Origin of the sequence: Flavobacterium sp. (assembly GCF_017744675.1) — a bacterium.
Classification (GTDB): domain Bacteria; phylum Bacteroidota; class Bacteroidia; order Flavobacteriales; family Flavobacteriaceae; genus Flavobacterium.
Genome location: NZ_JAGIAV010000003.1, coordinates 230,686 through 346,028, shown reverse-complemented (window position 1 = coordinate 346,028; position 115,343 = coordinate 230,686). Strand labels below are relative to the sequence as shown.

74 protein-coding genes (2 of these 74 only partly in view) are annotated in these 115,343 nt (G+C 37.2%); 53 read left to right on the top strand and 21 right to left on the bottom strand.

The genetic code is table 11. The features are described from left to right. Positions 1-183: the 5' portion of a transposase gene (locus J7574_RS10145; RefSeq protein ID WP_290967629.1), read on the bottom strand. 321 nt of this gene lie to the left of the window's left edge; only the first 183 of its 504 coding nucleotides appear in the window; its start codon is at positions 181-183; its stop codon lies off the left edge, out of view. A gap of 1 nt (position 184) precedes the next feature. Beyond that, a complete protein-coding gene (locus J7574_RS10140) occupies positions 185-652 on the bottom strand; it encodes a MarR family transcriptional regulator (protein ID WP_290967626.1) in 468 nt (155 codons plus the stop codon). Between the two features lie 404 nt (positions 653-1,056). Between J7574_RS10140 and J7574_RS10135 the strand changes: the two genes are divergently transcribed. The 13 genes from J7574_RS10135 to J7574_RS10075 all read left to right on the top strand — a co-directional run bounded on the left by J7574_RS10135 (position 1,057) and on the right by J7574_RS10075 (position 27,511). Next, a complete protein-coding gene (locus J7574_RS10135) occupies positions 1,057-4,248 on the top strand; it encodes a TonB-dependent receptor (RefSeq protein WP_290967623.1) in 3,192 nt (1,063 codons plus the stop codon). Positions 4,249-4,250: 2 nt separating this feature from the next. Further along, positions 4,251-5,852, top strand: coding sequence for a RagB/SusD family nutrient uptake outer membrane protein (locus tag J7574_RS10130; RefSeq protein WP_290967622.1), 1,602 nt, complete (start codon positions 4,251-4,253; stop codon positions 5,850-5,852). An 8-nt stretch (positions 5,853-5,860) separates the two neighbouring features. Further along, complete coding sequence (locus J7574_RS10125; protein ID WP_290967619.1) at positions 5,861-7,111, top strand: glycan-binding surface protein; 1,251 nt, start codon at positions 5,861-5,863, stop codon at positions 7,109-7,111. An 82-nt stretch (positions 7,112-7,193) separates the two neighbouring features. After that, on the top strand, positions 7,194-8,648 hold the full coding sequence (locus J7574_RS10120) for a cellulase family glycosylhydrolase (protein ID WP_290967616.1): 1,455 nt from the start codon (positions 7,194-7,196) through the stop codon (positions 8,646-8,648). A 200-nt stretch (positions 8,649-8,848) separates the two neighbouring features. After that, entirely contained in the window at positions 8,849-11,689 is a 2,841-nt protein-coding gene (locus tag J7574_RS10115) for an RICIN domain-containing protein (protein ID WP_290967614.1), read from the top strand. A 181-nt stretch (positions 11,690-11,870) separates the two neighbouring features. After that, entirely contained in the window at positions 11,871-13,544 is a 1,674-nt protein-coding gene (locus J7574_RS10110; protein ID WP_290967612.1) for an alpha-L-fucosidase, read from the top strand. 64 nt (positions 13,545-13,608) lie between these two features. Then, a complete protein-coding gene (locus J7574_RS10105) occupies positions 13,609-16,746 on the top strand; it encodes a glycoside hydrolase family 2 TIM barrel-domain containing protein (protein WP_290967609.1) in 3,138 nt (1,045 codons plus the stop codon). Between the two features lie 47 nt (positions 16,747-16,793). Beyond that, positions 16,794-19,226 carry a sugar-binding domain-containing protein gene (locus J7574_RS10100; RefSeq protein WP_290967606.1) on the top strand — a complete coding sequence of 811 codons (2,433 nt, stop codon included), beginning with the start codon at positions 16,794-16,796 and terminating at the stop codon, positions 19,224-19,226. Between the two features lie 206 nt (positions 19,227-19,432). Then, entirely contained in the window at positions 19,433-20,365 is a 933-nt protein-coding gene (locus tag J7574_RS10095; RefSeq protein WP_290967604.1) for an alpha/beta hydrolase, read from the top strand. 307 nt (positions 20,366-20,672) lie between these two features. Beyond that, the gene (locus tag J7574_RS10090) at positions 20,673-22,688 is read left to right on the top strand and encodes a glycoside hydrolase family 97 protein (RefSeq protein ID WP_290967603.1); all 2,016 of its coding nucleotides are present in this window, start codon (positions 20,673-20,675) and stop codon (positions 22,686-22,688) included. A 79-nt stretch (positions 22,689-22,767) separates the two neighbouring features. Beyond that, on the top strand, positions 22,768-24,972 hold the full coding sequence (locus J7574_RS10085; protein WP_290967601.1) for a beta-glucosidase: 2,205 nt from the start codon (positions 22,768-22,770) through the stop codon (positions 24,970-24,972). 22 nt (positions 24,973-24,994) lie between these two features. Further along, entirely contained in the window at positions 24,995-26,569 is a 1,575-nt protein-coding gene (locus tag J7574_RS10080) for a glycoside hydrolase family 43 protein (RefSeq protein ID WP_290967599.1), read from the top strand. A 15-nt stretch (positions 26,570-26,584) separates the two neighbouring features. Next, entirely contained in the window at positions 26,585-27,511 is a 927-nt protein-coding gene (locus tag J7574_RS10075; RefSeq protein WP_290967597.1) for an alpha/beta hydrolase-fold protein, read from the top strand. 122 nt (positions 27,512-27,633) lie between these two features. Here J7574_RS10075 and J7574_RS10070 read toward each other — a convergent pair whose 3' ends face one another. From J7574_RS10070 to J7574_RS10055, 4 genes are all read right to left on the bottom strand, one after another. Then, entirely contained in the window at positions 27,634-31,641 is a 4,008-nt protein-coding gene (locus J7574_RS10070; protein WP_290967595.1) for a two-component regulator propeller domain-containing protein, read from the bottom strand. Between the two features lie 139 nt (positions 31,642-31,780). Continuing rightward, positions 31,781-33,730 carry a sialate O-acetylesterase gene (locus J7574_RS10065; RefSeq protein WP_290967594.1) on the bottom strand — a complete coding sequence of 650 codons (1,950 nt, stop codon included), beginning with the start codon at positions 33,728-33,730 and terminating at the stop codon, positions 31,781-31,783. A gap of 97 nt (positions 33,731-33,827) precedes the next feature. Continuing rightward, positions 33,828-35,915 carry a beta-galactosidase gene (locus tag J7574_RS10060; RefSeq protein WP_290967593.1) on the bottom strand — a complete coding sequence of 696 codons (2,088 nt, stop codon included), beginning with the start codon at positions 35,913-35,915 and terminating at the stop codon, positions 33,828-33,830. 82 nt (positions 35,916-35,997) lie between these two features. After that, complete coding sequence (locus tag J7574_RS10055) at positions 35,998-38,859, bottom strand: TIM-barrel domain-containing protein (protein ID WP_290967592.1); 2,862 nt, start codon at positions 38,857-38,859, stop codon at positions 35,998-36,000. A gap of 502 nt (positions 38,860-39,361) precedes the next feature. Here J7574_RS10055 and J7574_RS10050 point away from each other — a divergent pair. The 5 genes from J7574_RS10050 to J7574_RS10030 all read left to right on the top strand — a co-directional run bounded on the left by J7574_RS10050 (position 39,362) and on the right by J7574_RS10030 (position 44,301). Further along, a complete protein-coding gene (locus tag J7574_RS10050; protein ID WP_290967591.1) occupies positions 39,362-41,758 on the top strand; it encodes a glycoside hydrolase family 31 protein in 2,397 nt (798 codons plus the stop codon). A gap of 10 nt (positions 41,759-41,768) precedes the next feature. Continuing rightward, positions 41,769-42,113: an L-rhamnose mutarotase gene (locus J7574_RS10045; RefSeq protein WP_290967590.1), complete on the top strand. Its 345-nt coding sequence runs from the start codon at positions 41,769-41,771 to the stop codon at positions 42,111-42,113. A gap of 133 nt (positions 42,114-42,246) precedes the next feature. Beyond that, positions 42,247-42,768, top strand: a complete 522-nt coding sequence (locus J7574_RS10040; protein WP_290967589.1) for a plastocyanin/azurin family copper-binding protein — start codon at positions 42,247-42,249, stop codon at positions 42,766-42,768. A gap of 12 nt (positions 42,769-42,780) precedes the next feature. Continuing rightward, a complete protein-coding gene (locus tag J7574_RS10035; RefSeq protein ID WP_290967588.1) occupies positions 42,781-43,218 on the top strand; it encodes a hypothetical protein in 438 nt (145 codons plus the stop codon). A 204-nt stretch (positions 43,219-43,422) separates the two neighbouring features. Next, positions 43,423-44,301 (top strand): helix-turn-helix domain-containing protein, encoded by an 879-nt coding sequence (locus J7574_RS10030; RefSeq protein ID WP_290967587.1) that lies wholly within the window; start codon positions 43,423-43,425, stop codon positions 44,299-44,301. 9 nt (positions 44,302-44,310) lie between these two features. Here J7574_RS10030 and J7574_RS10025 read toward each other — a convergent pair whose 3' ends face one another. The 3 genes from J7574_RS10025 to J7574_RS10015 form a co-directional block, all read right to left on the bottom strand. After that, a complete protein-coding gene (locus tag J7574_RS10025) occupies positions 44,311-44,790 on the bottom strand; it encodes a hypothetical protein (protein ID WP_290967586.1) in 480 nt (159 codons plus the stop codon). A 115-nt stretch (positions 44,791-44,905) separates the two neighbouring features. Next, positions 44,906-45,439, bottom strand: a complete 534-nt coding sequence (locus tag J7574_RS10020; RefSeq protein WP_290967585.1) for a dihydrofolate reductase family protein — start codon at positions 45,437-45,439, stop codon at positions 44,906-44,908. A gap of 72 nt (positions 45,440-45,511) precedes the next feature. Next, a complete protein-coding gene (locus J7574_RS10015) occupies positions 45,512-46,246 on the bottom strand; it encodes a helix-turn-helix domain-containing protein (protein WP_290967584.1) in 735 nt (244 codons plus the stop codon). 299 nt (positions 46,247-46,545) lie between these two features. Here J7574_RS10015 and J7574_RS10010 point away from each other — a divergent pair, with 299 nt between their 5' ends. From J7574_RS10010 to J7574_RS09930, 17 genes are all read left to right on the top strand, one after another. Then, positions 46,546-48,714 (top strand): alpha-N-acetylglucosaminidase, encoded by a 2,169-nt coding sequence (locus tag J7574_RS10010; RefSeq protein ID WP_290967583.1) that lies wholly within the window; start codon positions 46,546-46,548, stop codon positions 48,712-48,714. A gap of 277 nt (positions 48,715-48,991) precedes the next feature. Further along, positions 48,992-52,003: a TonB-dependent receptor gene (locus tag J7574_RS10005; RefSeq protein WP_290967582.1), complete on the top strand. Its 3,012-nt coding sequence runs from the start codon at positions 48,992-48,994 to the stop codon at positions 52,001-52,003. Positions 52,004-52,022: 19 nt separating this feature from the next. Next, complete coding sequence (locus J7574_RS10000) at positions 52,023-53,636, top strand: RagB/SusD family nutrient uptake outer membrane protein (RefSeq protein ID WP_290967580.1); 1,614 nt, start codon at positions 52,023-52,025, stop codon at positions 53,634-53,636. A gap of 168 nt (positions 53,637-53,804) precedes the next feature. Next, on the top strand, positions 53,805-56,279 hold the full coding sequence (locus J7574_RS09995) for a GH92 family glycosyl hydrolase (RefSeq protein ID WP_290967578.1): 2,475 nt from the start codon (positions 53,805-53,807) through the stop codon (positions 56,277-56,279). Positions 56,280-56,296: 17 nt separating this feature from the next. Next, entirely contained in the window at positions 56,297-58,570 is a 2,274-nt protein-coding gene (locus J7574_RS09990; protein ID WP_290967577.1) for a GH92 family glycosyl hydrolase, read from the top strand. A 15-nt stretch (positions 58,571-58,585) separates the two neighbouring features. Further along, complete coding sequence (locus J7574_RS09985) at positions 58,586-59,146, top strand: hypothetical protein (RefSeq protein WP_290967575.1); 561 nt, start codon at positions 58,586-58,588, stop codon at positions 59,144-59,146. A 72-nt stretch (positions 59,147-59,218) separates the two neighbouring features. Then, the gene (locus J7574_RS09980) at positions 59,219-61,054 is read left to right on the top strand and encodes a metallophosphoesterase (RefSeq protein ID WP_290967573.1); all 1,836 of its coding nucleotides are present in this window, start codon (positions 59,219-59,221) and stop codon (positions 61,052-61,054) included. A 53-nt stretch (positions 61,055-61,107) separates the two neighbouring features. Next, positions 61,108-65,139 (top strand): two-component regulator propeller domain-containing protein, encoded by a 4,032-nt coding sequence (locus J7574_RS09975; RefSeq protein WP_290967572.1) that lies wholly within the window; start codon positions 61,108-61,110, stop codon positions 65,137-65,139. A gap of 738 nt (positions 65,140-65,877) precedes the next feature. Next, the gene (locus J7574_RS09970; protein ID WP_290967571.1) at positions 65,878-66,759 is read left to right on the top strand and encodes an inositol oxygenase family protein; all 882 of its coding nucleotides are present in this window, start codon (positions 65,878-65,880) and stop codon (positions 66,757-66,759) included. A gap of 189 nt (positions 66,760-66,948) precedes the next feature. After that, positions 66,949-70,089, top strand: a complete 3,141-nt coding sequence (locus J7574_RS09965; RefSeq protein ID WP_290967568.1) for a glycoside hydrolase family 2 TIM barrel-domain containing protein — start codon at positions 66,949-66,951, stop codon at positions 70,087-70,089. Positions 70,090-70,266: 177 nt separating this feature from the next. Continuing rightward, on the top strand, positions 70,267-71,409 hold the full coding sequence (locus J7574_RS09960; protein ID WP_290967566.1) for a DUF5009 domain-containing protein: 1,143 nt from the start codon (positions 70,267-70,269) through the stop codon (positions 71,407-71,409). A gap of 56 nt (positions 71,410-71,465) precedes the next feature. Next, positions 71,466-73,103, top strand: a complete 1,638-nt coding sequence (locus J7574_RS09955; RefSeq protein ID WP_290967564.1) for a sodium/sugar symporter — start codon at positions 71,466-71,468, stop codon at positions 73,101-73,103. Between the two features lie 209 nt (positions 73,104-73,312). Beyond that, positions 73,313-74,842, top strand: coding sequence for a glycosyl hydrolase family 28 protein (locus tag J7574_RS09950; RefSeq protein ID WP_290967562.1), 1,530 nt, complete (start codon positions 73,313-73,315; stop codon positions 74,840-74,842). A gap of 198 nt (positions 74,843-75,040) precedes the next feature. Beyond that, positions 75,041-76,480, top strand: a complete 1,440-nt coding sequence (locus J7574_RS09945; RefSeq protein ID WP_290967561.1) for a glycosyl hydrolase family 28 protein — start codon at positions 75,041-75,043, stop codon at positions 76,478-76,480. A 102-nt stretch (positions 76,481-76,582) separates the two neighbouring features. Continuing rightward, a complete protein-coding gene (locus J7574_RS09940) occupies positions 76,583-78,562 on the top strand; it encodes an alpha-L-arabinofuranosidase C-terminal domain-containing protein (protein WP_290967560.1) in 1,980 nt (659 codons plus the stop codon). Positions 78,563-78,605: 43 nt separating this feature from the next. Further along, positions 78,606-81,077 (top strand): glycoside hydrolase family 95 protein, encoded by a 2,472-nt coding sequence (locus J7574_RS09935; RefSeq protein WP_290967557.1) that lies wholly within the window; start codon positions 78,606-78,608, stop codon positions 81,075-81,077. Between the two features lie 398 nt (positions 81,078-81,475). Further along, positions 81,476-81,919, top strand: a complete 444-nt coding sequence (locus J7574_RS09930; protein ID WP_290967555.1) for a response regulator — start codon at positions 81,476-81,478, stop codon at positions 81,917-81,919. 39 nt (positions 81,920-81,958) lie between these two features. Here the strand turns inward: J7574_RS09930 and J7574_RS09925 are convergent, their stop codons facing one another. The 5 genes from J7574_RS09925 to J7574_RS09905 all read right to left on the bottom strand — a co-directional run bounded on the left by J7574_RS09925 (position 81,959) and on the right by J7574_RS09905 (position 87,150). Next, on the bottom strand, positions 81,959-82,258 hold the full coding sequence (locus J7574_RS09925; RefSeq protein WP_290967553.1) for a hypothetical protein: 300 nt from the start codon (positions 82,256-82,258) through the stop codon (positions 81,959-81,961). A gap of 272 nt (positions 82,259-82,530) precedes the next feature. Continuing rightward, the gene (locus tag J7574_RS09920) at positions 82,531-83,130 is read right to left on the bottom strand and encodes a ferritin-like domain-containing protein (RefSeq protein WP_290967551.1); all 600 of its coding nucleotides are present in this window, start codon (positions 83,128-83,130) and stop codon (positions 82,531-82,533) included. Between the two features lie 17 nt (positions 83,131-83,147). Further along, entirely contained in the window at positions 83,148-85,292 is a 2,145-nt protein-coding gene (locus J7574_RS09915) for a catalase (RefSeq protein WP_290967549.1), read from the bottom strand. Positions 85,293-85,566: 274 nt separating this feature from the next. Next, positions 85,567-86,379, bottom strand: a complete 813-nt coding sequence (locus J7574_RS09910) for a ferritin-like domain-containing protein (RefSeq protein WP_290967547.1) — start codon at positions 86,377-86,379, stop codon at positions 85,567-85,569. A gap of 24 nt (positions 86,380-86,403) precedes the next feature. Further along, positions 86,404-87,150, bottom strand: a complete 747-nt coding sequence (locus tag J7574_RS09905) for a ferritin-like domain-containing protein (protein ID WP_290967545.1) — start codon at positions 87,148-87,150, stop codon at positions 86,404-86,406. Between the two features lie 219 nt (positions 87,151-87,369). Here J7574_RS09905 and J7574_RS09900 point away from each other — a divergent pair, with 219 nt between their 5' ends. The 6 genes from J7574_RS09900 to J7574_RS09875 all read left to right on the top strand — a co-directional run bounded on the left by J7574_RS09900 (position 87,370) and on the right by J7574_RS09875 (position 91,583). After that, positions 87,370-88,188 carry a helix-turn-helix domain-containing protein gene (locus J7574_RS09900; protein WP_290967543.1) on the top strand — a complete coding sequence of 273 codons (819 nt, stop codon included), beginning with the start codon at positions 87,370-87,372 and terminating at the stop codon, positions 88,186-88,188. Between the two features lie 72 nt (positions 88,189-88,260). Further along, positions 88,261-88,851 (top strand): NAD(P)H-dependent oxidoreductase, encoded by a 591-nt coding sequence (locus tag J7574_RS09895; protein ID WP_290967541.1) that lies wholly within the window; start codon positions 88,261-88,263, stop codon positions 88,849-88,851. After that, positions 88,848-89,438, top strand: coding sequence for a DUF2652 domain-containing protein (locus J7574_RS09890; protein ID WP_290967539.1), 591 nt, complete (start codon positions 88,848-88,850; stop codon positions 89,436-89,438). Before J7574_RS09895 ends, J7574_RS09890 begins: the two co-directional genes overlap by 4 nt. 37 nt (positions 89,439-89,475) lie before the next feature. Then, positions 89,476-89,625, top strand: coding sequence for a hypothetical protein (locus J7574_RS09885; protein WP_290967537.1), 150 nt, complete (start codon positions 89,476-89,478; stop codon positions 89,623-89,625). A 254-nt stretch (positions 89,626-89,879) separates the two neighbouring features. Continuing rightward, complete coding sequence (locus tag J7574_RS09880) at positions 89,880-90,332, top strand: Hsp20/alpha crystallin family protein (protein ID WP_290967535.1); 453 nt, start codon at positions 89,880-89,882, stop codon at positions 90,330-90,332. Between the two features lie 78 nt (positions 90,333-90,410). Continuing rightward, positions 90,411-91,583, top strand: coding sequence for a cation:proton antiporter (locus tag J7574_RS09875; RefSeq protein WP_290967533.1), 1,173 nt, complete (start codon positions 90,411-90,413; stop codon positions 91,581-91,583). A 123-nt stretch (positions 91,584-91,706) separates the two neighbouring features. Here J7574_RS09875 and J7574_RS09870 read toward each other — a convergent pair whose 3' ends face one another. Then, positions 91,707-92,990, bottom strand: a complete 1,284-nt coding sequence (locus tag J7574_RS09870) for an alginate export family protein (RefSeq protein WP_290967532.1) — start codon at positions 92,988-92,990, stop codon at positions 91,707-91,709. 283 nt (positions 92,991-93,273) lie between these two features. On the opposite strand from J7574_RS09870, the gene J7574_RS09865 reads away from it, so the two are divergent. Next, positions 93,274-94,248 carry a fasciclin domain-containing protein gene (locus J7574_RS09865; RefSeq protein ID WP_290967530.1) on the top strand — a complete coding sequence of 325 codons (975 nt, stop codon included), beginning with the start codon at positions 93,274-93,276 and terminating at the stop codon, positions 94,246-94,248. Between the two features lie 126 nt (positions 94,249-94,374). After that, positions 94,375-94,854, top strand: coding sequence for a response regulator (locus J7574_RS09860; protein ID WP_290967528.1), 480 nt, complete (start codon positions 94,375-94,377; stop codon positions 94,852-94,854). Between the two features lie 40 nt (positions 94,855-94,894). Here the strand turns inward: J7574_RS09860 and J7574_RS09855 are convergent, their stop codons facing one another. Continuing rightward, positions 94,895-95,734: an AraC family transcriptional regulator gene (locus tag J7574_RS09855; protein ID WP_290967526.1), complete on the bottom strand. Its 840-nt coding sequence runs from the start codon at positions 95,732-95,734 to the stop codon at positions 94,895-94,897. 84 nt (positions 95,735-95,818) lie between these two features. Here J7574_RS09855 and J7574_RS09850 point away from each other — a divergent pair, with 84 nt between their 5' ends. From J7574_RS09850 to J7574_RS09840, 3 genes are read left to right on the top strand one after another with little or no spacing between them, the layout of a single operon-like run. Next, positions 95,819-96,211, top strand: a complete 393-nt coding sequence (locus J7574_RS09850) for a DoxX family membrane protein (RefSeq protein WP_290967525.1) — start codon at positions 95,819-95,821, stop codon at positions 96,209-96,211. 5 nt (positions 96,212-96,216) lie between these two features. Next, positions 96,217-97,167 carry a polysaccharide deacetylase family protein gene (locus tag J7574_RS09845; RefSeq protein WP_290967524.1) on the top strand — a complete coding sequence of 317 codons (951 nt, stop codon included), beginning with the start codon at positions 96,217-96,219 and terminating at the stop codon, positions 97,165-97,167. Then, a complete protein-coding gene (locus J7574_RS09840; protein WP_290967522.1) occupies positions 97,167-97,358 on the top strand; it encodes a hypothetical protein in 192 nt (63 codons plus the stop codon). Before J7574_RS09845 ends, J7574_RS09840 begins: the two co-directional genes overlap by 1 nt. A 149-nt stretch (positions 97,359-97,507) precedes the next feature. Here the strand turns inward: J7574_RS09840 and J7574_RS09835 are convergent, their stop codons facing one another. Continuing rightward, on the bottom strand, positions 97,508-98,287 hold the full coding sequence (locus J7574_RS09835) for a hypothetical protein (RefSeq protein WP_290967520.1): 780 nt from the start codon (positions 98,285-98,287) through the stop codon (positions 97,508-97,510). Positions 98,288-99,012: 725 nt separating this feature from the next. Here J7574_RS09835 and J7574_RS09830 point away from each other — a divergent pair. Further along, positions 99,013-99,663 carry an outer membrane beta-barrel protein gene (locus tag J7574_RS09830; protein ID WP_290967518.1) on the top strand — a complete coding sequence of 217 codons (651 nt, stop codon included), beginning with the start codon at positions 99,013-99,015 and terminating at the stop codon, positions 99,661-99,663. A 202-nt stretch (positions 99,664-99,865) separates the two neighbouring features. Here the strand turns inward: J7574_RS09830 and J7574_RS09825 are convergent, their stop codons facing one another. Then, complete coding sequence (locus J7574_RS09825; protein WP_290967516.1) at positions 99,866-101,152, bottom strand: hypothetical protein; 1,287 nt, start codon at positions 101,150-101,152, stop codon at positions 99,866-99,868. 533 nt (positions 101,153-101,685) lie between these two features. Here J7574_RS09825 and katG point away from each other — a divergent pair. Continuing rightward, positions 101,686-103,959: a catalase/peroxidase HPI gene (gene katG / locus J7574_RS09820; RefSeq protein ID WP_290967514.1), complete on the top strand. Its 2,274-nt coding sequence runs from the start codon at positions 101,686-101,688 to the stop codon at positions 103,957-103,959. A 62-nt stretch (positions 103,960-104,021) separates the two neighbouring features. Here katG and J7574_RS09815 read toward each other — a convergent pair whose 3' ends face one another. Both J7574_RS09815 and J7574_RS09810 read right to left on the bottom strand, forming a co-directional pair. Continuing rightward, positions 104,022-104,480, bottom strand: coding sequence for an RNA methyltransferase (locus tag J7574_RS09815; RefSeq protein ID WP_290967511.1), 459 nt, complete (start codon positions 104,478-104,480; stop codon positions 104,022-104,024). A gap of 120 nt (positions 104,481-104,600) precedes the next feature. Next, positions 104,601-105,578, bottom strand: a complete 978-nt coding sequence (locus J7574_RS09810; protein ID WP_290967509.1) for a GlxA family transcriptional regulator — start codon at positions 105,576-105,578, stop codon at positions 104,601-104,603. 136 nt (positions 105,579-105,714) lie between these two features. Between J7574_RS09810 and J7574_RS09805 the strand changes: the two genes are divergently transcribed. Together J7574_RS09805 and J7574_RS09800 are read left to right on the top strand one after the other, a co-directional pair. Beyond that, the gene (locus J7574_RS09805) at positions 105,715-106,026 is read left to right on the top strand and encodes an EthD family reductase (RefSeq protein WP_290967507.1); all 312 of its coding nucleotides are present in this window, start codon (positions 105,715-105,717) and stop codon (positions 106,024-106,026) included. Positions 106,027-106,268: 242 nt separating this feature from the next. Next, the gene (locus J7574_RS09800; RefSeq protein ID WP_290967505.1) at positions 106,269-106,511 is read left to right on the top strand and encodes a hypothetical protein; all 243 of its coding nucleotides are present in this window, start codon (positions 106,269-106,271) and stop codon (positions 106,509-106,511) included. A gap of 17 nt (positions 106,512-106,528) precedes the next feature. Here J7574_RS09800 and J7574_RS09795 read toward each other — a convergent pair whose 3' ends face one another. Continuing rightward, the gene (locus J7574_RS09795; protein WP_290967503.1) at positions 106,529-107,023 is read right to left on the bottom strand and encodes a DNA-deoxyinosine glycosylase; all 495 of its coding nucleotides are present in this window, start codon (positions 107,021-107,023) and stop codon (positions 106,529-106,531) included. Positions 107,024-107,435: 412 nt separating this feature from the next. Between J7574_RS09795 and J7574_RS09790 the strand changes: the two genes are divergently transcribed. The 3 genes in view from J7574_RS09790 to J7574_RS09780 are tightly spaced (at most 32 nt apart) and all read left to right on the top strand, a layout consistent with a single transcriptional unit that may run on beyond the window. Beyond that, the gene (locus J7574_RS09790) at positions 107,436-109,100 is read left to right on the top strand and encodes a T9SS type A sorting domain-containing protein (protein WP_290967501.1); all 1,665 of its coding nucleotides are present in this window, start codon (positions 107,436-107,438) and stop codon (positions 109,098-109,100) included. Position 109,101: 1 nt separating this feature from the next. Next, positions 109,102-113,955: a DUF5977 domain-containing protein gene (locus J7574_RS09785; RefSeq protein WP_290967499.1), complete on the top strand. Its 4,854-nt coding sequence runs from the start codon at positions 109,102-109,104 to the stop codon at positions 113,953-113,955. A 32-nt stretch (positions 113,956-113,987) separates the two neighbouring features. Further along, on the top strand, positions 113,988-115,343 hold the start of the coding sequence (locus tag J7574_RS09780) for a DUF6443 domain-containing protein (protein WP_290967497.1). It continues 2,148 nt past the right edge of the window; the window shows 1,356 of its 3,504 coding nt (coding positions 1-1,356); it begins with the start codon at positions 113,988-113,990; the stop codon falls past the right edge of the window.

Genomic DNA, 115,343 nt, shown 5'->3' with positions numbered 1-115,343 from the left:
TTTTAAACTTGTGCCTTTTCCATCCAATAAAAGTTTGAAATTTTCAGGTGGAGATTCCGTCCATTTGGGCACAAAAACTACGGTTTCGAAAATCTGAGCACCATTCATTAAAAAATAGAAAAGTGTGGTGATGCAGAGCCATATTTCAGCTCTTGTCAGGTAATTTGCAGTTAAACCTTCCATATTATTTTTTATTTAAATTATCTTTTGTTTCCTCCATAATAGTTGCAGCTTTAATAAAATAGCTTTCTATAGTTTCGATTTGTTCTTCTGAAAAAGTGGCAAGCAAGGCCATAGTTTTCTCCTGCAGTTCATCAAAAAATGGTTTAAGCAGTTTCATACTGTTTTCAACATTTGGAACAATAATGACTTTTCTCCGGTCTTCCTTGATGAATTGCCTTTCCAAGAGTTTCATTTTTTCCAATCGGTCTATTAATCCCGTTACGGCACCTGTGCTTAAACCCGTAAGTTTAGAGATTTCTCCCGCAGTTATAGATTTGTAAGGAAGAATAAGTCCTAAATATTTGTGGTCGGCTCCCGAAAGTCCTGCTTTTCTGGCAATCGCAGCATGCATAAATGTAGAGGCATCAGAATATTTTCTGCTGGCAGTCTGAAATCGAGACAATAAATCAGTAGTATTAATTTTGCTCATAAACTAAGTATCTTAGTAACAAAGATAAATAAATTATTGAAATGACAGTTTAGCTTCTTGTAATTTGTATTTTTTGAAAGTTCCGACGTTGTACCTGCTAAATTCCCTCTTTAGTTTTGTAACGAGAACACCACGAATGCTTCTTCATGAGTTGCTTTCTCAGGTAGTATTGATTTAGTAGTAGGTATTGATAATATCATAAAAAATTATGATATAAAATATTTTAATGAAATAAATAGTTGCTTTTTTTTATCATAAGTCCAGTAATAGTTACAATTCGACCCTTTTTCTGATACAAATAGAACCATAGTTTGGCTAGTCTTTATTGTTAATTTGTTCCCTGTCTATAAGATTTTTTCGAAGAGACAAACCAGCTTATTAACTAATACCTAACCAACCAAATTATGAATGAAAAAAAAGGAATGCGATGCATTAAAAAGCGCAGTTACAGTCTTTTTAATACAGGCATTATTATAGCGATGCTATTTTATGCCACACTGATGTCAGCCCAAAATTCTGATCCAAAAAGAATTAAGGGTACTGTTACATCAGAAACAGATGGCCAACCTCTTTTTGGGGTCAATGTTCAGCTTAAAGGAAAAGATCAGAAAGCAGTCACAGATGCCGATGGTGGTTTTACCATTACAGCAAAAATCGGTGAAACCATTGTGTTTAGCTATCTGGGTTTTGTCAAGCAGGAAGTAAAAGTTACCGACGCCCAGCTTACAATCCAAATGAAAGAGGATTTAAAAGCACTAAACGAAGTAGTAGTAATCGGGTACGGAAAAGCCAAAAGGAAAGACCTTACGGGAGCCATTTCTTCCATTAGCGGTGATGAGCTCCGCAAAACACAGCCTGTTACTTTTGACCAAGCATTACAAGGAAAAGTAGCCGGTGTGGTAGTGCAGCAGACTTCAGGACAGCCTGGAGGAGGTGTAAACATCCAGATACGAGGTATGTCTTCGTTTGGCAGCAGTTCACCTTTGTATGTAATTGACGGGGTTATCATTGGCCAAAGTTTTGACCCAGGTAATGGTACCAATCCGCTAGCAACCATAAACCCATCAGATATTGAATCGGTAGATGTCTTGAAAGATGCTTCGGCTACAGCAATTTATGGTTCACAAGCTACAAATGGGGTAATTGTGATTACAACAAAAAGAGGTAAAGAAGGTGCGGCTAAAATAACCTATGAGGTTTCAACTGGATTTCAAGAGCTTATCAAGCAGTATCCAACAATGAATTTAAGGGAATATGCCACATTTATTAACCAAAGGGCAGCAGTATGGGGGTTTGACGAAAGACCTGAATTTGCCAATCCGAATTATTTAGGAGAAGGGACCAACTGGCAAGAAGAATTGTTTCGTAAAGCGCCTACAGTAAATCATGTTCTTACTTTAAGTGGCGGTTCTGAAAAAACACAGTATTTACTTTCGGGATCGTATTTTAATCAGGAAGGTATAGCTTTAGGATCTGAATTTACTAGAGCATCAGTGCGATTGAACTTAGACAATAAGACAACAAGCTGGCTGAAGTTGGGAACTAGCCTGCAGCTGACTCACATTGATGAAAATGTAAATTCTACTGGATCAAACGTTATTCAGGAAGCACTAAGTCAGACACCAGATATCGCTGTCAGAAATGCAGACGGAAGTTTTGCAGGGGAAGAAAGCAGCGAGGGATGGATTGCAAAACGTGTAAATCCTTATGCATTGGCACTTATCAATAAAAATAATCCGAAGAGAAATCAGTTTTTTGGCAATCTTTATATAGATATTGCTTTTACAAAAGACTTTTCTTTCCGTAATGAGATCTCAGGCAATTTTCTGTATAGGACAGAAGACAAGTTTAGCCCGACTTATAAATTCGGACTAGCTGAAAAAGTGACCAATGAAGCTTCTTACGCTTACAATCAAGACTATTTTACCACATTTAGAAGTTTCTTTACCTATTCGAAAGTCTTTAATAAAAAATACAATTTTAATGCTCTTTTAGGGCATGAGGCTCAGCTGACACAGTTTGAAAGTGTTTCTGCTGGAAGAAGAAATTTCATTTCTAATAATGTAACCAATATCGGAAGCGGTGATATCACTACTGCTACCAATGGAGGCACAAAAGGAGACAGCTCACTAGAATCATACTTCGGACGTTTGAATTTTATCTATGATGACCGATATCTCTTTACAGCAAATATCCGTGCTGACGGTTCTTCGAAATTTGCACCTGATAATCGTTGGGTAACCACATATTCTGGAGCATTTGCATGGAAACTAAACAATGAGAAATTCTTAAAAGGTTCTAAAATCGTTAACGAATTAAAGTTAAGAGCAGGATATGGGCTTACCAACAATCAAAATGTTAGAAACAATGCCTATCTATCAACTTTAGAATCGGTATCTACAGGGCTTTCTGGTAATGCACAAATGACTACCAACATCGCAAACCCAGCAGTAGAATGGGAAAAAACCAAATACGGCAATATCGGACTTGATGCAGCGCTGTTTGGATGGAAGCTTAATTTATCTGTTGATGTTTACAATCGTATGACGGATGGATTGCTTATGCAGATTCCTCTTCCATTGTATTCAGGAACTATTGTGGGGTATTCTCCTGGAGCCATCAATGCTCCTTATGTTAATATTGGACAGGTTCGCAACAGAGGGATCGATCTTCATTTGAGTTCAAGAAATATGGAGCACGGAGATTTTACATGGACTACAGATTTTACTTTATCTCACAATAAAAATAAAGTAATGAAATTAAATACTGACGGAGCTTTCCTTCCAGGATACTATGGAGGAGATGTGGTGTCTAGAACTGTAGTAGGCGGTTCAATAGGATCATTCTATGGTTATAAAGTAGACGGTGTATTCGCTACAGCAGAAGATTTTAAAAACCACGCACTTCCAACCAATACTGACGGAACAGTGCTGCCAATTACTCCTAATTCTGGTGGAGTATGGTACGGAGATCTTAAATTTAAAGATCTTGACGGAGACGGTAAGATTACTGAAAAGGATCAGACATTTTTAGGATCGCCTGTTCCACAATTTCAGTTTGGACTTGGAAATACTTTTACTTACAAAGGTTTTGATTTGAATATTTTCTTTACTGCCAATCAAGGTAGCGAAGTTGTAAACGGAATGAGAATCAATGGAGACAATCCTCTTACCAATAACGGTTATTTGAAGTCTTTGAAAGATCACGCTGTATTGGCTTTAATTGATCCTAATGGTTCGGCTTCAGATGTGAATAACGTGTATGTGACTAATCCTGAAACTTCAATTGTGGGACTAAAAAACAATGACAGCAACAGAAACAACCGTTTTTCTGATCGATATGTAGAGAATGGTTCTTTTATAAGATGCAGAAACATGACTTTAGGCTATTCTTTTCCAAGTGAGATGATGAAAAAAATACATATAAGTTCGCTTAGGCTGTATGTAAATGTCAACAATCCATTTCTAATTACTAGCTACACAGGAATGGATCCTGAGGTAGGATCGTGGAATCCTTTGCAGGCGGGAATTGATAATGGTTTCTATCCGCAGTCCCGATCTTTTACATTTGGACTTAATCTAGGATTAACTAACTAAAAATGAAACAAAACAAAAATATGGGCACAATTTATAGAAATATCATTTTAAGCCTGCTGGTTTCAGCGGTGCTCACCGGATGCCAGGACGATTTTCTAGACCGTCCGTCACAGTCCGAAATAAGCACAGAAAATTTTTACCAGACCAAAGAAGAGCTTCGTTTAGCTACAGCGGCATTATACGGAGGCAAAATCTGGGCACAATGGAATAATATGGCATACCTGCCTTTAGGAGATATATTAAGCGGGAATCTTATTCTTCAATATCAGGGTTCAGATCTGGTGCAGCTTAATACTTTTACTCTTTCAGGATCCAACGGGCGTTTAACAACAGGCTGGGCAGCACTTTACATTATAGTGGCACATTGCAATACGACTATTAACGCTATTAATGAAAAAACACCTTCATCAGTATCATCCACAGATAAAAAAGCGGCAGTAGCCGAAGCAAGATTCATACGTGCGATGGCTTACTATCATTTGGCAATGCTTTGGGGTGAAGTACCTATTATAGAAGATAATACCAAATTGATAAAATCGCCTCTAGTCAATAAAAATAAAATAGAGGATGTGTACAGATTTGTAATCGAAGATTTAACTTTTGCAGCAGAAAACCTGCCTAAAACCGATCAGCCAGGCCGAGTTACATCATGGTCCGCTAAAGGAATGTTGAGCAAGGTCTACTTAACTAGAGCAGGTGTTGGCCAGACTGGAGGAAGCCGCAATCAAGAATATTTAAATCAGGCTAAAAAGTACGCCAAAGATGTTATCGCAAACAGCGGATTAACTCTGCTTCCTAGTTATGCAGATCTTTTTAAAACCAAGTTCAACGACAATCAGGAATCGCTTTTTGCGTTGCAATGGTCTGCCACTACAGAATGGATGCATGGTAACCATTTATTGACTTACTCTCCAAGCAATGACATTAATCCTCAAAAAGGAGGCGCATGGGGATCTCCAGGCGTGAGCTACGATTTGTATTTGGCTTATACGGAGCAAGATTCTATCAGAAGAAAAGCAAGTTTTATGTTGCCAGGAGATCATTATCCTGAGCTTAATGCTGCGGGTGGCGGTTATACAGCAACCTCTCCTGGAATGAAAAAGCATATCATTGGGAACGAAGCCGATAATAATTCGCCTGCAATGTCGTACTTGGGATCTATTGAGCATAATGCCCTTTTGAGACTTGCAGATGTCTATCTGGTATATGCAGAAGCGGTACTTGGAAATGATGTTTCGACAAGCGATGCCGATGCGCTGCTGTATTTTAATAAAGTTAGAAAACGCGCAGGAGTAGATCCAGTTACCTCAATTAATGAAGACATTATTCTTAACGAAAGAAGAGTAGAATTTGCCTGCGAGGGACAATACTGGTATGATTTGGTAAGACTCTCTTATTATAATCCTCAGAAAGCAGTGGCACTTTTGAGCAACCAGCAGAGAGTACTGTTTGATTACGACAAGGATTCGAAAACGGCAACGCCAAACGATCCTATTGGAACGATATCGCCTGCAACCTCTGCTACTTTTACCCTGCAGCTTCCAACTACAGAAGTGGTAGTGAACCCTAAGTTAAATGAACCGTCAGTTCCATACTATAAATAATGACAGTTATGAAAAAAATAATAGATAATAGTTTTAATCGCCTGCTTTTTGCAAGCATGATGTTTGTTACGGTACTGTTAGTATCCTGCAATAATGAGGACGATTCTAGTTCTGGACCAGTGATTACGGAGGTGCGCAATTATGCAGCAGCTCCAAATGACACATTGGTGAATAAACTGGTTCCGGGACAGTGGGTTGTTTTGAAAGGATCTCATTTAAAAGATGCCGTAAAAATTGCCTTCAATGGTATAGCAGTCGATTTTAATGGAGGTTTGTTTGCCGATAACTACGCAGTTGTACAAGTGCCAGCAGTGATTCCATTTCCTTCTGTTGCCGAAAATGATTTAAATACCATTGAGCTTGTTACCCCAGACGGAAAAGCGATTTTTGATATTGATATCGTGGCTGGACCTCCAGCGCTAGATCACATTTCAAATGAAAATCCGCAGCCAGGGGAAGAGGTGACCGTGTATGGGACAAATTTGTTTCAAATCAACGAACTTATTTTTGCAGGCGTGTCCGTACAGGAATTTACAGGTTCAGATGATGGAACTGCAGTAAGTTTTAAAATGCCGGATGGAGCTGTGAGCGGTCCTTTAAAAATTACTACCGCATCAGGTGAAATTGCGACCTTATTTAATGTGAACGACTTGACCACAGGCATGATTTGTAATTTCGATACTATAGGAAGCATGTCTTGGGGAACTTCAACAAGTGACAATGATCCAGATTTTCTAGGAAACAAAGGCGTGTATCCTATTTTAAATCCAGGTGCTTTGAGTGCAGGAAACGGTTCTTGGTGGGAGAACGGACGTTGCATTAATATTGAGCAGGCTCAGTATTGGATTCAGCCTAACGATTTAACATTAGACCTTAGCCAGTTTGCTTTAAAATTTGAAATTAATATTGCGGGAACTTGGAAAGGCAGTTCTATTTTTATTGTAAAGGATTATAACTGGACCTATTTGGCAAGATATGAACCTTGGAAAACTACTGGAGGTAAAGGTGTTACTACAGAAGGTAAATGGACTACGGTAACGATTCCTTTAACAGAGTTCCGAACTAAAAAGGACAATAAAGACGGAACGGGCGATTCGGCAGCAAGCTTAACCGAATTGGTTGGCGGTTCTGGCACAGGCGGCATCAACTTTTTTATTATTAACGACGCCTCTACTCCAGCACCTGGAGAATTCCGAGCAGCAGTTGATAATATCAGGGTAGTAAAAATCCTTGATAAACCTAAAGCTAGCACTAATTAGTAAAATAAAGATTCTGAACTGTGGAACTTCTGCCGATAGGTAATTTCCGCAGTTCAAATTATAAACCTAAAAAACAATTTAAATGAAGCATAAATTCTTATATCAGATGCTGTTGCTTTTTATGATCAGCGGATCCTCATTTAGCTGTTCTAAAAGTACAGAGGAAGAGCCGTATTTGACAGTTTCGACAGAATCGATTTCTTTTATGCCTGAAGGAGGCACATCTGAACCAATTACAATTGAAGCAAACAGTAAATGGACCATAACAAATTTAGCCTCAACTTGGCTGCAATTAAGTAAATTAAGTGGGGCTCAAGGTACAGAGAAGACTGCATTTACAGCCTCTGCTAACAACAGCGGGGTTAGCCGTTCGGCTGTACTGACTGTTACAGCAGATAACGGACAGGCAAGACGCATAACAGTTACACAAACAGGCAATTTGTATCCAGGTTATAATTTATCTCCAAAGCCAGCTGATGCTGCAGGGATGAGCACAGCGGTTGAATTGGCTGCCAAATTTAAACTGGGATGGAACATTGGGAATACATTCGAAGCACCAGGTGGAGAAACCGCTTGGGGTAGTCCAGTGATCACAGAGGAATATGTAAAAGCTGTAAAGCAATTAGGCTTCTCTGCCATTCGCATACCTTGCGCTTGGAATTTTCATCTTGACAACGAAGCTACTGCACATCTTGATCAGAATTGGATCAAAAGGGTAAAAGAGGTCGTAGGGTATTGTGTGAATAACGATATATATGTCATGCTTAATATTCACTGGGACGGTGGATGGCTAGAAAAAAACATCACTAAAGCAAAGCAGGAGACTGTCAATGCTAAACAAAAAGCATTATGGGAACAAATCGCTACCGCAATGCGTGATTTTGACGAGCACCTGATGTTTGCCAGCGCTAACGAACCAGATGCTAAGAATGCTGAGGAAATGGCAGTATTAGCATCATACCACCAAACGTTTGTTACAGCTGTTCGCTCTACAGGTGGAAGAAACAGTCACCGAGTTCTTATCGTTCAAGGTCCTCAAACAAATCCTGGATTGACATTTGACCTGATGAACACGCTTCCTACAGATCAGGTGCCAAATCGCCTCATGGTTGAGGTGCATAACTATACACCATCACAATTTTGTATCGGGAATAAAGATGAGAGCTGGGGTAAATTGATTTACTACTGGGGTAAAGACCATCATTCAACCATCGAACCTGACCGTAATGCTACATACGGAGAAGAGGACGAGATACTTGCTGATTACAACAAGATGAAAACCAAATTTATTGATAAAGGGATACCGGTTATAATGGGAGAGTATGGCGCTTACAGACGTAGTGGTCCTGCTTATCTTCCAAAAGATTTGGCCATGCATAACGCCTCGGTCGACTATTGGATAAACTTTACAACCAAAGAAGCATTAGCGCGTGGTATTAAACCTTTTTGGTGGGATATAGGAGTAGCCATAGACAGGAGTAATTTTACTGTAAAAGACCAACGTACGATAGATGCTATAAAAGCAGGGGCTAACTAAAATTTTAAGATACCCTCTTTCAAAGTTTTTTTCAGGATTAGGCATTTATTGGCTATTCCTTGAAAAAAGGAATTTATACTGCCGCATTTCAGTTGCGGCAGCTCTTATCAGTCCTAAATGCTAAGAATTAAAAGCACTGGTTCGGGTGAGAATAGATTGTAAGGATGATAATAATTTAAACTTTTAAAAAACAAATCAAGATGAAAAAAGCTTACTTATTATGTGTATTGATTTTATCAGTTTTCGTTTCCCAAGCCCAGAGTGTTTGGAAAAATGTTCAAATTGGAGGCGCAGGTTTTGTTACTGGTATTATTCCAAGTAAAACAGACGCCAATTTAAAGTATGCCCGCACAGATGTGGGAGGAGCTTATCGATGGGATGCAACTACCAACAGATGGATACCCTTATTGGATTGGACCAGTGTAGACCAGCTGGGTTATCAGGGAGTAGAATCGCTAGCAATTGACCCTCAGAATAATAATGTGGTATATATGCTGGTAGGAACCGATTATTTTAATGGTCAGAAAACAGCCATTTTAAAATCAACCGATAGAGGGGCCAATTTTACGGAAACTATAGTAACCTCACAATTTAAGGCGCATGGAAACGGTATGGGAAGATCTAACGGCGAGCGATTGGCGGTAGACCCTAACAATTCTAATGTGCTTTTTTGCGGAAGCAGACGTGACGGATTGTTTAAAAGTACCAATGGAGGTTCGACTTGGTCTAAGGTATCGTCATTTCCTGTTACGACAACAGCGAATGACAACGGAATTTGTTTTGTAATCTTTGATTCTGCATCAGTTTCTGGAGGCAACACTCAGACTATTTATGTTGGTGTTTCTAGAACTGGAGCTTCCAATCTTTATAAAAGTACAGATGGTGGAAATACTTGGAATGCCGTTTCGGGAGCCACAGTAAATTATATGCCTCAGCGAGCAGTGTTAGATTCCAACAGGGCTTTATTAATCACTTATGCTGATAAGGAAGGACCTTGGAATCCTTCTTCAGGACAGATTTGGAAGCTTTCTAGCGCAGGGGCTTTAACGAATATTACACCATCGTCCTTTTCGGGGCCTTTTGGCGGGATCGATGTTGACCCTTCCAATTCGCAGCGTTTGATTGCCTCATCGATGAATACTTATATGGCGCAGTATACCAATGCGCAGGGCAATATAATTTATGCAGATCGCTTCTTTTTAAGTACAGATGGCGGTGCATCATGGAGAGATCTGGTTGGAAATTCGGGAATCAATGTCTTAGACAATGGCTGTACTTGGATTTCAGGATCTTCAGCATCCATTCACTGGACTGGCGATATCAAATTTAATCCGTTTAATACCAATAAGGCCAGCGTAATATCTGGAAATGGTATTTTTACCTGTGATGATCTTAATGCATCAAAGACTTCATGGAAGTTTGATGCTATTGGCCTTGAAGAGAGCGTTCCACTAGGTTTAATAAGCATTCCTGGCGGACCTTTAATGAGTGTTATTGGAGATTATGACGGATTTAAACATACTGATGTTTCGGTATATGCGCCACAATATAAGCCTGCAATGGGAACTACATCTGGATTGGCTTATGCATCAGGAAATACCAATAAAATTGTAAGACTTGGAGAGTATATGTACTATTCCAACAATCAAGGAACTGATTGGATAAAGACAACTGCAAACTTAGCAGGACCACGCGGAACGGTGGCACTTTCGTATGACGGCGCAACTATTCTACATGTTCCAGAATCTTCCAGTGCTATGTACCGTTCTACCAATAATGGAGCTAGCTGGACGACTGTAACAGGAATTAATTTCAATACGGTTGCCGTATCTGATGCTGTTACGAACAATAAATTTTATGCCTACAACGGAAGTAATGGAGATTTAAAAGTAAGTACAGACGGAGGAGCTTCTTTCAATACGGTTTCTAATGTTGGAGCTTGGGGATCTAGCCTGATTAGAACAGTTCCTGGGTATGCTGGGCACTTGTGGATTGCTAAGAATTCTGGAGGACTAATAAGGTCAGTTGATGGCGGAACTAGTTTTACCACACCTTCAACAGCTGTAAGTAATGCTTCAGCAGTCGGAATTGGTAAAGCGAAAGCTGGCGCTTCTTATCCAACTATTTATATCTGGGGTACTGTAAGCGGAGTTACGGGAGTTTTCCGTTCAGTAGATCAAGGCAGCAATTGGACTCGCGTTAACGATGATGCGCATGAGTATGGAGGTACAGGAAACGGAAACTTCGTAATGGGAGACATGAATATCTACGGACGTGTTTATATGAGTACTGTTGGAAGAGGACTTGTTTATGGTGACGATCTTGCTGAAACTGCAGCTTATTACACCATTTCAAATAGAAGCACTGGACTGCTAATAGACGGAATGAGCAGAACTACAAATGGAAGTAACGCAGGGCAATGGAGCTACAGTGGAAGCAGTGCCCAGCAATGGTCTCTAGAGTATAACGGCAGCGAAGTTATGATTAAAAACAGAGCTACTGGATTATATATAGACGGAATGAGCAGAACAGCAAATCCATCAATCGCTGGACAATGGGCCTATAGTGGAAGTGAAGCGCAAAAATGGATACAAGAAGACGCTGGCTCAGGTTATTTCAAGTTTAAAAATAAAGCGACTGGAATATACTTGGATGGTTTAGGAAATACAACTAACGGAGCAGATTTAAGCCAGTGGAGTCTCAGCTCTAGCAATAACCAGCAATGGTCTCTAACTGCAGTATCGAGTGCAACTTTGAGGTTAGGTGCTAATACAGAAAGCTTGCAAGACCAGAAATTTACTGTAATCTGTTCTCCAAATCCGTTTACAAGCAGTTTTAAAATTGAAATAAATGATTATAAGGAACCGATAAGCGTGCGAATTTTTGATATTAATGGAAAAAATGTGGAGTCTGCGCAAGTCAAAGGCCAAAGCCAGTTATCAATGGGAAACACACTTCAGTCTGGATTCTATATCGTAAAAGTGGAAGGAACTGGAGGTAATCTTCTCCAATCATTTAAAATGATTAAAAAAACGAGATAAATTAAATTTACAGAAGTCCTAACAGTAGAATAACCTCTGTTAGGACTTTCATATAGAGATTATGTATCTGTATCAGCACATTCTGCTGTAACTTAGAAAGCCAATAATTTTTTGCAATAAAAGCCGAAAAGAAAAATTTAAAAACACGTTAGCTCAGGGCTAACAAAAAATAAAAATCAAAATGTATAAAAAGAATAAGAGAAACCAATTATTTACAGCTTTATGTATCCTTTGCTCCAGTTTTTTACAGGCACAGCAAAAATACCAGTCACCGGTTACAGAAAACACTGAAAAAGTCGCTTCGGGAAAATTTAAACCAACTTGGGAGTCCCTTCAGCAGTATAAAACTCCTGAATGGTTCCGCAATGCTAAGTTTGGAATTTGGGCGCATTGGGGACCGCAATGTCAGCCGGAGCAGGGAGATTGGTATGGCCGATTTATGTATGATGAAGGAGGAGCACAGTACAAATGGCATGTAGAACATTACGGACACCCATCTAAAGCAGGGTTTAAGGAAGTTATTAAGGATTGGAAAGCGGAAAACTGGGATCCTGAGAAAATTGTAGCACTATATAAACGAGTTGGAGCACAGTATTTTTTTGCTATGGCCAACCATCATGATAATTTAGATTTATGGAACAGCAAATACCAAGCGTGGAATTCTACAAAAGTTGGTCCTAAAAAAGATATTATTTCAGGCTGGGCTGCGGCGGCTAAAAAACAAGGATTGCCATTTGGATTAAGTGTTCATGCGGCTCATGCTTGGACTTGGTTTGAAACATCGCAGCGTTCAGACAAAAAAGGACCTTATGCTGGAATTCCTTACGATGGAAAACTTACTAAAAAAGATGGTGTTGGCACTTGGTGGGAAGGGCTAGATCCACAGGAGCTGTATGCGCAAAACCATCCGCTAAGCGCTGGAAGTGCAGAAAGCATTACTTCTTTGTGGGGGCAATGGAATTGGGATAACGGAGCCTCTATTCCTTCTGTAGAATATTGCGAGAATTTTTATAACCGCACTATGGATTTAATCAATATCTACAAACCAGACCTCCTTTATTTTGATGATTCAGGACTTCCGCTTTATCCGGTAAGTGATGCAGGATTGAAAATAGCGGCTCATTATTACAATACCAACATGGCAGCTCATGATAATAAACTCGAAGCAGTTCTATTTGGAAAAGTACTGACTCCAGAACAGAAAAAATGCATGGTTTGGGATGTAGAAAGAGGAGTGCCTGACCAGATTCAAAACGAAGCTTGGCAGACTTGTACCTGTATTGGCGATTGGCATTATAGCAGAGCAATTTATGATGGAAATGGATATAAATCGGCTAAAACGGTTATTCAGATGCTTATTGATATTGTCAGCAAAAACGGAAACCTATTGCTAAACATACCTGTACGCGGAGATGGTTCTATCGATGACAAAGAAATCGCAATCCTTGAAGATATAGCGAAATGGATGGATATAAACAAAGAAAGCATCTTTGATACGCGTCCATGGAGTGTATATGGTGAAGGACCCGCAGCAGAAATAGTCAATCCTATTAATGCTCAAGGATTTAATGAAGGGAAAGTAACGCTGACAGCTCAGGACATTCGTTATAATCAGAAAGGGAAAATCTTGTATGCTACTGCACTAGGAGCTCCTGTTGAGAATGTAAGCTTGAAACTTCTTGGTAAAAAGAAAAATAATACCACTATAAAAAATATCAGTGTACTTGGCAGTAAAGAAAAAATTTCCTGGAAGCAATATCCGGATTCACTTGTGATTCAAAAACCAAAATTTATTCCAAATAATATAGCAGTAGTATTTAAGGTACAGTATGCAGATGCTGCCAAAAGTAATTAGTATTAAATTGTCAAGCATTAAAGAACAGATAAGTGCTAAAAAGCAATCGTTCAAACTCATCGATATGATAAAAAAAATCTTTCTCATTGCCGTATTTTTTGCGGTTAACTTTGCAGATGCTCAGCAGGTAAATGACTGGGAGAATCCAGCTGTTAATGGCATCAATAAGGAAAAACCACATGCGTACGGTTTTCTTGCCGAAGAGAAAAAAAATAATCCAATGCTTTTGTCTCTGAATGGGATGTGGAAATTTAACTGGTCGGCCAATCCGCAGTCTCGACCAGCTGATTTTTACAGCAAAGATTTTTCTACTGATGCTTGGACTACTATTTTAGTGCCTGGCAGCTGGGAATTGCAAGGATTTGGAACCCCTATTTACACGAATGTGGCCTATCCTTTTAAAAGAGATATCCCAAGAGTAAGCGGCGAACCCGATGAGAGTTTTACGACTTTTAAAGAAAGAAATCCAGTTGGCAGTTATACAACTACTTTCAAGATTCCCGAGAACTGGAGTAATAAACAGATATTTATTAATTTCGGAGGAGTACAATCGGCAATGTATCTTTGGGTAAACGGGCATAAAGTTGGTTATAGCGAAAATTCTATGTCGCCTGCCGAGTTTGACATTACGCCTTACATTCAAAAAGGAGACAATAAACTGGCCGTAGAGTTATACAAATACTGCGATGGAAGTTATATGGAAGATCAGGATATCTGGCGTTTGGGCGGAATATTCAGAGATGTTGATCTGATTGCAAGACCTAAGACCTTTATCGGAGACTATTTTGTAAAGGCAATTCCAGATAAGTCATATTCAAAAGCAGAAGTTGCCATCGATGTCCGTTTGGATAACAGACACACAGAGAATACTTCGGGCTTGAAAGTTGAGGCTACTATAAGCGGATATTCAAAATCAGGAGATTATATAGAGAAACAGTTTCAGGCAAAAGTACCAGTTTCATCATCCGATAAAGGAATCTTTACGTTGAGCACCACATTAGATAATCCGAAACTTTGGTCAGCAGAAACTCCCGATTTGTACAAGCTTGTTCTGCAGCTTAAAAACAAGAAAAATGAGATTGTAGACAGAGCCGAATGCTATTTTGGCGTTCGAAGCATCGAAGTGCGTGCAGACGTATTTTACATCAATGGCAAAGCAGTGAAATTGAAAGGCATTAACCGCCATGAAATGCATCCGCGTACGGGAAAATATATCAGCCGCCAATTCATGATACGCGATATGGAACTGATGAAACAAGCTAATATCAATATGATACGTACAAGCCATTATCCTGATGATCCATTATTTTATGAACTTTGCGACAAATACGGTTTTTATGTAATGGATGAGGCAAATCAGGAATCTCATGCTTACGGTCTTGGCAATAAAGAATTGGGCGAAGATCCTCTCTGGAAAAGCACTCATATAGAACGTGCCACTTCGCTTGTTGGAAGAGACAAAAATCATGCGTGCGTCATAATTTGGTCTCTTGGGAATGAAGGCGGTAAAGGAGAAAATATGAAAGCAATGGCAGATACCATTCGTAAACTAGATAAGACACGTCTCGTTTTTTCGGATACCCACAGAGAAATATCAGATCTCTATGATGATAGTTATCTGCATCCTGAGGATTTTAAGAAATTGGGCGAAAAGATAAAAGACAAACCCGTAATTATGCGTGAGTATGCGCATGTTATGGGAAATTCAGGCGGTAATTTACAGGAATACTGGGATGTAATTTATGCAGATCCAAGCCTATGCGGTGCTGCAATCTGGGAATGGGACGAACACGGACTGCCAAAAGCTAAAGATGGTTCTCCGTTTAAACTTACCCAGCACCCTGACGATTATACTTTAAAAGATAGCGAATTTTGGGCGTATGGCGGAGATTTTGGCGACAAGCCCAACGATGGCAATTTTGTCATGAGAGGGCTAGTTTCTTCTGATCGAAAGCCATATCCCCATTATTATGAGGTGCAGAAAGTCTATCAGCCTGTCGTTTTCGAAATGCTGGATGAAAATAAAACAAGTATTAAAGTCACGAATCGTTTTGATTTTCTGCCGCTTCAAAATTTCGATATCGAATATGAATATGTTTGCGAAGGAAAATCTTTGCAGAGAGGTATTCTGAACGTAGGTTCTGTTTTGCCAGGCGCTTCTGCTGTTATTGATCTTCCACATCTTCAGAACGAACAGAAAACTTATTCTGAAATCTGCCTCAATATTTATGTAAGGCTTAAAGAAGCTGCACTTTGGGCAGAAACAGGCTATTGCATCGCTCGTGAGCAATTTATAGTAAAACCCTACGAGTGGAAAAAAGACATTTCTGGAGCAAAGACCGTGAAAGTAAAGGAAACAGCTGCTGTTATTGAGCTTAAAACGGATGACATGAATTTTGTTTTCAATAAAGCTAATGGCGATTTGACAAGCTGGAAGATTAAAGATCAAGAGCTTTTAATAGGACCTCTAGAGCCTTATTTTTGGAAAACGCCAAACGATAACCAGAAACAGAGCGGTTATTCAAAAGAATTTTCAAAATGGAAAAACGCAACAGCCGATAGAGTGGTTAAAAAAGTTTCTGTAACCAGACAAGATACCTTAGCGACGGTAAAGTTTGATATCAATTTTCCTCGTATTGGAGCCAATTATACATTAGAATATCAGCTAAATGGAAATGGAAAATTAGGCACAAAAGCTTTTTATAAGCCATTAAACGATACCATCGGACAAATTCCTAAATTTGGAATGAGACTACGCATTCTCAAAAATTATAATACTGTAGACTGGTATGGCCGAGGTCCTTACGAAAATTATCCAGACCGAAAAACAGCTTCTTTGTTAGGAGCATATCACAAACAGTTGGAACATTTTATTGTTCCGTATCCAGCTCCGCAAGATAATGCAAACCGCAGTGATGTGCGTTGGTTTTCTCTTGAATCGCCAAACGGAAACAGTATCAAAGTAACGGGATTACAGCCGCTGAATTTCCGTGCTTGGCCTTATACAGAAGAAGATTTAGAAAATGCCAGACACGATTATCAGATAGCCAGACGCGATTTTATAAACCTTAATATTGATCTAAATATCCATGGTGTTGGAGGCGATGATTCTTGGGGAGCAAAAACTATGGAAAAATATACTAATTCTGGCAATAAGCCGTATGAGTTTGGATTTACTTTAGAATATCTCCAAAAGCAGTAACATCCTGTCTGTATCATTTTAGAACAGTATAAAATCAAATAACAAAAATGAATAATTCAATTCTGCATCACATACACTATCTAAAGAAGAGCATGTTGTTTTTATGCCTGCTGTTTTTAAATTTTTTATCTCTGCATGCACAGGAAAACGTAAAGAGAAAACAGCTTTTTGACGATGATTGGAGATTTTTTTTAGGAGAGGAAACAAAAGCCTCATCTAATAATTTTAATGATAAAGACTGGCGACACCTTGATCTGCCTCATGATTGGAGTATCGAAGGCAAAGTTCATCCAAAGAATCCTACTGGCGCAGGAGGAGGATATTTTCCAGCTGGAGTGGCTTGGTATCGAAAGACTTTTACAGTGCCACATAATTGGAAGACAAAAAAAACAACGATTTATTTTGAAGGGGTTTATATGAATTCCGAAGTGTTTATTAATGGTAAATCGCTTGGGGTTTATCCTTACGGATATTCTTCTTTTAGCTACGATCTTTCTCCGTATCTCAAATATGGAGAACAGAATGTGATTGCTGTGCGTGTAGACAATTCACAGCAGATGAACAGCCGTTGGTATAGCGGATCGGGAATCTACAGACATGTCTGGCTAATTCAGACCAATCCAGTTCATATAGCGCAATGGGGAACAGGAATCAGTACTTTCGAGATTTCTACCAAAAAAGCAACAGTTCGTGTGGAAACAAAATTGATGAATGAAACCGAATCGTTACAGGAAATTACCGTTACAGCATTAATCCAAAATCCGAATTCCAATACCGTAGGAAGTCATGAAATAAAAGTGGTGCTTTCTCCAAAGAGCGAAAAGATCGTGACCCAACTTATAAAAATAAGCAATCCGGCACTTTGGAGTCCGGAACAGCCTTCCTTATATAAAGCTTTGGTACAGGTTTCAAAACAAAAGGAAATGTTAGACGAGAGCAGTACTAATTTTGGCATTCGCTCTCTTGCATTTACGGCAGAAAACGGATTTCAGCTTAACGGAAAAACAATTAAGCTCAACGGAGGATGCGTGCATCACGACAACGGTTCACTAGGTGCCGCTGCTTTTGATCGAGCAGAACAGCGCAAAGTAGAGCTTTTAAAAGCCAGCGGATTCAATGCTGTACGAACTTCTCATAATCCACCTTCAGAAGCCTTTTTAGATGCCTGCGATCGATTAGGTTTGCTAGTTATGGACGAGTCTTTTGACTGTTGGAAAGTTGGGAAAAATAAATATGATTATTCAAACTATTTCAATGCCTGGTGGAAACGCGATTTGCAAGCCATGGTGCTGCGCGACCGCAATCATCCCAGTATTTTTATGTGGAGTATTGGAAATGAAATACCAGAAAGAGAAGATCCCGATGCAGTGAATACGGCCAAAATGCTTTCTGAAGAAATAAAGAAAATCGATACAAGTCGTCCGATAACATCGGCCATTGTTAATGGCGGTAAAAATTGGGATATATTTGATCCTTTAATGGCTCAGCACGATGTTGCGGGATACAACTATAATTTAGATAAAGCGCCGCAAGACCATATAAGAGTGCCTTCTCGAATTATAGTCCAAACAGAATCGTATCCTAAAGATGCTTTTAAAAACTGGGAATTAGTACAGAAAAACAATTATATCATTGGAGATTTTGTATGGACAGCTATGGATTATCTGGGAGAATCGGGAATAGGACGAAATTATTATTCAGGAGAAGTGCCCGGAGAACATTGGGAGAATGATTTTTTTCCATGGCATGGCGGTTACTGCGGAGATATAGACCTTATCGGATGGAGAAAACCTATTGCACATTATAGAGGCATGCTTTATAATGATAAAGAAAAACTTTATATGGCAGTTAGAGAACCTGCACCAGAGCCTATGGAAATCAAGCAGACGTGGTGGTCGGTATATCCTACATGGGAAAGTTGGACATGGCCTGAATATACTGGGAAAAATGTTGAGGTCGAAGTGTATTCGAAATATCCAAAGGTTAGACTGTATCTTAATGACCAGCTTTTAGGAGAGAAGGAAACTGGAGAGCAGCAAGAATTTAAAGCGGTTTTTACTGTACCTTATGGATCAGGAACCTTAAGAGCGGTTGGTGTAGCAAATGAAAAAGAACAGGAATCCGTTATGCTGAAGACAGCAGGTGAGGCGGTGCAGATTAAATTGGCAGCCGACCGAAAAGAGATGAAAGCCGACGGACAAGATTTAACTTATATTGCAGTTGAACTAAGGGATCGAGAAGGAGTTTTGAATCCGAATGCAGAAGAACGCCTTACTTTTAAAATTGAAGGACCTGGAACTATCCAAGCAGTCGATAATGCCAATCTAAAGGATTTTGAACCGTATCAATCTCTTACTAGAAAAGCTTGGCACGGAAGGGCTCTGGCAATTGTGAGAAGTGCTCATCAGAAAGGAGAAATCAAAGTAACCGTTTCTGGAGATGGCCTACAACCGCAGACTATTACTATTAGATCAAATTAAACCCGTTGGGCGAAACTTTTAACACATAGAAACATAGCTTTTGAGGATAAATAAAGGTGTTTCACTTAAAAATAGTACACATAGCACTATGTGTTAAAGCTTGCTTTTTCTATAATCTTAAGCAGAAGCAATAAAAATCTATGTTTCTATGTGTTAAAAAAGTAATTTCACCCAACGAGTTAGTAAAGAGTATTGAAATAATTAAAATGAAAGATATTTTGAAAACAAAAGGAATTAGAACCGCATTGCTTATTATGCTTATGGTAGCAGGTAAAACATTTGGACAAAGCAAAACCATTAACCTTTGGGATAAGAAAGTGCCTGGTGCTATCGCTAATGCCGATTATAAAGAAACCAATTCAGATGATAGCTGGATGCAGCGTGTCACGAATCCGAGATTAGATGTGTATCCTGCTCCTGCAGAAAAAGCAACAGGAACAGCCGTCATTATCTGCCCTGGTGGTGGTTATTCTGGAATGGCTATCGGTCATGAGGGAAAACAGGTTGCGCAATGGCTTAATAGTCTTGGTATTACGGCATTTGTATTAAAATACCGATTGCCAGATGCTGCTATAATGACTGATAAATCTGTCGGTCCTATGCAAGACGGACAGCGTGCTATCCGTTTGGTTAGAAGTAGAGCCAAAGAGTGGGGAATAGATCCTAAAAAGATTGGCATTATGGGTTTTTCTGCTGGTGGGCATTTGGCATCTACTCTTTCTACGCATTTTAATGCAAAAGTATATGAGAGTGCTGATGCAACTAGTGCGCGTCCAGATTTTTCACTGTTAATATACCCAGTAATATCGATGCGTGATGATATAACACATATGGGATCGAGAATTAATCTTTTGGGCGAAAAACCATCGGCGGAGCAGGTTGCTAATTTTTCAAACGAACTGCAAGTCAATAGCGAAACTCCGACAGCATTTTTAGTTCATTCCATGAATGATGATGCTGTACCAGTAGAAAACAGTATAGAATATGCTTTAGCGCTAAAGAAAAATAAAATTCCTTGCGAACTCCATCTCTACGAAAAAGGAGGTCACGGCTACGGACTAGGCAAATCTGGAAGCACAGAGTCTGATTGGAGTCTGGCATGCGGCAGATGGCTTAAAGCAAAAGGCTTGATCAATTAAAAAAAAAGAAATATTTAATTTCTCAGCCACTATCTGTTTTTGGAAGCAGATCTTTTTGGAAAACCATATCAAATCATCTTTATATTGTCTAAAATATTGATGATTACAACAATTATTGCCCTTTTTTAATACAAAGCGTACCGTAGTTAGCTATTTTTTCTTGTCAAATTTGCCCGTTGAAAAAACTTCGAAGCTATAATTCAAAGCACCAATATGAATTAGTGCAGCGAGATGTCAAAAACAGTTTTCCAAAAGAGATAACCTTTACGCGAACGTTTTTAAGTTTTTTCAAAGCGTACCAAAAAACATGTATTTACTAACTAGATTAACCACACAGCAAATGAACAGGACATTATTACAAGCAATTATTTTTATATTTTTATCAGCAAGCGGATCGGCGCAAGTGCTTCACCTCAAATCTCCCAACGGAAAGATTGAGATGAATTTAGAAAACGGCACCAAAATCCGATGGTCTGTGAAACATAACAATACAGAAGTCGTTGCTCCTTCTGCTATTTCATTAACCTTGGGCAGCGGAGAGGTTTTAGGAAACAATGCCAAAATTGCAAGCACTAAAAATTCGGCTTCTAATACTACTTTTGAAACGCCTGTTTATAAGAAGAAAACGGTTGTGGACCAATACAATCAGCTCATTGTAAATTTTAAAGGGAATTTTGGTCTGATATTAAGAGCCTATAATGATGGTGTAGCGTATCGTTTTTTTACAAATAAGAATAAAAAAATTACCATTGTGTCTGAAGAAGCCAGTTTTAACTTCAGTCAAGACCATAAAGCTTTTGTACCTTATGTTCGCGATTTAAGAGAGAAAGACATGTACACTTCTGCTTTCGAAGCGCTTTATGATGAAATTCCGCTTTCTAAATTTGTCAAAGATTCATTGGCTATTTCTCCGCTTCTTGTTGATTTAGGAAATGGAAAAAAGGCAGCTATTATTGAGGCTGAACTCCAAGACTATCCGGGCATGTTTTTAACACGCAATAATGAGGCACAATATGGTCTGAAGGGAATATTTGCCCATTATCCAAAAAAAGAACGTTTAGGAGGCTATAACAAAATGAACTACATGGTGTCTGAGAGAGAGAACTACATTGCTGAAACAAACGGCAGTAGAAGTTTTCCTTGGAGAGCAATCATCATAAGCGAAAACGACACCGAGCTTTTGAATAATGATATGGTTCAAAAACTTTCTTCTCCTTCACAAATTTCAGATATGAGCTGGATCAAACCTGGAAAAGTTGCTTGGGACTGGTGGAATGACTGGAATATATCGAAAGTAGATTTTAAGGCAGGAATCAATACGCAGACTTATAAATATTATATCGATTTTGCTTCTAAAAACAATATTGAATATGTGGTGATAGACGAGGGATGGAGTGAAGAAACCGATATCTTGAAGATTTCGCCAGCTATGGACATTAAAGAACTTATCGAATACGGGAAACAAAAAAATATTGGAATCATCCTTTGGGCTTCATGGTATGCTATAAATCAGGTTTTAGATGATGCATTTACCAAGTACTCGAATATGGGAGTGAAAGGCTTTAAAATAGATTTCATAGACCGCGACGATCAAAAAATGGTAAATTCTCTTTATAATATTGCTAAAAAAGCGGCTTCTTACAAACTTCTTATTGACTATCACGGAATGTATAAGCCAACGGGTATTCAAAGAACCTATCCTAATATTGTGAATTTTGAAGGTGTTAAAGGATTGGAAAATGCGAAATGGACACCACATGATGACATGCCGCATTATGAAACAAGCATCCCTTTTATAAGAATGCTGGCTGGCCCTATGGATTATACGCCGGGAGCTATGCGCAATGCGACAAAAGCAGATTTTCGTCCAAGCAATTCACTGCCTATGAGCCAAGGTACAAGATGCCATCAGCTGGGTATGTATGTTCTTTATGAAGCGCCGCTGCAAATGATGGCAGATAGTCCAACAGCTTACATGAAAGAACAAGAAAGCACCACATTTATATCTCAAATTCCAACCACTTTTGATGAAACTGTGGCGCTAGATGGAAAAGTGAGCGAATACGCTACCATTGCCAGAAAAAAAGGCAATACATGGTTTGTAGGCGGATTAACCAATTGGTCGGCTAGAGAAATAGAACTCGATTTATCTTTCCTTGGAAAAGGAAGCTTTACAGCAGAAGTTTTTAAAGACGGATTGAATGCTGAAAAAGACCCAACAGATTACAAACGTGAAATAATTAAAGTGACCAATGCCAGCAAACTGAAAGTGCAAATGGCACCTGGAGGCGGTTTTGCAATTATAATTAATCCAGAAAAGTAATTAAAATATCTCGGAATGACTCTCTTGCTTATTGAGGCAAGTATTGTTAACCTGATAATAAATTAGAAAGTATACTATAATGAAAAAAAGATATATCACTGTTTTACTATTACTATATTTTTTCCTCTCACCATTTTTTGGATGGGCGCAATCTGCTCTTTATTTAGATGAAAGCCAGCCAATAGAAGTTCGTATAAAGGATGCCTTATCGCGAATGACGGTAGAAGAAAAAGTGGCGCTTTGCCATGCGCAGTCAAAGTTCAGCTCTAAAGGAGTTCCGCGTTTGGGCATACCAGATGTATGGTCATCAGACGGATCGCATGGAGTGAGCGATGAAAAACTATGGGACGAATGGAACTCAGCACAATGGACAAATGACTCCTGCACTGCTTTTCCTGCTTTAACTTGTCTTGCGGCAACATTCAATCCAAAGATAGCACAGCTTTACGGCACATCTATTGGCGAAGAAGCCCGATATCGAAACAAAACTATGCTGTTAGGGCCTGGCATCAATATTTACCGTACGCCGCTTAATGGGCGAAATTTCGAATACATGGGCGAAGATCCCTTTTTGGCTTCGCGATTGGTAGTTCCGTACGTACAAGGTGTGCAGTCTAATGGAGTGGCGGCATGCGTAAAACATTTCGCTCTGAACAATCAGGAAATTGCTCGTGGTGAAATTAATGTCAACGTAAGCGATCGTGCCTTGCATGAAATTTATCTTCCGGCTTTCAAAGCAGCAGTTCAGGAAGGAAATGTATGGTCTATTATGGGAGCCTATAACAAAATATGGGGCGTACATTGCTGCCACAACGACATTTTACTCAACCAAATCTTAAAAACCGACTGGAAATTTGATGGTGTAGTGGTTAGTGATTGGGGAGGTGTGCACAATACTGACGAAGCGGTCAATGGCGGACTTGATATTGAAATGGGCACTTATACAAACGGATTGACTACACAAGGTCATTTTCCTTTTTCGAGCTATTATTTAGCCGATCCTTTTCTGAAAGGAATTAAATCGGGTAAATATGAAATGTCGAAACTTGATGATAAAGCAAGCCGAATTTTACGAATGATTTTCCGCACTACGATGAGTGCGAATCGTCCTTATGGCCGTTTTGTTTCGCCAGAGCATAGCGATGCAGCTAGAAAAATAGCACAAGAAGGAATCGTATTGCTTAAAAATGAGAAACAATTTTTACCTATTCCAAAAGGCAGATATAAAAAAATTGCGGTGATAGGTGAAAATGCCGTAAAAAGCCTGATTGTTGGTGGAGGTTCTACGTCATTGAAAGCGGCTTATGAGATTTCTCCTTTGCAGGGATTAAAAAATAAATACGGCGAAAATAATATTGTTTACAGTATGGGATATGCTTCGGGAAGACCGCTTTATGGCGCCGAAGAACCCTCTAAATTAAATCTTGATTCTTTGCAAAACGCAGCTATCGAGACTGCCCGCCATGCAGATATAGTGCTCTTTGTTGGAGGATTAAATAAAAATTATTTTCAGGATTGTGAAAGCGGTGACCGTAAATCGTTGAGTCTGCCGTTTGGTCAAGACAAGCTGATTGAAGAAATACAAAAAGTAAACAATAATGTTGTGGTTGTTCTATTAAGCGGAAATGCGGTTTTAATGCCTTGGCTTAACAAAGCGAAAGCCGTTGTACAAGGATGGTATTTGGGCTCGGAAGCAGGAAATGCTTTGGCTGATATTATTTCGGGCGAAGCAAATCCGTCAGGAAAGCTTCCGATTTCGTTTCCTAAAAAATTGGAAGACGTTGGAGCACATGCTTTTGACCAACTTTGTTATCCAGGTGACGGAAAAAATGTCTATTATAAAGAAGACATCTTAGTAGGATACCGCTGGTACGATACTAAAAAAATCCCTGTGCTTTTCCCTTTTGGATATGGATTGAGCTACACCACATTTCAGTACGGAAAGCCAGCTGTTTCATCAAAAACGATCACAGCTGCAGACTCTTTAGAGGTAACAATTTCCATAAAAAACACAGGAAAAGTGGCAGGAAAAGAAGTTGTGCAGCTTTATGTTAATGACGAAACCTCAAGCCTGCCTCGTCCTATTAAGGAATTAAAAGGATTTGAAAAAGTTTCGCTTGAGCCGGGAGAAGAAAAAACAGTTCGTTTTACTTTAACAAAAAAAGATCTTTCTTATTACGATGACACTAAAAAAGAATGGATTGCAGAACCAGGCAAATTCAAAATAATGATTGGAGCTTCAGCTACTGATATTAGAGGAGTGGCAGATTTTAATTTTAAATAAAGCATTGCAATAATTTACAATTATGAAAAGAATAATTATCCTTTTAATCAGTATAGTTGGATGCTGCCATTTCTTGAATGCGCAAGGATACAAGAATCCTGTTATTTCTGGATTTCATCCCGATCCGAGTGTTTGCAGAGTAGGAGATGACTATTATCTGGTGACTTCCAGCTTTGAGTACTTTCCAGGAGTTCCTGTTTTTCACAGTAAAGATTTAATCAATTGGACCCAAATTGGGCATTGTCTTACGCGTGCTTCTCAGCTTAAATTAGACAAATGTGCTCCTTCGGCTGGGATTTATGCTCCAACAATCCGTTATCATGAAGGTCGTTTTTATATGGTCACGACCAATGTATCAGGCGGAGGAAATTTTTATGTGCATACCGATAATCCTGCAGGAGAATGGTCAGAACCCGTTTTTGTCGATCAAGGCGGTATAGATCCTTCTTTATATTTTGAGGATGGCAAATCTTATTTTGTATCGAATCAGAATGGCATTACGATCTGCGAAATTGATATTAAAACAGGAAAAAAACTTACCAAAGGACAAACGGTGTGGAATGGAACAGGAGGACGTTATCCTGAAGCCCCACACATTTATAAAAAAGACGGTTGGTATTATCTGCTTATTTCAGAAGGAGGTACAGAATACGGCCATAAAATAACCATAGCGCGAAGCAGGAACATTTACGGACCTTATGAGTCCAATCCTGCCAATCCGATTTTGACACATATTAACGAAATTGCTCAAAATAACCCGATTCAAGGTACAGGACACGGCGATTTTATTCAAGCACATGATGGTTCTTGGTGGATTGTCTTTCTGGCTTTCCGTCCGCAGAGTCTGTTGCATCACGTGTTAGGTCGAGAAACATTTCTAGCTCCTGTAAGATGGGATGCAAATGCTTGGCCCGTAATAAATGGCAATGGCACAGTAAATATAGATATGAATGTGCCTACTTTACCTGTCCAGGCTGTAAAACCTCATGATTATTCTACTAATTTTGATGAAATAAAGCTCGCAACCGATTGGAATTATCTTAGAAATCCTTTCCTACAACAGTATTCACTTACCGAAAAGAAAGGTTCATTGCGATTAAAAGCCACTTCGGTATCTTTAGACGACAACGATTCGCCAACTTTTATAGGGCGCAGACAGGAACATATTGATTTTTCAGCATCTACTGTAATGTCATTAGATAATGCAAAAAGTGGAGATGAAGCAGGTATGACTATGTACTACTCGAGTCAGGCGCATTACGACCTTTCTTTGAAAAAAACAGAAAAAGGCAAAAACAAATTATTGTTGCGTTATAAGATGGGCATACTGAACCATACCGCATCCGAAGTGGAAATTCCTGCGGAAAAGATTTATTTGAAAGTGGAAGGCAGTAAGGATTTTTACAGCTTCTACTATTCTTTGGATGGAAAGGAATTTAAGTTTTTAGATAAAATCAATATTTGGTACCTAAGTTCTGAGACCAATGGAGGTTTTACAGGCGTGTATGTTGGACTATACGCTACATCTCAAAACAAGAACACCAAAGCGTTTGCTGATTTTGATAGCTTCACGTATCAACCAGGTAAAGCAGAATAAATAAATGGATGGATTATGAAAAATAAAACGAGATTAATTACGATGTTAGCTTTGGTCTGTTGGTCTATAGGACACTCCCAAACAGAGAATACTACAGATAAAAAATTAAACCTACAGCCCATAGTATTTAATGCCGACGATAAACCAGTATTTCCAGATCCGCCACAAGGATTTAGAGACAAGCATGCGGAATTGGCTTCTGGAAAACTGACAGTAGTTCAGTACAATTCTAAAACATTGGGCACACGTCGCGAAATGACAGTCTACACTCCTGCAGGCTATACATCTGATAAAAAATACCCAGTGCTTTATTTGCTCCATGGCCTTAATTCAGATAAAGGACAATGGACAGATTGGATTCGTGCGCAGGACGTTATAGATAATTTAATCCGTGACGGGAAAATCAAGCCAATGGTGGTGGTTTTTCCCAACTGCAACTCAAGCATGACTGTTGAAAATCCGACTCCTGACCAAGAGAAAGAGAAAGAAATTGGATATAAAAGTTATGGAGTATCTTTTGAAAAAGATCTGCTGATGGACATCATTCCGTATATCGAATCAAATTATGCCGTATACCGCAATCGAGAGCAGCGAGCTCTAGCAGGTTTATCTATGGGAGGCGGGCAATCTTTGAATATTGGCCTTTCCCATATCGATACTTTTGCTTTTGTAGGTGGCTTTTCTTCAGCTCCTAATACAAATGAAGTAGGAGGACTTTCTACTCTTAAACTTGTGCCTGACGTAAAAGCAGCAAGAAAAGATCTTAAAGTATTGTGGGTTTCTTGTGGGAATAAAGATTGGCTTTTTAATGTGAGCCAGCGCATTCATGGCTGCTTAAAGACCAATCAAGTGCCTCATGTGTGGCATGTAGATGGCAATGCGCACGATGATGTAGAATGGGCCAACAATCTGTATCTTTTCTCGCAGCATATTTTCAAATAAAAATTCTTTTAAGCAGTTTATAGTCGTTTTTTGAAACACTTTTAAATAAAACGAATATAGGTCTAAAAATAAAAAAAGCAGCTTTAATGATGATTAAAGGCTGCTTTTTTATTGCGTTGTTTTTATAGTTTTTTGTGAAGTTTTAAATACTCAGAAGGAGATAAACCGAACTCTTCACGGAAATATTTTGAAAATCTTTTAGGCGAATTAAATCCAACTTCGTAGGCTATCTGTGAAACCTGCAGCTGGCTTTTGTCCAGAAGCTGGCGTCCTCTTTTCAAACGTATGGTTCGAATGAATTCTGCAGGCCCTTTACCCGTTATGAACATCAGTTTTTTGTACAGATGTCCTCGGCTTAAGCCTAAAATATCTCCTAGATTTTCTACAGAAAATTCCGTATCGCTGATATGCTGCTCTACGGCTTTTATCGCTTTTTCGATAAAAATTTCATCTAGAGAGGTAATGGTAATCTCCTGCGGATTAACGTCTATTTTTTGTTTAAACGCAGCATGGCTTTTTTTCGTCCATTCGATAAATTTATTAATTCGAAGTTTGAGAATATGAATATTAAAAGGTTTGGTGATATAATCATCTGCTCCGTACTTTAATCCGTCAATATGATATTCTTCAGCAGTGCGTGCTGTGAGGAGAATTACAGGAATATGGGACCAGTAGATATTGGTTTTGACCAATTTGCAAAGCTCAATTCCATCCATAACAGGCATCATTACATCACTTACAATAACCGTAATATTGTGTTTTTGCAAAAGTTCGATAGCCTCTTGGCCATTATGGGCCGTAAGTACTGTAAAGTCATCTTTTAGGTTGTCTTCTATAAATTCGCACAAGTCTTTATTGTCATCTACAAAAAGAACCACTTGTTCAGTAGGACTTTCTGTTTTTTCCTCTTCAATGTTTGGAATATCAATCGTAGCAGGACTAAGCATCAAATTCTTTTCAGAGCTTTTTCTAATTGGGATCTTAAAGGTAAATATACACCCATGCGGAATATTATCTTCAATGGTTATAGTACCTCCATGAAGATGTATGTATTCATTTGCAATATGCAATCCAAGACCGCTGCCGGTTTCATTTTGACTTTGTTCTCCTTGATAAAATCTCTCAAATACAAGCGGTTTATCGTTATCGCTGATTCCCGAACCCGTGTCGCGAACTTTGACGCAGACCTGAGTAGCATCACGGCTAATTTCTACCTGAATTTTTCCTCCATCGGGAGTATATTTAAAAGCATTCGAAAGCAGATTGGTAAGTGTTTTTTGAATCTTATCCTTATCAAATTCCATAAGCAGACTGTCTATTTCGCTTTCAAAAGACAATTGAATGTGGCGTTCCGTAGCATAAACATTAAACGAACTGCAGATATCTTCGGCAAAACTTACAAATTCGGATGCCTTTAAGTTTAAGCTAACGATTCCTGCATCTAATTTGCGAAAATCTAGCAGAGAATTGATTAAGGAAAGAAGCTGCTGTGCATTTTTATGGATAACGTTTATTTTCTTTCGCATCACCTCATCCATAGCATCATTCAGCAGCACTTGCAGAGGTGTTATGATAAGGGTTAGGGGAGTCCTGAGATCATGGCTTATGTTGGTGAAAAAGTTCAGCTTCATTTCGTTAATCTGCCATTCTTTCTCGCGATTCATTTTCTCGCGCTGTTCTTCTAATTTTAAATGATGGCGAATTTTTGATCTGCGTACGGTATACCATATAATGCCCGCGATTGTGAGCCCATAAAAAAGATACGCCCATACGGTTAGATAAAAAGGAGGCAATACATTTAACGCTAATACTTTGATATTATCGTTCCATCCAGAAGCATTATCATAGGCTTTTACCAAAAGCTTATAATTGCCAGCTGGCAAAGCAGAAATTACAATTTTATTGTCCTGAATAGGAATCCATTCTGAATTAAACCCTTCAATCTTGTAAAAATACTTGACTTTATCAGCATTTAATAAATCTGTACTCGTAAACTTAAGAGTAATAAGCCTGTCATCGTGCCTTAAAGTAAGCTTGGAAAGCAGTTCTGTCGAATGCTGTAACAATTTATGCCCATTATAGATAGAATCTACTTCTATAGTCTGATTTCCAAGAGTTAGTCCTGTAAAAATAATTTTTGAAACCGGCTTGTTTTCTTTTAGCAGTTTGTTAGGATTGATTATGGTATATCCGTCCAGATTGCCAAGCAAAATATCACCGTTTCTTAATTGCAGTATAGAGTGTTTGTTGAAATAATTATCCATCAACCCATCCTTAACCGAATAGTTTTTACTGCTTATGGATAAATTATCATTTGCATCATAACTGACAGTTAAAATAGAAAGCCCATTGGGAGTTGTAACCCAGATGTTATTGCGATTGTCTTCCAGTATCGCGCTGACAGAATTGTCGCAAAGGCCATTTGACTTGTTGAAGTAGTAAATGGTATCTTTTTTTGGATCCCAAACATTAAGGCCATCATTATGAGCAATCCACAAAATATTGTGTTTGTCTTTGTAGACCGTAGAAATCTGAAAATGTTTGAATTTTTGCGTTCCTTTTTTATTGCCATATGAGATGACATTTTTATTGTTGGTGATATCAATATTGAAGAGTCCGTAACCTGTACCCAGCAGAAGCTCATCGCCTGAATCGTAAAACATGTCGAGTGCAAAAACTTGATCTTCAAATACAGAAATCACAGAATCAAAACTAGTGGCATCTGCCGGAAGCTGCTGTATTTTTCCTCCCATAGATCCTATCCAGATATTGCCATAGCGATCCTGTTTTAGGTTCCAGACATTGTTGTTGCTTAGTTTGCTGTTTTTCGTGGTATATTGGCTTATAACACCATTTTGCCAGCAAAACAGTCCATTTTGATAAGTTCCGATCCAAATGCGGTTTTTGCGATCTTCCAATAAAGAGGTAATTGCAGCTTTAGGAAATGGAATTCGAGAAGTGTTTCCTGTTTTTTTATCTTTTTTAAAAAGTCCCTTTCCATCTGTTGCAATCCAGAGATCTTCATTGTGATCCTCCATTATGGTGCTAATATCAGAGCATTCAGGATGTTTGAAATTGATAAAGTTTTTAAAACTTTCATTAAAAAAAGAAAGCCCTTTTTTGCTGTGCCCAATCCAGATAGTCCTATCGTTGTCGCGATATAGGTAAGTGATATTGTTGGATGGCAGGGAATTGTCTTTGTTTGGGGTTTGAACACAGTTTGTTATGTTGTTTTTTGATTTGTCAAAAATAAAAAGCCCTTTATGATCTGTTCCAATCCATATTTCGCCTGGCTTATTTTCGATAATGCTGCTAACGAAATTAATATCGCTGTCTACACTAGATTTTAATGTTATAGAGCTCCATTTTTTCGTCTGATCATCGCGATAGAAAACTTCATTTGGACTATTGTTAAAATAAGTCCATAATCCGTTGTTGCTGTCCAGAAAAACGATATGCCATTCATCAGTTCCATTTTTTCTGGTGGAAACTGGGAGTTTAATGTTTTTAATATGACCTGTAGTACTGTTTAACTGCCAGCATTTTTGAGAATTTTCAATGCAATATACAGACTCGCCATTATCTGTTACGCTAGCAAAAAAAGGGTTTTCAATGTTTACGCCAGTAAAGACGGAAGTATGCCTTTTTTTTATATCGTAGAAAAAGATGTTTTTCTTATTAAAAACCCATAAATTCTTTTTCTTATCCACATAAATTTTACAGTTGCTATCTGCGCGAATGTGCAACTTATTTAAAAAAGAAGTGATGTCTGTAATAAAGCAGTCCTTATCTCTGTTATATATCGCATTATCATGTCCGAAATTGACCCATATATTGCCCAAGCCGTCTTCTTGGAGACCTAAAATATCATTGGAAATTAAGCTATTGGGCTTTTTAGAGTTGGTCGTGTAAACTTTGAATTCGTAACCATCATATCGATTAAGTCCAGTTTCAGTGCCAATCCATAAAAAACCATAACTGTCCCTTAGAAATGTCTTGACATTGGTGCTTGAGAACCCTTCGCTGGTTTTTAACTGGTGAAAAATATAATTGGACTGCGCAAGAATACTTTGGAAAGAAAGTATTCCAAAAAGAGTAAGAAACAATAAGAGGACTTTATGCTTTTTCATTCGGTCTAAATTAATCATTTATCTGAAGTTGCAGTATAAGAAGGGCTGTTTTTATCTAAATTACAGCCACTATTCCAATCCATATCGATTCTATTTCTTTTAGAATCGATATGGACATTTGAAATTGTAATAGGCTTAATTATTTTTCAAAGCTGTATTTAATGCCTTTTGTGATGCTATTCCAGTCGTCTGTTCGAAAAGGAACAGCAGGGAAATTTTCAGCATTGTACAGATTACAGTCACTAGCATCGTCGGCCCAACCGTAGCGAACTGCTTCTGGATTTTGAACCTGATCGCTCCATACTAAAAGCTGACTGCCTTTTATTTGAGCTTTGGCATAATGAAAAACATGATCAGATCCTGCAATTTCAAATCCTTTTACATATTGGTATTTATCATGAACCATTAAACCGCTTTGGGCATTGTCAAATGTTAAGAGAATCTGATTGCCTTTTGTTTCCATAGATTTGTATGCTGGTCCGCTGAAAACATTTCCTTTTTCATATACTTTATTCAAGGCAATGGCAGCAAGTCTGTATCCTACATCTTGTTTGTTTTTTGGATGAATATCTTTCGGATCTCCAATATCTGCTGTAACACACATACCAGTATTGGCAACATTGTGAAGGGTGAAATTCTGAGCCTCTCTTAACTCTGCCCAATAGCTGCCAGTTTTGCTGTTTCCTCCAAACTCATTAAAAGAAGATAACTGCACAAAAAAGAAAGGAAAATCTCCTTGATGCCATTTGTTTCTCCAATCGCTAATCAATAACGGAAAAGCTTTTTTATATTGTTCGGCGCGTGTAGCATTTGCCTCTCCCTGATACCATAAAACTCCTTCAATAGCATAGGGAATCAAAGGATTGATCATGGCATTGTAAAGAAGGGCAGGATAGCTGTTTGGAGACAAGTCTGTTCTGATTTCTGTAACCTGAAATTTCCATTTTCCTGCAAGTGGCACAATGGTACTGCCTACAGTTAATTTTAAATCAGCCTCATCGCCAAAAATTCCTCCTCCGCCACTATAATCCGTTACTCGCACTTCAATAGTGTTAAGGCCTTCTTTAAGCGTTCCGGCAGGTACTTTGTATATTCTTTTTTTGTCCCATTGGGTATTCTTTCCCACTTCAATTCCATTTACATAAGAAAGATCTTCATCGTCTATTTTGCCAAGCTCCAGTAAAGCCTCTTTAACAGCATCTTCTTTTGAAATCATAAAAGATTTACGCATCCAGACTGTACCGTCTAAACTGCCCAATTGCTGGTTCCACAATTGTGGCACGTGCATTTCTGGCCAAGAACTATCATCAAAGTTTGTTGTTTTGTATTGGCTTTCTGAGTTTGAAGTGATTTTATATCCTTGAAGATTTTCAATCTGTACTTTCAGTGTAGCCAGTTTATTTTTCAGTAATGAATCCATTGGGATTTTTGGAAGATCGGCAATCATACTGCTAAATTCAGGACTTTTTTCAAAAGCTTCCCTGCTAGTCCATGTTTCCACGCAAGTGCCTCCCCAGGAAGAGTTTATTATCCCGATTGGGATTTTTAATTCATTGTATACTTTTTTGGCGAAAAAATAGCCTACTGCTGTAAAGGCTCCTGTATTTTTTTTACTGCTTTCTTTCCAGCTTCCAGCTTTGAGTTCCTCTTTAGGTGTCGAGTTTAAATCTTTGTCTACTAAAAATTGTCTTATCCAAGGATTATCTGCCTGACTGATTTCATAATTGGCATTTTGTGCCTGAGCAACTGGCCATTCCATATTTGACTGTCCGCTGCATACCCAGACTTCTCCGACTAGGACGTTCTCAATAGTAATGCTGTTGTTTCCTTTAATGGTCATTTTAAAAGGACCGCCTGCTTTTTCAGGTTTCAGGTACAAAAGCCATTTTCCATTTTTGTCCGCTTTAGTTTTCTGAGTCTGTTTATTAAAAGTGACTTCAATTTTTTCTCCAGAATTGGCCCAGCCCCAAACAGAAATGGGTTTATTGCGCTGTAAAACCATTCCGTCGCTAAAAAGCAACGGCATTTTTACATTTGCATTTGCACACAAACTCAAAGCAAAAAGCAAAGCGATTAGATTTTTTTTCATTTTGATTGGTTTAGATTTATAGTTAGTCAGTGTTGAAACCTGCAACAGGAGCTGCAGGCTTCTGTAAGAATTATGGTTGTTTAGAAAAAAGTCATTTTTATTGCTGCCAAACGGTTACGCCTCCTGGCGGTACAGTTTTACCGCCAATTAAAATATTTGCAGTATTGGATATTTTTTCGATCTGGTAATCTTCTGAAGAATAATTGACTGCGATCCAGAATCCATCGCGCCAGCTAACGTATACTCCTTTAGGATAATGCTCAACAGCGATTCCAGCCTGATTATACACCTGCTGCAGGACTCCTTTTTCAAGTTGGCCATCGTCTGTATCGGTGCCAATATAAGTAACGGTTCCTTTTCCTATTTTGTTGGTCACCACAGCTGCCGTGCCTGCGTAAAATTGGTTGGTATACTTAGCAAGGACATTTTCAGGTTTATTGGCTTTTACTAAATCTGCCCAGTTGTTCCAGTAATACTCTTTTCCGAAACCTTGGATAGTTCCTTTTGCATAAGGCAGAAGATGGTCAAAGTCTTCAATTTTGGCATCGATTAAAGGATAAATCGGAGCGCCCCATCCTGCCTGGAATAAATGGCCATTTTTGTCCTTAACAGCCGTACGCACGGTTAAGACTAAATGCCCGCCTTGTTTTACATACTCTGTCCATTTGGCAATAAGTTTCTCATCGGCTATTTCGTAAGCAGGAGCAACCACAACCGCATAAGAATCTAATGGTTCGTTTTCATAAATTATTTCTGCTGGAACTCCGTATGATTTTACGATTTCAAGATATTTTTGAAAAAAAGACAGGGTATTCCATTGGCTTGTTTGCGCTTGACGGCCCATACTCCAAGAATTGTCATAATTCCATAACAAAGCAGTTCTTCGAGCCTTTATTTCTTTAGGCATTTCTGCCTTCGAATTATAAGCCTTTCTTAATAATTTCATTTCCTGCATCGTCTGCTGGTAATCTTTTCCTCCTTGCGATAGAGTAGTTCCATCAAGTTTTGTAATACCGCTGTGGTACTGCTCTGCACCGTAATTGATCTGACGGTAACGATAAGAGCAGGCAAAAGACATGCCTTCGGCCATACAATGATAAAGCCACATGCGCACTACGCCAGGCTGAAGCAGAGGATTAACATTTCCCCAGTTGACAAAACCAGGCTGAAGCTCCATAATTCCTGAAATATTATCTCTGGTTTTAAAGAAGCTCAAAGCAAAAGAAAGTTCTTGAGGATCGCCAAGACGGAAACCTTTGTCTCCAATATTAGAAACTCCTTTGTTAGGATAGCTGGTAAAAGAGTTAAAATCGAGTTTTTTTGTTCTTCTAGGATCTGCTGATGGAGTAGTAGCGGTATAATTTGTTGTTACAAACTGATTTTTAGCAATTAAAGGTCTGATAATGTCTGCCTGAAAGTCTAAAAAATCGGCCTGCGTATCAGCAGTATATCGCTTAAAGTCCAGCAAGGCATGCGGATTGATTCCCCACCACCCAACATGATCTGCATTTGGAATTTTAACTTGGTCAAAACTGCTGTAGGTCTGACTCCAGAAAGCAGCTCCCCATGCCGTATTTAAAGCGCTTATCGTACGGTATTTATTCTCTAACCATTTGCGGAAAGCATCTTGAGAAGAAGGGCTGTAATCTTCTTTGGCTTCTGGCTCGTTGTCGAGCTGCCATCCAATTACATTTGGATTATGGCCGTAGCGCGCTGCCAATTTACTAATGATGTTTTTAGAAAAATTTCTCCATACCGGATTGCTCAAAGACTGCTGTGCTCTTGTTCCGTGCTCAGCTCTCTGATAATGGCTGTCCATCAGATAGATTTCAGGATATTTAATGCCCATCCAAACGGGTGAAATTGCTGTAGGTGTGCCTAAAATAACTTTCAATTTGTATTTTCCAGCCAGATTGATTACTTCGTCAAGCCATTCAAATTTGTAAAGTCCTTCTTCGGGTTCCATGTCTATCCACGCAAATTCTGCTATGTGAATAAACTCAAAACCAGTCTTAGAAATATTGCTGATATCTCTTTCCCAATCTTTTTTATTCCAGTGTTCTGGATAATAATAAATTCCCATTACCATCAGATTTTCTTTAGGAAAGAAAACAGGAGATTTCTGAGCCATTACGCCTGCTGAAGCCAGCAGCAATAAACAAATGATATATTTTTTTAATTTCATGGATCTATTTTTTTTAAATAACATCAAGACCTGCATCAAGGTTGTCCTAAATGCAGATGCTGAATGTGATTGTTTTAAGAGATTAAATTTTTATGACTTGAAGCGCTCCTTTATAATCGATTTCTTTTCCAGAAGCATCAGAAAGGAATGCTTTTGGATTGGATGGATCGACAACGACGATTTTAAATTTTCGGTCTTTTAGCATGCCTTTAAAATCTCCTTTACGCTCGCCAATGGTTAAAGTTTCCTTTTTTTGATTGTAATCGAAGCTTATCGCACTGTAATGGCCTTTTTCATAGTTGTAGTTAACCCCTTCATCTTCATACAAAGTAAAATGGCCATCGCGACCTTTATAAACATATAGCACTACATTATCAGCAGGTTTCTGATCGGTGTACTGGATTTCAGGACCAACAGGAACTATAGCGCCTTCAGGAATAAAGAGCGGAAGACGTCCATAAGGAGCATCTGCCTGTAAAGTTTGTCCGCCTAAGAGCTGCTTACCCGTATAGAAATCATACCAGTTTGTGCCAGCAGGAAGGTATACTTCTCTTTTTCGTGCTCCATATTGGTAAACAGGGCAAACCATAAAAGAAGAGCCAAACATAAATTGGTTGCTGATGTTAACGACATTTTTATCGTTTTGAAAATCCATCATCAACGGACGCATAATGGTGTAGTCATTAAAGTGCGTCATACCTGCCATTGTGTAGATATATGGCATTAATCTGTAGCGAAGGCGGTCATAATATACAATAGACTCGTATGCTGGATGACCTTCGGGAGCAATATTCCAAGGTTCGCGATAAGGAAATTGTCCGTGAGATCGGTATAGCGGAGCAAAAGCTCCAAACTGATGCCAACGTGCATTTAATTCACGCCATTCTTTACTGTCAGAGTTTTCATTTCCATTTTTGTCGTACTGTTGCTGTGCGCTCACATAGCGGTCTTCAACACAAAATCCTCCAATATCCATCGTCCAGTACGGAATACCGCTTGCGGCAAAGTTAAGACCTGCCGAAATCTGCGCTTTCAAATCTTCCCATCTCGTCGCAATATCGCCACTCCATGTTGCTGTTGAATAGCGCTGCAATCCTGCAAAGCCTGATCTTGTTAAAAGAAACACACGTTTATTAGAATCTACGGCTCTTTGTCCATCGTAGATTGCTTCCGCATTCATTAGGGCATAAGTATTGAAATATTCAGTTGAAGGTCCTAAAGCGGTTGGTCCTTGCAATTTTTTACGATACTCTATATCTGTACAGTCCAACACGTTTGGTTCGCTGGCATCCATCCACCAAGCATCCACCCCTATAGGATATAAATTTTCGTAGATCTGTTTCCAAAATAGTTTACGAGCACCGCTTGCATAAGCATCATAGAATGACCCTACATAACCAGGACCAACCCAGTCACGAACATTATCTTTAATGGCTTGCTGATACATCCATCCTTTTTGGTCAAATTCTTTAAAGTGCTCTGTAGTTTTGTAAAATTTAGGCCATACCGAAATCATCATTTTGGCATTCATCGAATGAATCGAGTCGGTCATAGCCTTTGGATTTGGAAAACGGGCAGGATCAAACTTATGGCTTCCCCATTTATCATCTTCCCAATAATTCCAGTCCAATACGATATTATCAATTGGAATCTGGCGTGTTCTAAATTCTTTTAAATTGCTTAAGATTTCATCTTGGGTTTTGTATCGTTCGCGACTCTGCCAATAACCCATTGCCCATCTAGGCATAATTTGAGATTTTCCAGTTAGGGTTCGGTATCCTTTAATTATGCTGTCCGTAGAATTGCCATGAACAAAATAATAATCAATTTTTTTGTTCATTTCGCTCCACCAGACTTGGCTGTTTTTTTCCTCAGCCAATTGTGGCGTTCTCACTCTTAATCCACAGTAAGAGGTTGAACCGTCTGGTCTCCATTCTATCCTTAAAGCAGTGCGTTTGTTCGCTTTCAGATTCATAGAGAATTTGTAGCTATTCGGGTTCCAAGCGGTTCTCCATCGCTCGGCAACCACTAATTGATTGTCTAAATAGACTTTTACATAGCCAGAATAGTACAATATAAATTTATATTCTCCGTCCTGCGGCGCTTCAATTTCTCCTTCATAAGTAACATTGGCATTTTTTAAAGGAAGTTCTGTTGGCAGGTTTTTGATGCTTTTTACATCCTCAAAAAAAATGGATTTTTCTTCGCGAATCAGCGGGGCATTTTTCTTTTCAGGTGTGCTGTAAGTTCCGGTTAAGAAACCTGGTTCGCCATTTTTTCCAAATAATTTGAAAACCTGATTTAATTGCTCGTAAGGGCGGCTGTCTCCAAATCGGCTTAAAGAATAGCTGTCCCACAAAAGTCCGTAATTTTTATTTGATACGACAAATGGTACTGATACCTTGGTATTGTATTGGAAAAGTTCTTCGCTTTTATCCTTATAATTAAATTCATCCGACTGATGCTGTCCTAGTCCGTAAAAAGCTTCGTCTTGAGGCGACTCAAATATCTGGCGTACGGTATAGCCTTTTGTCTGATCTGCTTGTATAGGAAGAAAAGTTCTGCCGCCGCCTGCTTTTTCAGCCAACAGTATTTTTCCGTTTTTATCTTTAAATTTGATTCCACCGTCTTTTGCCGAAACCATGACATTCAGCGTTTTGGTTGAAAGTTTGATGGAATCTTTTGATTGATTAATGTGAAATGGAACAGTTTGCTGATTGGGAACAATAATCAGACTGGAATCTTTTTGAAATTCTTGGGCTGTTGCGGCAACATGTATCAGATCATTGCCTAAAACCTGAAGACGCAGTGTGCGCAATTGGTTTTCTGTGCTTGGGTTTAGGTCTATTAAAACACCGTCATTTGTTTTGGTGTAATTTTTAACAGCACATGATGCCAAGAGTAATCCAGCCAAAAGACCTAAGGCTATTGTGTTTTTTTTCATGTTTTTTGGTTACGAATGGTTTATATGATAATTAGCAGTTTTGTGATTTCTCGACTTATAAGCATAGGAAACTGATGGAGCTGAAATTTGAATTTCTGTAAAGCTATTAGCAATCTGTATTTTTAGACTGCAAAAGCTTATTAGAACCCTATTGCTAAATCGATTGTGTCAGGGTGTAAAAATATCCTTTAATGAAAGAGCATATGGGATATAAATGTGTTATTTGACAGGCTCTTATGTATCATTATGCTTATTGAAGACCGTGAGGGGAATGGAATGTATTTTATGACAGGTCAAAATGTATCATTTTTTTTACACCTGCCGACTAAAGAGTACATTAGCATCTGCAAAATTTCGAGGCATATATTAAAAGGCTTTTTCGAAGATCATATGCCCCTTTTTTTGAATTGCTACATCAGAAAAAAATCTTAGGCTCCTGCTTTTCATAATATACAAACCAAAAAAATAAAACTATAATACTATTAACTATCAAACTATCAAAATGAAATTTATCTACCAATTAATTTGTCCTTTGCTTTTCTGTGTGATTAGCTACGGGCAGAAGTATGAGAAAACAAGTCTTGGAATAAAAACCGAAGCAGATGGAAATACAATAGAAATTCAGTTTTACAGTCCTTCGATTGTAAGAGTTATAAAATATCCCGCGGCGGGAGTTTATTCTAAAGAAAGCCTTTCGGTAATCATGAAGCCGTCAGCTACTCCTTTTACAGTAAAAAGTCAAGATAACCAATTGGTTTTAAAATCCGAACGTCTTAATGTTACGGTGCAATTCCCAACAGGAGAAATCTCATTTGCAAGTTCAGATCAAACTTTACTTCGTGAGAAAAAACAGGGAACAAAATTTAAACCTGTAAAAGATACCGATACGGATTCTTATACCGTATATCAGGCATTTGATTTAGACAAAAACGAACCTATATATGGATTAGGACAGCACCAGAGAGGAGATTTAAACCAAAGAAATCAAAATTATCGTTTGGAACAAGGAAATACAGAAGATGCTGTAACTTTTTTCCAGTCGGTAAAAGGATATGGACTTTTTTGGGATAATTATGCTCCAACAGAGTTTAAAGACAGTGCCAACGGAACTTCATTTGAATCTAATGTGGGTGATGGAGTAGATTACTATTTTATGTACGGTAAAAATGCCGATGGAGTGGTTTCGCAAATGAGAAAGCTTACAGGAAGTGCTCCAATGTTTCCGCTTTGGACGTATGGTTTTTGGCAAAGTAAGGAACGTTATAAAAGCCAAAACGAAATAGTTGGCGTGGTAAAAAAATACCGTGAACTGGGAGTGCCTCTAGACGGAATAATCCAAGACTGGCAGTATTGGGGAAATAATTATTTATGGAATGCAATGGAGTTTCTTAATCCTGAATTTTCGGAGCCTCAAAAAATGGTGGATGAAATTCATGGACTGAATGCTCATCTGATTATTTCGATCTGGTCTTCGTTTGGACCAAAAACCAAGCCTTATAATGAGTTGAATAATAACGGAATGCTGTTTGATTTTCTGACTTGGCCCGAATCTGGCAGCGAAATTTTTCCGCCCAAAAAAGATTATCCTTCTGGAGTGCGTGTTTATGACGCTTATAACCCAAAGGCCAGAGACATTTATTGGAAGTATGCAAGCGAAGGCCTTTTTGCAAAAGGAATTGACGGCTGGTGGATGGATTCTACAGAGCCTGATCATCTTTGGGTAAAGCCAGAAGATTATGATACCAAAACCTATTTGGGAACTTTTAGAAAGGTGCGAAATGCTTATCCTTTGATGACTGTAGGTGGAGTTTACGATCATCAGCGAAAGGAGACTTCAGACAAGCGAGTTTTCATATTGACAAGATCTGCTTTTGCTGGCCAACAGCGTTATGGTGCCAATACATGGACGGGTGACGTTGAGTCTAGTTGGCAAAACCTGCGTGCCCAGATTCCGGCGGGACTTAATTTTACCCTTACCGGTATGCCGAATTGGAATTCAGATATTGGAGGTTTTTTTGCTGGAGTTTACAATCAAAAAGGAGAAGTTTCTGGAGCAGATAGTCCGTTGTTTCGTGAGCTTTATGTTCGTTGGCTGCAATTTGGTGCTTTTAACCCGATGATGCGTTCTCATGGTACAGATATACCTCGCGAGATCTATAACTTTGGTCATAAAGGGGAACCGGTATACGATGCAATTGAGAAATTTATAAATCTACGCTATTCGTTGTTGCCGTACATTTATTCGACATCATGGGAAGTAACTCATAAAGATTCTAGTTTTATGAGGGCATTATTTATGGATTTTGTGGCTGATTCTAAAAGCTGGGATATTAAAGATGAATTTATGTTTGGAAAATCTATTTTGGTTGCGCCAGTGGTTGAGGCTCAATATACACCCGAAAAAATAAAAGAAGGCCAGAATCAAAAGCAGAATATAGATTTTACAATAGAAAAATCAAGAACCGTTTATCTTCCTGCTGGAAGCGGCTGGTATGATTTCTGGACAAACGAAAAACTGCAAGGCGGTCAAGAGATTACCAGAAAAACAACGCTTGACATGATACCGCTGTTTGTAAAGGAAGGCGCTATACTTCCAATGGGACCTCAAGTGCAGTTTGCTGAGGAAAAAAAATGGGACAATCTTCAAATAAAAGTATATCCAGGAAAGGATGGTTTCTTTACACTTTATGAAGATGAATTTGATAATTATAATTATGAAAAAGGGGCCTACACAGAAATTGATTTCAGCTATAACGACAAGCAGAAAAAATTAACTCTTTCTAACCGAAGAGGACAATATAAAGGCATGTTATCTGAAAGAACTTTTACCATTGTGCTGCCAGACGGAACTAAAAAAGTGTTGACTTATAAAGGAAAAAAAATAGAATTTAAACTTTAAGAAGAAAGGTATGCCGTTAAAAAGAATATGTTATGCCTGCGATCTGATTGATAATCCAGAGCTTATAGAAGAATATAAAAAGTACCATCTTGCAGAAAATGCACGTCCCGAAATCACTAAAAGCATTAAAGATGCCGGAATAGTTTCTATGGAAATTTACCTGTTAGCCAACAGATTATTTATGATTATGGAAGTGGATGAAACTTTTACACCCGAAAGAAAACAGCTCATGGATGCTGCAAACACAGAGGTTCAGGAGTGGGAGCGGCTAATGTGGAAATTTCAGCAAGCGCCACCTGGAGCAAAAGAGGGCGAAAAATGGCTGAAGATGGAACAGATCTACAGCTTGCCGTAATGCAGTAGCTCGCCAATCTAAAACTATTTTCCAGTTTGACTATGCACGATTTGTCCTGTTTTATTCCTTTTCTGTTATAGAAGTTCCTTTTTTTTGAGAGTAGTTTTGTCAAATAACATTCAAGATAAAAAAAATGAAAAAGGAAATCTTAAGCATACTATTTTCCTGCTCTCTTATGGTAATTTCCTGCGGACAGAAAGAAAGTAAAAAAGACGAACATGTGAGTGCGCCAGCATACGAAGAAGAACAGGTTAATCTCGAGCCAGTGAACGACAGTATTACAAGCGTGGTCTTACTATCAGATGACAATATGAGATATGACCAATCTGAAATTAAGGTGCAAGCGGGAAAATTGGTCAAGCTGACTTTAAAGCATATTGGTAAAATGCCTAAAACCGCTATGGGGCACAACTTTGTACTGTTAAAAAAGGGAATTGATCCAGCCGATTTTGGTGCAGAAGTAGCTCAAGGGCAAGGGCCAGAATATAAGCTAAGTAAAGAGGCTTCTTTAAAAACAATCGCCAGCACTAAAATGATTGGAGGCGGAGAAAGTGTTACTATTGAGTTTATGGCACCAGAGAAAGGACAATACAACTATTTGTGTTCTTTCCCAGGGCATTATTCTCAAATGAAAGGAGTATTAATTGTAGAATAAATTATTGTAGATATGTACATCGGATTTAAGAATCTGCATTCATTTGCTGCAGATATTACACTGCTCTTTCTTTTAATTTCAATACTATATGCTTTTTATAGTTTGTCAAAAAAGGCATTGTTTACTAAGAAATCGAAAACAATAATTCTGTTAGGTCTCTTAGCGTCTCACTTGCAGTTTGTTTTAGGGCTTATTTTATATTTTCTTTCTCCTCTAGGCGCTTCTAATGTTTCTGGCGAAATGATGAAAAATTCAGTATCAAGACTCTATGGACTCGAACATCCTTTAGTTATGATAATTGCAATAGTTCTTATAACAATAGGCTATTCAAAGTCTAAAAGAGCTACTGGCGATACTGCTAAATTTAAAAAAATTGCAATTTTTTATTCCATAGGTTTTTTATTAATTCTTTCAAGGATTCCGTGGAAAGCTTGGCTTGCTAATTTTTAGTTTTTAAATTGTTAATTTGCCGTCTGCCTTCTAAGCAGACGGCATTTTTTTTATAGTAAAAGAGATTTTTTAACAATCAGCCGAGTAGGCTTTAGGAGTATCATTCTTTGTGTGTTGTAAAAGAATTTGGATATTTGTGAAATAAATGAAAATGAATAGCATTTTTAGGTTCATTTATCAGCAGATAAAAAGAATATGCCAAAATTGGAAAAACTTATATCATCGGAATTTTTTATTGGCAAGTATTTAAAAGATATTCCGCATCATTTTAAATGGCAGACTACACCGCTGCAAATTTATCCTTTAAGTCTTTTTACAGATCTTTTTAGGCTACCGATTCCTTTTATTCAAACAGATTATAGTTTTTTATTTTATCTCAAGGAAGGGCATATCGAGCATATAATAGGTACGCAGAAATATTATATCGAATCTGGTACGCTTATTTTGGTTCCAGCAGGAACGATGAACTCGCTTCAGGAAGTTTCCCAAGACATGAAAGGCTATTTTGTATTGATGAAAAAAGAAACGTTATCTTCCTTTTTTGACAAAGAAAAACTGCTTAGCCTTTATACTGTCGATCCCGTTCTGAAATTAAATAAAGAAAATAACGAATGGATTTACACTGTCTTGAAACTGCTCTCGACGGAATATAATGCTGAAATGCCAAATGAACTTGTGGGAAATGGTTTGGCGCAAGCCTTGATGTATAAAATTCTAGATTTATCTGGACAGCATAAACCTGTTTCGCGAATGCAGCAAGTAGCGATCGAGTTTAAATTGATGGTTTTTCAGAATTTCTTAAATGAAAAGAATGTTGCTTTTTATGCAGATTCATTAGCCGTTTCAGAAAATTATTTGAACAGATGCGTTAAGAAATATTTTCATAAAAGTTCAAAAGAAGTTATAATTGAAACCGCTATACTAGAAAGCCAGATTTTATTATGGAATGCTACTAAATCAGTATCTGAAATAAGCTACGATCTCAATTTCGACGATCCGTCTTATTTTGCAAGACTATTTAAAAGAGTTACCGGACTTACCCCGTCTGAATACAGAAAAAACATTAATGCGCGATTTGTATAGAAGTCTTCCTCATAAAACGATTGCATAATGCTGTTTTAAGTTAGTGCCACTCAAAGACGCCAGTTCCTTTTTAATCTCAGGTTCAAGTTCGTCAACGCTGTAGAATTTTGATTGGTAGCCAAAACTCTTAATGCTATTGATTACAATTCCTAATGCAAAAGAGGCGTGTTGCTGTTTCCATACTTCAAAAGTCTTATCCTGAAAAATTTGTGTCACTCTATAATCAAGAAATCCTCTTTTATTTTCCGGAGTGTCAATAGACAAATATTCTTGCGAAAATTTCAGATAATCTTCTACATCATCTTTAGTGTAATCTTCCCAAAGCGAAATTAAAATAATGTCAGTATAGGAATCGGAACTATTATAAAGCACTGAACGGATTTTTTCTGAAATTACAGGAAAAGATACCGTATAAGGCGCTGCACTATAGGAATAGAACTGAAGGACAGCATTATTAATGATCTTCAATATGTCTTTATTTTTTTTCATTATTAACCTTAAAGCATTACGTTGTTTAGAGGTTAATAAAAATATATAGTGCAGCGCAGTAAAACAGGTAATAATCAGGCAAAAACTAGGACAAAATGATATAACGCAGAACTTTTTAAATTTTCCGTTTATAACGCAACTGTGCTAATCCAGTTTCAAATGTTTTTGCCGAAATAAATTCAAGTATTTGTTCAGGTCTTTCGTCTTTAAAAAGTTTGGTTCCGTTACCCAATAAAACAGGGATAATTGAAATTATGAATTCATCTATTAAACTATTTTTCAGCAGTTCGTTTATTACTTCGGCACCACCGTCACAATAAACGTTTTTTCCTTTTTCTGACTTTAATCGGTCGATAAGTTCTGTTAGACTTCCTGTATAAAAAGTAGTTCTGCCTATTTGCGGTCTTTCAGTTCGGGTTATCACATACACATCTCTTTGGCCATTGTCGTAGTGAGAAGGGCCAATTTCTTTAAGAACATAATCATACGTTTTTCTGCCAATAATTATCGTGTCTACGTCTGCTGTAAATTCGGCATAACCATAATCTTCTCCCTCTTTCTCTACCAATTTTAAAAAACTCAAATCATCATTTGGCTTTGCAATGTATCCGTCTAGGCTCATAGCAATAAAAAGTGATATTTTTCGCATTTGTTTTAATTTTGAATGTTTATCCAAATATACTTCCAGATCAACAATGATACTTTGTAAAAATGCGACAAATTATAGTGACGATGGAGAAAGTCCGGTATTTCGTTTTATTTCATTGCTAAAATGCGAAAGATCATAATAACCGCACTCAAATGCAATATCAGACAAGCTTCGATCTTGGTTTGTTTTTCCAATAGCATGTAATGCATTCTGAAAACGGATGATATTTGCATATTCTTTTGGCGATAACCCGATGTATTTTTTAAAATTTCGCTCCAACTGTCTCACCGTTGTATAATTCTTTTTGGCTAATTCATAAATGCTAATTTGTCCTTTTGTCACATTGATATCATTAATAACCGATTGCAACGGAATGTTTTTATTTTTAATTCTTTCCCAAAAGAAGCGGTCAAAATAATTGAAGGATTGTTTTAATATTTTATTGGCGCTAAATGAATTGGATTTCTCAAATTCGACAGTATCATTAATCAATGTATTTAGTGGATCATATGTATAGAAATTTGCAAAAGCGGCAGGTTTTAGGCATGCTCCTGCTAAATGGGTATCGATATCAATTAAACTGTCTTTATACGAATTCATGGCACCAACGGCGTAAGTTTTTCCAAATTCCAAAGACAAAGAACCGTTATCGGTCAGGCAGTCATTTCCTAGATTTAGTATAATTCCGCTGCAGCCGTCTGGATAGACTCGTTCCCATTGGGCTTCATATGGATTTCCTTTCAGTTCCCAAAAGAAATGAATATAAGGTTCCAATTCTTTGCAGGGCATTATTTTTATGTATTCCATACGCTTTATATTGATTTGCAAAAATAGTTAACCTTCAACTTGGCCAAATAAAATAGACTGTTAAATATGTCTATGCTTTTGACTGATAAATCCATCTTATGGGATGGCATTATATATAATTTTATTTTCGGTTCCAGAACCTATTTATTGGCTTTCTGGTTTATTCGTTTGTACTGCTAAGTATTAGTAGTAATTTTTTGTTAGGTTTTGTTTGAGCAGGGAGATTAATGTAACGATTTAATCTCCTTTGTTTTATCTGACCGAAATGATGAAGACAATTTAATAAATATATGATTTATATGAAAAGTGAGAATTTTAAAATTAAAAACGGCAGTTCATTAAAGTTAGCAGTAATGGCCTTTGTGCTGTTATTTTCTGGCTCTATAAAAGGATTTTGCCAAAACGAAGAAAAAGCAAAAAGTGCTTTCGGAGTTATTGAAAGGCTTGTTGGAAACCGATCGAGCGAATTTCAGCTAACTATTGCCGAAGACCAAAAAAGCAAATCTGACTGGTTTGAAATTGAAACAGAGAATAATCTAGTAAAGATAAAAGCTTCGAGTAATACCGCAATCTGTTATGCGGCCTATAATTTTTTAAGAGACATAGGAGCAGTTTTAGTGAGCTGGGAAGGAAACAGAATTGATCTTCCTAAAGCTTGGCCTAAATATTCTAAAAAAGGAGAGACACCTTTTCAGTATAGAGAATATCTCAATGCCTGTACCTTTGGCTACACTACTCCGTGGTGGGACTGGAAACGCTGGGAACAAGAAATAGACTGGATGGCGGTTCACGGAATAAATCTTCCCACTGCAATGGAAGGCCAAGAAGCGGTATGGCAGGAATTGTGGAAAGAGTATGGGCTAACCAGCGCACAATTGGAAGCCCATTTTACAGGACCGGCTTACTTGCCGTGGCAGCGTATGGGAAATATCAATAGTCTGGAAGGGCCTTTGCCGCAAGAATGGTTTGTTAAGAAAGAAGAACTTCAGAAGAAAATCTTAGAAAGAATGAAAGCACTTGACATGCACCCTGTTGTACCTGCTTTTAGCGGTTACGTGCCAAAGGCTTTCGCCGAAAAACATCCTGAAGCAAAAATTACAGAATTAAAATCATGGTCTGGAGGTGGTTTTGCAAGTACTTTTCTCCTAGATTCAAAAGATCCTTTGTTTAAAAAAATTGGAAAACGATTTATTGAAATTTATACCCAAAAGTATGGGAAATCTAATTTCTATTTGGCAGATTCTTTTAACGAGATCGAACCTCCAGTTTCTGAACATAATAAATATGAAGAACTTGCCAGCTACGGAAGTGCGATCTATGAAACCATTGATGAAGCAGCGCCTGGAGCAGTTTGGGTTATGCAAGGATGGCTTTTTGGAGATAATAAGGAGTTCTGGACAAAAGAAGCAACGAGCGCTTTTTTGAGTAAAGTTCCAAATGATAGATTAATGGTTCAAGATTATGCCAACGACAGATATAAGGTATGGGAAAATCAGGAAGCTTTTTATGGCAAACAATGGACTTACGGTTATGTGCATAATTATGGAGGTTCTAATCCTGTTTATGGAGATTTGAATTTTTATAAAGAAGAATTGGCAAGTTTGCTGAAAAATCCAAACAGAGGAAATATTGTAGGTTATGGAGCAATGCCTGAAGGATTGAACAATAATTCAATTGTTTACGAATATATATATGATCTTCCGTGGACGAAGGCAGAACAGCCTCTAAACGATTGGATGGTCAAATACTTAAATGCAAGATACGGACAGACTACACAAGCTGCTGTTCAGGCTTGGGAATTATTGCTGAAATCGGTTTACAATGTCAAATATTGGGAAACACGCTGGTGGAATGATTGGGCTGGAGCGTATTTGCTTTTCAAACGCCCAACAGTAAAAATTACAGAGTTTAAAGGTAATCCTGGAGACAAAGAAAAACTCAAAGAAGCTTTGGACATTTTAAGCAAAGAAGCCAAAAAATACAATAAAAAGAATCTTATTCAATACGATCTAATAGATGTTTCAAGACATTATTATTCGCTTTGTATTGATGAGGATCTTATGGCATGTGTAAAAGCCTATCAGCAGAAAGATATTGCAAAAGGAGACCAATTATTTAAAAAGATAGAAAAACAAGCTCTGCATATAGATGCTATAATGTCTGGACAGCCATTAAATAGTTTAGATCAATGGGTAAAGTCAGCTTCTGATTATGGAAGTTCACCAGAGGTTTCTTCATTATATAGAAAAAATGCCAAAACATTAATTACGCTTTGGGGCGGAGAAGGGCATCTGAATGACTATGCTTCAAGAGCATGGAAAGGAATGTACAAAGGATTTTACTGGCCAAGATGGAAGATGTTTTTGGAGGCTTTAAAAAAGGCATCTGTTAATAATACTTCTTTTGATGAAAATAAAGAAAGAGAATCAATTAAAAATTGGGAAACTAATTGGACAGAACATAAATAAAAAGAGTATTAGATAATAATTACTTCGTATATAAACATAATTTAACACCATATTTCTAACATAACCTAAAGCCGAACCATCTTTATGAAAAAGAAAAATTTCCGAAATCGATTTATTAGTCAGTTTTTCATTATATATTTCTATAAAAAAAACGTTGCCAAGCCTTATTATCATTGACTTTATAGAAATTATCCATGTTTATGAATAACTTGTCCATTTGTTAACATTTCTTTAGCACTAATTTCGTCCATACATTAACTAATTAACCAACATTACAATGGAAAAACTTAAACTTTTATTATTAGCCTTTTTCTTTGGCTTCTCAATTAATACCTGGGCACAGAAAACAGAAGTGTCTGGTGTGGTATTGGATGACAAAGGTATTCCTCTGCCAGCTGTTAATGTACTTGAGAAAGGTACAACTAATACTGTAACGTCAGATTTTGACGGAAAATTTAAAATTTCGGCTTCAAACAAAAATGCAACACTTGTATTTTCATTTATGGGATTTGAAGATCAAGCTGTAAAATTAGACGGAACGAAAACAAATTATTCGATTAAATTGCTGTCTACCACAACCAACTTAGAGCAGGTTGTTGTAGTAGGTTACGGTAAAGGATCTCGTAAAAACTTAACAACTGCAGTTTCATCTGTAAAGGCTGAAGATTTGAACAAAGGTGCAATCAGCGATGTGGGACAGCTTTTACAGGGTAAGGTTTCTGGTTTGAATATTTCATCAAGCGGAGATCCAACAAAAACGGCTTCTGTGGTTTTGCGTGGAGCTTCAACATTAAATAGTTCTCAAGGACCATTTTATGTAATTGATGGTATTCCTGGTGTTGATATCTCTGTGATTTCACCAGATGATATTGCTACTATTGACGTTTTGAAAGATGCTGCTGCAACGGCAATTTATGGTAACCGTGCTGCAAATGGTGTGATCATGGTAACAACCAAAAAAGGAAGCAAAGGCAGAACGCAAGTGGCGTACAATGGATATTTTGGTCTTGAGGAAGTTTCTAATAATCTGGACATGATGAATGCAGATCAGCTGAGAGATTTTACAACAAGAAACAACCTAAACTTTACTCCAGAAAATGATAAAGGGGCGCACACCAATTGGCAAAAAGAAATTTTAAGACCTAGCCGTGCAGTATCAAGCAGCCATAACCTGTCTATGAGCGGTGGTGGAGATCATGGAAGCTATACGGCAAGCATTACTTCTATTAATAAAGAAGGAGTTATGTTAAAAAGTGATTTCTCTCGTATTATTGCCCGTTTATCTGTTGAGCAATACGCTTTTGATGATAAAGTTAAATTTGGTTTGAATGTGACTAATTCTACTTCAAAATATCAAAATGTTCCGCAGCGTAATACAGTACTTTTACAAGCGGCAAGTTATCTTCCTGTTTCTCCAGTAAGAAATGCAGACGGAAGTTTATTTGAAAATTTTACAAGTCCAGGATATTTTAATCCAGTTGCATTAATCGAACATGGAACAGACGAAACTAAAACAGATAATCTTGTAGGTAACCTTACTGCAGAAGTAAAACTGCCTTTCGGATTTACGTATAATTTAAATTTAGCGCATCAGAGATTAACGGCATCTCACGGAGAATTTTATGACAGTTATTATTCTCAATACAACAGCGCCAACTTTTACAACAACCCAGATCCACCTTTAACAAAAACATTGGTTAATTTTGGTGTAAATGGTTCTGCATTGAGAAATGCTTACGAAACAAGAAATAATATTATTGAAAGTTACTTAACGTGGGATAAAACATTAGGCGATCATAAAATAAAAGCGGTTTTGGGTTACTCATGGCAGGAAAATACTTTGGGAGACGGTTTTCAAGCTACCACTACAAACTTTCCTGTAGACAATGTTGGATACAACAACTTAGCTTTAAGCAATTATACTTCGGTTAATGGTTATGTAGTAAATTTTGGAGATAGCAAAGCGTATCAGCAAACACGTTTAATCTCTTATTTTGGACGTTTAAACTATAATTATAAAGACAAATACCTTTTGCAAGGATCACTTAGAAAAGACGGAGGCTCTATGTTTGGGGCGAACAACCAATGGGGTTATTTTCCATCTGTAGGAGGTGCATGGAGAATAGATAAAGAAGGTTTTATGAAGAACCAGAATGTATTTAGCGATTTAAAGTTACGCGCAAGCTGGGGGGTAACAGGAAATTCTTCAGGATTTAATGCTTACACGTCTCAATTTATATCTGGAAGTTTAGGAACTTTTTATTACAACGGACAGCAGATTGGTGCTTACGGACCTAACCAGGCGGCAAATCCTGATTTGAAATGGGAAAAAACAGCAACAGCAAATATTGGTCTTGATTTCTCTATCGCAAAAGGAAAAGTAACAGGTTCGGTTGACGTTTACGACAAGAAAACAACAGATATGATCTTCAACTATAATGTTGATCCGATGTTGGTGCCAGTAGGAACAATTGTAGCAAATGGAGGAACGATGTCTAATAAAGGTATCGAGCTTAGTTTAAGCGCAACGCCAGTTAAAACAGCAAATTTCAGCTGGAATACCAGCCTGAATTTGGCTCATAACAAAAATGAGATCGTTAAATTAACTAGTCCGTTTTTTGTTGGGGGAGATTCTATCCGTCGTGTACAGCCAGATGGAGGCGGACAGACAGGAAGTACTTTACAGATTTTTAAGGAAGGAAAACCTCTTGGACAATTCTTTACTTTACAATATGCCGGAAAAAATGCTGCTGGGGTTTCTCAGTATTACGACAAAAATGGCAATTTGACTACTACACCGCAAATTGGAGTAGATTACCATTATGCAGGAAGCGCGCAACCAAAATTATTAATGGGATGGGCAAATAACTTTCAATACAAAAAATTCGATTTAAGTATTTTCTTTAGAGGAGTTTTCGGTAATAAAATTTTCAACGCAACACGTGCCGATTTGTTTAGACCAAGTACGGCAATGACCACTAATATTTTGGTTGATGCAGGAAATGAATCTCCAAATGACTTAAACTCTTTTAAATATTCAGATCGTTTTATTGAAGACGGCAGCTATATAAGATTGGACAACATGACATTAGGATATAATTTTGGTAAAGTAGGCAGATACATAAGCAGTCTTCGCCTGTATCACACCGTAAACAACGTATTTGTGATAACTAAATACACCGGAATTGATCCCGAGGTAGAGCAAGGAGGAACAGCTCCTGGAGTAGATTCAAATAACTTCTATCCAAAAACAAGAACATACTTGTTCGGTTTAAATGTGATCTTCTAAAAATTAAATGCTAAAAATTATGAAAAAGATATTAAAATATTTAGGACTCCCAGTACTTATGGCTGGTTTAGTATGGTCTTGCAGTGACCTTGATGTGCCTATTACAACACAATTGACACCTGAAGTGTTTCCTCAAAACTCACAACAGTACATTCAGGCTACAGGTCCGGTTTATGTAGCTTTTAGAGGAGAATTTTCTTTTGCTTGGTGGTGGGCGCAATCTTTAAGTACAGATGAATCTATTTTGCCTGCAAGAGGAGGAAACTGGTTCGACAACAGAAATTACATTGCCATGCATTACCATGACTGGAATGCCGACAATGGGATTATTGGAAGCCTTTGGGATTGGACGTCTAAAGTGATTGGAACATGCAATCAGACGATTTCAATCTTAAGACAGACAATGCCTGAAGGAACAGAGAAAAAGACTTTGATTTCAGAGATCAAAACGATGCGTGCTATTTCCTATTTTATGTTAATGGACAGTTATGGAGATGTGCCGTTGGATACTTTATATGGAGATTTTACTGCTCGTGCTAAAGCGCCAAGAAAAGAAGTTTTTAATTTTATTGAAAAAGAATTAAAAAGTGCCGTTCCTAATTTAAATCCTGCATCAGGAATTACTACTTATGGTAGACCAAACAAACAGACTGCCAATGCGATGCTAGCCAAATTATATCTTAATGCTGAGGTATATTCAGGAACACAGCGTTATACAGATTGTATTGCAGCTTGTGATCAGGTAATTAATTCTGGATTGTATTCTGTTGAGCCAAGAGCTACTTACTTGCAGATGTTTTATCCTACCAACGGTCCGCAAATAAAAGAGTTCATCTTTGCTGTTCCTTACGATCCAGCAGCGGTTACAGTGGGTTACAACGGACAAATGTATCATGCACGTTATGATGTGCCGCGTTCTGAAAGAGCTAAATTCGGTCTTCCTTTTACACCAAGTGCGCCTAGAAGTACGCTGCCTGAATTTTATGCCTTATTTAATGATCCGAACGATATTCGTAACAAACAATGGTTAACAGGTCTTCAATATATGAATGATGGCGTTACTCCAGTTTTGGTTACGACAACTAAAAAAGGATACGATCAATTTTACACAGGAGCTGATGGAGGTGCATCGTATACGTATCAGGTAAATTTAACACCAGATATTATACCTCGTCAAAGTGTAGCTTTATTTGATCTTGGAAATGACGAAATCGCTTGGAACATGGGATATAGAAATATTAAATTCTATCCAGATGCCACTTCAACAAATCGTAACCAAAAGAATGATGTTCCTTTCTTACGCTACTCAGATGTACTGTTAATGAAAGCAGAATCAATCCTTCGCGGAGGCGCTTCGACTCTAGGACAAAGTGCAGATGCCTTGGTAAACATGGTTCGTTCTAATCGTACAACATCTGCTCCTTTAAGCGGAGTGACTTTAGATGATCTTTACAAAGAAAGAAGCCGTGAGTTTGCTTGGGAAGCATGGCATAGAAACGATATGATCCGTTTCGGGAAATATGAAGGATCATGGGGCTATAAAACTAATACAGATGTTTATCGCCGAGTATTCCCGATTCCAACCAATGCAATGGTTTTAAATCCAGCTTTGATTCAGAATGATGGATATTAAAAATGAGAATTTAGAAAGGTACGCATTGTAACCCAATATAATTTTGAAAAGGAGAAGAGCGTAAAAAATCTTCTCCTTTTTACTAAAAGAAAACTGTTTTTTTTTGTTGCTCAAGATAAACAGTTCAGTTTCAGTTTCGTTTTTAGAATGCACACAAAGCTTAATCCAATGCAGTTCCTGAAGATTATTGAAGAAAGATTAAGCTTTGTAACATTCTTTTTAAGTTTTAAAATATTCAGTTTGTATCAATTGAATATTGTTGGTTTTGAAATTAACCGTTATAAAAATCAGTATCAGCCCAATTTTGTCCCATCAATACAAACAGCATACATGGAACTAAATAAAATCTATAAAATAGGACAGATTGCCATAAGTTTGACTCTAGTTTTTTTATTGTCATGCAACGCTCAGAAAACCATTTCTTTACAAAATAAACAAGTATCAGATAAGGTTTATCCGTTGTTGGACACCGAAAATTCAAGATGGTTTTACTTTTCATCAGCAAGCCGCCCTTTTGGTATGGTTAATTTAAGTCCCGACACAGAGATTAAAGGCGATTGGGGAGGCGGTTATAAATATACCACAGATACAGTTAAGGGTTTTAGCCACATTCACGAATGGCAGCTGTCTGGAGTATCGGTAATGCCCGTTACAATTTCTGAGAAGAATAAATCAACCGTTTTTAAAGATTTTTATTCCAAATTCAGTCATAAGACCGAAATTATAACACCAGGATACCATTCGTTGAAATTAGATAGATATCAAATAACAGCAGAATTGACCAGCACGCCAAGAGTTGGATTTCATCAATACACTTTTCCAAAAGGAACGCAAAAAGCCATTCTTTTTAATCTCAATACCATTTTAGGCCCTTGTGAAAATACCAATGGCATATTAGAAAAAAATAATGATTATGAACTTTCTGGTTCATTAGTTTTGAGCACTAATTTCAGACGTCCAAAACCTTTGACCGTATTTTTTAAAGTTAAAACAAATCAGCCAATTGCTTCTGTAGAAAGAGATCCTGCAACGGGAAATTATTTAATCCATTTTAGCGGAGCGAAAGAACAAATACTGATGAAAGTTGGCATTTCGTATACCTCAGTAGAAAACGCCGCGATCAATATCGAAACAGAATTGCCTCATTGGAATTTTAGCCAAACAGTAGCCGATTCTAGAAAAGAATGGAGCGCTTTATTAGGAAGAATAAAAATAGAAGGAGGCACAGAAACCGATCAGAGAAGATTTTACACCGATCTATGGCATGCACTTCAAGGAAGAAAAATGATCAGCGACGCAAATGGAGCCTATCCCGATAATACAGGAAACCAATTCAGAGTCGGGCATTTGCCTTTGAATGCTGATGGAAAACCCAAATTCAACCATTACAATTCTGATGCCTTTTGGGGAGCACAATGGACAATCAACACGCTTTGGGGATTGGTTTATCCTGAAATTATGGAAGAATTCGTGTATTCGCTAATGCAGTATTACAAAGACGGAGGTATTATTCCGCGTGGCCCTGCTGGCGGAAATGATACGTATGTAATGACAGGAGCTTCGACAACTCCTTTTATTGTAAGTGTCATTCAAAAGGGAATTGTAAAAGAAAACCTGGAAGAGATTTACACAGCGCTTAAAAAAAATCACATGCCTGGCGGTATTATGGAAAAAGCGGGGTATGAACACAATACCAATATTGGAGGCGGCCTAAAATATTATTTACAGAATGGATATGTGCCGTATCCGCTTCCCGATGGCAATTTTGGAAGCCATGAAGACGGAGCGAGCCAGACTTTAGAATATGCCTATCAAGATTGGACTTTGGCACAGTTGGCTAAAAAACTTAACCATGAAGACGATTATCAATATTTCATGAAAAGGTCTCAGAACTATAAGAATCTATTTGATTCAGCTATTGGCTGGATGCGCCCTAAAAATGCAGAAGGGAAATGGCGTGAAAATTACGATCCGTATCAGTATGAAAACGGATTTATTGAATCCAACGGTGCACAGTCAACTTGGTTTGTTCCGCATGATATGGAAGGTTTAGCCAATTTAATGGGAGGAAAAGCAAAAGCAGCAGAAAAATTGAATCTCCAGTTTGAAACCGCTCAAAAGCTAAAGTATACCTCAGGCACCTCGCATGATGCCGAATTGCACCCAGAATTCAGTAGAATTCCTGTAAATTTCGGAAATCAGCCTTCTATGCAGACGTCTAATATCTTTACCCTTTTAGGAAGACCCGATTTAACGCAGTTTTGGACTAGAAATGTAGTCAAAACCACTTTCAGCGGATTATCTCCCGCAACAGGTTACAACGGCGACGAAGATCAGGGTTTGATGGGAAGCCTAAATGTTTTGCTTAAACTAGGTTTATTTCAAATGAATGGAGGAACTGATAAAGAAGCGGTTTACCAAATAGGAAGTCCAATTTTTAATAAAATTACAATAGATTTGAATCCGAGATATTATTCAGGAAAAACTTTTGAGATTAAAGCTGAAAATAACAGCCCAGAAAAAGTGTATATAAAAGACATCAAATACAATAACAAAGCGGTAAAAGATTTTACGCTTACGCATGAGGAAATTACAAAGGGCGGTGAGCTAATCTTAGGAATGTCAGATCAGCCAAAGTCTTAATAAAGAAATAACAAAGAATGAAAAATACAAAGTTTCTCCTTTTTTTCGCGGCAAGTTTTTTTCTTGCCTTCAATTGCAATGGCCAGCAGAGTGTACACCAATATGTAGATCCAATGATTGGGTCAGAAGGTGTGGGCAGGGTTTTTATTGGTCCATCTTGCCCGTACGGAATGGTAAAACCAAGTCCCGACTGTACTTCGAGTCCAAACAGCGGTTGGCTTCCAATGCCTAAAGAAGTAACTGGATTCAGTCAGGTGCATGTAAGCGGAACAGGTGGCGGACCAAAATACGGAAACATCCTGATTATGCCTTTTTCGGGTACTTTAAATAAGATGGATCAGATTTCTTTCAGAGCTGAAGAAAATGTAAAATTGGGCTATTACGAAACTGTTTTCAAGGAAAATAACATTAAAACTGAAATTACAACTGGAGAGAAAGTTTCATTTTATAGAATTACCTATCCAGAAAATAGTTCTAAAGAATTAAAAATAGACCCAGGATTTTTTCTGGGAGAAGAAAAAATTCCAGATGCTAGAGAAGCTCAGCAGTTTGTGGGCTCTCAAATCGAGATCGTTTCAGACACAGAAATTAGAGGATACAGCAGAATTAGAGGCGGATGGAACAACGGAAGAGCGTATACGGTATATTTCTGTGCTGTTTTCGATCAGCCGATATCAAAATATGTAACTTTCAAAGACGGAAAATTTTTCAATAATCAAAAAGCTCAGTTTGATTCAGGAAAGAAAACAGCAGCGCTTCTTTCTTTTGGAAATGCAGGAAAAGAAGAACTGAATGTTAAAATCGGAATCTCTTTTTTAAGCGAATTAAAAGCTAAAAACAATATAGAGGCAGAAATCCCACACTGGAACTTTAATGAGGTTTTAAAGACTTTAGAAAACAAGTGGGAGAATTTACTAAGCCGTATACAGCTTTCAAAAGACACTTCAGACGAATATAAAAAAATGTTTTATACCGGTTTATATCACACCATGATTATGCCTGTAGACAGAACTGGTGAGAATCCATTATGGACCAATGACGAGCCGTATTACGATGATTTTTACACCATTTGGGATACCTTTAGAACATCAAGTCCTCTAATCACTTTAATTGACAGCAAACGAAAAGTGGATATCATAAATGCCATGCTGAATATTTATAAACGCGAAGGATATTTGCCCGAAGGCAGAAGCGGTAACGATAACGGAAGAACTCAAGGAGGATCAAATGCTGAGGTGGTTATTGCCGATGCTTTTGTAAAGAACTTAAAAGGAATTGATTACGAGTTGGCGCTTCAAGCAATGCTAAAAGACGCTACAGTTCCGCCTGGAGGAAATGAAGAAAAAGAAGGAAGAGGCGGACTTATCGATTACCTAAAATTAGGATATGTTCCTTATGGCACAGACCGTGCAGGAAACCGAACAATTGACTATTCGTACAACGATTATAATATTGCCACGGTAGCCAAAGGTTTAGGCAAAACCGAACTTTATAATCAATACATGAAACAGGCAGAAAGCTGGCAGAATTTATGGCGTCCTGATTATGAAAATAATGGTGCAAAAGGATTTATCATGCCAAAAGACAAAGACGGAAACTGGCTGGACGATGTAGTTTTTGGAGAATCTAAAATCCAGAAACCGACTTTTAAATATACGCCTGTTATTATCGAATCGCCTTGGTATGTTTGCCATTGGTGCGTGTTTTTCTACGAAGGAACTTCTTGGGAATATTCATTCAGCATTCCGCATGACGTTCCAGAATTGATCAAGAAATCAGGAGGAGAAAAAGCATTTGAAAACCGTTTGGATATTTTCTTCGATCAGAATTTGTATAATGTGGCCAATGAACCTTCATTTTTAACGCCTTGCCTGTACCACTGGATCGGGAAACCTTATTTGAGCAGCGACAGAATTAGAACCATTATAAAGAGTAATTTTAATACTTCGAGAGAAGGTTTGCCTGGAAATGACGACTCTGGCGCGATGTCTTCATGGTTGGCTTTTCATATGATGGGATTGTATCCAAATGCAGGACAACCGTATTATCTGATTAATACGCCTTTAATTAAGGAAACAGTAATCCAGTTGGAAAATGGAAAAAAGTTTACCATTTCAGCTAAAAAAATGACGGATAAAAACAGATATATAAAAAGCGCATTGTTAAATGGAAAACCATACAGCAAAGCTTGGATTACGCATGATGATATTAATAACGGAGGCGAATTGGTTTTAGAAATGGATTCAAAACCTTCAGCTTGGGGAACGACAATTTTACCTCCAACGAAATAAAAAAGGATAAACAGGATGAAAAATATATTTTTAATGCTTCTTTTCTGCATCGTTTATCAGAAAGGAATTGCACAGCAGTACATTCCGACAATAAAAAATAACACTCAGCTGCATTATGTCTGCAAGCTTCACGGACAAACCAGAAGTCTTCAGCTCACTGCCGAAACAGCGGCTAATAAACTGGCTTTTAAATTGGAAACCAGAGGCGTGAAAAGTAAAATCGTGATGCTTCCAGAAGCCGTACAGAATGGAACCGAATTAAGTTTTAATCAAGGAGAATATGCGCCTGTTTTAAATTTAAAACCAACAGAAACTTTTTTCATGATTTCTAGATCAGCTTATCAGAACTTGATAAAAAAAGGCTCTTTCGTTTATAATAATACGACCTATGTTTTGGATGAAAAAAATACTGAAAGTGTTCAAATTGACGGAAAAACAATAGACGCTCTGCATGTAAAAGCGCAGATCGACGAAACCGAAATGTGGATTGTAAAAAATCCAGATTTTCCACTCATCTGTAAAGTCACCAATAATCCGTTAGGAATCAACCCAACGTTGGTAAAGGTCGTGGATTAATAAAATGTTTTATAAAGCAGACCTGACAGGATTTTAACCCGTCAGGTCTTAGCTATAATAATAAACCATAAAATGGCATTCAAAAATATCTTTTGCTTATTGATTTTTGCTGTTCTGATTTCCTGTAAAACAGAACAGCATTTGCATGACCAAAAAACAAAGATTGCTTTTATAGCCGATGCGCATTTGCAGGATATTTTTGCCAAATTTGAAGATAACGATTACCAAGGCATTCAAAACCCTGAAACGGGCGAATATGCTAATATCAGAACCATGAATGCCCAGCTGCATTCTACCCGAATTTTTAATGAAAATTACTTCGCTTTTTTAGAAGCTTTAAATGATATTGTAAAAAGAGGCATAAAGCAGGTGGTCCTTCCTGGTGACTTCAGCGATGACGGACAACCTGTACATGTCCGTGGATTGCGAAAAATTCTCGATCAATATTCCCACAAATATGGTATTTCATTCTATGTAACCACAGGAAATCATGATGTTGTGCGACCTTTTGCACAAGATGCTGTTAAGACTGATTTTTTAGGAAAAGACGGAAAAGAACAGATTATAAGCAGTTCTGAAAATATTTTGAAAAAAAGTAAAAGCGAACTTGTTCCCATCATAACCGCCGATATCAAAAATTGGGGCTACAAAGAAACGATTCATGAAATGCGAGATTTTGGTTTTTTTCCAAAAAAGACTGATTTGTACTGGGAAACGCCATTTTCAAAATACACTTACTCACAATATAATTTTGAAGAAGCTGAAAAAGAGTCGCCTTTAGAAAAAAGGACTTATGCAGTTAAAAACACCAATTTGTTTCTGCCAGATGCAAGTTATTTGGTTGAACCAGTGAAAGGAATCTGGCTTTTAGCAATCGATGCCAATGCCTATGTTCCAAATGAGAAATTATCAGGAAAAGCAGACGATCCGCATGATTTTTCGGGAGCCAATACAGGTTACAATAACGTTCTGATTTATAAAAGCCATTTGCTAAACTGGGTAAAAAAAGTCGCTGCAGAAGCCAAAGAGAAAGGAAAAATTCTGATCGCTTTCAGCCATTACCCAATGGTAGAATTTAATGACAATGCTTCTCCCGAATTAAAGCAGCTTTTTGGTGCCGATAAAATGCAATTGCAGCGTGTTCCAGATGAAGAAGTGGCGCAACAGTTTGCAGATGCTGGAATTAAGGTTCATTTTGGCGGACACATGCACATCAACAATACAGGCGTTCGAACAACGGCAAAAGGAAATACGCTTTTCAATATTCAAACTCCATCGCTTGCCGCTTACATGCCCGCTTATAAAATATTGACGATTCATTCTGGTTCAGAACTGGAAGTGGAAACTATTGTCGTGGGAAAAGTCAATAAATACAATAGCTTGTTTCCTTTTTACGAAGAAGAATATGCTCATTTAAAAGAAATCAAAAGCAATGCAATTTGGAACAAAGAAATTTTAAAGGCAAATGATTATAAAGATTTTACAACTTGGCATTTGAAAGAATTGGTAAGATTACGCTTTTTGCCAGAAGATTTTCCAGTCGAATTTTTAAAGTCAATTGTAAATCTTTCAGGAAGAGATTTGTTAGAAAAGAATAAAAATAGCTATGACCTCGATAAAGAGCTGAAAGAAAACTTATTAACTTTTTCTGATTTTGAATCATGGAACGGATTCGATATGATTTTCGATTTTTACCGTTTAAAAAATGCTGGAGAACTGGCTGCTCCAGAGATTGGAACCAAGAAATTAAAGCAATATGAGCTGATCTGCAAACAATTGAAAAAATCAGATAATCCACAACTGGTTTTATGGTCAGAGATATTCTATAAAACCATGAATGGCGAGCCTTCCAATCATTTTAAAATTGATTTAAAAAATAATAGAATTGATAATTTATCTGTTAAATAATTTTGATATTTATTAGATCAAAAAAGACTAAATTGCATTTATAATTTATTTTCATGAGACTCAAATTCCTAATATTATTCTTGTTTTCTGTTGCTTTTTATCATTCTTATTCACAGAATATAAAATTTGCGCATTATAACGACAATAATGGGCTGTCGCACAATTCGGTACGCCATATTGTACAGGATAAGAAAGGTTTTATGTGGTTTGGAACTTTCTCTGGATTAAACCGTTTTGACGGCTATCAGTTTAAAAACTACATGAGTTCTGCTCCTGGAAAAAATAAATTGTACAATGATGATATTACAGCTTTAGAATTAGATGAAGCTTCCAATAATTTATGGATAGGCACCCGAAAGGGATTGACGCTTTTCAAAATGGATACCCATGTGTTTACCACTTTTTTTCATAAAAAGAACGATCCAAACAGCCTTCCTGATGACGAAGTGAGATCGGTTTATGCAGATAAATTCAATCGAGTTTGGGTTGGTACCAAGAACAAAGGAGTTTATCTATTTTCTTTGCAAGAAAAGCGATTTGAAAAAATCCAGCTTAAAGGTTTTGATTACGTCAAAGATATTTTTGAAGACAAAAAAGGCAATGTTTGGATTGGAAGTTATGAAAAATCGGGCGTTGCGAAAATTACAATGGATGCAAAAGGAGCGATAGTTAGAATTATCACGTATACACTTTCTGTACCCAATTCAAATATCAAAAACCCGTATCTTAATTTTATTTATGAAGATGCCAAGTCGGATATTTTCATCGGAACAAGAGAAGGATTATATAAATTGGACAAAGCCAAAAATCAGTTTGTCGATCTATACATCGACAACAAACAGATTAGAGGTGCTTTAGGGCCTTATTTTTTATCTGTTGCAAGAGCTCCTGATGGTAAATATTGGGTAGGAACTCTGGGCGGATTATTAGTTTGCAATGAGCTGGAAGATATTCAGAAAGGAAATTACAAATGGTATTATTCCATTTTGTCTGATGATAGTTCGCTGGTTGATAATTTAATAGCCTCACTTTATTTTGATAAATCTGGCGTATTATGGATTGGAACCGAAGACGGTTTAGACAAGTATGATCCTTATGAAAACCAGTTTACATTAAACAAAGACATTTCGCGTTCTATTGGCAATCAAGCACCTAGAATTAGAGGTTTTGCTAAAACATACGATGAAAAAGTAATTGTAGCGACTTATCATAACGGACTTTTTATTTCGAATACAAAAGGTTCAGTTCCTTTGCACAACACAGGAAAAGATATTGCCAGCATTTATTCAGATGACGGAAAGATTTTTTACTGCGGTCTTTGGGATGGAAATATTTTGGTGTACAACTATCTTACAAATTCTTCTCGAGAAATAAAGACAGGGTTTGAAAAATCGCCTGTTTTTGCTTTTTCTAAAATTGATAATGAGTCCATGATTGTAGGTTCGTTTGGAGAAGGAGCTGTAATTTTGAATACTAAAACCCTGCAATTTCAGACTTCAAGCAAGCTTTTGCCAAACTTTCAGATCAATGCCATTGACAGAGACGCCAAAAATAATATCTGGTTTGCCACAGAAACGGGAGTGGTAAAATACAACATCAATTCAGGAAAGATAGAAACCTATTCGTCACTTTTTATCAAAGAAAAAGGTGTTCCTCATGATGAAAATGTGAGTGATGTTTTAGTGGATGTCAAAGGTAAAATTTGGGCTTCAACACGCTCTGGACTTTGCTTATACAATCCGAAAAAGAATGAATTTGAACCTGTAAAAAAACTTAAGGAGCTTTCAGGAAAATGGATTACGGATATTCTCTCCGATGCAAAGGGAAATCTGTGGCTTAATATCAATAACAACAACATTGCTTTTGTTAAAGCCAATTTAAATGATGTCAGCATTTACCACGTAAACAGCGGTAACAGATTAGATGTTTTTAGCTCAAGCGGTTTCTTTTATTTTAATAATTCGAATATTTTTCTAGGAGGCAAAAACGGAGTAATTTCTTTTTCGCCGCCGGCAATGAAACGAAACAAATGGTCGCCAACGCCTGTTATTTCTGAATTTAAGATTCAGAATGAAGAAGTTTTTCCAGAAATGGAAATCAATGGCGAAATCCCGCTTTCAAAAGACCTGAACTATGGCAAAGAAATAGAGCTTACGCATAAAAACCGTAATTTTTCGATTCAGTTTTCGACTCCTTCATTCGCAAATGAAAAATTGAACAGATTTCAATACATGCTAGAAGGTTTTGATAAACATTGGATTACAGCCAACAGCACTTCGAGAATTGTGCAGTACACGAACTTGTATCCAGGAAATTATACTTTTAAAATACGATCAAGCAACAGTGACGGATATTGGAGTAAAACGGTTTCTTATAAAATAAAAATCCTGCCTCCATTCTGGCTTACGCCGACTTCATTTTTAATGTTTTTGGCAATTTTGTTTGGGGTTTTCTATTTTATCAGAAGAGAAATTAAAAACCGAATCCGCTTGAAACAAGAACTGCTTACCGAAAAAGTAAACAGAGAACACGACATTAAACTGAACAACGAAAAACTGCGTTTCTTTACCAATATTTCGCATGAATTAAGAACGCCTTTGACCTTGATTTTAGGACCTGCAAAACAGCTTTTGGAGGAAAATAGCAACGCAACTGATTATGAGAAAAGCCGATACAATCTCATTTATCAGAATGCGAGCCGACTGTTGAATCTGGTAAATCAGGTTTTAGATTTTAGAAAAGCACAATCGGGTGAATTAAAGCTCAAAGTGACACAGACTGATATCCTTTCTTATTCGAGAAATATTTTCGATTCGTTTAAGGAAATGGCTTTTGACAAAAAAATTAAGCTCAATTTTATCACAAAAGAGCAAGAGATAAACGGATGGCTAGACAATGATAAATACGATAAGATACTGTACAATCTTTTATCAAATGCCTTGAAGTTTACCAATAAAAACGGTAATGTAGATTTGTTTGTCGGACTTAAAGATACGGTTGAAGAAATTTTAGTGATTGAAGTAACCGATGACGGAATCGGGATTCCGTTAAAAAGTCAGAATAAAATCTTTAAACGTTTTTATCAGGTAGCAAACAGTCACGCAAACAACACAGGATCGGGAATTGGTTTGTCGCTGGTAAAATCTCTGGTGTCTCTTCACAAAGGTGTTATTTCTGTGGAAAGCACACCAGGAAAAGGAAGTACATTTAGGGCTGAAATTCCGATAGACCGCGACTCTTATGAAAGTAAAGAAGTGTTTGAATATGCGATTAAAAATGACAATTTAAGCATGCTTATTCCCGAAAAAGCGGCTAAGAAAATTATTCAAAATACAGATTTAAAAGAAAAAATAGTAGTGATTGAAGACAATAGCGAACTCAGAAAATATCTGGTAGATTATTTGTCAGATTATTACAAGGTTTACGAAGCAGAAAACGGACAGGAAGGTTTGAAAATCTGCCGTCAGATTAAGCCAATCTTATGTGTGACAGATGTAATGATGCCTGTTATGGATGGATTGGAATTCTGCCGTGAACTTAAAAATGATGAATTCATTAGCCATATTCCAGTTATAATGCTGACTGCACTTTCTGAAAATATGGATAAAGTGAAAGGTTACGATACTGGAGCAGATGGATATTTGGTGAAACCTTTTGAACCATTATTGCTTAAAACAGTTATTGAGAATATGATTAAATCAAGATTAGAGCTCAAACAGAAATTCTCTGGAGAGGTAGAAAGCAAAGTAAGCATGCTGACGCACTCGCCAATAGATGAGGAATTTATGGAAAAAGTGACTAATCTAATCAATGATAATTTGAGTGAAGTCGATCTGTCTACCGATTTCTTATGCGATAAATTGGGAGTAAGTTCCTCAAAACTCTACAGAAAAATTAAAGAGCTTACGGATTTGGCGCCAAACGAATTCATTAGAACAATCCGTTTGAAAAAATCGGCAGAACTGCTTAAGACCAAAAAATATAATGTTTCTGAAGTGACTAATCTTGTTGGTTTCAATGATCCATTATATTTCAGCCGATGCTTTAAAAAACAGTTTGGTTTTCCGCCTAGCAAACTGATATAATTATGTTTTTTCTGCCACGAATTCACGAATTTTTTTTGCTCATTAGATCGGATTTTTTTCTTCTAAATTGCACGAATTTCCATTAATTTATAATTGTAAAGCCTTTGTCAAAGTTTTAAACTTTGACAAAGGTCTTACACACCGTTTTGCCATTTGAGCGAAAGAGAAATCTAAAGTAAAATTCGACCAAGATGAGAAAACATAGCCCAAGGTTTCAACCTTGGGTACATAATGTATTTCCACTATTTTTTAGCCACGAATTCACGAATTTTTTTTGCTCAGTAGATTGGATCTTTTTCTCCTAAATTGCACGAATTTCTACAAATAAATTAGTTTTGATTACTTTATCATTCCTACGAAAGAGAATTAAAGCACGAAGTAAATCTCTGCAAGTTGCTCCACAAAAATTTTAATTCTAATATTTAAAAACATAGCCCAAGGTTTCAACCTTGGGTACGCAATCCATTTTCATTAATGTATAATTTGTAAAAATTGGTGTAATTCGAAGTAAATATTCTCTACGAGTAAATGAAAATTCGTGAATTCGTGGCTAAAAAAAAACAAAGCCCAACATTCAAAAATCTAAATAGCAATCCTACAGAACAAAGCCTTTTTATATGTTTTTAAGGTAGAAATCCTATAAAAACCGAAATTATCCATGTTTTTGATGTATTAATCCATTTTGAACGGAGTATGTAATTCTACTTTTGTCTTATAACATTATAACTATTTAGCATTATGAAAAAGCATATAGACACAGATAATCCGTTGAAAAATTTAGATGAGTGGGAAGATGATTTGCTAATGCGATATCCTGATCCTTCTGAAGAAAATGTAAAAGAAAAGCAGAAAGAAGAATTCAGGAATTATGTCGATTCAGAAAGAGTAGAAACAGTTAAGGAATTTTATAGAATAAACCATACGTATCAGACCTATGATTTTGTATGCAGCAAAGAACAAGAATTTCTACAGTTCAATAGAAAAGAAATGTCAATTTGGGAAGCGGTTGATTTTTTGAACACACTTGTAGACGACAGCGATCCAGATATTGACTTAGATCAGACACAGCATCTTTTGCAGACTTCAGAAGCCATTCGTGCAGACGGTCACCCAGATTGGTTTGTTCTAACGGGTTTTATCCATGATTTAGGTAAAGTTTTATGCCTTTTTGGAGAACCGCAATGGGCAGTTGTTGGCGATACATTTCCAGTTGGATGCGCGTATTCGGATAAAATTGTGTACCCAGAATTCTTTAAAGAAAACCCTGATTACACAGATCCAAGATTCAATACCAAATTCGGAATCTACACCGAAAATTGCGGACTTGATAATGTAAAAATGAGCTGGGGACACGATGAATATCTCTATCAGATTATGAAAGACTATCTGCCAGAACCAGCCTTGTACATGATTCGTTACCATTCCTTTTATTCGCAGCATAAAGAAAATGCGTATGCACATTTAATGAATGAAAAAGATATTGAAATGTTTGATTGGGTTAGAAAGTTCAATCCGTATGATTTGTACACAAAAGCTCCCGTTAAGCCAGATGTAAAAGCTTTGCTTCCTTACTACAAAGAATTAGTTGCTAAATATTTGCCTGAAAAATTAAAGTTTTAAAAGGTTCAAATAGACACATACAAACATAGTTTTTTCTTTTAAGGGCAAAAGATTTATTAAGAGAAACTAGTTCCCCACACATGACTATGTGTTTTTGAAATAAGTGAAACGCCTTTCAGATAAAGAAAAACTATGTTTCTATGTGTTTAAAAAAAAATAATTTCCAGCTATCTAAACAACCAAAAACAAATGCAAAAAACCAAAACTAAAATACTTTTATTAAGCCTGCTTGTACTTTGCGGTGCGGCTGTTTTGGCTCAAGAAAAAGACCGTAACGATTGGGAAAATCCCGAAGTGTTTCAAATAAATAGAGAACCTGCAAGAGCAGCTTTTCTTCCTTATGCAGACGAAACTTCGGCAATTATCGATAAGTATGAAAACTCCCCTTGGTATTTTTCTTTAAATGGCAAATGGAAATTTTCATGGTCGCCAACACCAGACGAGCGCCCAAAGGATTTTTACAAAACAGATTTTAGCACCTTGCATTGGAAAGAACTTCAGGTACCTTCTAATTGGGAACTTAATGGATATGGTGTGCCAATTTACACAAACATTACCTATCCTTTCGAAAAAAATCCACCTTTTATCAATCATTGGGATAATCCTGTTGGTTCTTATAAAAAAGATTTTGTGCTGCCTGAAAACTGGAAAAACCGATATGTTTTTCTTCATTTTGAAGCGGGAACAGCGGCAATGTACATTTGGGTGAATGGTGAAAAAGTCGGTTATACTGAAAACACCAAAAGTCCGGCGGAATTTGATATTTCGAAATATTTAAAACCGGGAAAAAATGATTTAGCCGTAGAAGTGTATAGATGGAGCGATGGTTCTTACTTGGAAGATCAGGACATGTGGAGGCTTTCTGGAATTGATAGAAATGTGTATTTATACAGTACAGATAAGGTTAGAATTTCAGACTTTTTTGCAAGACCCGATTTAGATGCGAAATACAAAAACGGAAGCCTGAATGTAGAGGTAAGTTTAAAAAACCTGACTTCAACTTCGGTTAACAATCAAAAATTGGTTGCCAAATTAATTGATGCTTCTGGGAAAAATGTATTCGTAAAAGAACTGAATGTCAATTTAGAAGCTTCGAAAATTCAGACTTTAAATTTCTCTCAAAATATATCAAATCCAAAATTATGGAGCAGTGAAGCGCCTAATTTATACACGTTGGTTCTGACTTTAAAAAATGCAAAAGGAGATAGTATAGAAACCGTTGGCACACAAATCGGATTTAGAAAAGTCGAATTAAAAGGTGGGCAATTATTGGTAAACGGTGTTCGATTAATGGTTCACGGAGTTAATATTCACGAACATAATCCTGTAACAGGACATTATCAGGATGAAGCTACAATGCTGAAAGACATCAAAATGATGAAACAGCTTAATATCAATTCTGTTCGTTGCAGTCATTATCCGAACAATATTTTATGGGTGAAATTATGCAATAAATACGGTTTGTTTTTGGTGGATGAAGCCAATATTGAAAGTCATGGAATGGGAGTGGAAGGACAGCCTCTAAAGTGGATGAATCCAAAAACAAATCCTGGTTATCTTCCAGAATGGAGAGAAGCGCATTTGGACCGAATTTACAGTCTTGTTGAAAGAGATAAAAATATGCCATCGGTAATTATTTGGTCTTTAGGCAATGAAAGTGCGAACGGACCTGTTTTTCATGATGCCTATAAATGGATCAAAAAAAGAGATGTTAGCAGACTGGTTCAATTTGAGCAGGCAAAAGAAAATGAAAACACAGATATCGTATGTCCGATGTACCCTACGATAGATTACATGAAAGAGTATGCGGCAAGAAAAGAAGTAACCCGTCCATTCATTATGTGTGAGTATTCGCATGCGATGGGAAACAGCAGCGGAAACTTTCAGGAATATTGGGACATCATTCGCGGAAGCAAAAATATGCAAGGTGGATTTATCTGGGATTGGGTAGACCAAGGATTTGAAAGAACAGATGAAGCAGGCAGAAAATACTGGTCTTACGGCGGTGATATGGGAAGCCAGAATTACCTAAACGACGAAAATTTCTGCCATAACGGATTGGTTTATCCAGATAGAACCCCGCATCAAGGAGCTTTTGAAGTGAAAAAAGTCTATCAGAATATTTTGTTCAAAGCAGTTGATATCAAAAACGGAGTAATTGAAATTAATAACGATTTTGGTTTTACAAATCTGAATAAGTACAATTTTAGGTATGAAGTTTTAGAAAACGGAAAAGTAATTAAGGAAGGAACTTTTAATGTCGCTTTAGATCCGAAATTTAAAAAACAGTTTAAAATTGATTTGCCAAAATTAGAATCAAAAGAAGGAACAGAATATTTGCTGAATGTTTTTGCTAATACCAAAACTGGTTCAGAATTATTGCCTCAGAACTTCGAAATTGCAAAAGAACAATTTGTGATTGAAGACGGAAAGTATTTTGCTAAATCTGAAAAAAGAAACTCGGTAAAAGTTCAAGATGAAAAAGACCAATTTGTTTTGACCTCAGAAAATGTTACGGTTAACATCAGTAAGAAAACGGGACTGATTTCGTACTACAGTTTAAAAGGCGAGCTATACTTTACAGAATATCCTGAACCTAATTTCTGGAGAGCGCCAACCGATAATGATATTGGAAACAAAATGCAGATTAGAACGAATGTCTGGAGAACGGCTGGAAAAAATACATCATTAGTAAGTATTGAGCAGACAGAAGAAAACGGACAGCAATATATTGTGGCGAAATTAAAACTGAACGATGTTGCTTCAGACTATACGATTAAATATGCATTGGCAAATGAAGGCGCTTTAGAGATTCAGGCTTTTTATAAAAAAGGAAATAATCCAGTGCCAGAACTGCCACGCTTCGGAATGATTTTCACTTTAAAAAATACATTAGAGAATCTGGATTATTACGGAAGAGGACCTTTAGAAAATTATCCAGATAGGAAAACTTCATCCTTCAAAGGAATTTATACTAGTAAAGTTGCAGACCAATATGTGCCTTATACACGCCCGCAGGAAAATGGATATAAGACTGATATACGCTGGTTTAAATTGTCAAGCAATAAAGGAAATGGCTTGGAAATAAAAGGTCTGCAGCCTTTATGTATGAGTACTTTGAATAATTATCCGAGTGATTTTGATGGTGGAATTTCTAAAAAGAATCTTCATTCTAGCGACATCACTCCAAGAGAAGAAGTGGTGGTTTGTGTAGACTTGACACAGCGAGGCTTAGGAGGCGACAACAGCTGGGGATTACCGCCTCACGAACAATATCGATTAACCGAAAGCGAATACAGCTACGGATTTATCATTAAACCAATTTTTTAAAAAGTGACCAGTAGACGGGTTTTTAGTATCCAGTGTTCAGATTATTAGTATTCAGTTAATACTGATAACAAAAAGAATTGAACACGATAAAATCAAAACTGATTGCCAAAAAACCTGAACACTGATTACTATCTATAACTGACCACTAAAAAAAACTGACCACTGAACACTATAAAAATGAATAACCCTACAAACGGAAGATTAATTTCTTTAGATGCGCTGCGCGGATTTGTGATGTTTTGGATTATGAGCGGTGAACACATTATTCATGCTCTGGCCAAAGCAGCTCCAATTCCTGTTTTTATCTGGATGTCATCGCAATTGCATCATGCGGAATGGAATGGCATTACATTCTATGATATGATTTTTCCTGTGTTTTTGTTTGTTGCAGGCGTTTCCATGCCGTTTTCTTTCGAGAAGAAAATGAGTCTGGCAGGAGTGCTAACGCCACAAGAATTGCCTGTAAGCGAAAAACGAAAAATATACCTTTCCATGTTAAGAAGAACTGGTATTTTGCTGGTTTTAGGCTTTATCGTAAATGGATTATTGCGCTTTGACGGATTCGACCATACCCGTTTTGCGAGTGTTTTAGGCAGAATCGGACTCGCTTGGTTTTTTGCGGGAATCATTTATTTGAATTTTGATCTCAAAAAACAGTTCATTTGGTTTTTAGCCATTTTGATTGGTTATTATGCAGCCATGAAATGGATTCCGGTTCCTGAGTTTGGAGCAGGAGTTTTAACCAAAGAAGGATCGTTAGAAAGTTATATCGATCGCCTGCTTTTACCAGGAAGACTGCACAGCACTGTTTATGATCCAGAAGGAATATTTTCGACTCTTCCGGCGATTTCTACAGCTTTGCTTGGAGTTTTTACAGGAACATTTTTAAAAGCAAAAAATCAGTTTTCGATAAGTGCAAAATTGATTTTGATGACTTTAACGGCTATTTTATTAATTATTGCGGGTCTGATTTGGGATATTGATTTTCCTATTAACAAACATTTATGGACAAGTTCTTTTGTCTGTTTTGTTGGCGGATTCAGTATTTTATTTTTTGTCTTTTTCTATGTGATTATCGATTTGTCTGGTTTTCACAAATGGGCATTCCCATTGATTTTAATTGGCTCAAATTCGATTCTAATTTATATGGCAGCCGAAGGTTCTGTAGATTTCAAACACACCGCAGATTACTTTTTTGGCGGAATTATACACTATCTGCCAATCGTCTGGCAGCCTGTATTTGTTGCGCTATCAGTAACCGTCGTCCAGCTTCTTTTGCTTTATTTTCTTTATAAAAAGAAATGGTTTCTTAAGATTTGATGACCTTCAAATTTTAAAATACATTTTACTATCTAACCAAACAATAACCGCACATTATGAATGTATTACAAACCGCAGATTACATTGTATTCTTTATTTACTTTATCATAGTCACAGCCTATGGAATGTACATTTACAGAACCAAAAAAACTGCAGCAACGAGTTCTAAAGAATATTTTTTAGCTGAAGGTTCGCTTACTTGGTGGGCCATTGGTGCTTCGTTAATTGCTTCCAATATTTCAGCAGAACATTTTATCGGGATGAGCGGTTCTGGTTTTGCCATCGGATTGGCAATTGCTTCTTACGAATGGATGTCTGCAGCCACGTTGATTCTTGTGGCCATGTTTATTTTGCCGATTTATCTAAAGAATAAAATATTCACCATGCCACAGTTTCTTGCCAAACGATACAGCGGTACCGTGAGTGCCATTATGGCGATTATCTGGCTTTTAATTTATGTATTTGTTAATCTTACTTCAATCATCTATTTAGGCGCTTTAGCCATTTCTTCTATCGCGCCCATAAGCTTTCAGTTTTGTGTAATCGGATTGAGTTTGTTTGCTGTAATCGTGACTTTGGGCGGTATGAAAGTAATTGGATATACAGACATGTTTCAGGTAATTGTTTTAATTCTGGGAGGTCTCGTAACAACTTATCTCGCCTTGACATTGTTATCAGATCAGTTTGGTTTTGGAAAAGACATCTTAAAAGGACTAGCTGTAATTGCTGATGAAGCGCCTGGGCATTTGCATATGATTTTAGAAAAATCCAATCCGCATTATAATGAATTGCCAGGAATGTCGGTTTTGGTAGGCGGAATGTTAATTAATAATTTAGCGTATTGGGGATGCAATCAATACATTGTTCAGAGAGCGTTAGGAGCAGATTTAAAAACAGCTCGTAAAGGGATTTTATTTGCCGCTTTTCTAAAATTATTAGTTCCAATTATTGCCGTTTTACCGGGTATTGCCATGTTTGTAATGCACGAAAACGGAATGTTTCAGCAGGAAATGGTCGATGCAGCAGGAGTTTTAAAACCAGATCAGGCCTATCCGACTTTAATGAATTTGCTTCCTGCGGGATTAAAAGGAGTCGCTTTAGCTGCTTTGACAGCAGCAATTGTTGCTTCTTTGGCAGGAAAAGCCAATAGCATTTCGACTATTTTTTCTTTAGATATTTATAAAAAATATTTCAATTCTCAGGCATCCGAAAAAAAACTGGTTCGTACCGGAAGATGGTGTGTTGTGGTTTGTATGATTATCGCGGCCTTTGTGGCGCCAGCATTAAAATCATTAGATCAGGCTTATCAGTTTATTCAGGAATATGTGGGATTCTTTTCACCAGGAGTTTTAGCAATTTTCTTGTTGGGAATGTTTTGGAAAAAAACGACTCCAGCGGCTGGATTGGCAGGAGCATTGCTCACAGTGCCTATTGCAGCGATTTTGAAATTTCTGCCAATGTGGACAGAAGGTGCGTTTCCTGATTATCCGTTCCTAGACAGAATGACTATTGTTTTCTTTATTATTGTATTGATAATGGTAGCCATAAGTCTAGCCAAACCAGTATCTGAACAGGAAGCTGAAATTCATAAAATAGAAGTCGATACATCAATGTATAAAGTGTCGTCAGGGTTTATAGTCGGTTCTTTTATCATTAGTGGAATTTTAGTGGCTTTGTATACTGTTTTCTGGTAAGATTTTGGTGTTGCCACAAAGTCGCGAAGTCGCTAAGTTTTATGAATAAATGAAAAAGCTTGAAAGATTGCTCGCAGAGTCGCAAAGCCGCCAAGTTTTATTGAAAGATCAAGTTTAAAAAGAAAAGCTTTGCGTTTCTGCGACTTTGCGAGAATAAATAAAAAGCTTAGTGCCTTCGCGACTTTGTGGCAAAAAAAAATAAAAAAAATATGAAAAGGAAATCTATAATCACGATACTTATTTTCTGTATTTCTTTAACCGTTTCGGCGCAAAAAGCTTTTGATATTAAAAAGTATGGTGCTGTTGGAGATGGCAAAACCTTAAATACAAAAGCGATCCAGAAAGCAATTGATGCCGCAAATAAAAACAAAGGCGGAAGAGTTGTTTTTTCTAAAGGAACATATCTCTCTGGAAGTATTGTTTTGAAAAATGATGTGGAATTGTTTTTTGAAGAAGGCGCCACTTTATTAGGGAGCACCAATCCAGACGATTATCCCAAATATGAAGGAATAAGAGCTTTTATTATTGCGTTTGAAGCTAAAAATATTGCAGTATCGGGAAATGGGATTATAGACGGACAAGGAAGAGAACTGGCATTAGCAATCGATTCGCTGCATCACACGGGAGTACGCATTGATCCGAAATATAATTACAAAAGAATGCGCCCAGAAGATGGCAGAGGAAAACTGATTTCGTTTGTAAAGTGCGATTCAATTACCATGACTCAAATTACCTTGAAGAATAGCCCAGGATGGACGCAATGCTTCAGAGAATGCAAAAATATTGTTATTGATTTTATGAAAGTGGAAAGCAGAGCGTACTGGAACAATGACGGAATTGATCTTGACGGTTGCGAAAATGCCCGAATTACCAATTGCAATATAAACACTGCCGATGACGGAATCTGTCTGAAATCGGAAGTGCCGGGACTGCACAATAATAATATTTACATCGGTAATTGCACGATAAGATCTAGTGCCAATGCAGTCAAATTTGGAACAGGTTCTTACGGCAGTTTCAAAAATGTAACCATTGAAAATATTAAGGTTTTTGACACATTCAGATCGGCAGTTGCGATTGAATCTGTCGATGGTGCAGACATTGAAAACATCAAAGTTTCAGATATTACGGCTGTAAATACAGGAAATGCGATATTGATTCGTCTCGGGCATAGAAATGGAGATAAAGCAGGATCTATCAAAAATGTATCTATAAAAAACGTAAAAGTGCAAGTTCCTTTTGGACGTCCAGATATCGATTACGACATGAGAGGCCCAGAAGTCGATTATTTCCATAATTCGTTTCCGTCTTCTATTGCTGGAATTCCGGGACATTTAATAGAAAATGTGACCTTAGAAAATATTGAAATCATATATCCGGGAAGAGCATCAAAAGGAATGGCTTACCATCCTTTAAGCCGATTGAAAGACGTCAAAGAAAATATAAACGGCTATCCTGAATTTAATATGTTTGGTGAACTGCCGTCATGGGGATTTTATGTGCGCCACGTCGATGGAATAGAAATGAAGAACATAAAACTGATTTTGGATAAGGAAGATTTTCGTCCCGCTTTTGTTTTTGATGATGTCAAAAATCTGACGATGAATGCAATTGATATTCCTTCGGATAAAGTCAGTCAAATTGTTTTTAAGGATGTTATAGGAAGCAATTTGGACAGCGAAGCTGCAAAAAGAAAAATAGAACCAGAACAAAATAAATTTGAATTGCCAGCGCATTAAAAGTTAGCCACAAAGACACTAAGACGCAAAGTTTATTGAAAAAACAAAGAAAAAGCCTAGCGACTCTGAGACTTTGCGAGATTAAAGATAAAAGCTTGAAAAATTGCTCGCAAAGTCGCAGAGTCGCAAAATTTAATAAAAAATAAGAAAAAAAACTTAGAGCCTTTGAGCCTTTGTGGCAATAAAAAAACAAAAAATATGAAAAAGAAATCGATCATCACGTTGCTAATTTTCTGCCTTTCGTTAACCGTTTCGGCACAAAAGATTTACGATGTCAAAAAATACGGAGCAAAAGGAGACGGAAAGACCAACGATGCAGCGGCTATTCAAAAAGCAATTGACGCGTGCAGCAAAACAGGCGGAAGAGTTTTAATTCCAGCTCCTTTTACCTTTTTAGCAGGACCAATTGACGTCAAATCAAAAGTCGATTTACATATTGAAGCTGGAGCAAAATTATTGGCAAGTCCAGATGAAAAATTGTACACGAAGAGTGCTTTCAGAACCAATCCGGGCGAAGGGACAATTTGGATTGGAGGAGAAAATGTTGAGGATTTTACCATTAGCGGAAGCGGAAAAATAGACGGAAACGGAATTTCTTTTATGGGAGAAGAACAAGAAGATGCATATGTTCTAAAACCATTTAATGTTCTAGATCCAAGACCCCATGTTTTGACAATTATAGGAGGAAAAAATATTAGAATACATGATGTGCATATCGGAAACTCGGCTTATTGGACAGTTCATTTAGTAGGATGTAACGATGTTGTAATCAGCGGCATTACTTTATTAAACAGCTTGAAAGTCCGAAATAGCGATGGAATCGATTTGGATCATTCTAAAAACGTGCGAATTAGCGATTGTTATATTGAAAGTGGTGACGATTGCATCTGTCTGAAAAATAGGAGAGAATTTGAAGAATTTGGAGCCTGCGAAAATATTACCGTAACCAATTGCACGATGACCAGCAGTAGCTGCGCCATTAAAATTGGTTCAGAAAATATGGATGCCATCAGACAAGTCGTTTTCAACAATTGCATCATTAAAAATAGCAACCGCGCTTTAGGAATTCAAAACAGAGACGAAGGCACAGTAAGCGATGTAATCTTTTCTAATATCATTATCGAAAGCAAATTGAATACCGATACCTGGTGGGGAAAAGCAGAACCTATTTATGTAACCGCTTTTAGAAGAGCCAAAATAAACCATAAAGATGCCAACTGGCGTTTTCCAAAAGGAGCGACAGAAGGCAAAGTAGGCGAAATTAAAAATATTTATTTCTCCAATATTCAATGTACAGGAGAAAACGGTGTCTTTGTAAGCGGTGAATCGAAAGATAAAATTAAGAATATTGTGTTTGATAATGTGAGTGTTTTTATAGATAAAACAACTTCTTTTCCTGGCGGATTTTACGACAGACGTCCTGCCAATGTGGAAGGTTTTGTACAGGGAAGTACCTCCGGTTTCTATTTTGATTCAGCTGAAAGCATTAAGGTTCAGAATTGTACGGTAGAATGGGGAAAAACCAAACCCGATTATTTTAAACATGCAGTTGAAAGTAAAAATGTTGATGAATTAAAAGTTGTTAATTTAGACGGAGAAGCCGCTTTTCCAGACAAGTATGATCCAGTTAAGAAGTAATTTATTCTAGAAAAAAAATAAGTGTAAAAATTACAATAAAAAGGCGCTTTAAAAAGATTAATTGATAAATTGCAGTTATATTCTCAATATAAAAACAATACAATGAAAAGAAATTTAATTTCAACATTATTCATCGGAGGTTTGCTATTTAGCAGTATTTATGTAAATGCTCAAAAAGCGACTTTGGAAGTTGATGCTTCAAAATCAATTACAAAAATTCAGCCGACTATGTTCGGTTTGTTTTTTGAAGACATCAATTTTGCTGCAGATGGAGGACTATACGCCGAAATGATTAAAAACCGATCTTTTGAATTTGAAAAACCTTTAATGGGATGGGAGCAACCCAATAGTGACAGATCTTCTATGAATAAAGAATCTGGAATTGCGCTTCCTATTAAATTATCAAAAGACAATACCAATTTTTGTAGAGTTGAAATAAATAACGACAAAGGATATGTTTTAATAAATGAAGGTTTCCGTGGAATGGGAGTGAAGAAAGATGCAAAGTACAATCTTTCTTTGAAAGCGTCCAACCCTAATGGAGAAATCAAAAAAATTATTTTTCAGTTAATAAATAAGGATAAAAAAGTAATTGGAGAAACGAGCATTATTCCAAATTCGGTACAATGGGCAAATTATACCGCGCAAATTGTAGGGACTCAAACAGAGGCAAAAGCCAAATTAAAAATAACGTTTGAAGGAAAAGGAACTATTGATCTAGATATGATTTCGCTATTCCCAGAAGATACTTGGAAGAATAGAAAAAACGGACTAAGAAAAGATCTTGTGCAGCTGCTGTATGATGTGAAACCAGGTTTTTTACGTTTTCCAGGAGGCTGTATTGTAGAAGGAAGAACACTTTCTGATCGTTATCAGTGGAAAAAATCGGTTGGAAATGTCGAAGATAGAAAGACGATGATGAACCGTTGGAATGTCGAATTCAACCACAAACTAACTCCAGATTACTTTCAAAGTTTCGGATTAGGATTTTACGAATATTTCCAGCTTTCAGAAGATATTGGTGCAGAACCGCTGCCAATTTTAAGTTGTGGAATGGCTTGCCAGTACAACACAGGAGAACTCGCTCCATTAAACGAATTGGATCCGTATGTGCAGGACGCTTTAGATTTGATCGAATTTGCGAATGGCGCTGTTACTACAACTTGGGGAAAAGTCCGTTCAGATATGGGACATCCGCAACCGTTTAATTTAAAATATATCGGAGTTGGAAACGAGCAGTGGGGACCTGATTACATAGACCGTTACAAAGTTTTTGAAAAAGCAATCAAAGCAAAGTATCCGAATATCATTATCGTATCGGGAAGCGGACCTTCGCCAGACGGAGAACATTTTGATTATGCGATGGAAGAACTTAAAAAGTTAAATGCAGATTTGGTAGACGAGCATTACTATAGAAGTCCGCAATGGTTTAGAGAAAATGCAGGGCGTTATGACAAATACGATCGAAAAGGGCCGAAAATATTTGCGGGTGAGTATGCTGCGCAAAGTATTTCGGGAGCGAATCCGAATAATAGAAACAATTGGGAATGTGCTTTTTCTGAAGCGGCTTTTATGACAGGTTTGGAAAGAAATGCCGAAGTCGTGCAACTTACTTCTTACGCACCATTGATGGCGCATGAAGACGCTTGGCAGTGGACACCAGATATGATTTGGTTTAATAACCTTCAATCTTATGGTTCGGCAAATTATTATGTGCAGCAATTGTTTTCTACTAATAAAGGAACCGATCTGTTAAACATCACTCAAGACGGAAAAGCCTTAATCGGACAACATAATTTATATGCATCGGCAGTAAAAGACGCGAGCAGTAAAGAAATTATTGTGAAATTGGTCAATACTGCGGCTTCAAGCCAAGAGGTTAGCATCGATTTGAAAGGAGCAAAATTGGGATCAAAAGGAACTATTATTAGACTGGCAAGTGCAAATTTGCAAGATGAAAATACTTTTGCAGAACCTAAAAAAATTACGCCAAAACAGAGCGAATATAAAGTTACGAAAGGAAGCCAACAATTGAATCTTCCTGCTTATTCGATAACGGTTTTAAAGCTGAAAACGCTTTAACAACAGTTTGTATCTGCTATTCATTCTAATAAAATTAAAATTCATGCTATATCATTCTTTTAAAAAAAGTATTTTTCTGTTCGTTGCATTAGCGGGAATTTCTGTTTCTGCACAACAAGATTTAAAACTGCAATACAAGCAGCCCGCAGTTGAATGGACAGAAGCACTGCCTATAGGAAATGGTACGCTTGGTGCAATGGTTTTTGGGAGAGTGGATGCTGAGTTAATTCAGTTGAATGAAGCTACGTTATGGAGTGGAGGACCAGTTCAGAAAAATGTAAATCCAGATGCGTTCAAAAATCTGGCTTTAATTAGAGAAGCGCTTCAAAATGAAGATTTTGAAAAAGCCAATGTTTTGACTAAAAATATGCAGGGGCCTTATAGCGAGAGTTTTATGCCTTTGGGAGATCTTATTTTAAAACAAGAATTTGGCGGACAAAAAGCAGAATCATACAATAGAAGTCTGGATTTGCAAACGGGATTAGCAGTAACCAGTTTTACTGTTAACGGAGTCAATTATAAAAGAGAAATATTTGCTTCGGCACCAGCACAATGTATTGTAATTAAACTTTCGGCAGATCAGCTGAAAAAACTTTCTGTGACGATCGATGCGGCAAGTCTTTTAAAGAATCAGAAAGCAGTACAAAATCAAACATTGGTTTTAAAAGGAAAAGCACCTTCACATTCTGACCCTAATTATATTGATTACAATAAAGAACCTGTTATTTATGAAGATGCGACGGGATGTAGAGGAATGCGTTTTGAATTGATCATTAAATCAGTTGTAAAAGATGGTCAAGTAAGTACTGAAGGAAATAAATTGGTGATTAAAAATGCCACTGAGATTTTACTTTTCGTTTCGGCAGCAACCAGTTTCAACGGATTTGATAAATGTCCCGACAATCAGGGGAAAGACGAGCATAAATTTGCTGAAAGTCCGATTAAAAAGGCTTCGGTCAAAAAATACGCCGATTTATTAAAAGAGCATACCGCTGATTTTCAAAAACTCTTCAATAGAGTTTCATTGCAATTGAACGAAAAAGAAGCCAACAAATCCAATCTTCCTACGGATGTAAGATTAGAGCAATATGCAAAAGGGGAAAAAGATGGCGGACTTGAGGCTTTGTTTTTCCAATTTGGACGTTATTTGTTAATCTCTTCTTCGCGTACGCACAATGCACCAGCCAACTTGCAAGGAATTTGGAACAATAAACTTCGTGCGCCTTGGAGCAGCAATTACACGACCAATATTAATTTGCAAATGAATTACTGGCCTGTAGAATCAGGAAGTCTGTCTGAATTGTTTTTTCCGCTTGACGATTTTATTAAAAATGCTTCGGTAACGGGAGCAGAAACGGCTAAGAGTTATTACCATGCCAATGGCTGGGTTTTGCATCATAACTCTGATATTTGGGCGATGACCAATCCAGTTGGAGATTTTGGAAAAGGAGACCCAATGTGGGCCAATTGGTTTATGGGAGCCAACTGGTTAAGCAGGCATTTATGGGAACACTACGAGTATACTGGCGATATAAACTATTTAAAAAAAGTGTATCCTATCATAAAAGGCGCAGCAGAATTTAGTTTAGAATGGCTTCAAAAAGATAAAAATGGATATCTGGTAACGATGCCTTCTACTTCTCCAGAAAATATATTTTATTACGACGGAAAAAAACAAGGAACTGTAACAACAGCTTCTACAATGGATATCGGAATCATAAAAGATTTATTTGAAAATACCGTAGAAGCATCTAAAGTACTGCAAGTTGATTCAGAATTTAGACAAAAAGTGAATCAGGCGGCAGATCAATTGCTTCCTTTTCAAATTGGGAGCAAAGGGCAATTGCAGGAATGGTATAAAGATTTTGAAGAAGAAGATCCGCACCATAGGCACACTTCTCATTTATACGCTTTACATCCTGCCAATTTAATTTCTCCGTTGTACACTCCAGATCTGGCCGCAGCAGCAAAGAAAACATTGGAACTTCGCGGCGACGATGGAACAGGTTGGAGCTTAGCATGGAAAGTCAATATGTGGGCAAGGCTTTTGGATGGAAATCATGCCTATCAATTATTCAAAAATCAATTGAGACTGACAAAAGACAATGATCCAAAATACAAACGTCAAGGAGGATGTTATCCGAATCTTTTCGATGCGCATCCGCCATTTCAGATTGATGGAAATTTTGCTGGAACTGCTGGAGTAATCGAAATGTTGATGCAAAGTCAGAATAAAGAAATTCATCTGCTTCCTGCCTTGCCAGATTCATGGAAAGATGGTGAAATTAAAGGAATTACAGCAAAAGGCAATTTTACTGTGGATATTAAATGGAATGACGGTAAAATGAGTCAGGCAAAAATTGTGTCTAATATTGGCGGGCGTTGTTCTGTAAGAGCGGTACAGCCATTTGTAATTGAAAAACTGAACATCAAGAGTGAGAAATCATCAATAGGATATACTGCAGTTTTTGAAACAAAAAAAGGAACTTCGTACAACATAGTACCTTTAAAATAAGAATATTGTAAGCCCATTGGGTGAACTTTTTAAAACATAGAAACATAAGTGATTAATTAAGGCGTTTCACTTAGAATAGTACACATATAGCTATGTGTTAAAGCTTGCTTTTTCTATAATCTTAAACAAAAGCAATAAAAATCTATGTTTCTATGTGTTTAACTAAATTTTGTTCCATTTGACAATTATGAACTAAAAACTGTTATTCTTTTGCTAATATTTAATGTATTTCAAATTTGGCGATATTTTTTGTAAATAAATCCGTATGTTTGTAAAAATCAATTCGGTCCGCAGATCGGATTCAATTCTTTACTGATTTTCACTATTGTATGCGATAAGCTGTAGCCGTTGGAAATTCTTAAATTCTTGTTTTTTGCTGCAACCTTAAATTACAAGCCATGACGCAGTACTCCAGAAAAAATATTTATTTAGCAGATGATGATGAAGACGATAGAATTCTTTTTACCGAAGCCGTAGAAGAACTTAATCTGGATGTATCGGTAAGAACTGCTTGTGATGGGCTCGAACTGCTCAGTGCGCTAAAGGAAGGCTCGGGGCCTGCTCCTGAAATGATTTTTCTAGACATTAACATGCCTGGTAAAAGCGGTTTTGAATGCCTTAAAGAAATAAGAAATATATTTGAAGAGCCTACCAAATTGAAGGTGATTATGCTTTCTACAAGCAGCGCTCCAGCAAATATCGAACTTTCTTATGAACTTGGAGCTGACCTATATGCTGTGAAACCTAGCAGTTTTCAAGCTTTAAAAGGCCTTTTGCTAAATATCATGTCAACAGATTGGAACGGCGCCAGAAAAAGCATGGCAGAGTTTCGTATAGCCTAATATCTTTTACAGAACCTTTCTGATAATTTGCAATAAGATTTAAACTTCCTGAGTCTCTTGAGGTTCAACTTCTTGCGACTCTATTTTTTGAGACTCGATTGCTTCAGAGGCTGGAGCTGCTGTGTTTTCTTGAGCAGCGCTGCGTTTAATCAAAAGATAAAAATCTTTCAAATGCCACCATGCGGGACACATCTCTAAGGGACCGTTATAGGTGCGTATACCAGTATAACAGCTTTTCAAAAAAAGCTGCGAGTCTATAATTTTGGCCCATGGTTTCCAGTCCACTTCTTGAGGCGGAGGATTATTTTCAAAATAGCGTTTAATTTCTTCTGGATTCATGCTGCAAAATTAGATAAAAAAGGGAGCTAGCGCAAGTGTTACAGGCTACATAGCGTGTTACTTTTCGGCAGTTGCATAGTATCAAATTCAATTTCAGAGCAGTGCGTCTTGTAATTTTTAGAGAATTATCTTGAAACTTTATAAGAAAGTATGAATTGAACTAAAAATTTGATGGATATGTCTTTTTTAAATCTTAAGAAATAAAAAAAGCATCTGTGCAAAAACACAGATGCTATGAAGCAAATTTTAAATGTAATAAATTAAGTATAGATTTACTCTGCTGCGACGATATTGACAATATTTAAGGCAACATCATTAAGCAGGCAGTCTGCTTCTTTTTCTTCTGCTAGAGTTTGCGTAAGCAGTTTGGCAGCATCATTTTCGCCCAGTGTTTTGGCAAAAGCGGCAAGTGTTCCGTAGGTAGCAATCTCATAATGCTCAATTTTTTGTGATGCTGCAATAATTCCCGCATCTCGTACAGAACCAGGAACAGTTTCCTCAAGAATATTGTCTCCTTCTTTCAGAAGTCCTGCCATAGCCTCGCATTTTTTTCCTTCCGTTTTTTCACCCAATACCCCAAAGATTTCTTCTAGTCGTGCCACTTGGTTTTTTGTTACGGCAAGATGTTCCAGAATAGTCCCTTTAAGACCTGCTGATGAGGCATTCTCTGCCATTTTAGGCAATGCACCAACAAGAGCATTTTCAGCCCAGTAAATGTCCTTTAGTCCATCTACAAAAAGCTCTCTAAGTTCTGCTGCTGCATCTGAAGCTGGTTTTACGATATTAGCAGGAGTGGTGTCTTTAACAGCTTTGGTCTGGCTTGTTTTGGTTTGGCCTGCATTAGTTTGACCTTGTTTTTCTGAATTTTTCATTTTGATATTTTTTTATTTTAATTGTATAGATTTGGTTCTCGCTGCCAGTAGCGGTGAAGCGTCATTGCTGTGATAAATTCTTGAGCAAAAGATTCTGAAGCAGGTTCGCTATTAAGAATCAGTGCAGGATCGTCATTATTGATTTTTGAGGCAAATGGAGTAGCACTGATCACCTGAACGCCATTTCCGTCAGCTCCGATTACTTTACAATGTTTGTACGCATCATTTAAATACTCGATTGCTTCTTCACTTCCTGCAAGAGCAGTTTGATCTAGTCCGTGTGGTACGTAAACCGCATCAAACAAAACAGATGAAGCCGTTAGAAAACTATATTCTGCGCTAAGCGCCGTATCAGCATCAGTAAGAATTGAGCCTAAATGAGGCGCAACCACGACGCCTTTTGCACCTGCTTCTTTCAATGCATTTTTCATTCGCATCACCGAAACCTCAGAAACACCATTGGTGCAAAGGATGGCGATTTTTCGAGATTCGATAGTTGGTGAATTGGTCGGATTGTCTACCATGCTTAACGCTTGTGAAGCATCTGTATGCAAGTCTGTTATCTTAGGTTCTTGCGTACCAGCTTCCTCGGTTTCAGGAGATACTCCTTTGTTTATAGGGGTTTCAAGTACAGGAGGAACTGACGCTCCTAATCCTATAGCTACTTTTTCAGCTAGTTGAGCATCAATCTGAGAAAGAATGCCAAGCATTCGCACTCGTACTGCTGTGGTTTCGACCTTACCAAGTTCAAAGCGCAATGCTTTTACAATATGGCTTTTTTCTTCTGGGGTTTGGCTGTTGAAAAACAGTCTGGCCTGACTGAAGTGATCGGTAAAACTTTTGCTTCTTTCTCTTACTTTGTGTGCTTCAATACGCTCATTAAAACTGGAGAAGCCACCTTCAGCAATTTTAGCTTGGTACGGACATCCTCCTCCCAGTGAGTTTGGATGATAACTTACTCTTCCTTTATTGATTTCTTGACGCATAAACCCATCTCGCTGGTTGTTATGCGTTGGAGCGATGCTTCTGTTAATTGGTATTTCGTGAAAATTAGGTCCCCCTAAACGGATTAGCTGTGTATCGGTATAAGAAAACAGTCTTCCTTGAAGCAAAGGATCGTTGGTAAAATCGATGCCTGGAACCACATGTCCGGGATGGAAAGCAATCTGCTCTGTTTCGGCAAAGAAATTATCAGGATTTTTATTGAGAACCATTCGGCCTACGATTGTAACAGGAATAGTTTCTTCAGGAACAATTTTGGTAGGATCTAGCAGATCAAAGTCGTAATTATGTTCATCTGCCGCAGGAATAATCTGGACGCCAAGTTCCCATTCTGGAAAATGTCCCATTTCGATCGCTTGCCATAAATCTTCCCTATGAAAGTCAGGATTTTTTCCAGAGATTTTCTGTGCTTCATCCCAAGCTACGGCATGAGTGCCTAATTTAGGTTTCCAATGGAATTTTACAAATACAGATTCTTCTTCAGCATTTACAAGCCTGAAAGTATGCACACCAAAACCTTCCATCATTCTATAGCTTCTCGGGATAGCGCGATCAGACATTAGCCACATGATCATATGGGCCGATTCGGGCATTAGTGAAATAAAATCCCAGAAAGTGTCATGCGCAGAAGCGGCTTGTGGCATTTCATTATGAGGTTCGGGTTTTACGGCATGAACTAGATCAGGAAATTTAGAGGCATCTTGTATAAAAAATACGGGAATATTATTTCCTACAAGATCAAAAACGCCTTCCTGGGTGTAGAATTTGACAGCAAATCCTCTTACGTCTCTAGCAAGATCAGTTGAACCTCTTGAGCCCGCTACAGTAGAGAATCGAGCAAATACAGGTGTTTTAAGACCTTTCTCCTGTAGAAATCCAGCTTTGGTAAGTTCTGGAATCGGATTTGTCACCTCAAAAAATCCGTGCGCTCCCGATCCTCGTGCATGTACAACGCGCTCGGGAATTCTCTCATGGTCAAAATGCGTGATTTTTTCTCTCAGGATAAAATCTTCTAGTAGCGAAGGCCCTCTTTCTCCCGCTTTAAGCGAATTATTGTCGTCGTTGATTTTTACCCCTTGATTGGTGGTTAGGGTTTTATTGGTGCCATCCGATTTATTAACCGATAGATCACGCTGTTTATCATCTTGGTAATTTTTCATAGTCATACGTATTTAATTGTATAGTTAAAATGCCGATGAATCATATTGCTACTTTCAGAACAATACAGTTTATGTAGCTAATGCAATAAATTCATCGGATACCAAATTTAATTTTAGACAAGAGAATGCACTTATATAATTAAAATAGAGAGTTTTATAATTGCCATAGAAGGAAAGAGAAGCCTGTTTGATACAGTAGTAAGCAGAATATGAAAACTTATACAAAAAAAAAGCCACCTGATTAGAGGTGGCCAGCATTCTTATTTTGGAATATTTAGACAATAAATATATTAGCAATATCAACGACTTGCTGGGTAGTTAATGGCTCATCATAAGCCTCAGATCCAGCTGCGGCGCCAAAAGCTGTAGCAGTGTTAAATCCAGCTTGGACTGTCATGCCTTCGCCATCATAAACTGCTTGTGTAGCAGAAGGCATTCCGGCACCTCTTTCCGCATTGGAAATCCATCCTTTTAAACTTCTAAGTCTTCTAACTTCTGAAGCATGACGTGCTTCAACCGAATGGATCTGCAAGGCAGCCGTTAATAAATCTGGAGTAGTAATTAAATTGGCAGCTTGTCCTTTATAAGCTCTTACTCCTGTATCTTCAAAAGCCTGTGCTAAAGCTAAAAAGGTAGGGTAATCATGAAAAGGATCAAAAGCACCGCCAACCGTAAAATCAAACGTAGGTTTTGCTACAAAGTTAGCGCTTGCTGTTCCGCCAAGACCTGCAATAAGGAATTTAACATGGGCAGATTCATGAGCAGCTATTTGCTGAAATACCTTTAAATCACGTCCGCCATTCTCTGATGCAGGTATAACTCCTGAGTCCAATGCCATAGAATAAAATTCATTTTCAAGATATTCAAGTGTGAGAGCAAACTGCAATGCTCCAATAGGCGTTGCTGGTGTAGCTGTAATATCTTTGGCAAAAGCTTTGCCCGTTAGAGTCGATAGCCCAAAAGGTATTGAAGCCAGTGCTAGATTTTTGCCAATGTTTGCAAACTGCGAAAAACTGTCTCTTCTCGTTCCAGTGCTATGTATTATTCTCTCATCTGCGAAAGATTCTATAAATTTTAAAATGTTCATAATTTCCAGGTTTTAAGGTTAGCATTAAGGAAGATATTTAGCTGTGAATTTAGTAGTAATAAATCCCGAAGCGACAGGAAGTATTTTTGAAGGATCCTTTGCAACATCCAATCCTGTTGTAATATTTACGATATCATCTCCAGCAAAATCTTTAGAGTTTGGATTGATAAGACTACGAATAGCTGCAGCATGTCTAGCTTCTACCGAAACAATTTTCCCTGCCAAAACCAGATAATCAGCCGTTCTAATCAGTCTTCCTGCTCCGTTATAGGCAGCAACACCAGTATCTTCTAATGCTTTGGCTGTAGCAAGGACTTCTGTGCGACTATTGAAGTTTAAAGAGCCATAATTAAAAGTAAGTTGTGGCAGCAGCTGTGAGGATGGGTTAGGAAGAGCGCCAGTTAAAGCTGCTTTAAAGAAATCTCTGTGAACCACCTCATGGTGATAAAGATCAGTTAGTACTTCACGTTCCAGTGAACTGAATGCGCTGTTAAAACTAGAAGCATTGACTACTTTTGTATAAAAGTCTGCTTCAAGCTGCTCCAAAGCATAGGCATACGTTAGCACGCCAAAATCTCCTGAGCCTAAATCGAAAACACCGTTACGGATTCCAGGAAGTGTATCTTCCTGCATAGGATCGTCATCATTATTGTCACTGCATCCTGCGATAAGAAGACCTGCGGAGGCAACTGCCAAACCGCTGAGCTTCAGAAAACTTCTTCTGCTGTCCAGAGATTCATCCATTCTCTGAATTTTAACTTCGTTTTTCATAATCTAGTATTTATTTAGGTTAATAACACTGGTTTAGTTTTCTGGGTATTTAGGTATTAACGAAATTTTAGCACATGCGGTTTTAAAACGCACTCATTTTTTTTAAAATCCATTTTAGGAGTTGAATGAAATGGAAGTTTAGCATGCACCAATACGGGGGTGATACTTTTATAAAAAGAAACAAAAAGAAATGCTATTTTTTTATAATTTAGCCTTTGTATGAGTGGTAACGATGAAATTTTTAATGGAAGAATTGCTGTTTCTGATGATTTTCAGGAGGTGTTTTCGCATTTTTATTTTGCCGAAAATAATTCGAGTGCAACCCTTACCAAAAAGCTTCTCCCTTCTTATCAGACGATTATGATTTTCAGTTTTGGAGAAAATGCCCTTATACATTTGCCAAACGCCGAAAGCATAAAAGTTGAAAAATGCATTGTATTAGGGCCAATAAAAAAAGCGTTTGATTACTCGCTGCCTTCAGGAAACAGAATTTTGGTTGCCAATTTCAAGGATGATGCTTTTTACCGTTTTTTTGGCCTAGCAGCTATTGCAGAAAATTTTCCTGCTGATCCTAATTCCTTGCTAAGCGAAAACTGTTTTACAGCGCTTTGGCACCAAATCAGCACAATAAAAGAGAAAGAAAAACAGGTGAGCAGTATTCTTGAATTCTGTCGGCCTTATCTGAGGCAACAAAATCCAGTTGCTAAACAGCTTATAGAACTTCAAAATACGTCTTACAATCCTATAAAGAAAGTGGCAGACGATAAAAAACAGAGTGAACGCGCCATACAGCTTACCCATAAAAAACACTTGGGCTATTCTGCCAAAGAGATGAACCGCTACCAGCGTTTTCTTAAAGCGATTGAGATGATACAGGACATAGCATCTAGGGCATCTAAGGATGAATGGTTTGAAATTGTTGACCAGTGCGGTTATTATGATCAGAGCCAGCTTATCAATGATTTCAAGTATTACATGAATCTAACTCCGTCTCAATATCTCAAACTGCAGTGCAGTATATGCAATCCTGTGGGCTGACTTTCGTTTTCTTCCAATTTTATCAGATTTCTTCGGTCTAAATTTGTCCTATCAACTTAAAATTATAGAACAATGAGACATTTAATTATTTATGCCCACCCAAATCCAGAGAGTCTGAACGGAAAGTTTAAAGATGAATTGGCAAAGCATCTGCTGCAAGAAGGTAATGAAGTTATCGTAAGAGATTTATACGAACTTAATTTTAATCCCGTGCTTTCATTGCAAGATATGGATGGGCAGAGAAAAGGACAAGTGGCAGATGATGTAAAATTGGAACAAGAATTTATTAGCTGGGCAGAGCATATTACTTTTATTCATCCTATTTGGTGGACTGGCATGCCCGCTATTATGAAAGGATATATCGATCGTGTATTTAGCTATGGTTTTGCTTACCGTTATGATCAAGGCGTTCAGAAAGGTCTTTTTACAGGAAAACAGGCTACCATCATCAATACACATGGAAAATCTCATCAGGAGTACCACGAAATTGGCATGGACACAGCACTGAAACTCACTTCTGACAAGGGAATCTATAGCTACTGCGGGTTTGAAATAAACCGTCATTTGTTTTTCGATAAGGCAGATCGTGTTACTCCTGAAATAGCTGAATCTTGGACAGATCAGATTTTATCTCTTTATAACTATTCAACTGTTGGGTCATGAGTTTGGCTATAGCACCGCAGGAAATGTTGCGTAGATATCATTATGAGGCTAGCGAAGTAAAAGCAGAGCAGGGGCTTATTCTAATTCCCGATGTAAGCGGTTTTACCAATTTTGTTTCCAGCATATGCATCGAAGCAGGCCGTTATATTGTGCGTGAATTGCTAACAACAATTATTGACAGCAACAGTCTTGGATTGAAAGTTTCTGAAGTGGAAGGGGATGCCGTTCTTTTTTATAAGTTCTGCTGCCCTCCAACTGCAGAGCAGATCATTAAGCAATATGAGGTAATGCTTCGAAATTTTAGAGAGAAATTATTTGCAATAGAAGCTCTTACCAATAGAAAAATGGATTTGTCGCTAAAGTTAATTGCGCATTATGGATCTTTTACAGAATATACTGTAGGCGGGTTTAGCAAACTTTACGGAAATACGGTGGTGCAGTCCCACTGCCTGCTAAAGAATACAATCCAGAGCAATACATATTTGTTGCTTACTGATGATCTCCTAGATTTTGAAGGAACAAAGCAGACCTTTAATTCAGATTCAAACTATGTTTATATTGATTATCAAAATAGAAATCTGGCTTAAAGCGAAAATTAATTAAAAGAACTTAAAACAATAAACAATGAAAAAAACAGCAGAAAAAAATAGAGATACATCTTCTAAAAATATCCTATTGCGTACTAGCTATAAGGTGTTTAAAAAAGCCGTGAAATACAGTTTTTATATTGCCATTCTATATTTTGTCTATCAAGGTTTTATGGATTGGAAATAAGTTTTGCTTTTGAGGGATAGATATTTATGTTATTAAAGCATTGACATGAACCTTAAATCGTGCTTGGGACTTAATTGCCGTATAAATGAGTACAGTCTTTAGTATTAAAACTAAGTTAAAACTGACATTTTTTCGTGATAAAAACTGAAAAAATGTCATTTTTTTGGTCTGGCATAATTTTCGTTTTTTGTCTCATGCACTGCAAAAGCAGTGTACGTTCAAAAATATTGTATAACAATTAAAAGTAAAATGTTATGAATCTTATCAAAAGAAATGCAAGCCAACATCCAGGTTTGCCACGTACGTTTTTTGATGACGTTTTTGGCCGAGAGCTTTTCAATTGGGAAAACAAAAATTTTTCTACAACAAGCACCACCCTGCCATCGGTAAACATCAAAGAAACTGCAGACCATTATGAAGTAGAAGTTGCTGCTCCAGGTCTGGACAAGAATGATTTTAAAGTAACTCTCGATGGAAATTTACTGACAATTTCTTCAGAAAAGGAAAATCAACAAACCATCGAGCAGGAGAATTTTACACGCAGGGAATTCAGTTACCAATCTTTCCAGAGAAGTTTTGAGCTGCCTAAAAATGTGGTGGACGAAGATAAAATCAGTGCACGTTATGTAAGCGGCATTCTTTATCTGTCTATACCTAAAAAGGAAGAAGCAAAACAGAAACCTCCTAGAATGATTGAAATCGCTTAATTTCTAATCTGCTATTTTACCTTTTTTATTTTAAAGCTGTCCTCTCGGACGGCTTTTTCATTAAAAAAAGCTATAACTATGACTTCTGAATTATTTTCTGCCATGGCAGTGCTTTGTTGTGCTGTATTGTTATTGATAATGGTCTTGCGCCGGTTTAATCAGCCCTATTTTATTGCTTACATTGCTGCAGGAATCCTTTTAGGACCACAACTTTTAAATCTAATACCTGATCCGGCTGTAGCCGCAGAATTGGGAGAAATTGGCATTGTACTGCTTATGTTTTCTATAGGAACAGAAATAGATCTGCATCATTTCAGTCAGAATTTCTATAAGCCTTTTATAATAGCTTTAATCCAGATTGTGTTAAGCGCTGTATGCATATACGCTTTAGGAACGCACTTAGAGTGGTCGTCCAGCAGAATTATATTATTATCTTTTATAATAAGCCTCAGCAGTTCGGCTATTGTATTTCAGTATTTGGAAAGAACGGGAGAGATTAAAAGCAAGTTAGGTACTATAACTTGCGGTGTGCTTCTGATGCAAGATATACTAGTTGTACCCATGATCTTGTCCTTAAATTTTATTTCGGGTAATGGCATATCTGTTTACGAACTAGCAAAGGTTTGTATAGGAGGCACGTTAATAGTGTTGTTTTTGCGGGCAGCAATTACCAAGCGAATTTTTCAGATTCCGATGAGAAGAGAGATTATTGCCGATCATGATCTGCAAGTTTTTATAGGCTTTTGTATCTGTTTTGGAATGGCTTGGGTCAGTTCTTGGTTCGGATTATCTCCTGCTTTTGGTGCCTTTGCGGCAGGAATACTAATTGGACAAGATAAAGCAACACGCTGGCTCGGAAAATCGCTAGTTCCTTTTAAGGTTTTCTTTATGGCATTCTTTTTTCTTGCCATTGGACTACAGCTTGATATTAGATTTTTTCTAGTAAATGCAGGCACAATTTTTATAATTTCGGTAAGTGTCCTTTTAATAAACAGCTTGATTAACAGTCTGCTTTTTAAGTTTACAGGAAACAGCTGGCGAGACAGCATATACGCTGGCGGACTATTATCGCAAATTGGCGAATTTAGCTTTGTGCTACTTACGCTTGCTGCCTCATTGGGGCTAGTGGAAGATTATATGCATCAGATCACCCTTGCAGTGATAACTTCTACCATGATTCTATCAAGCATCTGGTTGGTCATTATCCAGCGACTGATTTATAAACTGCCAGTCACAAAAAGTATGATTTAAAATTATAAAACATCAATCATCTATTCAAAGTTGTTTAAGATTATTTAAACGAACGAATTCATAGTTCAATTTCCTGATTTATAAGTCGTAAAGAATGTCTTTGCGACTTTTTTATGATTTTTTCTAATGCCTAAAATTGATAGCGTTAAAATTATAAGAAACCATAAGATAGCTCCAGAATGCAGTCTTGTCAGTCTGTTGTATTTTTGGAAGGTTCGCCATAGAGTCTGTGGGCTGATAAAAAGAAAACGCACAGTTTATATCCAACTGTCGTATGGGACTGTAGCGCAATGAAAAATCATTTTCAAAACCTAGAAAACGCGACATTTTCTGATTCTGCTCATTGGCAAGAGGATATTGGGTATAAAACAAATGAAAATCATTGCGAAGAGATAGTTTCGAATTGATCTGCAGCTGGTTGAAAAGGTAAGGATTCATCAAACCTTTGCCTCCTACATCAGCTGGGAAACGAGTAAATACGTTCATGTTTCCATTAAACTTCCAAGTAACGCCATACAAAACATCAAAATCTCCTGAATGTCCATCTTTTAAATTAGGACTACTGCCGCTTATTACTTCGGCACCAAGACGTAGCGTGTAGTTAATGTTGGTCCATTTAATTTCAGGCTGAAAATAGTAAGCAGATAATGGCTGTCCTTTGGCATTTCGTCCAAATTGCATGTAACTGTTTAAGGTGTAAAACCAGTTTTTCTTTTTAAAGTCAATTCTTCCGCCAACTGTAGCTCTTGTGTATAAAGTTCCGGAGTTTGGCTGTTCGAGAAAGTCAACCGTATTAAGAGAATTAATAGAGAACCTTTCATTGAATTTATAATTTAAATTGTAAATCATCAGATATTTATAGCCGTTGGAAGCGACTGGCGAATAAGCCTTTTCAAAATTTTTGCTGTAAGGACGAGTAAATAAAAAGAAGAAATCATTAGCGAAGTTCTTAGATTGCTGCATCAAACGAATGCCTTCATGAGCCCGTCCCTGTTGTGCCCAAGGAGCATCCGAGAACAGCCTACCATTGTCCAGGAGAACACTCTGTCTGCCTATTCGAAGATTGAATGACTTAAATTTAGTTTCAAAAAAAAGCTGATAAAAATTTAGACCAACTGTTTTTCCCGCTTTACTATTTTGATCCCAAAGATGAATTTCCTGAAAATCCGACTTGACAAGCCATTTTTTATGACTGTATGCCATTGAAACTCTGTTTCTCTGTGTAAGATATAAATAAGGATCAATAGAAACGTTGGGCGGTAGGATATAATTAGAAGTATATTCAGCTCTTGGTCTGATCTCAGCATTCAGTATAAATTGCCTGCTTAAGCTGTCTTTTTCCTGTGCTATAGATGAGCTTGCTATTGAAATTAAAAATAAAAAACTGTAAAAGATTTTTTCTGTCATAAATTTTAGAAGCCCTATGGGGATTTATATACAAATATAAACAGTTGCTTCATTTCTTAAAGTTTAAGAACTAAATAATCATTGTTATTTATTTAAAAGTACTAGAGCTATATGATTCAAATCAAGAGGGAAATAGTCTATTTAACTATTTGATTTGTAGTGTTGTATGTTTTTGTTTAGTTGTTAAAATTTTGCTAAAATTTTATTTTGTTTAATGTTTTGTTGTTTTTGTTAAACAAAATATTTGTAAATTTATAGTAGCTAATCATAAAAAAAATATACTATGAAAACGATTAAAATTAAATTTACAGCTTTACTGTTATTATTTGCTTTAATAAGCTCATGTAGCAGTAATGATGATACCCCTTCATCAGAAAGTCTGACCATTTATGCCACTGCAAAATCAAATCCTAAGTTAAGTTCTCTTACAGCTGCTTTAGAAAAAGCAGGTCTTGCTGGCACTTTAAACGCTTCGGGATCTTTCACCGTATTTGCACCAACTAATGAAGCTTTTAGTGCCTTTTTATCCAAAAACGGATATGCAGATCTTAATGCAGTTCCGGTTGCCGCATTGAAGGAAATTTTACTTAATCACGTATTAAGCACAAAAGTGAAATCCAGCGACATTGTAACGGGATATGTTAAAACACTAGCTAAAGGAAGTGCGTCAAGTACCAATACCTTGAGCATGTACATAGAAAAAAATACTTCTGTTGATATTAATGGAGGAAAAGCAAATGGTGGAGCAACTGTAACCGCTGCCGATACAGAGGCATCAAATGGCGTTGTGCATATAGTTGATGGTGTTATTGGTTTGCCAACTATAGCGAACCATGCTATAGCAAATAAAAACTTTACCACTCTTGTATCTGCCTTGAGTTATAATTCTTCATCAGGTTTTGTGGGACTATTGTCGGGAACAACTGGTTCGCCATTTACCGTTTTTGCCCCCACAAATACTGCTTTTGCAAGCTTTCTGACCGAGACTGGTTTTTCTGGACTTTCTGCTATTCCTGCAAATGTGCTGGAAACGACTTTAAAATATCATGTTGTTGCGGGGGCAAATGTCCAGTCTTCAGCATTGACAAATGGTCAAGTTGTAAACACAGCTGCCAGCCAAAGCTTTACAGTTAATTTAACAGGAGGGGCAAAAATAACAGATGCGAGTGGAAGAGTAAGCAATATCATTATTACTGATGTACAATGCTCAAACGGTATTATTCACGCTATCGACAAGGTTTTATTGCCTAAGTTTTAAGGCAAGATTTTGCATAATGGTTTAACAATTGCGGTTAAGAGTTTTTCCTAACCGCTTTTTAATGTTTACATATTTTTCTTTTTATTGATTTATTTAGACAATAAAGCAGTAATAAAATTTTTTGAAATGCATACTAAAATAATTTTACTTATAGATGACGACTGCGATGATAGGGAGTTTTTTACAGAGGCATTTTCAGGATTAAAGAATGCCTTTACGCTTTTGTGTGCAGAAGGAGGAACACGCGCCTTAGAAATGCTTTCTGATATGGATATACAGCCAATGCTTATAATCTTGGATGCCGGTATGCCCGCCATGAACGGATGGGAATGCTTGAAGCTTCTTAAAAGTGACAGCCGTTTTGCTCATCTTCCTGTCATCATGGCTTCAACTTCTTCGAGACTTATAGGCATCGAAGAGGCTCGTGATTTGGGTGCAGTGGCCTACATGGTCAAGCCTTGGGATTTTAATGATTTAAAATTAATGATAGAAATCATCTGCTCAGGCTTAGACGGAACCCTTCAAGAGAAACTCTTGCATCTTCAAGCAGCAATGCCCAATAATGTCTTTGTCTTTTCAAAAGCATATAAAAATTCCATTTTTTAGTTTAGAAAGATTTTCTTGTACTTCTGCTGTCATACAGATTTCATTGTATATTTCTGAATTGTTTTTTGTATTCCGTAGGATTCAATCCTGTGTGTTTTTTGAAGAGCCTATTGAGGTGACTGGCATCGCTGAATCCAAATTCATAGACAATCTCATTGATCTGCATATTGGTGAATTTCAGTCTGGTTTCGATCAGCTTCATTTTATATGCGATGATGTAGTTTTGCATGCTTTGTTTGGTTTTGGCCTTGAAGTATTCGCTGATGTAAGTGTCTGAAACATTAAATTGCAATGCTATTTTTTTTGCTTTAAGCTGTTGAGGCTGATAAATATTATGATGTACGTAATTGAGAAGATCTAAACTAGTATCAGTTGAAGAGCTGTTGGCATCAAAAGGCGAAATAATAGAAATATTCCTTGCCGCAACGGTAATGATTGTGTTTAGCAGTTGCTTTATTACTTCCTGCTGCTGCGGAAAATCGCTATGGTCTTCTCTTATCAGAGCTTCAGCTATCGCGCGCACCAATGGTTTGTCGGTGACGGTTTTTAAAATACAGCCCGGCAAATGATTGTGGTTGTGAAAAATAAACTCTAATTTTTGAACCCACTCCGTGCTTTGTGTTTTAAGGTAACTGTGATGAAACCTGATAAATAAAAAGCGTGTTTTCTGAGTTACCTCAAAGCTATGGGTATCTTGGGGAAATATCAAAAAAAGCTTGTCCGGTCCGTAAGGAAGTCTATGGTCGTTAATGATCTGAATTCCTTTTCCTTCAAGGACAAAAACCATCTCAAAGAAAAGGTTTCGATGCAGTTTAGCTTCATATTCCAGCACTTCTAAAAGCTGGATCTCAAAAGGACGGTGCAGATTTCTAATTTCCATCTTTCAAAAGTACAAATTAATCCAATGATTGTACAAATTTAAAAAAATGGTTCTCCTCAAATTTGTATTATAAAATCACAGAAAATGAAAACAACTTCTTTTTTACTTGTACGTCTTGCGTTAGGTACAAGCATATTTGGACATGGGCTGGTTCGCCTGCCAAAATTAAACGCTTTTAGCATCTGGATGACCGATAGCTTTGAAAAATCCCTGCTACCTAGAATCGTGGTCATGCCTTTCAGCTATATTTTGCCGATAGCTGAATTTTTAGTGGGTCTGCTGTTATTATCTGGACTGTTCACAAAATACGCTCTTATTGTCGGAAGCATCTGTATGCTTGCTTTGCTCTTTGGAACATCAATGATTGAGAACTGGGAAGCTATTCCTTCTCAGCTCATTCATATTGCCTTTTTTGCCGCTCTGCTGCAATTTATTGATTGCAATAGCTGGGCAGTAGATTTAGTAATCAAAAAATAATACTAATGAACACGAGACGAAATTTTATAAAACAGACTGGAATAATTGGGATAGCAGGAATTGTCAGCCCTCTAGATGCCTTTAAAGAAATTCCGAAAGTGGCTGGATTAACGGACATTCAAAGCTCAAAATGGCCTGACGGAACAAGACTAGTGGTTTCCATCTCGATGCAGTTTGAGGCGGGCGGACAACCACAGAATGCTGAGAGTCCGTTTCCTCAAAATATACAAAAAGGATATATTGACATTCCTTCCGCAACATGGTATGATTATGGTTATAAGGAAGGGATTCCTAGAATGCTTGACAATTGGGATAAACTTGGAGTCAAAGTAACCTCGCACATGGTAGGAACAGCAGTTTTGAAAAATCCAGAGCTTGCCAAAGAAATTGTTCGCCGCGGACATGAGGCTGCCGCACATGGTATGAATTGGAGTACGCAATATACTATGGAATATGAGCAAGAAAAGAAATTTATCAAAGATGGAGCCGATGCCATAAAAAACGTTACAGGATTTACACCAGTTGGATATAATGCAAACTGGCTCAGACGAGGAGTCAATACTCTAGACATTTTGCAAGAACTAGGTTTTAAGTATCATATCGATGATATCAGCCGTGATGAACCTTTTGTGATTCAAGTTAAGAAAAAGGATTTTGCGGTAGTGCCTTATACGCTGAGATGCAATGACATTGTTCTTATCGAAGGAAAGAATTTTTCAGCAGATCAGTTTCTGCAGCAAGCCAAAATGGAATTCGATCAGCTTTATGCTGAGGGTGAAACCCGTCGTCGACAAATGTCTATTAGCTTTCATGATCGTATCGGTGGAACTCCCCAAATGGTAAAAGCTGCCTATGAGCTTATAAGATATATGCAGGAACATGAAGGCGTGCGTTTTCTGCGCAAGGATGAAATCGCCGATATTGCTCTTCAAGATAAAGCTACAATAAAAGAATAGTGCTTAAAGGCGGGCAAGCGCCTGCTCATAAATATATTGATGCATTATTGGAATATGTGGTTCAGGGAAAAGTAAAACTGGATGATATTATTACGCATAGACTTCCTTTATCTGAAATTGCACATGGTTATGATGTGTTTAAAAGACGAGAGGATGGCTGTGTGAAAGTAGTGCTAGATCCTTGGAAATAATATTTTTACTATTCTATAGGCAGAAAGCCTGAAATGCTTTTTACATTTCAGGCTTTTTTTTATTTTCTAAGAAGATAAATCTTTTCACAATAGTGGCCAATTTGAATTTTTGATCGGAAAGTTTTTTGGATGATGTTTAAAAAAATTAATTAGTCAAAATTTTTTCTGAGATCAATAATGGTTTGATTGGGAAGATCTAAATTGACAAATCCTCGTCTAGGTCTATCTAAGTCTAGAGTAAAAAGGATTACAAGAGAAACGAGAAGGCAGAATCCAATTTGTACCAGCCAATCTACTTTTCCTTTTCCTGCTTCTGAATATCCGTTGTAGAAGGCTGTAATGGCAGAAAGAAAAAACAACATTATTAAAATACTTTGCGGAACCTTTGCTTTTTCTCCAGCAAGACGAGACGAAGTAACATCTATCATGGTATTCAAGGCCGGAATCATTTGCTGTGTAGCTGCTAGATTTGCAGGATTTTTAGAAAGCTCAGCAGTTTGTTTCCATAATCGGGACGAAATTGCCTGGGAGAGACTATCAGCTTTTAGTATTTTTTTTAGATTTGGACCAGCAGCATAATAATCTATTCTTGCTTCAACATAAAGCTTAAAATCTTTTCGCAGTAATGTACGAACAGAATCAGGGTAAAGATCGCAGCGCAGTAATGCTGTGCCGATATCATTCGCTTCTTCAACTACTATTTTTCTTCTAGAATCATAGCGTTCGCTGCTCATCCCAAAAGTAAAAGCTAGCAAGAAAAAAAGTAAAGCGGTCAGGGCAGAAGTTTCTGATATTTTTTTCTCTGCAGTTTTTTTGCCTCGCATGCGTTTTCCAACTGTCTTTCCTATGAAAACAGACATAAGCATTACTGAAAATAATAATATTGCAATCACCCATGCATCGGTTTCAAGTATTATGTTGGATTCCATAAGCTTACTTTTTAGTTAAAATAGCTGTTTTACATCTAGTAAAGTTCAAGAAAAAATGCTTTCAGATCGTTAATCTTTGGTTTCAGATTATAATTTGGAACAAGTTTTAAAAGAAGAACTATAGGAGTCAAGCAATAGCCTTTTAGCATATGACTTAATTTTAGATCTATAAAAAAGTCAATTAAATAAATTTTACCTCTTAGTTTGTTTAATGTTTTGATAAGCGAAATTTAAATTTCATTGTCAAAAAAAGTATTTGAATTCCCTTCTTTATAAAACGATTTTGGTATGTGATTTTTTGAGTTAGAATTGACATCAAAAAAAGACAGTTAGCTTTTTTTACCTCTTCAAAGCGGTAAGCCAAATCAAAACTGTTAAAAAAGTGGTTTCATTTTATAATTTGCAACATGATTAAGCTCATTTATTTATGGCAAAATGTTTTTGTAGGATAACTTTGAGGGAGTTAAACAAATCATAAACCTAAAAGTAGCAAACCATGAGAAAAAAAAGTTAAAATCTTTTATAGTGCTGGCATAGCCTGCAAAAAAGAAAGTGAAACAACTACTGGTGAAAGTATAATTTATGCGAATTGCAGAGACAATGATTACTAGATGATTGCCTAACCAAAATCAATTTTATACAAAACCATAGCATTATTTTTCAATTTAGCTTGATTGGCTAAGAAAAATAAAGAAATCATTTATTACAAACTAAAATTAAAAATTATGAAAAAGTATCATTTATTAGTTGCCGTTTTTTTCTTTTCACTGACGATTTCAGCGCAAAGCGCCCATTCATTTTTGCTTAATTTGTATGGAGGTTACACCTTTTCTGATAGAGTAGATTTTGACTCTTCATACGCAAAAGTCGAAGATGGTTTTGAGTATGGTCTAGGTTTGGAATATTTTATCATGGATAACGCATCTATAGAATTAAAATATAACAGACTTGATACAAAGATGCCTTTGTATACAAAAGGTCCTTTAAATAATGGTGCTATTCCTCCAGGAACTCAGGTTAATGCTGGAGATGATAAAGGAGCTATTAATTATATCCTAGCAGATTATACTTATTACTTTGGTTCAAGCTCTCAGAAGGCGCTTCCGTTTTTGGGTGCGGGTCTTGGGGTGGCAATTCTTGAAACACCAAAGAGCGGTAGTGGAACTTATTTTGGATGGGAAATTAAAGGTGGTGTAAAAATAAAAACAGATTCACCAATATCTATTAACCTTCATGCTTATTTGCAATCTATGTCGGCAGCCGTTGGGTATGATTATTACTGGGATTACTATTGGGGACCAGTGGCCGTTACTGATTATGCTTCAACATTTCAATTTGGACTTGGCGCTTCACTTAGTTACGATTTCAGCAAATAATAATCGTACAGTAAATTGTTAAAAAGCCTGAGAGACACTCTCAGGCTTTTTCATATTTATATAGATAAGCTAATTTAAGTATATAAATCAGACAATAATTATATGTATGGGTATTAAAAATATGTTTTGCTCTTTATAAAAGAGGGGAAACAAAAAAGGAAACATCTCTGTTTCCTTTTTGTTCTTTAATATTATGTAAAAATTACTTGCCGCTTGATGCTGTAATTTTTCCTAATTGTAGTCTGTAGTCTGGTCTTTTTGCATTGTATATGTCTACAAAAGTTTCTTTGTTGTCAGTTTGTGAATAAACATTCGAGAAGACAGTGTTGCCATACCAGTTTTCTAAATCAGAATTGTCGCTGTTGTTTTCTGTAAAAATGTTACCAGAACACTGATTAAAGAACATTTCTTGAAATTTGATTTTCTTTAGATTATCTGCGTTTACTGCAGTTTGGCTATCCAATAAGACAGCTGGATTAAATCCTGAAACAACACTTCTCTTAAGCTCTAGTGAAGCATTTTCAGCTACATAAATAGCTTCTTTTACAAGACCAGATTGAATATCGGCTTTAATATTTTCGCTATCATTCAACATCGTTAAGTTTGAAGCAGAAACAAAAGTAGATTTTCTAGTAAAGTCCGTTTCATTTTTCTTTTCGAAAGCTTTCACTTCCAGACATCTAGAGCCGTCTTTGTTGCTTGATAGATAAGAAGATCTTACAGCCAAAGAATTGAAAAGACGACATTGCGCTCCTTGTGTGATTTTAAAATCGTCGTTAATAGATTTATAAGAAACCAATTGAGAAGCATTTACATCTCCGCCATAAAAAGCAAAAGAATCACCTCCTGAGTAGCTCACCATAATGTTCTCTAATATGGTTTTATTTCCAGCTCCAGCAACAGTTAGACCGTTAAAGCTATCTGCTCCTTTCACTTTTTTACCCGCAAATTCAATTCTCACAAATTTTAAAACTCCAGAACTGCTTGCCACATTGTTTCCTCCGTACACAGTAAGAGTAGGATCAAGGTCCATGTTATAAGAGCCTACACCGCCAAATTTGTTAATTGGAGCATCGCCAAGTATTACTAAACCGCCCCAGTCACCTGCTTTTCTCATACTAGCATTTGAAGTAAACACTATTGGATCGGTTTCTTGGCCTTCTGCCATAATTTTTGCTCCCTTAGTAATAACAAGAGTTCCTTTAGTTGCAGCATCTCCAATGATTACCGTACCTGGATCAATAGTCAGAACGGCATTATTAGTTACATATACATTTCCTTGCAGAATGTACACGTTTTTTTTCATCAGTTTTGTGTTTTCGGTGATATTTCCAGCTAATATCTGGTTAGCTTCTTTAGAATCGCTCTTTTGCGGTTTAAATTCTGTCCAGTTGTCTAGCCAGTTCGCATATCCGATAATTCCTTTTTCTTGTTGTGCGCTTGCGCCTGCTGCAATAAGCAAACAGATCATTAAAGTAATTTTTTTCATAGTCTTGGGGCTATTTGGGATTACATTTCTTTTTTTGGTCTTTCTCTGAAACGAAAATTTAAATTAATTATTATAACAGTTGCGTGGTATTTATGAGCGACTGTAGGAAATTTTAAAATTGTTTTTAGAAGTACCTCTAACAAAAATAAGTAAAATGTTAGACTTTACGGGGCTTTACTCATAATTTAACATTTGTTGAAGCAAAGTTTAATATTGATAGTCTTTTTTTCTTGTTTAGTAACCAAATAAATCAAATGTAATTTACAAAAAAGTAACTAACTGAAATTAGTATAATAAAAATAGAAAGATTCTTTTTATTAAATTTATAGAATTAAAATTCGATGATTTGTAAAAAATGCTACTTTGTTCAAAAGTACCGCTTAATAAATAACGCAATGAAGTATAGTCAATTAAAACTATAAGAATTCATTCGAATAGATTTTATCTATTCTCTGAGAATTATTAATGATTCGCACGCACATTATTCTTTTTCATTAGTTAGTAATTTAGTAAAAAATAAAAATTTTCAACTTATGGATAATCAATTAAATGACATCAGCAAATGCCCTTTTCATAATGGGAGCATGGACAAGCAGGCAGCTTCAGGTACCAAAAACAATGACTGGTGGCCAAAACAGTTAAAGGTAAACATCCTTAGACAGAATTCATTATTATCAAATCCGATGGATAAGGATTTTAATTATGCAGAAGCTTTTAAAACTCTCGATCTTGAAGCAGTTAAAAAAGACCTGCATGCTCTTATGACTGATTCGCAAGATTGGTGGCCTGCAGATTTTGGCCACTATGGAGGACTATTTATACGTATGGCTTGGCACAGTGCGGGTACTTATAGAGTGCATGATGGGCGAGGAGGAGCTGGAGCTGGACAACAGCGATTTGCGCCTCTTAATAGCTGGCCTGATAATGTGAGTCTAGATAAAGCACGAAGACTGCTTTGGCCTATAAAACAAAAATATGGGAAAAAGATTTCTTGGGCAGATTTAATGATTCTAACAGGAAATGTTGCTCTCGAATCTATGGGATTCAAAACATTTGGTTTTGCTGGAGGACGTGCTGATGTTTGGGAAGCAGATGAATCTGTATATTGGGGTTCTGAGACTACTTGGCTAGGTGGTGACGAACGTTACAAAGACGGTTCTGAGGGCGTTCCGAAAGATCATGGTGTAGTTTCATCAGATGATGATGCAGATGGAAATATTCATAGTAGAAATCTTGAAAAACCTCTTGCAGCGGTGCAAATGGGACTTATATATGTAAATCCTGAAGGACCTGACGGAAATCCTGATCCTATAGCGGCTGCCAAAGATATTAGAGATACTTTTGGGCGTATGGCCATGGATGATGAGGAAACGGTAGCGTTGATAGCCGGCGGACATACTTTTGGTAAAACGCACGGTGCGGCTTCATCAGATCATGTGGGAGCAGAACCAGAAGCAGCTGGTTTAGAATTGCAAGGATTTGGATGGAAGAATAGTTTCGGATCTGGAAAAGGTGCTGATGCTATTACAAGCGGACTTGAAGTAATTTGGACAACAACTCCAACACAATGGAGCAATAACTTTTTCGAAAATTTATTTGGTTTTGAATGGGAACTTTCTAAAAGCCCTGCAGGTGCACATCAATGGGTAGCAAAGAATGCTGAAGCCATTATTCCAGATGCTTTTGACCCGAATAAAAAACACCTGCCAACTATGCTTACAACCGATTTGTCGTTACGTTTAGATCCGGCTTATGAGAAAATATCGCGTCGCTTTTTGGAAAATCCTGACCAATTTGCAGATGCTTTTGCTAGAGCATGGTTTAAATTAACGCATCGTGATATGGGGCCTCGCTCTTTGTATCTAGGTTCTGAAGTGCCAGCAGAAGAATTACTGTGGCAAGATCCTATTCCACAGGTAAATCACACTTTAATAAATGATCAAGATGTAGAACAGCTTAAAGAGAAAGTATTAAATTCAGGATTAAGCGTGTCTCAATTGGTCTCTACAGCATGGGCATCGGCTTCTACTTTTAGAGGATCTGATAAACGTGGAGGCGCTAATGGAGGTCGTATTAGACTTGCACCACAAAAAGATTGGGAAGTAAATAATCCGACAGCGCTTAAAGTAGTTTTAGATAAGTTAGAAGCGATTCAGAAAGAATTCAATGCTGCTAATGGCGATAAAAAAGTTTCATTGGCTGATTTAATTGTTTTAGCTGGATCTGCAGCTGTTGAGAAAGCGGCTAAAAATGCAGGAGCTTCAGTGACAGTGCCTTTTTCTCCTGGACGTATGGACGCATCTGCAGAACAAACCGATGTTGAATCATTTGGCTATTTGGAACCAAAAGCGGATGGTTTTAGAAACTATAGAAGAACAAAATCATCTGTTTTAACAGAAGAACTGCTTATCGATAAGGCACATTTACTGACTCTTACTGCACCAGAACTGACAGTGCTTTTAGGCGGACTTCGTGTTCTGGATATTAATGCAGATGGTAGTAAAAATGGCGTATTTACGCATAGACCAGGTCAGCTGACAAACGATTTCTTTATTAATTTGCTTGATATGAGTACAGAATGGAAATCAGTTTCTAACGACCAAGAGCTTTATGCAGGAAACGACAGAAGTACAGGCCAGCCTAAATGGATAGGAACTCGTGCTGATCTTGTTTTTGGATCAAACTCAGAATTGAGAGCTATTGCTGAAGTTTATGCCTCTAGCGATGCACATGAAAAATTTGTAAATGATTTTATAGCTGCATGGACTAAAGTAATGAATCTGGATCGATTTGATTTAAGAAAATAATTTAGTTGTAAAGCAATAAACTAAAAAGACGCCTAATTGGCGTCTTTTTTTGTAATCATTATTTAAGAACGTGGTTTAGACAAATTTCTATCGTACATGACAATTGTACCTGCAACCGCGACATTCAAACTTTTTTCTGATTTGAATTTGACTAAATGATGGCATTTCTCCATTACTTTTTTAGACAAGCCATGATCTTCTGCGCCCAATATATAAACGCAACGTCTAGGATGCTCAAAAGTTTCAAGATCAGTAGCTTTTTCAGATAATTCAACACCAACTAATCGTGCTCCTTTGGGTAAGTTTTCAAAAAAAGCTTCAAAAGTATCGTAATGGAAATACGGAATCGCTTTTACAGCATCATGCGTATCGCAAGCTTGTTTGGCATATCGATTTCCGATGGTAAATATAAAAGTAGCGCCTAAATTTTGAGCCGATCGCCATAAAACGCCTAAATTTTCTGGTGTTTTACCATTTTGGATTCCTATGCCAAAGTATTCGTTTATAAAATTATCATTCATACCGCAAAAGTACAAACTGTATGTAGATAAATCAATATTTTATGACTGATGGGAAAAATCTTTATCAGGTATAAAGCTTTTAAAAATTTTGATGCATTCGAATTAAAAAAAATGATAAGATTAAGCCGCGCCTTTATGATATTTCCTTTTGTATTCGATTGGCGGAATTCCTGTAATTTTTTTAAAGGCGTCTCGAAATGCTTTTACGTCAGAATATCCCACTTCGTACATTACTTCATTTACCGTTTTGCGATCGGTTTCAAAAGCTTTTTTAGCCGCTTCGATTTTAACCCTTTGCAGGTATTCGCTAGGAGTATTTCCTGTGGCTTTAATAAATCTTCTGTCAAAATTTCTTCTGCTGATATTGAATTTATTAGAAAGATCGCTCATCGATAATTTTTCGCCCAAATTTTTCTCGATGTAAGATTGCGCATCAAGAACCATTTCGTCTTCATGCTTCTTTTGTCCGGAAAAAATAATAAACTGTGATTGTGTACTTCGATTCATTTCAATCTGAAATACTTTGGCACAATAAACCGCAGTAGGCCTGCCGTAATATTTTTCGATAAGGTAAATCATGAGGTTTAGAAAAGAATACGCTCCGCCATTGGTATAAATTCCATTTTCGTCAGTAATTAATTGGTCAATTTGAAGATTTATCTTAGGAAACATACTGCTGAAGTTTTCTTTGACAGACCAATGCGTAGAACAGTTTTTTCCGTCAAGAAGTCCTGATGCAGCAAGCATAAACGCTCCTGTGCATATAGTGGCAATTTCGGCACCTTTTTTATATTGTTTTTGAAGCCAACGCACAAGTTCATCATTATGTTGCAAGGCAAGATTATAATTATGATTTAATGAAGGGATGATAATGAGATCGGTTTTTGCAACCTGCGAAATAGGAAGATGGGGCTTTACTGTAAAAATACCGCCATTAAATTCTACTTTTTCAGAAATTCCCGCCAATTGGATCTCAAATAATTCTGTTCCGCCATTCATTTTAGCAAAAGCATTGGCTTTCGTAAAGATTTCGTATGCGCCAGATATGCTAGAAAGATTATTATCTCCATCGGGAACGATAATGGTAAGCTGTTTCATTTTTTTTATATAAAGATACTAAAACTTAATGTCCAAATACGCTACTAAGAATGTCTATTTTGCATATTGAAAAGGTCGGCAGTTGCTTTTAATTTTACTGTAAATAATTCTATAATTTATAAAACCAATCTTTATTATGGCAAAAATGACTGTAATTTACAAAACGCCAAAAGACATTGCTTCTTTTGAAAAACATTATTTTGATGTGCATATTCCATTGGCTAAAAAGCTTCCTGGATTGATAAAATATGAAATAAGCAACGGATCCGTTATATCCTTGACGGGACAATCGGATGTATTTCTTGTGGCCAATTTATACTTCGAATCTTTAGAAGCAATGATGGAATCTTTTAAGACTGACATAGGGCAGCAATGCGCCGCCGATCGCAGAATTCTAGCCAATGATGATATGGTTCAGATTTATATTTATGATGTGAAAAACACCTAATTGATCATGTTGCATTTTAACGGCCAAGGGTTCATTTTACAATTTCTGGTTTCAGATTATAAACTGAAACCATTTCAAGAGGCTCAAAACTAAGGATTAAAGTTTTTCAGTTTAATTTTAAATATTCTTAATCGACACATTCTAAAATGGTGACCGATTGAAGCCAACAGAAACTTAATAATTAAGAATTGTATTTTGAACCTTTAAGGTAAATTATAGTATTAATTTAATACAACTATCCTATGGCCGCTATTCCTGACGAATTGTATAATGTAAAATTTGCAGCATACTTTGATTCGATGAAAGAATTGTATATACTAGACGAAAAGTTTAAAGTTATATGCGATGCTTATTGTGCAAGCACTGCTAAAACCGAACAATACAAGGATAAAAGTGAAAAGAATTACCGACGCAGGATCAAGTTTGAAAATCTGTCTAGGGAATTAGAAGAAGAAATACTGTTTTATATTATGAGAAACAGGTAATTCTTTGTTTTTTTAGTCTATCTAGAAAGAGCTGTTTCTGCTACAATTCTCCATTGTGCCGTTTTCTCGGCTGTCGTTAAACCTGCATTTAGTCCGCTGGTTGAGGGTAGCGTCATGTAAATAATGCCTTCTTGTGGTATAGTATGTTTCTGAAAGTATTTTGCTGCAGCTTTACTTTCAAAAAAGACATATTTTATATTAGGATACTGTTGGTGAAGACTTTCAAAATCGTTTATCGTTTCTTCGGTAATCGTGGCATCACTGCTTCCTTCTCTTTTACAGCTTTGCAGAACATTCCAAAGACCGATATTATATTTTTGAACCAACGCTTTTCGATCTTCATAAGAAGCGCTGAATTCTTCTTCAAAAATAGAAAACAAAATTTTCCAAAAGAGATTTCCTCTGTTTGCATAGTATTGCTGCTTAGCAATAGACTGTTCGCCCGCCATAGTACCCATAATTAGAATAATAGTTGAATTGTCAATTAGGGGATGAAGGGCTTTTTTCAGCATTAGTTTTTGTTTTCTTTTTGTTTGTAAAATTAGGTATAAAGATTTGAAATCGAATTATGGTTTATTCTATAGTTTTTTAAGAATCAAAGATCAGATTTTACTATTTCGACTTCGACTTTCTAACTGCTTAAAAAGATTTGCTATTTTTTTGTGGAAGATTTCTAATTGACTTATTTCATAAACTTCTTTTGCTAATGATGATTTTTTTTTTGGTTTAATACTTTGTAAATAAATATGTTGTGTTTGTTTGTGTGCTGTGATTAATGAATGCTTATTTTTTTTGCTTTTTGATAGTTTTATTGAAAAGTTAAACAAAGGTTAAATCGTTACGGGAAACCGTAAAGAAATCTGCTTCCATTGCGTTATTTTCGCCTGCATTATAGTAAATAACCTCAAATTTATAAAAATGCGTATGCGGAAATTTTACCTGCTTCTTCTTTTTTTTGTGTCTTTTCTTGTTCGTTCCCAAGATATCCTTTGGGAAAAGTCATATGGCGGCACGCATGCCGATTACCTTTTTGACGCGCAGCCGACGGCCGATTACGGTTTTATTTTGGCAGGAAGCTCGCTTTCTGACAAAACAGGAACTAAGGAGGAAGACAATCATGGAGATTTAGACTTTTGGGTCTGGAAAATGAAAGAAAATGGAGAACCCGACTGGCAGAAAAGCTTTGGCGGTTCTGGCTTTGATTTTCTTCAAAGCATTAAAAACACCAGAGACGGGGGATTTATTCTTGCCGGGACTTCAAGCTCTTCCAAAAGCTTTCAAAAAAAGGAAAACTGCAAAGGCCTTTCCGATTTCTGGGTCATAAAATTAAATGCCGCTGGAAATGAGCAATGGCAGAGAACTATAGGAGGAAGTGGCCAGGATGAATTGCTATGCGCTTTTCAGACAAGAGATGGGGGCTACATTTTAGGAGGCTCTTCAAGCTCAAGTCCAAATTCAATTTCAAATTCTAAGCTTAACGAAAGCACTTTTGCAACAGACATTTATTCCAAATCGGAGAAATGCAGAGGCAGCATGGACTATTGGATTGTCAAATTAGATAAAGAAGGCGCAATTCAATGGCAGAAAACCTATGGAGGCCAATATTCGGATATTTTGAGAAGCATGGAACAGACTTCTGATAACGGATATATTCTTGCCGGATATTCCAATTCTCCTGTGTCGGGCGATAAGACAGAAGGCAATAAAGGAGTTGGAGACTATTGGATTGTAAAGATAAACGATACGGGAGCAATCGAATGGCAAAAAACGTATGGAGGCAATGGCGATGACCAGCCTTATGTAATCCATCAGACTAAAGATGAAGGCTATATTTTGGGAGGAAATTCAAACAGTTCTAATGCACTAACCTCTGAAGGAGGAATTGTTGCCAACGGGACAGATTATTGGATTCTTAAATTAGACAAAGAAGGAGGTGTCGTTTGGAGCAAGACTTTTGACTTTGGCAAAGTGGATATCTTGACTTCATTGGTTGAAAACGAAGATGGCACTTATCTGATCGGCGGGCATGCCCGCAATGCGCGCCCAAAATCTGGCGGGGGCAGTCTGGTGTCAAAAGCAGTGGGAATGGTTGGCAAAGAAAAAGACGGCATCAACGACTACGTTGCTTTAAAAGTAAGCAGTGAAGGGGAGGAACTTTGGAATAAAACCGTAGGAAGCGGAGGAGAAGACATACTTCGAAAACTGATTGAAACCAGAGATGGAGGATATCTAATGGCAGGCACATCCAATTCAGGCTCTTCAAAGGATAAGAATTCCAATATCGGATCAAATGATTTCTGGGTTGTTAAGCTCAAGGATAAAGCGAAGGTAGAAAAAGTGAAATCCAGCATTGAAGCGGCTCCTAACCCAACTTCTGCTTACACCAATGTGATTATCGGTTATGATTTTAACCAAGGTACGGCAAGTGTCGTGGACATTTTAGGAAGAACACTTCAGAGTTTTGCCATTTCAAGCAGGACGGTTCCGGTAGATTTAAGCAGATATGCGGAAGGAGTGTATCTTATTGTCATAAAAACAGACGTTAAAACCGAATCGGTTAAAGTGATTAAAAGAATAACAGGTAAATAAAATGAAACACTCTATACTATCAAAAAGAGCAACATTTATAATGTTGTTCTTAATACTATTTCTATATTTCTCAATAGGTTTGCAGGCGCAAACTCAAAATGCTACGCCAACACCAAATTTTGCTCCAAAATCTCCAGAGGCTGCCGCTTTTCTAAAATATGGAGAATACCCTGTTGATTTGGCTACTGGTGTTCCAAGTATTTCTGTGCCGCTATACACCATTGATTTAAGAGATTTCAAGATGCCAATATCTTTAGATTATCATGCATCTGGAATAAAAGTTAACCAGGAGGCAACTTGGGTAGGTCTTGGCTGGAATCTAAATGCTGGCGCACAGGTTATTTTAAGTCCGAGAGATGATATTGATGAGAATAATCCTAATATTGATGTAATTCCTAATGGTGATGCCATTATCGCTTATTTTAAGCTGCATCCTTATGATCAAACTGCCGTTACAAATTTAGATTATAATCTAGATAAGTCTAGGGTAAAAGATATGTATGTTTTTTCGTCACCTACGGTAAACGGAAGTTTTTATATTAGAAATTTTGCTAGTAATGATGTTGTAACCATACCGCCAAATGCCTTTAAAGTTGATCTTGTGGGATTAAATAGAGAAAGCATGAAATTTAAAATAACAGATCCTCAGGGAAATGTTTATTCGCTTGGCACTACCGAAATTTCTATACAATCTATGACTCATAGTGATCGCTATATTAGCGCTTGGTATGTGGATGAAATTAAAACGCCATCAAATAATAAAATAAATTTCACTTACCAGGATGATGGAAACTTAACTGATAAAACTTTTTCCCAAAGAGTTGAAATAAAAAGAAATGCTATAAGAGCAGGGTGTCCTTCTGGAACCAGTTATAATAGCCAAATAGGAGATGTTATTGACGCGACAGGAAATACAGTAACAATCTTAAAAAAAATAAAAGAAATTACTTTTAATGATGGCAACTCCAAAATCGTATTTACAAAGAATTTGGGAAGGCAGGATCTGGTTGATGGTGCCGGAAATGGATATTTGAGTAAAATTGAAATCCAGCAATTATTAGATGTAGGATATAGAAATGTAAAGGGCTATACTTTTGATTACTCTTATTTTAATCCGTCAGGAAGCTACTATTCAGACAAAAGATTAAAGCTGGACAGAGTCGTTAATTTATTAGGCAGAGTCGAGCAGGAGTTTACATATTCAAATATTGCTTTACCTAATAAAACTTCAAAAGGACAGGATTTTTTTGGATATAATAATGGAAAAAGTAACAATGTAGATCTAATACCTAAACATTATATTTCTTATCCTTATCCCACTGAAGTTGGCAGGGCAGACCGTTCTGTAAATTCTTTGGAAAATCAGGCAGGAATTTTAAAAGAAATACATTATCCCACCAAAGGCTGGACAAAATTCAATTATGAAACAAACCAGTTTTATGGAATCGATCTTTTTGATAAATATACTCCTGTTATTGTAAACAGTGGTGTAATACAAGGTACAGGCGGTACAATGCCAATAAAGGAGGGGCCAGGCATTGATGGCGTAATATGTTTGAATAAAAATCCTGACGACTGTGTTAAATATGTATCAATTCCTTTTACTGCCACAGAGGCACAAGGGCAGTTGAAATTTACAATAAAAAATGACTCTTCAGATCCCACAATTTCTAAATATTACCACGCTAGAGTCAGAGTATTTTCGGGTGGAATTCAAGTTTACGATTCCGACCATTTTACTGCTACTAAAGAGTTTAATGAATCTGTATTTTTGAAAGAATCTGGCACAATAGAAGTAGAGGTATATGGAAAGTTTTTGAGTGTTAATAGTTTACAGCTTAAATATGTTAATAACGATCCTACTCCAAAAAATAATTTAGGCGCTGGACTTAGGATTGCGAGCATAGAAAATTACGACAATGACAGCACATTAGCCCTAAAGAAACAATATGATTACTCTGACATTATTGATTTTGGACATACGAGCGGTCAGTTGATTAATAAAATGAGCACTACTTTCCAGTCCAACAGTTTTACCAATTATAGTTTTATCCAATGCGGATCAGTAGATCCTGAATTAATAGGATGTGCAGGAGGACTTAATTCTACAGCTACTTACAGTATTAGTTCAAATTCCAGATTTGGTATAGAAGGCAACTCTGTTGCTTATAAATATGTAAGGGAAATACAGATTGATGTTAAAAATCAGGCTAATAATGGGTATACGCAGTATGAATTCACGATTGCGCCAGATGAAATACCTTTTGGCAACCCGACAGTACAAATTCCCACTGCATGGAAAAGAGGTAAAGTTTTGAACAAGAAAGTCTATAAAACAGTAGGAACAGCGGCTTATATAGTAGAGGAAGAGAAAAATACTTATTTTGAAGATCCTTCCAATACTTCTTTTTACAATGGATTCAAGATGTTTCGTATGGGAACGACTAATAATCAAGAAAACCCTTTGGATCCTTTAAATCCGGCGTGTCCATATGATGTAGATGGTGGTGTAGAAATATTGCGAACAATTGAACCTATAACATATAATATCCCAATTTTATGGTTTTATCAAAAAACATCTGAGAAAACGAATTATTTTTATAATCCATCCAATATTTTGAAAGGTAAAGTAGTAAGCAATACTACTTTTAATTATGGCAATCCATTGCATCTGCAATTAACATCGCAAACGACAACTAACTCAGTTGGAGAAACATTGCAGACTAAATATTTTTACGCACCAGATCCAGAGATGATTTCAAAACCATTTAGTTCAGATTTGGCATCAGCGAATATGATTGGAATTCCTTTAAATACACAAGCATTTAAAGATGGAGTTAAAATATCAGAGCAGCTTACTAGTTATGAGAAAATCAGTGCAACAAGCAATCTGCTTCTTCCAAGATTTGTTTATGCTAACAAAGGAACAGCAGCAATAGATTTAAGTTTAGATAAAAAAATCACCTACGATTTATATGATGAAAAAGGAAATGTGCTGCAATACACTATAGACGGAGGAACCCCAGTGTCCATTATTTGGGGATACAGTAAAACTCAGCCAATTGCTAAAATTGATAACTTGGTTTACGGTACGATTCCTGCCGAGACTATTGCAAATCTGCAGGCGCTGTCTAATGATGATTCAGATAATTGCTTGTCGGATAATTGTTCAGAACAAAAGTTAAGAAATGCGCTGAACTTATTTAGAAATACATTGCCAAATGCCTTTATTTCAACTTATACTTATAACCCGCTTGTAGGAGTGACAAGCATTACTGATCCTAAAGGATTGGTGACATATTACGAATATGATACAGATCAGAGATTAAGGTTTGTGAAAGATAGTAAATTAAACGTACTTCAGAAGTATTGTTACAATTACAAAGGCCAGACCATAGATTGCGGTGATAATTCTTCTACCAGTGTTGAGATGTATAAGAGTGCAGCACAATCAGGAACATTTACAAGAAATAACTGCGAAGGAGGCGGTCTAGGTTCGAGTGTAGTTTATAATCAGGCTGTTGGTGCTGTCATATCAACAGTTTCTCAAGGGGATGCTGATACACGCGGACTTGCTAAATTTAATGTTGATGGCCAGCTTTATGCAAATTCAAATGCATTTTGCACCTATAGCAGCATTGCCAGAAGCGGAAACTTCACCAAGAACGATTGCGCTGCAGGCGGAGCTGGTTCAAGCGTTGCATTCAGCCAGGCGGCAGGAGCCCAGACATCAATCCTTTCTCAGGCAGATGCAGATTCAAAAGGTCTTGCATTGTTTAACTCCAACGGACAGGCCAATGCAAATGCCGCAGGGTTCTGTACTTTTAACAGCATTGCCAGAAGCGGAAACTTTACCAAGAACGATTGCGCTGCAGGGGGAGCTGGTTCAAGCGTTGCATTCAGCCAGGCGGCAGGAGCCCAGACATCAATCCTTTCTCAGGCAGATGCAGATTCAAAAGGTCTTGCATTGTTTAACTCCAACGGACAGGCCAACGCAAATGCCAATGGAACGTGTACATATAGTAATGCAACAATTAGTAAGACATTTACAAAGAATGATTGTCCGGCAAATAGTACTCCAGGAACATATATTTATACTGTTCCTGCCGGAAAATATACTGGAGCTTCACAAGTATTGGCAGATCGGTTAGCTCAAAATGACATGGATGCAAATGGACAATATAATGCAAATATGATAGCAGAATGCTTTTTTTACAGCGTTGCTAAGTCAGGAGTATTTACAAAGAATGATTGTGGAGGTGGTTTGTCAGGAAGTAATGTTACCTATACAGTTCCAAGTAGAAGATATGTTTCAAATTCTCAGGAAAATGCCGATAATTTAGCGCAATCAGATGTAAATAATAATGGGCAGGCATATGCCAACGCAAATGGTAGTTGTGCTTACAATAGTATTGCCAGAAGTGGATATTTTGTAAGAAATAATTGCGGACAAAATGAGTCTGGATCAAGTGTCTATTATAATCAAATAGCGGGAGCAGCTACTTCGGCAATTTCTCAGGCAGATGCTGATGCTTTAGGTCTTGCTAAATTTAATGCTGATGGCCAGAGTTATGCTAATAATTATGGTGGATGTACCCTTAGAGAAGTGGAATTTCTATTTGAACGTTATTTTGATCCTTCGACTAAAGTACTTAGCATCGATGCTTGGGCTACAGGATCAAATCATAATGGGGCAACATTAAAATTTACAGTCAATTTTTTACGTCTATCGGGGGCTGCTGCAAGTCAGGAGGTTGTTGTAGAATTTGCTGCGGGCCAAACTAGTAAGCTTACTACCCTTACATTAAATGCTAAGAGTATTGTAAGCATAACATTACTTGTAACCAAAAAATAGAGACTAAAGGCTAATAAGACAAACATAGACTTATGAAAAAATATATACCAATCTTACTATTGCTTACAATAGCAAATGTTTGGGGACAAACTTTTAGTGATGATAATTTTATTTACACTATATCTCCAAAAAAAGCAGTACAGTCAGCTAATTTAGGCACCTTGACCAAAGAAGAAAAGAACCAGAACATTAGTTATTTTGATGGTTTGGGACGTCCTGTACAGACAAGAGCCATTGGGCAGGGCGGAAACGGCGAGGATTTTGTAACCCCAGCCATGTATGATGGGGTTGGCAGACAGCAGGAAGAATATCTTCCTTACGCCGTTTCCAACAGCGGAACCAATTATTCTAAGATTGACCCTAATACGGCGATTAGTGCCTCTGTTTCATTTTACAGCACTTTATATGAAAATGGTTCAAACCCTTATTCCAAGAAACAATTTGAACCTTCTCCGTTAAACCGAGTTCTGAAACAGGCAGCCCCTGGAAATTCATGGGCAATGGATTCTGGGCATGAAATTAAATTGAGCTACCAGACAAACGCGGAAAATGAAGTAAAACTATATACGGCCACAGCCACTTGGGATGCCGGTTCTGGACTGTATGGAATCAGTTTTTCAGATGCAGGGACTTATCAGGCTGGTGAGCTATTTAAAACCATTACCTATGATGAGAATACTGCACCTGGATCAAATGCTGGTACAGAAGAATTTAAAAACAAGGAAGGGCAGGTTGTATTGAAACGCACCTATAACGGAGGAGATAAACATGATACGTATTATGTCTACGATATTTACGGAAACCTTACTTATGTAATTCCTCCAAAGGCTGAAGGAAATATTGATTACGATGTTTTAAATGGCTTGTGCTATCAGTATAAGTATGATAATAAAAACCGTCTGGCAGAGAAAAAACTTCCAGGCAGACAGTGGGAATTTATTGTTTACGATAAGCTGGATCGGCCAGTTGCTACGGGTCCTGCCTATTCTCCTTTTAAAGATGAAAGTGGAATCGGATGGATTATCACAAAATATGATGCCTTTGGCAGACCTGTTTATACAGGCTGGAGCAGCCAGGCTTCAAATTCGGCAACGCGAAAATCACTTCAGGATGCACAAAACAGCAGAACTGCCATATTCGAAAGCAAGCAGACTTCTGGTACAATTGACGGAATCGAAACGTATTACAGCAATGTTATAGAACCGACAAGCTTTAAGCTTTTAACGGTTAATTATTATGACACTTATGAGTTTCCAAACGCACAGTCTGTTCCATCTTCTATTGAAGGGCAGCCTGTATTAAGCAATGTAAAAACACTGGCTTCAGGAAGCTGGACAAGAGCCATTTCAACACCATCTTCTACTGCGGGAGAAACGAGCACCATATTT

What these genes read in the sequence shown, in the direction of transcription:
- J7574_RS10020 (WP_290967585.1), bottom strand. Translation starts at nt 45,439, where the DNA reads ATGCGAAAAATATCACTTTTTATTGCTATGAGCCTAGACGGATACATT.
- J7574_RS09860 (WP_290967528.1), top strand. Translation starts at nt 94,375, where the DNA reads ATGCATACTAAAATAATTTTACTTATAGATGACGACTGCGATGATAGG.
- J7574_RS09985 (WP_290967575.1), top strand. Translation starts at nt 58,586, where the DNA reads ATGAAAAATATATTTTTAATGCTTCTTTTCTGCATCGTTTATCAGAAA.
- J7574_RS09995 (WP_290967578.1), top strand. Translation starts at nt 53,805, where the DNA reads ATGCAGTTCCTGAAGATTATTGAAGAAAGATTAAGCTTTGTAACATTC.
- J7574_RS09945 (WP_290967561.1), top strand. Translation starts at nt 75,041, where the DNA reads ATGAAAAAGAAATCGATCATCACGTTGCTAATTTTCTGCCTTTCGTTA.
- J7574_RS09900 (WP_290967543.1), top strand. Translation starts at nt 87,370, where the DNA reads ATGAGTGGTAACGATGAAATTTTTAATGGAAGAATTGCTGTTTCTGAT.
- J7574_RS09970 (WP_290967571.1), top strand. Translation starts at nt 65,878, where the DNA reads ATGAAAAAGCATATAGACACAGATAATCCGTTGAAAAATTTAGATGAG.
- J7574_RS09925 (WP_290967553.1), bottom strand. Translation starts at nt 82,258, where the DNA reads ATGAATCCAGAAGAAATTAAACGCTATTTTGAAAATAATCCTCCGCCT.
- J7574_RS10045 (WP_290967590.1), top strand. Translation starts at nt 41,769, where the DNA reads ATGCCGTTAAAAAGAATATGTTATGCCTGCGATCTGATTGATAATCCA.
- J7574_RS09790 (WP_290967501.1), top strand. Translation starts at nt 107,436, where the DNA reads ATGCGGAAATTTTACCTGCTTCTTCTTTTTTTTGTGTCTTTTCTTGTT.
- J7574_RS09915 (WP_290967549.1), bottom strand. Translation starts at nt 85,292, where the DNA reads ATGAAAAATTACCAAGATGATAAACAGCGTGATCTATCGGTTAATAAA.
- J7574_RS10115 (WP_290967614.1), top strand. Translation starts at nt 8,849, where the DNA reads ATGAAAAAAGCTTACTTATTATGTGTATTGATTTTATCAGTTTTCGTT.
- J7574_RS10075 (WP_290967597.1), top strand. Translation starts at nt 26,585, where the DNA reads ATGAAAAATAAAACGAGATTAATTACGATGTTAGCTTTGGTCTGTTGG.
- J7574_RS09990 (WP_290967577.1), top strand. Translation starts at nt 56,297, where the DNA reads ATGAAAAATACAAAGTTTCTCCTTTTTTTCGCGGCAAGTTTTTTTCTT.
- J7574_RS09980 (WP_290967573.1), top strand. Translation starts at nt 59,219, where the DNA reads ATGGCATTCAAAAATATCTTTTGCTTATTGATTTTTGCTGTTCTGATT.
- J7574_RS09810 (WP_290967509.1), bottom strand. Translation starts at nt 105,578, where the DNA reads ATGAAACAGCTTACCATTATCGTTCCCGATGGAGATAATAATCTTTCT.
- J7574_RS09825 (WP_290967516.1), bottom strand. Translation starts at nt 101,152, where the DNA reads ATGAAAAAAATTACTTTAATGATCTGTTTGCTTATTGCAGCAGGCGCA.
- J7574_RS09975 (WP_290967572.1), top strand. Translation starts at nt 61,108, where the DNA reads ATGAGACTCAAATTCCTAATATTATTCTTGTTTTCTGTTGCTTTTTAT.
- J7574_RS10040 (WP_290967589.1), top strand. Translation starts at nt 42,247, where the DNA reads ATGAAAAAGGAAATCTTAAGCATACTATTTTCCTGCTCTCTTATGGTA.
- J7574_RS10130 (WP_290967622.1), top strand. Translation starts at nt 4,251, where the DNA reads ATGAAACAAAACAAAAATATGGGCACAATTTATAGAAATATCATTTTA.
- J7574_RS10085 (WP_290967601.1), top strand. Translation starts at nt 22,768, where the DNA reads ATGAAAAAAAGATATATCACTGTTTTACTATTACTATATTTTTTCCTC.
- J7574_RS09960 (WP_290967566.1), top strand. Translation starts at nt 70,267, where the DNA reads ATGAATAACCCTACAAACGGAAGATTAATTTCTTTAGATGCGCTGCGC.
- J7574_RS10105 (WP_290967609.1), top strand. Translation starts at nt 13,609, where the DNA reads ATGATAAAAAAAATCTTTCTCATTGCCGTATTTTTTGCGGTTAACTTT.
- J7574_RS09875 (WP_290967533.1), top strand. Translation starts at nt 90,411, where the DNA reads ATGACTTCTGAATTATTTTCTGCCATGGCAGTGCTTTGTTGTGCTGTA.
- J7574_RS09885 (WP_290967537.1), top strand. Translation starts at nt 89,476, where the DNA reads ATGAAAAAAACAGCAGAAAAAAATAGAGATACATCTTCTAAAAATATC.
- J7574_RS09800 (WP_290967505.1), top strand. Translation starts at nt 106,269, where the DNA reads ATGGCCGCTATTCCTGACGAATTGTATAATGTAAAATTTGCAGCATAC.
- J7574_RS09955 (WP_290967564.1), top strand. Translation starts at nt 71,466, where the DNA reads ATGAATGTATTACAAACCGCAGATTACATTGTATTCTTTATTTACTTT.
- J7574_RS09950 (WP_290967562.1), top strand. Translation starts at nt 73,313, where the DNA reads ATGAAAAGGAAATCTATAATCACGATACTTATTTTCTGTATTTCTTTA.
- J7574_RS10025 (WP_290967586.1), bottom strand. Translation starts at nt 44,790, where the DNA reads ATGAAAAAAAATAAAGACATATTGAAGATCATTAATAATGCTGTCCTT.
- J7574_RS10135 (WP_290967623.1), top strand. Translation starts at nt 1,057, where the DNA reads ATGAATGAAAAAAAAGGAATGCGATGCATTAAAAAGCGCAGTTACAGT.
- J7574_RS10140 (WP_290967626.1), bottom strand. Translation starts at nt 652, where the DNA reads ATGAGCAAAATTAATACTACTGATTTATTGTCTCGATTTCAGACTGCC.
- J7574_RS10070 (WP_290967595.1), bottom strand. Translation starts at nt 31,641, where the DNA reads ATGAAAAAGCATAAAGTCCTCTTATTGTTTCTTACTCTTTTTGGAATA.
- J7574_RS09815 (WP_290967511.1), bottom strand. Translation starts at nt 104,480, where the DNA reads ATGAATGATAATTTTATAAACGAATACTTTGGCATAGGAATCCAAAAT.
- J7574_RS09920 (WP_290967551.1), bottom strand. Translation starts at nt 83,130, where the DNA reads ATGAAAAATTCAGAAAAACAAGGTCAAACTAATGCAGGCCAAACCAAA.
- J7574_RS09965 (WP_290967568.1), top strand. Translation starts at nt 66,949, where the DNA reads ATGCAAAAAACCAAAACTAAAATACTTTTATTAAGCCTGCTTGTACTT.
- J7574_RS09930 (WP_290967555.1), top strand. Translation starts at nt 81,476, where the DNA reads ATGACGCAGTACTCCAGAAAAAATATTTATTTAGCAGATGATGATGAA.
- J7574_RS09910 (WP_290967547.1), bottom strand. Translation starts at nt 86,379, where the DNA reads ATGAACATTTTAAAATTTATAGAATCTTTCGCAGATGAGAGAATAATA.
- J7574_RS10065 (WP_290967594.1), bottom strand. Translation starts at nt 33,730, where the DNA reads ATGAAAAAAAATCTAATCGCTTTGCTTTTTGCTTTGAGTTTGTGTGCA.
- J7574_RS10080 (WP_290967599.1), top strand. Translation starts at nt 24,995, where the DNA reads ATGAAAAGAATAATTATCCTTTTAATCAGTATAGTTGGATGCTGCCAT.
- J7574_RS09855 (WP_290967526.1), bottom strand. Translation starts at nt 95,734, where the DNA reads ATGGAAATTAGAAATCTGCACCGTCCTTTTGAGATCCAGCTTTTAGAA.
- J7574_RS09935 (WP_290967557.1), top strand. Translation starts at nt 78,606, where the DNA reads ATGCTATATCATTCTTTTAAAAAAAGTATTTTTCTGTTCGTTGCATTA.
- J7574_RS10015 (WP_290967584.1), bottom strand. Translation starts at nt 46,246, where the DNA reads ATGGAATACATAAAAATAATGCCCTGCAAAGAATTGGAACCTTATATT.
- J7574_RS09835 (WP_290967520.1), bottom strand. Translation starts at nt 98,287, where the DNA reads ATGGAATCCAACATAATACTTGAAACCGATGCATGGGTGATTGCAATA.
- J7574_RS09830 (WP_290967518.1), top strand. Translation starts at nt 99,013, where the DNA reads ATGAAAAAGTATCATTTATTAGTTGCCGTTTTTTTCTTTTCACTGACG.
- J7574_RS09805 (WP_290967507.1), top strand. Translation starts at nt 105,715, where the DNA reads ATGGCAAAAATGACTGTAATTTACAAAACGCCAAAAGACATTGCTTCT.
- J7574_RS10090 (WP_290967603.1), top strand. Translation starts at nt 20,673, where the DNA reads ATGTATTTACTAACTAGATTAACCACACAGCAAATGAACAGGACATTA.
- J7574_RS10095 (WP_290967604.1), top strand. Translation starts at nt 19,433, where the DNA reads ATGAAAGATATTTTGAAAACAAAAGGAATTAGAACCGCATTGCTTATT.
- J7574_RS10110 (WP_290967612.1), top strand. Translation starts at nt 11,871, where the DNA reads ATGTATAAAAAGAATAAGAGAAACCAATTATTTACAGCTTTATGTATC.
- J7574_RS09880 (WP_290967535.1), top strand. Translation starts at nt 89,880, where the DNA reads ATGAATCTTATCAAAAGAAATGCAAGCCAACATCCAGGTTTGCCACGT.
- J7574_RS09785 (WP_290967499.1), top strand. Translation starts at nt 109,102, where the DNA reads ATGAAACACTCTATACTATCAAAAAGAGCAACATTTATAATGTTGTTC.
- J7574_RS10010 (WP_290967583.1), top strand. Translation starts at nt 46,546, where the DNA reads ATGAAAAGTGAGAATTTTAAAATTAAAAACGGCAGTTCATTAAAGTTA.
- J7574_RS10035 (WP_290967588.1), top strand. Translation starts at nt 42,781, where the DNA reads ATGTACATCGGATTTAAGAATCTGCATTCATTTGCTGCAGATATTACA.
- J7574_RS10055 (WP_290967592.1), bottom strand. Translation starts at nt 38,859, where the DNA reads ATGAAAAAAAACACAATAGCCTTAGGTCTTTTGGCTGGATTACTCTTG.
- J7574_RS10120 (WP_290967616.1), top strand. Translation starts at nt 7,194, where the DNA reads ATGAAGCATAAATTCTTATATCAGATGCTGTTGCTTTTTATGATCAGC.
- J7574_RS10050 (WP_290967591.1), top strand. Translation starts at nt 39,362, where the DNA reads ATGAAATTTATCTACCAATTAATTTGTCCTTTGCTTTTCTGTGTGATT.
- J7574_RS10000 (WP_290967580.1), top strand. Translation starts at nt 52,023, where the DNA reads ATGAAAAAGATATTAAAATATTTAGGACTCCCAGTACTTATGGCTGGT.
- J7574_RS10005 (WP_290967582.1), top strand. Translation starts at nt 48,992, where the DNA reads ATGGAAAAACTTAAACTTTTATTATTAGCCTTTTTCTTTGGCTTCTCA.
- J7574_RS09850 (WP_290967525.1), top strand. Translation starts at nt 95,819, where the DNA reads ATGAAAACAACTTCTTTTTTACTTGTACGTCTTGCGTTAGGTACAAGC.
- J7574_RS09890 (WP_290967539.1), top strand. Translation starts at nt 88,848, where the DNA reads ATGAGTTTGGCTATAGCACCGCAGGAAATGTTGCGTAGATATCATTAT.
- katG (WP_290967514.1), top strand. Translation starts at nt 101,686, where the DNA reads ATGGATAATCAATTAAATGACATCAGCAAATGCCCTTTTCATAATGGG.
- J7574_RS10060 (WP_290967593.1), bottom strand. Translation starts at nt 35,915, where the DNA reads ATGAAATTAAAAAAATATATCATTTGTTTATTGCTGCTGGCTTCAGCA.
- J7574_RS10125 (WP_290967619.1), top strand. Translation starts at nt 5,861, where the DNA reads ATGAAAAAAATAATAGATAATAGTTTTAATCGCCTGCTTTTTGCAAGC.
- J7574_RS09940 (WP_290967560.1), top strand. Translation starts at nt 76,583, where the DNA reads ATGAAAAGAAATTTAATTTCAACATTATTCATCGGAGGTTTGCTATTT.
- J7574_RS09905 (WP_290967545.1), bottom strand. Translation starts at nt 87,150, where the DNA reads ATGAAAAACGAAGTTAAAATTCAGAGAATGGATGAATCTCTGGACAGC.
- J7574_RS09795 (WP_290967503.1), bottom strand. Translation starts at nt 107,023, where the DNA reads ATGCTGAAAAAAGCCCTTCATCCCCTAATTGACAATTCAACTATTATT.
- J7574_RS09845 (WP_290967524.1), top strand. Translation starts at nt 96,217, where the DNA reads ATGAACACGAGACGAAATTTTATAAAACAGACTGGAATAATTGGGATA.
- J7574_RS10100 (WP_290967606.1), top strand. Translation starts at nt 16,794, where the DNA reads ATGAATAATTCAATTCTGCATCACATACACTATCTAAAGAAGAGCATG.
- J7574_RS09870 (WP_290967532.1), bottom strand. Translation starts at nt 92,990, where the DNA reads ATGACAGAAAAAATCTTTTACAGTTTTTTATTTTTAATTTCAATAGCA.
- J7574_RS09895 (WP_290967541.1), top strand. Translation starts at nt 88,261, where the DNA reads ATGAGACATTTAATTATTTATGCCCACCCAAATCCAGAGAGTCTGAAC.
- J7574_RS09865 (WP_290967530.1), top strand. Translation starts at nt 93,274, where the DNA reads ATGAAAACGATTAAAATTAAATTTACAGCTTTACTGTTATTATTTGCT.